Source organism: Halomonas halodenitrificans DSM 735, from assembly GCF_000620045.1.
GTDB classification, from domain to species: domain Bacteria; phylum Pseudomonadota; class Gammaproteobacteria; order Pseudomonadales; family Halomonadaceae; genus Halomonas; species Halomonas halodenitrificans.
Window position 1 is genome coordinate 1 of the sequence record NZ_JHVH01000012.1, and the last position, 111,447, is coordinate 111,447.

Annotated in this window: 95 protein-coding genes; 34 read left to right on the forward strand and 61 right to left on the reverse strand. The window is 63.8% G+C overall.

Annotated features, from left to right (window positions below):
* The 6 genes from Q358_RS0106525 to Q358_RS0106555 form a co-directional block, all read right to left on the reverse strand.
* Nucleotides 1-281: transposase (locus tag Q358_RS0106525; RefSeq protein WP_027961316.1), on the reverse strand; the 281-nt coding region annotated here is incomplete at its 3' end.
* A gap of 55 nt (nt 282-336) precedes the next feature.
* Complete coding sequence (locus tag Q358_RS16730) at nt 337-726, reverse strand: BrxA family protein (protein ID WP_043487809.1); 390 nt, start codon at nt 724-726, stop codon at nt 337-339.
* Nucleotides 727-923: 197 nt separating this feature from the next.
* Nucleotides 924-1,316, reverse strand: a complete 393-nt coding sequence (locus tag Q358_RS0106535; protein WP_027961317.1) for a hypothetical protein — start codon at nt 1,314-1,316, stop codon at nt 924-926.
* A 2-nt stretch (nt 1,317-1,318) separates the two neighbouring features.
* The gene (locus Q358_RS16735) at nt 1,319-3,523 is read right to left on the reverse strand and encodes a hypothetical protein (protein WP_043487789.1); all 2,205 of its coding nucleotides are present in this window, start codon (nt 3,521-3,523) and stop codon (nt 1,319-1,321) included.
* Nucleotides 3,501-5,108, reverse strand: coding sequence for a site-specific integrase (locus Q358_RS0106550; protein WP_027961320.1), 1,608 nt, complete (start codon nt 5,106-5,108; stop codon nt 3,501-3,503). Before Q358_RS0106550 ends, Q358_RS16735 begins: the two co-directional genes overlap by 23 nt.
* Nucleotides 5,105-6,463 (reverse strand): site-specific integrase, encoded by a 1,359-nt coding sequence (locus tag Q358_RS0106555; RefSeq protein ID WP_245598285.1) that lies wholly within the window; start codon nt 6,461-6,463, stop codon nt 5,105-5,107. Before Q358_RS0106555 ends, Q358_RS0106550 begins: the two co-directional genes overlap by 4 nt.
* Before the next feature lie 54 nt (nt 6,464-6,517).
* On the opposite strand from Q358_RS0106555, the gene ettA reads away from it, so the two are divergent.
* A complete protein-coding gene (gene ettA, locus Q358_RS0106560) occupies nt 6,518-8,206 on the forward strand; it encodes an energy-dependent translational throttle protein EttA (protein WP_051530220.1) in 1,689 nt (562 codons plus the stop codon).
* 84 nt (nt 8,207-8,290) lie between these two features.
* Here ettA and lpxL read toward each other — a convergent pair whose 3' ends face one another.
* The 20 genes from lpxL to Q358_RS0106660 form a co-directional block, all read right to left on the reverse strand.
* Nucleotides 8,291-9,208 (reverse strand): LpxL/LpxP family Kdo(2)-lipid IV(A) lauroyl/palmitoleoyl acyltransferase, encoded by a 918-nt coding sequence (lpxL, locus tag Q358_RS0106565; protein ID WP_027961323.1) that lies wholly within the window; start codon nt 9,206-9,208, stop codon nt 8,291-8,293.
* A 20-nt stretch (nt 9,209-9,228) separates the two neighbouring features.
* Nucleotides 9,229-10,332, reverse strand: coding sequence for an alanine racemase (gene alr, locus Q358_RS0106570; protein WP_027961324.1), 1,104 nt, complete (start codon nt 10,330-10,332; stop codon nt 9,229-9,231).
* 153 nt (nt 10,333-10,485) lie between these two features.
* The gene (gene rpoS / locus Q358_RS0106575) at nt 10,486-11,463 is read right to left on the reverse strand and encodes an RNA polymerase sigma factor RpoS (protein ID WP_027961325.1); all 978 of its coding nucleotides are present in this window, start codon (nt 11,461-11,463) and stop codon (nt 10,486-10,488) included.
* 120 nt (nt 11,464-11,583) lie between these two features.
* Complete coding sequence (locus Q358_RS0106580) at nt 11,584-12,753, reverse strand: peptidoglycan DD-metalloendopeptidase family protein (protein WP_027961326.1); 1,170 nt, start codon at nt 12,751-12,753, stop codon at nt 11,584-11,586.
* Nucleotides 12,746-13,762: a DUF368 domain-containing protein gene (locus Q358_RS16740; RefSeq protein WP_211248317.1), complete on the reverse strand. Its 1,017-nt coding sequence runs from the start codon at nt 13,760-13,762 to the stop codon at nt 12,746-12,748. The genes Q358_RS0106580 and Q358_RS16740 overlap by 8 nt, the downstream gene beginning before the upstream one ends.
* 52 nt (nt 13,763-13,814) lie before the next feature.
* Nucleotides 13,815-14,495, reverse strand: coding sequence for a protein-L-isoaspartate(D-aspartate) O-methyltransferase (locus Q358_RS0106590; RefSeq protein ID WP_027961327.1), 681 nt, complete (start codon nt 14,493-14,495; stop codon nt 13,815-13,817).
* Nucleotides 14,482-15,228, reverse strand: a complete 747-nt coding sequence (surE, locus tag Q358_RS0106595) for a 5'/3'-nucleotidase SurE (protein WP_027961328.1) — start codon at nt 15,226-15,228, stop codon at nt 14,482-14,484. Before surE ends, Q358_RS0106590 begins: the two co-directional genes overlap by 14 nt.
* A gap of 27 nt (nt 15,229-15,255) precedes the next feature.
* Entirely contained in the window at nt 15,256-16,332 is a 1,077-nt protein-coding gene (gene truD / locus Q358_RS0106600) for a tRNA pseudouridine(13) synthase TruD (protein WP_051530221.1), read from the reverse strand.
* On the reverse strand, nt 16,325-16,846 hold the full coding sequence (gene ispF / locus Q358_RS0106605) for a 2-C-methyl-D-erythritol 2,4-cyclodiphosphate synthase (protein WP_051530222.1): 522 nt from the start codon (nt 16,844-16,846) through the stop codon (nt 16,325-16,327). Before ispF ends, truD begins: the two co-directional genes overlap by 8 nt.
* Nucleotides 16,846-17,580: a 2-C-methyl-D-erythritol 4-phosphate cytidylyltransferase gene (ispD, locus tag Q358_RS0106610; protein ID WP_027961331.1), complete on the reverse strand. Its 735-nt coding sequence runs from the start codon at nt 17,578-17,580 to the stop codon at nt 16,846-16,848. The genes ispF and ispD overlap by 1 nt, the downstream gene beginning before the upstream one ends.
* Complete coding sequence (gene ftsB / locus Q358_RS0106615; protein WP_027961332.1) at nt 17,577-17,912, reverse strand: cell division protein FtsB; 336 nt, start codon at nt 17,910-17,912, stop codon at nt 17,577-17,579. The genes ispD and ftsB overlap by 4 nt, the downstream gene beginning before the upstream one ends.
* 138 nt (nt 17,913-18,050) lie before the next feature.
* Nucleotides 18,051-19,163, reverse strand: a complete 1,113-nt coding sequence (locus Q358_RS0106620) for a transporter (protein ID WP_211248315.1) — start codon at nt 19,161-19,163, stop codon at nt 18,051-18,053.
* Nucleotides 19,164-19,282: 119 nt separating this feature from the next.
* Complete coding sequence (locus Q358_RS0106625; RefSeq protein WP_027961334.1) at nt 19,283-20,038, reverse strand: hypothetical protein; 756 nt, start codon at nt 20,036-20,038, stop codon at nt 19,283-19,285.
* Between the two features lie 110 nt (nt 20,039-20,148).
* Nucleotides 20,149-20,772, reverse strand: a complete 624-nt coding sequence (locus tag Q358_RS0106630) for a C39 family peptidase (RefSeq protein WP_245598286.1) — start codon at nt 20,770-20,772, stop codon at nt 20,149-20,151.
* 186 nt (nt 20,773-20,958) lie between these two features.
* The gene (locus tag Q358_RS16745) at nt 20,959-22,128 is read right to left on the reverse strand and encodes a hypothetical protein (protein WP_051530223.1); all 1,170 of its coding nucleotides are present in this window, start codon (nt 22,126-22,128) and stop codon (nt 20,959-20,961) included.
* Between the two features lie 63 nt (nt 22,129-22,191).
* Nucleotides 22,192-22,842 carry a hypothetical protein gene (locus Q358_RS0106640; RefSeq protein ID WP_043487798.1) on the reverse strand — a complete coding sequence of 217 codons (651 nt, stop codon included), beginning with the start codon at nt 22,840-22,842 and terminating at the stop codon, nt 22,192-22,194.
* 2 nt (nt 22,843-22,844) lie between these two features.
* A complete protein-coding gene (locus Q358_RS0106645) occupies nt 22,845-23,402 on the reverse strand; it encodes a hypothetical protein (RefSeq protein ID WP_027961337.1) in 558 nt (185 codons plus the stop codon).
* 2 nt (nt 23,403-23,404) lie between these two features.
* Nucleotides 23,405-23,776: a hypothetical protein gene (locus Q358_RS0106650; RefSeq protein WP_027961338.1), complete on the reverse strand. Its 372-nt coding sequence runs from the start codon at nt 23,774-23,776 to the stop codon at nt 23,405-23,407.
* 415 nt (nt 23,777-24,191) lie between these two features.
* Entirely contained in the window at nt 24,192-25,499 is a 1,308-nt protein-coding gene (locus Q358_RS16750) for a sigma-54 interaction domain-containing protein (RefSeq protein WP_084286470.1), read from the reverse strand.
* 248 nt (nt 25,500-25,747) lie between these two features.
* Complete coding sequence (locus Q358_RS0106660) at nt 25,748-26,881, reverse strand: GNAT family N-acetyltransferase (protein ID WP_027961339.1); 1,134 nt, start codon at nt 26,879-26,881, stop codon at nt 25,748-25,750.
* 94 nt (nt 26,882-26,975) lie between these two features.
* Here Q358_RS0106660 and Q358_RS0106665 point away from each other — a divergent pair, with 94 nt between their 5' ends.
* The 5 genes from Q358_RS0106665 to Q358_RS0106685 all read left to right on the forward strand — a co-directional run bounded on the left by Q358_RS0106665 (nt 26,976) and on the right by Q358_RS0106685 (nt 33,748).
* Complete coding sequence (locus tag Q358_RS0106665; protein WP_027961340.1) at nt 26,976-28,373, forward strand: coniferyl aldehyde dehydrogenase; 1,398 nt, start codon at nt 26,976-26,978, stop codon at nt 28,371-28,373.
* Nucleotides 28,374-28,515: 142 nt separating this feature from the next.
* Nucleotides 28,516-30,402, forward strand: a complete 1,887-nt coding sequence (gene edd, locus Q358_RS0106670) for a phosphogluconate dehydratase (protein WP_027961341.1) — start codon at nt 28,516-28,518, stop codon at nt 30,400-30,402.
* A gap of 266 nt (nt 30,403-30,668) precedes the next feature.
* Nucleotides 30,669-31,634: a glucokinase gene (glk, locus tag Q358_RS0106675; protein ID WP_027961342.1), complete on the forward strand. Its 966-nt coding sequence runs from the start codon at nt 30,669-30,671 to the stop codon at nt 31,632-31,634.
* 21 nt (nt 31,635-31,655) lie between these two features.
* Entirely contained in the window at nt 31,656-32,762 is a 1,107-nt protein-coding gene (locus Q358_RS0106680; RefSeq protein ID WP_027961343.1) for an aldose epimerase family protein, read from the forward strand.
* 29 nt (nt 32,763-32,791) lie between these two features.
* On the forward strand, nt 32,792-33,748 hold the full coding sequence (locus Q358_RS0106685) for a carbohydrate kinase family protein (protein WP_027961344.1): 957 nt from the start codon (nt 32,792-32,794) through the stop codon (nt 33,746-33,748).
* Between the two features lie 82 nt (nt 33,749-33,830).
* Here the strand turns inward: Q358_RS0106685 and Q358_RS0106690 are convergent, their stop codons facing one another.
* From Q358_RS0106690 to Q358_RS0106710, 5 genes are all read right to left on the reverse strand, one after another.
* Entirely contained in the window at nt 33,831-35,303 is a 1,473-nt protein-coding gene (locus tag Q358_RS0106690) for a mannitol dehydrogenase family protein (RefSeq protein ID WP_027961345.1), read from the reverse strand.
* 65 nt (nt 35,304-35,368) lie between these two features.
* Entirely contained in the window at nt 35,369-36,001 is a 633-nt protein-coding gene (locus Q358_RS0106695; protein ID WP_027961346.1) for a nucleoside triphosphate hydrolase, read from the reverse strand.
* A gap of 72 nt (nt 36,002-36,073) precedes the next feature.
* Nucleotides 36,074-36,763, reverse strand: a complete 690-nt coding sequence (locus tag Q358_RS0106700) for an HAD family hydrolase (RefSeq protein ID WP_027961347.1) — start codon at nt 36,761-36,763, stop codon at nt 36,074-36,076.
* A 136-nt stretch (nt 36,764-36,899) separates the two neighbouring features.
* Nucleotides 36,900-38,654: a purine-cytosine permease family protein gene (locus tag Q358_RS0106705; protein WP_027961348.1), complete on the reverse strand. Its 1,755-nt coding sequence runs from the start codon at nt 38,652-38,654 to the stop codon at nt 36,900-36,902.
* 248 nt (nt 38,655-38,902) lie between these two features.
* Nucleotides 38,903-39,874: a sugar-binding transcriptional regulator gene (locus Q358_RS0106710; RefSeq protein WP_027961349.1), complete on the reverse strand. Its 972-nt coding sequence runs from the start codon at nt 39,872-39,874 to the stop codon at nt 38,903-38,905.
* 378 nt (nt 39,875-40,252) lie between these two features.
* Between Q358_RS0106710 and pgi the strand changes: the two genes are divergently transcribed.
* Nucleotides 40,253-41,911 carry a glucose-6-phosphate isomerase gene (pgi, locus tag Q358_RS0106715; protein ID WP_027961350.1) on the forward strand — a complete coding sequence of 553 codons (1,659 nt, stop codon included), beginning with the start codon at nt 40,253-40,255 and terminating at the stop codon, nt 41,909-41,911.
* An 18-nt stretch (nt 41,912-41,929) separates the two neighbouring features.
* On the opposite strand, the gene cra is transcribed toward pgi, so the two are convergent.
* Nucleotides 41,930-42,943: a catabolite repressor/activator gene (cra, locus tag Q358_RS0106720; protein WP_027961351.1), complete on the reverse strand. Its 1,014-nt coding sequence runs from the start codon at nt 42,941-42,943 to the stop codon at nt 41,930-41,932.
* A gap of 206 nt (nt 42,944-43,149) precedes the next feature.
* Here cra and ptsP point away from each other — a divergent pair, with 206 nt between their 5' ends.
* The 3 genes from ptsP to Q358_RS0106735 are packed head-to-tail and all read left to right on the forward strand — an operon-like array spanning nt 43,150 to nt 48,736.
* Nucleotides 43,150-46,017, forward strand: coding sequence for a phosphoenolpyruvate--protein phosphotransferase (gene ptsP / locus Q358_RS0106725; RefSeq protein ID WP_027961352.1), 2,868 nt, complete (start codon nt 43,150-43,152; stop codon nt 46,015-46,017).
* Entirely contained in the window at nt 46,017-46,991 is a 975-nt protein-coding gene (gene pfkB / locus Q358_RS0106730; protein WP_027961353.1) for a 1-phosphofructokinase, read from the forward strand. Before ptsP ends, pfkB begins: the two co-directional genes overlap by 1 nt.
* Entirely contained in the window at nt 46,988-48,736 is a 1,749-nt protein-coding gene (locus tag Q358_RS0106735; RefSeq protein ID WP_027961354.1) for a PTS fructose-like transporter subunit IIB, read from the forward strand. The genes pfkB and Q358_RS0106735 overlap by 4 nt, the downstream gene beginning before the upstream one ends.
* A 79-nt stretch (nt 48,737-48,815) precedes the next feature.
* Here the strand turns inward: Q358_RS0106735 and Q358_RS0106740 are convergent, their stop codons facing one another.
* From Q358_RS0106740 to zwf, 4 genes are all read right to left on the reverse strand, one after another.
* Nucleotides 48,816-49,478, reverse strand: coding sequence for a bifunctional 4-hydroxy-2-oxoglutarate aldolase/2-dehydro-3-deoxy-phosphogluconate aldolase (locus tag Q358_RS0106740; RefSeq protein ID WP_027961355.1), 663 nt, complete (start codon nt 49,476-49,478; stop codon nt 48,816-48,818).
* Between the two features lie 18 nt (nt 49,479-49,496).
* Nucleotides 49,497-50,165: a 6-phosphogluconolactonase gene (pgl, locus tag Q358_RS0106745; protein ID WP_027961356.1), complete on the reverse strand. Its 669-nt coding sequence runs from the start codon at nt 50,163-50,165 to the stop codon at nt 49,497-49,499.
* 84 nt (nt 50,166-50,249) lie between these two features.
* Nucleotides 50,250-50,384: a hypothetical protein gene (locus tag Q358_RS19035; RefSeq protein WP_281172971.1), complete on the reverse strand. Its 135-nt coding sequence runs from the start codon at nt 50,382-50,384 to the stop codon at nt 50,250-50,252.
* Nucleotides 50,385-50,461: 77 nt separating this feature from the next.
* Nucleotides 50,462-51,955, reverse strand: coding sequence for a glucose-6-phosphate dehydrogenase (gene zwf, locus Q358_RS0106755; RefSeq protein WP_027961357.1), 1,494 nt, complete (start codon nt 51,953-51,955; stop codon nt 50,462-50,464).
* Between the two features lie 225 nt (nt 51,956-52,180).
* Between zwf and Q358_RS0106760 the strand changes: the two genes are divergently transcribed.
* Nucleotides 52,181-53,041, forward strand: coding sequence for a MurR/RpiR family transcriptional regulator (locus Q358_RS0106760; RefSeq protein WP_027961358.1), 861 nt, complete (start codon nt 52,181-52,183; stop codon nt 53,039-53,041).
* A gap of 83 nt (nt 53,042-53,124) precedes the next feature.
* On the opposite strand, the gene Q358_RS0106765 is transcribed toward Q358_RS0106760, so the two are convergent.
* The 3 genes from Q358_RS0106765 to Q358_RS16755 form a co-directional block, all read right to left on the reverse strand.
* Nucleotides 53,125-54,723 carry a solute:sodium symporter family transporter gene (locus Q358_RS0106765; protein ID WP_027961359.1) on the reverse strand — a complete coding sequence of 533 codons (1,599 nt, stop codon included), beginning with the start codon at nt 54,721-54,723 and terminating at the stop codon, nt 53,125-53,127.
* A 157-nt stretch (nt 54,724-54,880) separates the two neighbouring features.
* Entirely contained in the window at nt 54,881-55,255 is a 375-nt protein-coding gene (locus Q358_RS0106770) for a RidA family protein (protein WP_027961360.1), read from the reverse strand.
* 226 nt (nt 55,256-55,481) lie between these two features.
* The gene (locus Q358_RS16755) at nt 55,482-56,903 is read right to left on the reverse strand and encodes a carbohydrate porin (protein ID WP_425402543.1); all 1,422 of its coding nucleotides are present in this window, start codon (nt 56,901-56,903) and stop codon (nt 55,482-55,484) included.
* A 350-nt stretch (nt 56,904-57,253) separates the two neighbouring features.
* On the opposite strand from Q358_RS16755, the gene Q358_RS0106780 reads away from it, so the two are divergent.
* From Q358_RS0106780 to ugpC, 7 genes are all read left to right on the forward strand, one after another.
* Nucleotides 57,254-58,114: an aldo/keto reductase gene (locus tag Q358_RS0106780; RefSeq protein WP_027961361.1), complete on the forward strand. Its 861-nt coding sequence runs from the start codon at nt 57,254-57,256 to the stop codon at nt 58,112-58,114.
* A gap of 157 nt (nt 58,115-58,271) precedes the next feature.
* Nucleotides 58,272-59,567, forward strand: coding sequence for an ABC transporter substrate-binding protein (locus Q358_RS0106785; RefSeq protein ID WP_027961362.1), 1,296 nt, complete (start codon nt 58,272-58,274; stop codon nt 59,565-59,567).
* 14 nt (nt 59,568-59,581) lie between these two features.
* Complete coding sequence (locus Q358_RS0106790; RefSeq protein WP_027961363.1) at nt 59,582-60,556, forward strand: carbohydrate ABC transporter permease; 975 nt, start codon at nt 59,582-59,584, stop codon at nt 60,554-60,556.
* Complete coding sequence (locus tag Q358_RS0106795) at nt 60,553-61,395, forward strand: carbohydrate ABC transporter permease (RefSeq protein ID WP_027961364.1); 843 nt, start codon at nt 60,553-60,555, stop codon at nt 61,393-61,395. The genes Q358_RS0106790 and Q358_RS0106795 overlap by 4 nt, the downstream gene beginning before the upstream one ends.
* A gap of 27 nt (nt 61,396-61,422) precedes the next feature.
* Nucleotides 61,423-63,039 carry an alpha-glucosidase gene (locus tag Q358_RS0106800; protein WP_027961365.1) on the forward strand — a complete coding sequence of 539 codons (1,617 nt, stop codon included), beginning with the start codon at nt 61,423-61,425 and terminating at the stop codon, nt 63,037-63,039.
* A gap of 54 nt (nt 63,040-63,093) precedes the next feature.
* A complete protein-coding gene (locus Q358_RS0106805) occupies nt 63,094-64,200 on the forward strand; it encodes an ABC transporter ATP-binding protein (protein ID WP_027961366.1) in 1,107 nt (368 codons plus the stop codon).
* Nucleotides 64,201-64,216: 16 nt separating this feature from the next.
* Nucleotides 64,217-65,332, forward strand: coding sequence for a sn-glycerol-3-phosphate ABC transporter ATP-binding protein UgpC (gene ugpC, locus Q358_RS0106810; RefSeq protein ID WP_027961367.1), 1,116 nt, complete (start codon nt 64,217-64,219; stop codon nt 65,330-65,332).
* A gap of 119 nt (nt 65,333-65,451) precedes the next feature.
* On the opposite strand, the gene Q358_RS0106815 is transcribed toward ugpC, so the two are convergent.
* The 6 genes from Q358_RS0106815 to malE all read right to left on the reverse strand — a co-directional run bounded on the left by Q358_RS0106815 (nt 65,452) and on the right by malE (nt 72,283).
* Complete coding sequence (locus Q358_RS0106815; RefSeq protein ID WP_043487801.1) at nt 65,452-65,976, reverse strand: DUF1993 family protein; 525 nt, start codon at nt 65,974-65,976, stop codon at nt 65,452-65,454.
* A 55-nt stretch (nt 65,977-66,031) separates the two neighbouring features.
* On the reverse strand, nt 66,032-66,955 hold the full coding sequence (locus tag Q358_RS0106820) for a MalM family protein (protein WP_027961369.1): 924 nt from the start codon (nt 66,953-66,955) through the stop codon (nt 66,032-66,034).
* A gap of 107 nt (nt 66,956-67,062) precedes the next feature.
* Complete coding sequence (locus Q358_RS0106825) at nt 67,063-68,334, reverse strand: maltoporin (RefSeq protein WP_051530231.1); 1,272 nt, start codon at nt 68,332-68,334, stop codon at nt 67,063-67,065.
* Nucleotides 68,335-68,542: 208 nt separating this feature from the next.
* Nucleotides 68,543-69,433, reverse strand: coding sequence for a maltose ABC transporter permease MalG (gene malG, locus Q358_RS0106830; protein ID WP_013333439.1), 891 nt, complete (start codon nt 69,431-69,433; stop codon nt 68,543-68,545).
* A gap of 25 nt (nt 69,434-69,458) precedes the next feature.
* Nucleotides 69,459-71,033, reverse strand: a complete 1,575-nt coding sequence (malF, locus tag Q358_RS0106835; protein WP_027961371.1) for a maltose ABC transporter permease MalF — start codon at nt 71,031-71,033, stop codon at nt 69,459-69,461.
* A gap of 62 nt (nt 71,034-71,095) precedes the next feature.
* Complete coding sequence (malE, locus tag Q358_RS0106840; RefSeq protein WP_013333441.1) at nt 71,096-72,283, reverse strand: maltose/maltodextrin ABC transporter substrate-binding protein MalE; 1,188 nt, start codon at nt 72,281-72,283, stop codon at nt 71,096-71,098.
* Between the two features lie 274 nt (nt 72,284-72,557).
* Here malE and malT point away from each other — a divergent pair, with 274 nt between their 5' ends.
* From malT to Q358_RS0106855, 3 genes are all read left to right on the forward strand, one after another.
* Nucleotides 72,558-75,320 carry an HTH-type transcriptional regulator MalT gene (malT, locus tag Q358_RS16760; RefSeq protein ID WP_043487803.1) on the forward strand — a complete coding sequence of 921 codons (2,763 nt, stop codon included), beginning with the start codon at nt 72,558-72,560 and terminating at the stop codon, nt 75,318-75,320.
* 105 nt (nt 75,321-75,425) lie between these two features.
* Nucleotides 75,426-77,081: an alpha-amylase family glycosyl hydrolase gene (locus Q358_RS0106850; RefSeq protein ID WP_027961372.1), complete on the forward strand. Its 1,656-nt coding sequence runs from the start codon at nt 75,426-75,428 to the stop codon at nt 77,079-77,081.
* 141 nt (nt 77,082-77,222) lie between these two features.
* Nucleotides 77,223-78,278 carry a LacI family DNA-binding transcriptional regulator gene (locus Q358_RS0106855; protein WP_027961373.1) on the forward strand — a complete coding sequence of 352 codons (1,056 nt, stop codon included), beginning with the start codon at nt 77,223-77,225 and terminating at the stop codon, nt 78,276-78,278.
* 79 nt (nt 78,279-78,357) lie between these two features.
* Here Q358_RS0106855 and Q358_RS0106860 read toward each other — a convergent pair whose 3' ends face one another.
* The 5 genes from Q358_RS0106860 to Q358_RS0106880 form a co-directional block, all read right to left on the reverse strand.
* Nucleotides 78,358-79,212, reverse strand: a complete 855-nt coding sequence (locus Q358_RS0106860; RefSeq protein WP_027961374.1) for a universal stress protein — start codon at nt 79,210-79,212, stop codon at nt 78,358-78,360.
* 1 nt (nt 79,213) lies between these two features.
* Nucleotides 79,214-80,701, reverse strand: coding sequence for a SulP family inorganic anion transporter (locus tag Q358_RS0106865; RefSeq protein ID WP_027961375.1), 1,488 nt, complete (start codon nt 80,699-80,701; stop codon nt 79,214-79,216).
* A gap of 178 nt (nt 80,702-80,879) precedes the next feature.
* Nucleotides 80,880-81,788, reverse strand: a complete 909-nt coding sequence (locus Q358_RS16765; protein WP_043487805.1) for a DMT family transporter — start codon at nt 81,786-81,788, stop codon at nt 80,880-80,882.
* Nucleotides 81,789-81,850: 62 nt separating this feature from the next.
* Nucleotides 81,851-82,648 carry a slipin family protein gene (locus Q358_RS0106875; RefSeq protein WP_027961376.1) on the reverse strand — a complete coding sequence of 266 codons (798 nt, stop codon included), beginning with the start codon at nt 82,646-82,648 and terminating at the stop codon, nt 81,851-81,853.
* A 66-nt stretch (nt 82,649-82,714) separates the two neighbouring features.
* On the reverse strand, nt 82,715-84,175 hold the full coding sequence (locus Q358_RS0106880) for an NfeD family protein (protein ID WP_043487806.1): 1,461 nt from the start codon (nt 84,173-84,175) through the stop codon (nt 82,715-82,717).
* A gap of 320 nt (nt 84,176-84,495) precedes the next feature.
* Here Q358_RS0106880 and Q358_RS0106885 point away from each other — a divergent pair, with 320 nt between their 5' ends.
* The 5 genes from Q358_RS0106885 (at nt 84,496) to Q358_RS0106905 (ending at nt 91,448) form a co-directional block, all read left to right on the forward strand.
* Entirely contained in the window at nt 84,496-86,397 is a 1,902-nt protein-coding gene (locus tag Q358_RS0106885) for a sensor domain-containing diguanylate cyclase (RefSeq protein ID WP_169735507.1), read from the forward strand.
* A 306-nt stretch (nt 86,398-86,703) separates the two neighbouring features.
* Nucleotides 86,704-87,807 carry a phosphotransferase gene (locus Q358_RS0106890; RefSeq protein WP_027961379.1) on the forward strand — a complete coding sequence of 368 codons (1,104 nt, stop codon included), beginning with the start codon at nt 86,704-86,706 and terminating at the stop codon, nt 87,805-87,807.
* A gap of 2 nt (nt 87,808-87,809) precedes the next feature.
* A complete protein-coding gene (locus Q358_RS0106895; protein WP_051530226.1) occupies nt 87,810-89,060 on the forward strand; it encodes an ABC transporter substrate-binding protein in 1,251 nt (416 codons plus the stop codon).
* Between the two features lie 37 nt (nt 89,061-89,097).
* Nucleotides 89,098-90,816: an ABC transporter permease gene (locus Q358_RS0106900; RefSeq protein ID WP_027961381.1), complete on the forward strand. Its 1,719-nt coding sequence runs from the start codon at nt 89,098-89,100 to the stop codon at nt 90,814-90,816.
* Nucleotides 90,813-91,448: an ATP-binding cassette domain-containing protein gene (locus tag Q358_RS0106905; protein ID WP_027961382.1), complete on the forward strand. Its 636-nt coding sequence runs from the start codon at nt 90,813-90,815 to the stop codon at nt 91,446-91,448. Before Q358_RS0106900 ends, Q358_RS0106905 begins: the two co-directional genes overlap by 4 nt.
* On the opposite strand, the gene Q358_RS16770 is transcribed toward Q358_RS0106905, so the two are convergent.
* Nucleotides 91,435-93,648: an FAD-dependent oxidoreductase gene (locus Q358_RS16770; protein WP_051530227.1), complete on the reverse strand. Its 2,214-nt coding sequence runs from the start codon at nt 93,646-93,648 to the stop codon at nt 91,435-91,437. The genes Q358_RS0106905 and Q358_RS16770 overlap by 14 nt on opposite strands.
* Nucleotides 93,649-93,753: 105 nt before the next feature.
* On the opposite strand from Q358_RS16770, the gene Q358_RS0106915 reads away from it, so the two are divergent.
* From Q358_RS0106915 to Q358_RS16775, 4 genes are all read left to right on the forward strand, one after another.
* Nucleotides 93,754-94,443, forward strand: coding sequence for a TIGR04283 family arsenosugar biosynthesis glycosyltransferase (locus Q358_RS0106915; protein ID WP_027961383.1), 690 nt, complete (start codon nt 93,754-93,756; stop codon nt 94,441-94,443).
* Nucleotides 94,433-95,074, forward strand: a complete 642-nt coding sequence (locus Q358_RS0106920; RefSeq protein ID WP_027961384.1) for a TIGR04282 family arsenosugar biosynthesis glycosyltransferase — start codon at nt 94,433-94,435, stop codon at nt 95,072-95,074. The genes Q358_RS0106915 and Q358_RS0106920 overlap by 11 nt, the downstream gene beginning before the upstream one ends.
* A 117-nt stretch (nt 95,075-95,191) precedes the next feature.
* Entirely contained in the window at nt 95,192-95,806 is a 615-nt protein-coding gene (locus Q358_RS0106925; RefSeq protein WP_051530228.1) for a sigma-70 family RNA polymerase sigma factor, read from the forward strand.
* On the forward strand, nt 95,803-96,021 hold the full coding sequence (locus Q358_RS16775; RefSeq protein WP_043487808.1) for a zf-HC2 domain-containing protein: 219 nt from the start codon (nt 95,803-95,805) through the stop codon (nt 96,019-96,021). The genes Q358_RS0106925 and Q358_RS16775 overlap by 4 nt, the downstream gene beginning before the upstream one ends.
* Before the next feature lie 55 nt (nt 96,022-96,076).
* Here Q358_RS16775 and Q358_RS0106935 read toward each other — a convergent pair whose 3' ends face one another.
* The 4 genes from Q358_RS0106935 to Q358_RS16785 form a co-directional block, all read right to left on the reverse strand.
* Nucleotides 96,077-96,535 (reverse strand): DUF302 domain-containing protein, encoded by a 459-nt coding sequence (locus Q358_RS0106935; protein ID WP_027961386.1) that lies wholly within the window; start codon nt 96,533-96,535, stop codon nt 96,077-96,079.
* Nucleotides 96,536-96,578: 43 nt separating this feature from the next.
* Nucleotides 96,579-97,226: a hypothetical protein gene (locus Q358_RS16780; RefSeq protein ID WP_051530229.1), complete on the reverse strand. Its 648-nt coding sequence runs from the start codon at nt 97,224-97,226 to the stop codon at nt 96,579-96,581.
* A gap of 74 nt (nt 97,227-97,300) precedes the next feature.
* Nucleotides 97,301-97,651 (reverse strand): hypothetical protein, encoded by a 351-nt coding sequence (locus tag Q358_RS0106945; RefSeq protein ID WP_027961387.1) that lies wholly within the window; start codon nt 97,649-97,651, stop codon nt 97,301-97,303.
* A gap of 111 nt (nt 97,652-97,762) precedes the next feature.
* Entirely contained in the window at nt 97,763-100,123 is a 2,361-nt protein-coding gene (locus Q358_RS16785; RefSeq protein WP_051530230.1) for a hypothetical protein, read from the reverse strand.
* 250 nt (nt 100,124-100,373) lie between these two features.
* Between Q358_RS16785 and Q358_RS0106955 the strand changes: the two genes are divergently transcribed.
* Entirely contained in the window at nt 100,374-101,375 is a 1,002-nt protein-coding gene (locus Q358_RS0106955) for a sulfurtransferase (protein ID WP_245598288.1), read from the forward strand.
* Nucleotides 101,376-101,451: 76 nt separating this feature from the next.
* Here the strand turns inward: Q358_RS0106955 and Q358_RS0106960 are convergent, their stop codons facing one another.
* From Q358_RS0106960 to doeA, 6 genes are all read right to left on the reverse strand, one after another.
* Nucleotides 101,452-102,135 (reverse strand): haloacid dehalogenase type II, encoded by a 684-nt coding sequence (locus Q358_RS0106960; RefSeq protein WP_027961389.1) that lies wholly within the window; start codon nt 102,133-102,135, stop codon nt 101,452-101,454.
* Between the two features lie 156 nt (nt 102,136-102,291).
* Entirely contained in the window at nt 102,292-103,719 is a 1,428-nt protein-coding gene (locus tag Q358_RS0106965) for an aspartate aminotransferase family protein (RefSeq protein WP_027961390.1), read from the reverse strand.
* 307 nt (nt 103,720-104,026) lie between these two features.
* Complete coding sequence (locus tag Q358_RS0106970) at nt 104,027-105,526, reverse strand: NAD-dependent succinate-semialdehyde dehydrogenase (protein ID WP_211248316.1); 1,500 nt, start codon at nt 105,524-105,526, stop codon at nt 104,027-104,029.
* Between the two features lie 267 nt (nt 105,527-105,793).
* Complete coding sequence (locus Q358_RS0106975; RefSeq protein WP_027961392.1) at nt 105,794-106,270, reverse strand: Lrp/AsnC family transcriptional regulator; 477 nt, start codon at nt 106,268-106,270, stop codon at nt 105,794-105,796.
* 16 nt (nt 106,271-106,286) lie between these two features.
* Entirely contained in the window at nt 106,287-107,300 is a 1,014-nt protein-coding gene (doeB, locus tag Q358_RS0106980; protein WP_027961393.1) for a N(2)-acetyl-L-2,4-diaminobutanoate deacetylase DoeB, read from the reverse strand.
* A gap of 267 nt (nt 107,301-107,567) precedes the next feature.
* A complete protein-coding gene (gene doeA, locus Q358_RS0106985; protein WP_027961394.1) occupies nt 107,568-108,767 on the reverse strand; it encodes an ectoine hydrolase DoeA in 1,200 nt (399 codons plus the stop codon).
* A 317-nt stretch (nt 108,768-109,084) separates the two neighbouring features.
* Between doeA and Q358_RS0106990 the strand changes: the two genes are divergently transcribed.
* From Q358_RS0106990 to Q358_RS0107000, 3 genes are all read left to right on the forward strand, one after another.
* Nucleotides 109,085-110,020: a 2-hydroxyacid dehydrogenase gene (locus Q358_RS0106990; protein WP_027961395.1), complete on the forward strand. Its 936-nt coding sequence runs from the start codon at nt 109,085-109,087 to the stop codon at nt 110,018-110,020.
* Nucleotides 110,021-110,129: 109 nt separating this feature from the next.
* Nucleotides 110,130-110,708 carry a nicotinamidase gene (locus tag Q358_RS0106995; RefSeq protein WP_027961396.1) on the forward strand — a complete coding sequence of 193 codons (579 nt, stop codon included), beginning with the start codon at nt 110,130-110,132 and terminating at the stop codon, nt 110,706-110,708.
* Nucleotides 110,705-111,163 (forward strand): beta/alpha barrel domain-containing protein, encoded by a 459-nt coding sequence (locus Q358_RS0107000; protein ID WP_027961397.1) that lies wholly within the window; start codon nt 110,705-110,707, stop codon nt 111,161-111,163. The genes Q358_RS0106995 and Q358_RS0107000 overlap by 4 nt, the downstream gene beginning before the upstream one ends.
* Nucleotides 111,164-111,447 lie beyond the last annotated feature (284 nt).

A 111,447-nucleotide genomic window follows, 5' to 3' on the forward strand; every position in this document is an offset into this window, starting at 1 on the left:
AAGTACACCGCGGCCTTTTTTGTTATGGCCAATTCCTCTGACATTTCAGAGAGTTGCCGCTTAAGTCGAGCGTTCTCATCGGCCAGTTTTTGCTCGCGATCGGAGGTGTTCTTCTTCTGCTGAGCTTTGGCACGCCATTGATAGAGCTGGCTTGGCTGCAGACCCAGCTCACGAGCAGCAGCGGCAGCCCCCACTCGGTCAGCGAGGGCAAGCGCCTCCTCGCGGTAGGCATCAGAGTAACGGGCACGTGTCTTCTTCATCGGAGTAGCTTGCTTTGCCATGGGTCACCTCGTTGAGTGTATACCTTAACGGGGTGTCCACTGTTGGTGGGCAAGATCAGTCATCCCACTGGTAGGGCTCAAGGCGCTCGGCCTGGGTCACAAAGGCATCAGCCACCACCGTCTCCAGGAACTCCACCAGCAGCAGGTTGCGAGCCAACGCGGCGCAGAACGCCACCTGGGTAGCCAGCTGGTCATCCCCATCGCTCAACACCTGCCAGAACGGCTCAGGAAGCCGCACAAGCCGCTTGCGGATTGCCTGGGCCATGCGCCTGGCCGTGGCCGGCCGCGCCTTCTGGAGGCGATTCTCGTCGAGGATGGCCGCCTTCCATGCCGCGTCATCGACGCCGGCCAGCAGCAACTCCGCCACGATGCGGCTCTCGCGGACCATGAGCGAGCCACCGATCAGGTCGGAATTGTAGTGGAAGTCATGGGGGTTAGTATTCACAAGGCTTTAGCTCGTAGAAAAAATGCTTGGATCTATGGAGGTTTATCTTCTCAATCCAGTGGCGGAAAACTCGTCGAGCTCATACATAGAATGTGATTATTACATGACAAGTTAGCCAACGCCAATCAAGACCCAGAAATCCTGCACCCGATACTCCTAAGCTTACAAGCAAGCAAGTCTCCAAAGCGGTTTCCAAGCTACTTCCTGAACTGAACCAGCGGCCGATCCAACTTCGCTTGAGACACGCCATACATATCCGCATTAGCCTGCCATATAATGAAGCGCTCAAGAAGCTTCTTGTTAACCATTTTGAGCTGCTGGTTCGCTTCAGTCAGCTTTTCAATACGCTCATTTGCCTGCTGAATATCCTTAACCCAGCCCGGCTTGGAAGTTGATGCTTTAAGCGCCGCCTTGCGATCCTTCATAGCCATATCTACTGCTGGAAGCTTCATCAAAGACTGGCGAGCACGACTAATGTTGAGCTTGGCTTTGCAGGCCTCGACCAGAAGAGGCCAAGTTAGCTTGGACCCAGACCACTCTTCAATCAGCTTGATGATATTGGCTTCATCTTTCTTCGTTAAATGCCCCACAGTTACACCTCAATATCGTCTAACATTGCTGACAACTCGTCCAAGGACGGCAGCTGCTCATTTGTATCTTCGATGACGTTGGCATCCGTCAGCCCGGCCATTACTGCGGCATTGTTTGTCAGTGTCCAACCATTATCGACGTTCCACACGATGTCGCCGTTTTCGAGTTCAGGATTCTCCAGGGTTCGAATCAGCGCGTCACACTTATAGAGATCCATACCCACTTTTTTGACCCACTCCGAGGCCCCAAAGATATCACGAGACTTGGCATCAAGCGCTTTTTCATAGCGGCGCTTAAGATCCGCGCGCTCTTCTTTGAGATTTTCGAGCTTCACATCATCACCCTTCACACAACCCAGCTTCCCACATGTCAAGCAGGCCCCCATTTTTGGGCAGGGTTCGGAGGCAAAGTTGTGCACACAAATCCCAACGTGTGTCTGATGGATGACTAGGTCCTGATCACCCTCATGGAGATCTGTCACATCACTGAGACTCAAAGGTTGATTTGTTTTGACCTTTTCCAGCCGCTGAGCCGCATTGCTGTGCTTGGTTTTGGGGTGATAGTGCGCAACCCTTTGGGTACGCTCCTCGACGGTCTCATGATTATAGACCGAGCCCATACTAGTACGTCCAGAAAACGCATCGATAAATAGTTGTGAAAGGCCTGCTAGGTGCATCGCAGTATTCAGCTCGTGACGGAAAGCATGCGTATTCACCTTAAGAGCTGGGTAACCATGGCGCTCGAATATGCTTCTTACGTACCTGTTTGATCCGGCTGACAATTGGCCGACCATACGTGATTGGCTAGCAGCGATCTCCACGCCAAAACCTTTTGGCATGCTCGTGTTACCATCTTCAACAGGCAGCGCCCCTGTTCGCACAGTGAACAACGCATCACGGTATTTCACACGCGCTTTGCCTTCAGTATAGGGTGTAGTGTAAGGAAAATGTTTAGGTAGGTATTTTTCGCGCACCAAAATATTTAGTTTGCGTAACGTAATCACACACCTATCGTTAAACTCAAAGCGCAGAACCCCGCTCTTACCCTTCGCAAAGATTCGCTTTCCCTGACTAGTATCCCACCCGTCGCGTATCTCGCCCAGTAACGCTCTTGCGGCTGGGCTGAGATCCTTTCGCTTCTCCAAGTGCCGCAAAAAGGCGTTGTTGAAGCTTCCTCGCGGGCCATGGTCTCCTCGGATCGAAATTTTGAGCGCTGCACACACTTCTGGATAGGTGAGCGGATCATCAAGGCCCTTTTGTGGCAGCTCTTCATGCGGTGGAAATTGATCGGGATAATCTTCCAGAAACGCAGCGTGGGCCCGACCTTCATCGGTGACCGATTTCAGCAACGCAATTGCACGCTCGACGACTGGCTCCATCTCAGGCTTAACTACTGGCTTCAGCATTGGCTTATTTAGCTTTTCAGCGTACCAGCGCAAGAACATCCGCTGATCGCCTACAGTATCCTCTTTGAACACGAGGCAGTCCTGCTCAACATCTGCCAACTCACCAATACGACTAGGCGTACTAAGCAAAAGAGCGCATGCAGATGTCACGACAATGTCTATTGGACTGGTAAAATTGTTATAAAAAATCTCCCCCAGGGCTTTTATCGCTTCAGGACTGGGAAGCTTCTGCTCACGATCCGCTTTTAACTGTTTGAGCGTGCGACGAGGCTTAAGTTTAAGCGGAGAAGTCCAGCTAAAACTTATCTTGAGCATTTTTTTGTCTCGCATCAGGGAGATTATTTTCTCAAGCACCTTACCGACGCAGTATGCGCTATTGCCTCCTTTCCAGTGTGATTTCATGTGCTCACAGGCTCTGTTGCATATCGCAGCTGAAACCAGCGTCACATCACGCGTACCGGTCAACTCGACCAGTGCGACCTCAAGGGCTCTCATAGCAGAGAGCCATTCCTTTACGCTCTTTTTTGTTTCGTAGATACGGCGGTACACCAAAACTGCCTTGGCAAAGTCTGTGAAGGGGGGCTGCATTTTTACTGGGGCACTACGGGTCGATCCCAGAACCGTGAAAGCACAGCTTACAAAGCCGTGGAGGTGCCAGCTATCATCTTCCCAAAAAATACTGGCGTGCACCCTATCAGGAATACCCTTTGGGAGGGTCTCTTTCGCCCACTCAACAAACGCATTCAACTGCGCCTCCGCAGTTAGGTGACTCTTCGCCTTAAAATCGGTGATGTTTGTCATGCGTCACCCCATATGAACAGGCTAATTGGCGCAGGGATTGACAGTCTAGAATAACCTTACGGCAGGCCAAAATGGCGCGATCCCAGAGCACTGCTGTGGTTTTATCGGTAGTGATGATTTGCGCACGCCGACGTTCCAGCCGTTCAAGAACAGACGTGTGATCCGCCTCCAAAAGTGGTTGGAATTTACCGCATCCATAGCAGGAAAAGGGTGCATCTAGATGGCAAACTGTATCGGCGCCGCATATGGCCAGATCTTCAATCTGCCGATCCACTTGATTCCCATTTTTCGCTGATGTTCGATCCGTCACGATGGTGCCCGTAAAAGCTCTTACAACGAGCGCTAGATGATCACTCATCTTCTCGTCAATCAGCTTCATCAACTCTGCCGATACTGCTCGATATTTACGAACGGTATGTGTATTAGAATGCATCAATGCGCTAGCGATTGACCACTCATCCAGCCCTACATTCGAGAGATCGGTACCGAGCGTGTGCCTGAAGCGATGGCCCTTGCTGATTTTCAGAGGCTGATGGGTGCGCGAAGAAATGGGAAAGTCAGACATGCTTTCCATTTCAAACAGCCAAGACCTTATAACAGCATCGGAAGTATGAAACTTCGCCTCAGGTTCCTGCTCCAACGAATTGTGGTCAGGTAGGTCAACTATGACGGGGATCCGCTTTCTATCACCTCCTCTACATTTCATCTTACGACGAAAGAGTGGCACATTCGCAATCGCCTTATCCCAATCGGCTCGACCAGGATATTCCTGCTCAAGTCGAGCGAGAACAATCGACCGATAGGCCTGCACGGTATTGTAAAGATCCTCATCTAAGCTGAAGGTCTCGGGCTTTGCTCTCCATCCCGCATCATCACCTTTCTGCTTCGCCCAGAAGATTCGAATCTGGTAGCCCCGCTCGGTTTTGATAAAGTCGTTAAAGACCATCATGCGCAGTTGTACACCACGCTGTCCGTAGATCATCGCCAGACGTAAATAGAGGTAGCGTTCAGGATCTAAATTGCCGTGACAGAACTGCTCATGCGCCCACTGATGTAGGGCGTCTTGCTCCGCCTGTGTGAACGGTCCCTGTTGAGGATCTAAGCGCAAAATGACATCGTTTTCGAGCCGCTTTTTCTTGGGTAGTCTGTTATAAGCATCAACCAGGACTTGCGATGGTCGCTGTTCAAGCGATTCGCACTCTTGCCAAAATTTCATGAAGCCGTTCAGCGAGGAGAATGCTTCCTTACTAAAACGCTCGCGCAAATCAACAAGATGATACTCATTGAGGGGATCTAACCCAACTTGCGCCGCGCGTGACAGAGTTGAAGTGACTCCTATAATAGTACTCTGCCCAACCTCCACCATGCGGTAGGCCAAGGCGGCGTGTAACCAGCGTTGCCAGTCAGGCGGAACACAAACGATTGCAGTTTTCCAATTGACCGAACTGCGGACTGACCTATCAGGCCACCACATCGGTTCAGAGGGAGTGAAAAACTCACCACATTTGGCGAGTCGAGGTGTGTTCAGCCACGTATCGAGAGAGTCCTGAGTCGGTGCTGAAAGTGCTGTAGGCCCTATATTCATCCTGCGTATCCCTTAAAAATTCCATCTTCAACACTCTTTCTGATTGCCTTGAATTTATCTGAGCGCTTTTTCATCGCCTTATCTGCTTCTTCTTTCCAGAATTTCGCCCCGTAGAGGCTCGGCATATTAGATTCAGGACTCCACCCAAACATCCAAGTCAAGACTTTTTGAACTTGAGTTGTGCGGTCTTCTGGCGTTAGCTTCTCAAGCTCTTCGCGCATGCTTTCAAGCATCGTGTAGACCGCGTCATGCCTCAGAATATGGGGATGAATGTGAGCCAGTTCAGGCGCTACCTTGCCAACTCGTGGGAAAACGCCATCCAGCGCTTTTATGCTCAAAGGTTTACCTTCATTTCGTCTATGAGATACGAGCAAGAACGGATGTTTTTTCGCCTCAGACGGCCCCTTCGTCATGATACGGTGAGTGTCTACATACTCCTGTAACGCCCAGATAAGGTCATCACTCATTTGCAGCATGCGTTCGTGGGTTTTAAATTGTGGTGCCAGGGTACGCGGGTCGACTTCCTCATCCTCCAGATTGACAATTGATAGTTGCCCGCTGTGCCAATGAATATCACTGAGCTTAATCAGAAGCATTTCGGAGCGGCGCATCCCCAACTCAAGACCCAGGAGAAGAATAATATAATTACGCAACCTTAGCGATTTATTTGCGAAGGGGCTCTTGGAGTTCTCAGGATGCATAACCTCTAACAAGTGATCACGCTCCTGATTACTCAACCCTTTCATCTCTTCGTTTTTTCTCTTCCTCCAAGCAGGCTTAGCGGCCTTTATTTTTCGATTAAAACGTCGCTCAACATCATTAACAGCTACATCTCGTGTCGCTTCGTCACCTATCTTGTCATACAGAAACTTGAGGTAGTCACGCACAGCTTCAAGACGTTGCTGTGCATGGGTTCTACCTACCGTTTCATAGCCCGCTGGTAGAAGACGCAAGTTAGCATACTTTTTATCCAGAGTTTTTTTATTTAATGCGGCGTCCGCAACGAATCGTGAGATTTCACTATCAGTTAAATAGAGTGACTTAGGACGATCTTCCAAGCGCTTTATCAGATCTATTGACTCATACTCCAGAAAGTCTTCAAGCAATCCGATATGCTCTAAATATTTCTGCTGCGTGTTTAATGCCCGACTCGACTGCTCAAGAGTCACATAAATATTCGGATAGTAAACGGGCATGTGCTCTTGAACCAGCACCTTTCTCCTAGTGCCGTTGCACGTTATTTCTACGACCTTGCAACCCATGCCCCCTCCCCACCCAAAAACTTGACTTTTCTCAGTATAGTAAAGAATAATAGGGCGGCCAACCAAAAAATAACTTTTTTTATTTTGTTCCACGCGCTCAAAAACCTTATAAAGTCATGAATTCACAAGCCTATAGGTGTTATTAAGATGGCAAAAGGCGACAAACACGGGCAAACAGGCTCTTACGTCTACACCATGAACCGGGTGGGCAAGATCGTGCCCCCCAAGAAGCAGATCCTCAAGGATATCTCTCTCTCCTTCTTCCCGGGCGCGAAGATCGGCGTGCTGGGCCTCAATGGCGCAGGCAAGTCGACCCTGCTGCGCATCATGGCCGGCGTCGACACCGAGTTCGAGGGCGAGGCACGCCCCATGCCCGGCATCAATGTCGGCTACTTGCCCCAGGAGCCCCAGCTCGACGACGACAAGAACGTCCGCGAGACCGTGGAAGAGGCCCTGGGCGAGATCAAGGAGGCCCAGGAGAAGCTCGACGCCGTCTACGCCGCCTATGCCGAGCCGGACGCCGACTTCGATGCCCTGGCCAGCGAGCAGGCACGCCTGGAAAACATCATCGAAGCCTCCGACGCCCACAACCTGGATCGCAAGCTGGAAGTGGCCGCCGAGGCCCTGCGCCTGCCGCCCTGGGACGCCCGTGTCGGCAACCTCTCGGGGGGCGAGCGTCGCCGCGTGGCGCTGTGCCGCCTGCTGCTTTCAAGCCCGGACATGCTGCTGCTCGATGAGCCTACCAACCACCTGGACGCCGAGTCCGTGGCCTGGCTCGAGCGCTTCCTGCACGATTACAGCGGCACCGTGGTGGCGATCACCCACGACCGCTACTTCCTCGACAACGTGGCCGGCTGGATCCTCGAGCTCGACCGCGGCCAGGGCATCCCCTTCGAAGGCAACTACTCGGGCTGGCTGGAGGCCAAGGAGAAGCGCCTCGCGCAGGAAGCCAAGCAGGAGGCCTCCAAGAACAAGGCGATCAAGCAGGAGCTCGAGTGGGTGCGCAGCAATGCCAAGGGCCGCCAGGCCAAGAGCAAGGCGCGCCTCAATCGCTTCGAGGAGATGCAGTCCGGCGACTTCCAGAAGCGCAACGAGACCAACGAGATCTATATTCCGCCCGGCCCGCGCCTGGGTGACAAGGTCATCGAGTTTCACGGCGTTTCCAAGGCCTTCGAAGACAAGCTGCTCTACGAGGACCTGAGCTTCACCGTGCCCCAGGGGGCCATCGTCGGCATCGTCGGCGGCAACGGTGCCGGCAAGTCGACGCTGTTCAAGCTGATCACCGGCAAGGAACAGCCCGATGCCGGCGAGGTGGTGATCGGCGAGACCGTCGATATCGCCTATGTCGAACAGCTGCGTGACGCCCTGGAAGACAAGCAGACGGTGTGGGAGGCGGTCTCCGACGGCCAGGACATGCTCAACATCAATGGCTACGAGGTCTCCTCGCGGGCCTACGTGGGCCGTTTCAACTTCAAGGGCAACGACCAGCAGAAGCGCCTCAACGAGCTGTCCGGCGGTGAGCGTGGTCGCCTGCAGCTGGCCCAGACCCTGAAGCAGGGTGCCAACGTGCTGCTGCTCGATGAGCCCTCCAACGACCTGGATATCGAGACCCTGCGTGCCCTGGAGGAAGCCCTGCTGGCCTTCCCCGGCTGCGCCATGGTGATCTCTCACGATCGCTGGTTCCTCGACCGGATCGCCACGCACATCCTCGCCTTCGAGGGCGATTCCCATGTGGAGTTCTTCGAGGGTAACTACACGGAATACGAGGTGGACCACAAGAAGCGTGTCGGCGATGACACCCCGCATCGCATGAAGTACAAGCGCATCGATGCCTGACCGGCCTTGCCGAAGCGATACGCTGTAGGTGAAAACCCCACTGACCTTGCGGTCGTGGGGTTTTCTTTCTACTGACGTCTGGCTTCAGTAGAGCTTGGGCTCGCCTTCCGGCCGGGTCTTGAAACGCCGATGCAGCCACAGGTACTGCTCGGGATGCCGACGAATCGCCGCCTCGATCACGGCGTTGATACGCGTGGCATCGGCCACTTCGTCATGGCTGGGAAAGTCCTCCAGCGGCGGCAGGTATTCGAGGGTGTAGGTGCGATTATCGGCGTTGCGGTGGAAGATCAGCGGTATCACCGGCGCCCCGGTCATGCGAGCGATACGCGCGGTCATCTTCACCGTGGCCGCCTGAATGCCGAAGAATGGCGCGAAGACGCTGACGTCGCGGCCGAAATCCTGATCCGGGGAGTACCAGACCGCGTGCCCCGCCTTGATGCGCCGCACCACGCCGCGCAGGTCGTGACGGTCGAGCACCGTATCGAAGTAAGGCGCCCGGGCCCGCCCCATGAAGCGGGCAAACAGCGGGTTGTCGTGGGGGCGCTGAACGGCATCGGCACGGAAGTAGAGCGAATGCAGGGCCGCGCCGAGATCCAGGGTCGAAAAATGCACTCCCAGGATCAACGCTCCCTTGCCCTCGGCCTCCAGTCGGGTGCGATGCTCCTGCCCCTTGAAGACGACGCGATGCCGGAGGTCCTCGGGGTCGCGACACCAGCCGGTAGCGGTCTCCACAAGGCCGATGCCGTTGGCGATAAAGGTCTCCCGGACCAGGCGCCGCTGCTCGTCGGCGTCAAGCGCCGGGAAGCACAGCCTGAGATTGGTCTCGGTAATATGCCGGCGCCGCCCGGCAAGGCGCCGGGCAGCCAGCCCGATCAGCTTGCCGATCCACAGCCTGAGCCGCCAGGGCAGCCAGGCCACGACATGCATGGCCCCGATGGATAACCAGACGGGCCAATAGCGAGGGTGGGCGAAGTTATGCCGGCTAGAATCGTCCCTGAACATGCTCGGTTCCTGTCGGGCTTTCAAGAGGCTCCATGATACCGCCTCGGCACCCTGGGCAGCACCCCGGTCAGCAGGGTGTAGCTGATGGTATCGCAGTGGCGGGCCACTTCGTCCACCGACAGCACCTGGCCGTTGCTCGCCCTGCCCCACAGCACGACCTCACTGCCGATGTCGGCCTCGGGAATCTCGGTGAGGTCCACGATCAGCATATCCATGGAGACTTTCCCGACGATGGCAGTGCGCCTGCCCGTCACCAGCACCGGAGTGCCGTCCACGGCATGCCGGTCGTAGCCATCGCCGTAGCCCGCCGCCACCACGCCGATGCGCGAGCGACGCGGGGTAACCCAGCGCCCGCCGTAGCCCACCGGTTCGCCGGCGGGAAGCTCACGCACGGCGATAATCTCCGAGCGCAGAGTCATCACCGGCGCCAACCGGGAGGTAACGGCATTGGGTCGTTCGAGGGGGTCGCTGCCGTAGAGCATCACGCCCGGCCGGTTCCAGGCACCATGAGCCTCGGGGTGTGCCAGGGTCGCCGGGGAGTTGGCCAGGCATAGTGGGGCATCCAGGCGCTCGGCCAGGGCCTTGAGCCGTGCCAGCTGGTCATTGAAGTAGCCGGTATCGACCAGATCGGCGGTGGCGAAGTGGCTCATCAGATGCAGGTCACAGGCCTGCTCCGGCGCCGCCGCCAGGCGCCGCCACGCCGCTTCCGCCCGCTCGGGCGAGAAGCCCAGGCGATGCATGCCGGAATCCACCTTGAGCCACACCGGCACCGGCTTCGAGGGTCGCGAGGCGAGCAGCGCATCCAGCTGCCAATCGCTGTGCACCGCCATCCATAGGCCAAGCCGATCCACCTGGGCGAGCTCGTCCGGGGTGAAGATGCCCTCGAGCAGCACGATGGGGGCGCCGATGCCGGCCTCACGCAGCGTCACCGCCTCCTCGAGGCAGGCCACCGCGAAGGCCGGGGCGATGCCCTCCAGGGCACGCGCGCAGGCAGCGGCGCCGTGTCCGTAGGCATCGGCCTTGATCACGGCAACACTGCGGCTGTGAGGCGCACACTCACAGGCGAGACGGTAATTGTGGCGCAGGGCGTCGAGGTCGATCTCGGCGATCAGCGGCCGGGCCATGGCGGACTCCTGGACTGTCTAAAATGGGCGAACCGAGAATTATCGTTGGAACCACAGCGCAAATCACGAAAAAAGCCACCATATAGACGGTGGCTTATCATGACAAAGTGCTGAATTTAGCAAGAACTCTGAAAGAACTTGCTGATCGGGCGATCAGGCGAAGATCGCGTCGAGGCTGAGCCCCTGTTTCTCGAGGACTCGGCGCAGCTTCTTCAATGCCTCGACCTGGATCTGACGCACCCGCTCCCGGGTCAGGCCGATCTCCTCGCCGACCTGCTCGAGGGTGGCGGCCTCATGCCCCCGCAGGCCGAAGCGGCGTACCACGACCTCGCGCTGCTTTTCGCTGAGCTCGGAGAGCCATTCATCCACGTGCTGCTTGACGTCGCCGTCGAGCAGGCTCGACTCGGGGCCGTCGTCGGCGTCATCGGCCAGCGTCTCGATCAGCGGCTTGTCGCTATCCCCACCGACCGGATAGTCCACCGACGAGATCCGCTCGTTGAGTCCCATCATCTTCTTGACGGCCTCGACGGGCTTGTCGAGGTACTCGGCGATCTCCTCCGCGGTGGCCTCGTGATCAAGCTTCTGGGTCAGCTCGCGAGCCGCGCGCAGATAGATATTGAGCTCCTTGACCACGTGTATGGGCAGGCGAATCGTACGGGTCTGGTTCATCAAGGCCCGCTCGATGGTCTGACGAATCCACCAGGTGGCATAGGTGGAAAACCGAAAGCCGCGCTCGGGGTCGAATTTCTCCACGGCGCGGATCAATCCCAGGTTGCCCTCCTCGATCAGATCGAGCAGCGAGAGGCCGCGGTTGAGGTAACGTCTGGCAATCTTCACCACCAGCCGCAGGTTGGACTCGATCATGCGTGAGCGACCCATGGGGTCGCCCTTCTGGGCCAGTCGGCCGTAGAAGACCTCCTCCTCGGGGGTCAACAGCGGCGAAAAGCCGATCTCGTTAAGATAGATTTGCGTGGCGTCGAGGCTCTGGTGGCTATAACGATCCTCCCGAGTCAGCGCCTTCTCGAAGGCCGCCTCGTCGTCACTTGCCGGCTCGTCAACGGCGTCGACGATATCCTGCTCCTTCTCCTCGAGTGTGCCTACATCTACATCCTGAAGGTCCCGTTCAAGCATGCTCATTGATGGCTACCCCGTGCTTGCGTCCTGTCGCCGACGCCCTGAAGCGCCGGCGAAACCGATTATTATTGTGTGTCAGTCCCGGCGGGATTTCCCCGCCGGACAGCGGCATCAACGTTAGGGCAGATAACCCAGGGGATCCTGGGGCTGGCCATCCTTGCGCACCTCGAAATGGAGCCTGGTATCTTCGGCATCGCTGTCGCCCATGGTGGCAATCACCTCGCCGGCCTCGACCACATCATTCTCGCTTACCTTCAACGTATCGTTGTGCGCGTAAGCACTGAGGAACTGGTCGTTATGCTTGAGCAAAATCAGCTTGCCATAGCCTCTGACGCCGCTGCCCGCATAGACCACGATGCCGGGCCCCGCCGCCTTGACAGGTTGCCCCTTTTGACCGGCGATATCAATGCCGGCGGTAATCGTGCCGCCATCGCCGAACTGGCCTACCACATCGCCGCTTACCGGCCACTGCCAGGGCACCTCGGCCACCGGGCTATAGGTGCGCGAACTGCGGTCCGGCGCCTGGTCACCGCCGGCGACGGCGGTGCCGGCATCGGGCTTCGCAGCCCCTTCGCTCGTCGACTCACTGGTCTTCTCGGCAGCGGGCTCCTCCCGGGTAGCAGTTTCGGCCACGTCCTGGGTATCGGGGGACTCGTCAGTGGTCTTCTGTGCCGAGCTGCGCTCATCCTGGCTGTTATCGGCATCGTCGCTATCCGATGAATAGACCGGGCCCGGCTCACTTTCTTCCTCGCCGGCCGACGCCTGTGACTGAGAAGCGCCTTCATCTGACTGAGAAGCGCCTTCATCGGCGGCCGCAGGCGCCCGGTCGTTGCGCGACACCGTCTCGGTCTCGCCATTCGGCAACAGCCACTCCATATCACCGTCGGCGGCGTCTTCCTGGGCGCCGCCGAGTGGCGTGGCGACCGCCACGGCACTGCCGTTATTGCCGCCCGTGTCATTACCCTTGTTACCACCCATGTCACTGGCCGGCGGCCGAGCCGCTGACTGCTCCCCGCTCGTCCCGCTATCCAGCACCAGGCGCTGCCCCGGCTGAATCTCGTAGGGGGGGCCGATGCGATTCAATCGGGCCAGATCGCGATAGTCCATGCTATGTCGCCAGGCGATGCCATAGAGCGTATCCCCCTGCTCCACGGTGTAGTGGCTGGGCGTGGTGTTCGCACGGCTCGCCGAAAGATCACGCACCGGCACCTGGCCAGGGGCATCCTGCTGACTGACACAGCCGGACAGGACCAGGGCCAGCCCCGAAATCATCAGTACATTACGCATCAGAGCCTTCCTCCTTGTTTGTCTCTTTAGAGCTTGTCTCTTTAGAGTTTGTCTCTCGAGAGCTTGTCCCTTGGGAGTCTGCCCGTTGAGAATTTGCCGAATAAGCGTCATTGTCACGAGTCGCAGCGGAGCGCCTCCCTGTGCGGTCGAGCAGCAACACGATAGCCGCTCCCGCCAGCATCAGCGCGACCACCGCCATAAGTTGCGGGGCATCGCCGGTCAGCTGGGCATACTCACCGGGTGTCAGATAGCGATAATCCAGCGGAACCATCTGCCCGTCCGGACCCAGCTGGTAGCGTACCAGCTCACGCCACGGCCAGAGTACCGGCAAGGATCCGATGATAAAGCCCACCAGCAGCTGCAGGGTCCCGGTATGGTAGCGATCGAGAAGCCAGGAAAGCAGGCGCGAAAAGGCAAATAGCCCCACCGCACACCCCATCCCGAAAAGACCGATCAACCCCAGGTCGAAGCCGCGAATGCCATCCATCACGGTGCCATAGAGGCCCATGGTCAGGAGCAGGAAACTGCCGGAGACCCCCGGCAGGATCATGGCGCTGATGGCGATGGCTCCCGCCACCAGCAGCATCACCTCGCGGCTGCCCAGCGCGGTCACCAACGGCATCAACGCGGGCAGTCCGTGGGCCAGCAACAGGCCGCCCATCAGCGGCAGGATATGCCACCAGCGCCAGTCGGTTGGGTGGCGACTGACCACCAGTGCCGAGGCCAGCACCAGCCCGAAGAAGAAGCCGTTGAGCAGCAGTGGGTGATCTTCCAGCAACCACACCGCCAGGTGGGCGACGCTGACCAGACTGACGGCGATGCCCAGCAGCAGCGGCAGCAGGAAGGTCAGGTTGAGGTGGGCCGCCAGGCCCGCCGCTCCTCCACGCCGCCAGGCCCCGAAGGCACCGGGGCCGAACTGTCTGATGGTGTAAATCAGCTCCTCATAGATGCCGGTGATAAAGGCGATGGTGCCGCCAGAGACGCCGGGGACCGCATCGGCGGCTCCCATGCCGGCGCCTCTGAGGATAGTGCCGAGGTATCGCTTCAACAGCGGACTCCTTTCAACGAATGACGCCTTCGAGCAGTGGCACGAAGCGCACCGGCTCCAGCCGCCGCGTCTCGAACTGGTTATCCTGGCGCTGGATACGGGTCAGCCACTGGCGCCCCCGAGCGTCGGACAGTGGGGTTAACAGCACGCCCCCCTCGGCGAGCTGGGAAAGCAGTACCGACGGCAATTCGCTGGCACAGGCGGTCAACAGGATGACATCGAAGGGCGCGGCTTCCTCCCAGCCGTGACCTCCGTCGGCCAGGCGCAGGTGAGCATTCCTGGCGCCCAGCAGGCGTAGCCGCTCGGCGGCGCGACGATGCAAGACATTGATTCGTTCGATGGAACAGAGTTCCGGCACCAGCCGCGACAATATCAACGCCTGGTAACCGGAACCGGTACCCACTTCCAGCACCCGCTGCGGCGACGCCTGCAACACCAGCTCGGTCATTCGCGCCACGATCCACGGCTGGGAGAGAGTCTGGCCATGACCGATGGGCAAGGACGTGTCCTCATAGGCACGATGGGCCAACGCCTCGTCCAGAAACAGGTGTCGCGGCTCGCTCCCCAGGGTCTCCAGCACCCGGGGATCACGAATTCCCTGGTCGGCCAGGCGTTCCAGCATGCGATCGCGGGTGCGCTGGGAGGTCATGCCGACCCCACGTACCAGCTCGGCCAGGCGGTCAGGTGAGTGCATCCAGCCAACCCTTCACATCTGCGATCGCCGCGTGCCGGGTCAGATCGGTCTGCAGCGGGGTGATGGAGACAAAGCCTGCCTCCACGGCGGCGAAGTCGGTATCGGGGCCGTCGTCGGCGTTCTTGCTCAGCGGTGCGATCCACCAGCGCACCTTGCCACGCGGGTCGCGCACCTCCTGGGGAGACCCCGCGGGACCGCGATAGCCCAGGCGAGTGACCCGGAAGCCCTGGATCTCTTCCCAGGGCAGATCGGGCACGTTGACGTTGAGCAGGCTACGCGGCGGAAGGGAGAGTTGTTCGGCGGCGCCCACCAGGCTCGCTGCCACCCGGCCGGCAGTGACAAAATGACGATGCCCCACCAGCGACATGGCGATAGCCGCCATGCCCAGGTTACGCCCCTCCATGGCGGCGGCCACGGTACCCGAGTAGAGCACGTCATCCCCCAGGTTACCGCCGTGGTTGATACCCGAGATCACCAGGTCCGGCCTCTCGTTCCAGACGCCGTTGACGCCCAGATAGACGCAGTCTGCCGGTGTTCCGTCGACGCTGTAGAAGCCGTTGTCCATCGCCGACAGCGCCAGCGGCCGGGTCAGGGTCAGCGAGTTGCTGGCCCCGCTCTTGTCGCGGTCGGGCGCCACCACGCGCAGCTTGGCATGCGGCACCAGGGCATCGTGCAGGGCGCGCAGCCCGGGGGCGTGTACACCATCATCATTGGAGAGCAGCAGTCGACGCATCTTGAATCCTCGCGCAGGGCATCCCCGTTACAGGGTCGGGTGCACCATGAGTTCTCTGAGTACCGCGGTGGCGAAGGCACCGCGGGGCAACGTAAAGGCAAGCCATAGTTCGCCGTCGCCGCGCTCCAGGCGCGCGTCGGTCAGGCGCAGGCGCAGCGAGCGACGCCCGGGGCGCACACCGGCGGCCTCGAGTCCGGCACAGAGCCCGGGGAAGCGCTCGGCCAGCCGTGCCTCACAGGCCTGGGGCTCGCCCTCTGCCGGCGCGCCGCCAACGCCCCACAGTACGCCGGTGGGATGCAGGTCGAGCCGCGCCGCCCGGGCCTCGAGCTCGGGGTCCGGCGTCTCGAGGCGGAACTGGCTGGCGCTACCATCGAGGTTGGCCACCTCCCCCGGCAACAGGCGCCCCCAACTCCCCTCGCGAATCCGCTCGGCGAGCAGCTCATTGAACAAGAAGCTGCGCGCCGCCGAGAGCAGCATGCCGTCGCGGTCATCGCGCTTGCGCCAACCGCGGGCCAGGAGCGAACGCGCCCGCTGAAGGTTGCGCCCGTCGGGGCCGAAGCGCTGGGGGCCAAAGTAGTTGGCCACTCCACGCTCGAGCAGGCGCTCCCAGCGGGCGGCGAGGCCCTCGTCGGCTGCCACCGGCCCGGTGAGGCGTAGCCTGAAGTGATTGGTCCGATGCACGCCACGCTTGAGCTTGCGCGGGTGGCGCGCCATCTCCAGCACCCTGACGCCACGCTCGGCCAGGGCCTCGTCCAGGCCCTCCGGCGCCTCGCGCCCCGGCAGCTGCACCGATAGCCACTGGCGGGTCACCGCGACGCGATCCTTCATCCCCGAGTAGCCCACTACCCGTGGCGAGGCGTCACACAGTCGGGCCAGTTCCTTCACCACCATGGCGGTGGTCAGGTCGCGCTTCTCGACATGCAGCCAGAGATGCTCGCCCTCCCCCTCGGGGACGAAGTCGAGCGCCTCCTCGACCAGGAAGTCCTCGGGGCGCGCCCGGTAATCCCCCTCGGGGGGCGGGCCAAACTCGGCATCGAGCACTCGCGGCCAGGCAGGCGGCCAGTCGATGGCATCGAGGGGGCGCGGCGTCGACCTGTCACTCACCGGCGCCCTCGCTCTTCCCGACCGCGGGGCCGCCATCCTGCATGGTCGGCACGAGAAGCGCCACCGCCTCGGCGGCAATGCCCTCGCCGCGGCCGGTAAACCCCAGGCGTTCGGTAGTGGTAGCCTTGACGTTGATGGCCCCTCGCTCGACGCCCAGGTCGGTGGCGACATTGTCCGCCATGGCCTCGACGTGGGGCGCCATCTTCGGCGCCTGAGCCATCAGGGTGGCGTCGAGATTGCCGACCCGGTAGCCGGCCTCGGCCACCAGGGCCACCACGCGCCGCAGCAAGTCGCGGCTATCGGCGCCCTTCCAGGCCGGATCGGTATCGGGGAAGTGACGGCCGATATCGCCCAGTGCACAGGCACCTAACAGGGCATCGCTGATGGCATGCAGCAGCACATCGCCGTCGGAATGAGCGACGAAACCGCGCTCGAAGGGGACGGCAACGCCGCCGATCATCAGGTGATTGCCCTCGCCGAAGCGGTGGACATCGAAACCATGGCCGATTCGCATCATCTCTCCGCAACGCCTGCCGGCGTCGTCTCGCTATGCACCGAGGCCTGGGCGGCCAGGATCATGCCGGCCAGGGCCAGGTCCTCGGGGTGAGTAATCTTGAGGTTATCGCGACGCCCGGGCACCAGCCGCGGCGCCTGGCCCAGCGCCTCCACCGCGGAGGCCTCGTCGGTGACCGCCACGCCCGCCTCGGCGGCCTCGCTCAGTGCGCGGGTCAGCAACCCGTAGCCAAACCCCTGGGGGGTCAGGGCATGCCAGAGGCCAGCACGGGGTTCGGTCAGGGCGACCCGGTCGGCACCATCGTCACGCTTCATGGTATCGGCCACCGGCGCGGCCAGCAGCCCGCCCGCCGGCTCATCGGCCAGCGCGCGCGTCAGCCGCCGCAGGTCATCGACGGCGACACAGGGGCGCGCCACGTCATGGACCAGCACCAGGTCGTCATGGCGCGCCTCGTTGGCGATGGCCGCCAGGGCATTGGCCACGGAATCCGCGCGCTCGCGGCCACCCGGCACCCGCCGCCAGTCGGCGAAGGGCACCCAGGCCGGGTCGAACCAGGCGTCATCGGGGTCCAGGCACAGGCAGAGTCGTGCCTCGGGAAACGCGGCATGCAGCCGCGCCAGGGTATGAGCCATCACCGGCAAGGCATCGAGGGTCAGGTACTGCTTGGGCCGGTCGGCACCCATGCGCTGGCCCTGCCCCGCCGCCGGCACCACCAGCCAGGACACCCCACTCATCGGCTCGCCTCCAGCTGTGTGGCGGGCGCCGGATTGACCACCGGATCTACCTCCACCGCCACATCGGGCACCCAGAAGAACTGCTCGTCGGTACGCACCATGCCGATATCGCTGCGCGCACGCTCCTCGATGGCATCGAGGCCGGTCTTGAGATCGAGCACCTCGGCGGCCAGGCGCATATTGCGGTCGCGCAGCGGCTGGTTAGCGGTCTCCAGCGATGCCACACGCTGACGAACCTCTCGCAGCTCCTCGACGCCCCCCTGGCCGAGCCACAGTCGATACTGCAGCAGTGCCAGCAGGATCGTCAGCGTCAGTGCCAGCCCCTTGAGCATGATGCCTTCCCGTCATGTCGTTACGATGGGGCGCATTATGCCATTATCGACGGCCATACGGCGAGGCACGCACACCCCGAGGCCCGCGCCGTCGCGAGTCTCGGGGTGGTGTGGGCCGGTATCGGTCAGTCAGGAGGGTTAGAGCTGGAAGGGCATGCGGAAGGTCAGGCTGACATCCGAAGCATCATCGGTCAGGCCGATACCCAGGCTGGTCACCACCGAGGTACTGTCATTCAGTGCATAGGTACCGCCGATGCTGAATACCCCCACATTGGCATCACTGCCGATCACATCGCTAGTGACGCCGTTCTGGGTCGTTTCCGACTGCATGATGTACTCATGGGAGTAGGAGAGCGAGAGACTAAGTCGTTCGTTAAGCGCGAAGGCGGTGCCGAAGCCGGCACGAATCGTGTCCCCCAGCTTGACGTCACCCGGACTCTTGCCCGACGAGGCCGAGATATCATCGAAACTCTCCTCGATATTATAGGTATAGCCCAGGTTGGCAAAGACGATGGCCGGGTCCAGGGTCTTGAGAAGCGAGGCCCCGGTGGTGACCGCCCATACGCCATTACCGGTGGGCAGCTCGGTAGGTACGGTTAAATTAGTATTCTTCACCTCACCGTTTGCATCTTCGGCTGTCCCGATAACATCGGTACGAGTCTTGATACCATAAGGGTCGGTACCAGTGGGCGCTCGCACTCCCAGGTTCAACACCACATCGGGGCGACTCGGGGTCTCCGGTAACAGTCGATAGGAAAGCGAGGCGCTGATATCCCCCAGATTCGCATCGTCGATCGAACGCTCGCTCAGCTTGGTGGCGCTGGTATCCGCCCCGGTAGAACTGTAGGTGGTGCTCCGATAGACAAAGGGAATATTCAGCCCCAGCTCCAGGCGATCCGTCAGGCCATAGCGGGTGTTGATATCAAAGGTCGTGATATGGCTCTTGACGGTATCAACGTTAATCTGGCCGAGAAAGATCGCATCCAGCGCCAGAAAGCCCCGAAGCGCCAGCTGAGAGCGATCCGAGTAGGAGTAGTTGATACCCGGTTCGATGGTCAGGCGGTCGGAAAATAACGCATGCTCTTCGCGAAAGACGTTTTCCACACTCTGGCTTGGCTTCGCCTCGCGTACCACTTCTTCGGAATCACTCGACACCTGGGCCATGGCAAGCGGGGAAAAGACACCCAGGGACGCCAGCAGGACAATGGAACGGCCTTTACCTTGACGGCAGAATGGTTGTAATTTTTCCACCCACATCTCCTTATATATTGTTACTGGCCCGCGCTGCCAGGCAGCAGCCGGAGGCCTGACTGACGTTACCCTACCCCGCAAGTCTAGGCCAGCCGACACAAGTTCCGTGGGCTCTGCCTTCAACGCCTCAATTGACGCACCGATTCGATAGCGCTGCGTGCACCCGACACCCTCCCTTTTGCGCCTTGCTGCCCCATATAAAGCTGCAGGCGAGTCAGGTTACGCACCTGCTGGTGGTTGCTGGTCAGCTGGATAGACTGACGCAGGCCGCGGCTGGGCACGATGGCCTGCTTGACGTTACCCATGCCGGGCATATCAAGCGACACCCCCATCCCGCTGGCATCATAATTCACCGATACACTAGCTCCGGAGAGGAGTCGCTGCGACCCGGAAGCCTCCGGGCTGCCTGTCGCACCGGGATACTGAGACGTATCCAGCACATCGATCTGCAGGTCGTTGGCGGCGGCGTTGAAGTCGCCCGCGGCCTGGATAGTCTGCACCACACCCCGCGCATTGCCGCGACCCATCTGCTCGCCGCCCCCTCGAACGGTGGCCCCATTGCCTGACCGAGCGACGCCGGAGATGCCGCTGGTAGATATCTGGGTCAGGTGGGGTTCGAAACTCACCCGGGGCATCCTGCCCGTCAGGTCACCATGCAGAGTACCACCGGCCTGCAGATGCTCCCCTGCCGAAGTGCGCCATTCGCTGGACATCTGCACCCCGAAGAACATGATCTGCCCCTTGTCGACGAAGCGCCCGCGCAGCTGGCCCAGCTCGGCGTCACTCAGCTGGCGACCATTGGAGAAGTCCGAAAAGCTGGACGTGGCCGATAGCGCCTCACCTGGCGCCAGAATGCCACTGGCGGCGAGGGCCATCAGGGCCGTCACACCTCCCTTTCTGCAGTGTTGCTTGAACCCATGTATAAACATGATCGTTACCCTCTGATCCGCAGACTCTCAAGCACCCGGCCATCAAGGCGGGTCATTCAGAAGAGATCCGCATGCCGAAAGCCGAAATCGAGAAGCTTCTGCCGGGGAACCGGCGAGAAGACATCCTGCAACCGGTGGGCCGTAAGCGGCTGTCGTGGGCTCAGCAGCACCGTCTGCTGATCGAACCCGTTGCCGACAATCGCAAAGATGATGCCGTTCCAGGCGTCCATGAAGGCATCACGCTCCATGACTCGATTACCCAGCGCCGGGTCTCCGACATAGATGCGATCTCCGCTGGCCTTCTTCATCACCACGAAATGCTTGAAACCATCCAGGTCCAGCAGCACTATCACCGGAATCGAAACCTCATCAAGCATATCGGCTGTTACTTCGTAACCGCGGCCACGATAGCCTAATGTTGATATGTAATTCTTGAGATCCAGCAGCGAAAACCCCCGCTCCAGTACGACCTGGGGATCGGAAACCTCGAGCATGCCGGCCAGGACCTTTTCCTCGGTCACATCGTCTTTCTGATAAGCGTACTTGAGAATCGTCGCCAACGAGGCGGCGCCACAGGAAAAATCCGTATGCTGCTCGACCAGATTCTCGTAGCGACGCTCGCGAATGGACTGCACGTCCTTCTTCACCAGGGTGCCAGGCACCAGATTGCCCAGGCGCATGGTGGCAGCCTGGGTATCGAAATGTATGGGTAACAGCCCAAGAGTCAGAGCTGCCAGTACGGCTATCCTTCCTGCCGTCATAAATCCCCCGGGCCCTATCGAAGCTTGGAAAAACCCGGCCTGCCGTGGCAGGCCGGGGTGCTTTCACTTCAGTTCATCAATGATGAAAGGGGCAGTAACTGCCTGTTACTCCGGCTGAGGAGTATTACTGCCGCCACCCATGGAAGAGGCGATGGAGAGCGAGTTACGCTGCATGTTGTTGCTTCCCGCAGCGATGTTCACCCCAACGTTACCGCTCACCCCATCCAGAGAGCCGCTACCCAGGGTGGCATTGTTCTGGTTGGCAATATAGATGGTATGGGTTGTCGCAACATCACCAGAGACCACACCACTGAGGGCAACATCCCCCGCCTCGAAGGAGACACTACCCTCTTCATCCCCTGCAAAGCGTCCGGCCTGACCGGCAGTCCCCTGGTCGTCGAAGTCGGCATGACCCCAGTAACTGCCAGACCCGTGGTTCGTACCCTCATCGTTAGTGGTCCAGATTTCCGGATAGACGTCGTTGGTCTGTGCCCAATCGCCGTCATAGCTACCCTCGATGGCGCTGTCATTGCTCATGCCGCCTGACAGGGTAACATTGGTCGTATTTGTGTAAGTCTCCGTCAGCGCGGTCCGTGTGGTGTTATTATCCGAGGCCTGCTGAACGCCACCAACGGTAGACCTGGCATGGCCACCGGCCTGGTTATCGGAGGCCGACAACGCATTATGCTGAGCGTTGCTTACACCCGCCGCGATGTTGACACCGATATTACCGCTGGCGTTAGCCAGAGAGCCACTGCCCAGTACGGCATCGTTCGGACTGCCCGTGTTGATCACACGGTTGTTCATGACATCCTGCGCCGAATAGATTTCCGCCTGGCCAAACACGTTGGCAGCGTCATTGGCAGCGAGTGACGCATCATTTGCCTGAGCGTTGTTATCACCGGCGGCCACGTTGATGCCTACGTTGCCGGTGGCATTGGCACCGGAGCCCGAGCCAACGGTGGCATTATTTTCGGAGGCTTTGTTAGTTACCCGGTTACTCTCAAGGAACTGCTTGCCATCAACCAGGGATCCCGCGTAAAAGTCTGCGTTCTCATTGACTCTTACCCTCACCTTGAACGCCTTGTCGGTGTCTGACTTATGCTTCAGATTAACGTTGATACGATTAATGAAGTTGGAATCAATCTTGCTTGATGCAGTGAATCCGCCTCCATCAGCGCTTCCATTATCACCGCTTTCTTGAGCAAGGACAGCGGGTGCTGTCAACAGCGCGGTAATTGCGAGTGCCAGCGGTGCTTTGTGGAACGTTTTCATGATCTTTCTCCCGAATGAACCGAATCGTTCTATTGTTGATGCCGTTACTTGCTTCAAAATACGCTACTGCCCCAGCGCCATGTTCATGCGAAAACTGTTGCTGGTAGCGTTTCCCGTACCGGCTGACTGGTTAACCTGGATGACGCCCCGAGCACCCTCGAAGGAGCCATTGTCTATCTCGACTACTCGATGTGTGCTTGTAGACTCGTCACCAGTACCATTCAGCCCCTGCTGATCGGCCATCACCTGCTGCAACATGGTGTCGCTCAGATTACTGGCCGATATGCCCAGAGCCACTCCCAAGGAGTTACTCTGCACATTGCCTTGGCCCGCCGCCTGGTTGATCGACAGCCAACCCTCTGACTGTTGAAAGGCGCCAGACTCGATTCCTACTGTTAGGTCTTGATTTCCGATGCGCTGCTCGATTCTGGAGCGCTGCATCAAGGTGTTGGCCGCATTGGCCGTTGTGCCGATGGCCAACACCCCGCTGTTGGCCTGCAGGTTGCCGTCACCCGCCGCCATGTTGGTAGTGCTCACTCCACCGACACGCCTCAGGGCATTGCTCTCGAGTATGGCGCTGTCGCGAAATACCGGAGCACCGGAGTCGGCCATGGCAGCCTGGCCGAGGCCGCTTATCAGCCCCGAGGCCACCAGGACGGCCGATGCCTTGACCAGATGCCCCTTCAGCGAAACCAGAAATGCGTAAGTGGCCATGATCATTTCCGCCCTGTTAAGGGTGAAAGAGCGCCCGTCACGGTGCCGGCGATACCCGATGTAGCCGACGTAACGCGGCTCGAGATACCACCAGCCTTACTACCGCCCCCCAGGCTGCTGGCCGCGCGGTTACTGTTTCCGCTGGAAACCGAACCGTTTGCCAGCCGGTTGTCGCTGACCAGGGAGCGATGCAGGCTACCCATGGAGTTCTGTACGCTGCCACGCACACCTGCCGCCTGATCATCGGAAAGTGCAACAATGCCGCCACTCGTCAGCTGGCGCTCAACCTCCATCGCTCTATCGCGAACGTTGACTCTCGACGTAATCGGGCCGCCGTGGCGCTCAACGGAGCGAATGGGTGCCGGCTCCACCTCTCTGATGAGGACAACATCGCCGGGCCTGACACCGGGGTTGAGGTTAGGGTTTGTCGAACCATCGGCGGATCCCAAGGAAGGCACCAGCATCCCCGCGACGAAGGAACCGATCAGGGCCGCCTTCAAGGGGCAGCGATGGCGCGATTGCTCACCCACCACATGCATTAATTGCCTGATTGCTGCCATGACTACTGACTCCTTTTAGCGGTGACGCGAGTAACCTGGTGATTAGCAGCCCCCTGGGCGCTGTTACCATTCTGATTCCCGCCTCCCCCTTGCCCGGTACCGGCGGGGCGCTCATCCCACAGGATCACGGCGTCCTTGAGCTCGACGCTGTGTTCCACATACTTGCCGCGAATACCGGCCAGCCTGGCGTCACCCAGCATCTCGACCGCCTGACCGCCAAACAGCGCTTGCTCCAGGGCGGCGTTCTCCGCCGCGGCATCCGCTGCAACCTGCTGGGCAGTCACCAGGCAGAGAGACCCGATGCCAGCCACCAGCAGAAACACCCGGTGCGCTGGTGCGTACTGTCTATGGTTGGCTGACTGGTTCCTGTTCATTTCAGGCTCTCCACGAGTCGCGATGCACTATCGGGACATTTACAAAAGCTTTCTTACCCTTACTTGTAGCAACCACCGTGCCAACAATTAAAAGCCTTATATTTCAGCTATTTAAATAAATACCTAATATTAAAAAGTGTCAGCTTTATGTAACAATAAATAATTACCCATGCTTAAACAGCACGACATTTTTAAAATAATCAAGCCAAAACATGGTGTTACAAGCACGCCTCGCAATGTAACAATATTGTTTCTCTCATCATCGAGCTGACACAACGAAGCACCCCACGCTGAAGAAGCGTGGGGTGAGGGAAGAGCTGCGGAGTCACTTGCCCCAGGGCTGGGGAATCAAACGGCGGGCTTTCTCAGGGCAATACCAGGCTCAGGCCAGTCGCGAGTTCATGGCAACAGCGGATCAGGACAGGTCTCGCGGGATGCCATGCTTTTCCAGCAGACGATAGATGGTAACTCGAGAGACCCCGAGCTCCTTCGAGGCGGGCTGTACCTGGTTATGGTTACGACCGAGGGCAGACAACAGGATATCGCGTTCGGCAATGTCCCGGGCCTGCTCCAGCGTCATCGAACAGCGAGGTAAATTGCGCCGCTCGATCCCCAGGTCGTCCGGCCGGATCAAGCGGTTGTCACACATGACCATGGCCCGACGCACACGATTGATCAGCTCCCTGACGTTGCCGGGCCAGCGATACAGGCGCATCACCAACAGTGCCTCGCTGGAGAACCCCTTGAGTTGGTCGGGTTTTTCATGACTGAACCGCTTGAAGAAGTAGCGCGCCAGGATCTCGATATCCTCGGGATGCTCTCGCAACGGGGGAACCTTGACCTGAAGCACGTTGAGTCGATGATACAGGTCCTCACGAAACCGCTGCTCGGCGACCGCCTTCTCGAGATCCACGTGGGTAGCGGCCAGGATTCGCACATCCACGGGAATCTCCTCGAGCCCTCCCACTCTCTGGACGCAGCGGGTCTCCAGGAAACGCAGCAGATTGACCTGCAACTCGAAGGGCAGATCACCGATCTCGTCCAGGAAAAGGGTGCCGCCATCCGCGACCTCGATCCTGCCTATCTTGCGCTGCACCGCTCCGGTAAAGGCCCCCTTCTCATGTCCGAAGAGCTCGGATTGAACCAGGTGGTCGGGCAAGGCGCCGCAGTTGATGGCATGAAAGGGTTGTGCGGCGCGCGGCGAGCGCTCATGAATCGCCTGAGCGGTAAGCTCCTTGCCGGTACCGGACTCGCCACTGATGCATACCGAGGCATCCACCGCCGCCACCTTGCGGATGGTCTTGAAGAGATTCCACATGGCCGGGGTAGACCCCACCATTTCATACTCACCGGGCGAGGCTTCCGCCACATCGACATTGCGTGGTCCAGCCGCTACCTCCTGCTGAAGCTTTCCGAGCCGGGCGGCATGGCGCAGTAGACTGTCGAGCTCCTCCAGCTCATGGGGTTCGACCAAAAAGCCACAGCAGAGGTTGGCGATGACATTACGCACCTCATCGTTATGCAGGCACTCGGGAGAAACCACGCCGACGATGGGAATGCCTGTCGCGATGATCAAGGTCTCGACGTGCCTGAGGTCTTCCTGAGAAAGGCCAGGGAAGTACACCACCCCGGCAAAGCACGCATGGGGCTTTATATCTCCCGCCGAGACGGGGGTGGCCAGGTTATCAACGTCCCACCCAAGTCGCTTCAGGTCTTGCTCCATCCGGTCTCGGACCGGCGCTGGATGAGCGACCACCCAACAGCGTTGCTGCAACAAATCCATTGTTACACACCCTTCCTGCCGGCGATGTCTGGCCCAACAGGTTTCCAGGAGAGAGGAGTCATGCAGCGCTCAAAGCCTGCCGCATGACCTTATGCGAATCGGTCGGTGACCATCGGTCAACCTGCCACAACAGTTGCTGAGTATAGCAATGCACCGCACTCGGGTCAGAAGCCCGGTTGCGTTGCCATTCAACTCTTGAACGGCAACGATGCCTCGGCGGCGCGCCGATAGGCCAGTACATGTTCACGCTCCTCGTCACAGAAGCGCGCCACGGCGGCGCGCAAGCGCGGGTGGGCAATATGATGCAGCGAGGTCAACAGACGGGGCTCGAACCCCCGGGTGAGCTTGTGCTCGCCCTGGGTGCCGGGGTCGAATGCGGTCAGGCCGCGCTCGAAGCAGTGCTCGATGCCCTGGTAATAGCAGGCCTCGAAGTGCAGGCAGTCGGCGCTCACCTCGCTACCCCAGTAGCGGCCATAGAGGGTACGCGCCCCCTGCAGGTAAAGCGCGGTGGCCACGGGCCGGTCACCGAGGCGTGCCTGCACCAGCAACAGGCTCTCGGGCATGGTGGCCAGCAGGCGCCGGAAGAAGTCGAGGCCCAGATACCCCCGGCGGCCACGCTCCAGATAGGTGATCTCATAGCAGCGATAGAAGTGCTCGAGGGCGGCAGCATCGATGGCCTCGCCCTCCAGGCGATGCAGGCTCAACCCCTGGTCGGCGACGAGCCGCCGCTCACGGCGAATCGCCTTGCGTCGCTTGGAGGTCATGGCGGCCAAGAAGCCATCGAAGTCACCATAGCCTCGGTCGCGCCACTGGAACTGCACGCCGTGCCGCGCCAGCAGCCCCGGCCGGGTCGACTGCCACTCGGCCACCTCCGCCTGCTCGGCAAACAGGAGATGCCAGCTCGAAAGCTCACCTTCCTCCCAGGCGCTGGCCAGGGCCTCGCGAGCGGTTCGCGGGTCGATCCCGGCCGCCAGGGCCAGGCGCGGGCCGGGCGCCGGCGTGTAAGGAATCGCCGTCAGTGCCTTGGGGTAGTAGCGCCCTCCCGCACGCTCCCAGGCATCGGCCCAGGCCCAGTCGAAGACGTATTCGCCGAAGGAGTGCTGCTTATGATAGAGCGGCATGACGCCGACCAGCGACTCGCCCTGCCAGAGCGTCTGGTGGTGTGGCACCCAGCCGGTCGCCGGCGAAACCGAGCCGCTGGCTTCCAGGGCGTGCAGGAACTCATGGCGCAGAAACGGATGATCATCGCCGATCAGGGCGTTCCAGTCGCCGGCGGACACCGCCTCCATGGCGGGTAGGGTATGGCGCCTCGGCACTGACATGCAGTCACTCCTTTCTCTGGCCCTGGCGGCGAGTTAGCGCCACCATTGTGCCAGACCACTCGCCACCTTCCATTACCGCGAACAGGATTCCAGCATGCGCCATGTCCATGCCTCCCAGGCCCTCCTCGACGCCCAGCGCCACGCCTTCGACGCGGCGCCCTACCCGAGCCTTGCCACCCGACGCGACCGGCTGACCCGCCTGGCCACGCTGACCCGACGCCACCGCGACGAAATCGCCGCCGCCATCAGCGCAGACGTCGGCCATCGTGCCGAAATGGAGACCCGGGTGGCCGAGGTGGCCACCGTGCTCCAGGGTGCTCGCTTCACCCGGCGAAAGCTGCGCCGCTGGATGCGCCCTCGCCGCCGGCCGGTGGGCTGGCGGCTGTTGCCGGCGCGAGCGAAGGTCCACTATCAGCCACTCGGCGTAATCGGCATTATCTCGCCGGCCAACTATCCCTGGAGCCTCGCCTGGCTGCCCGCCATCGATGCCCTGGCGGCCGGCAACCGGGTCATGATCAAACCCAGCGAAAACACCCCCGCCACCTCGGCCCTGATGGCGCGCCTGGCGGCTCGCTACTTCGCCCCGGAGGAACTCTGCGTGGTCGAGGGCGACGCCGAAGTGGCAAGGCACTTTTCCGCCCTGCCCTTCGACCATCTGCTGTTCACCGGCAGCGCCACGATCGGCCGCGAGGTCTCACGCGCCGCGGCCGCCAATCTGACGCCGGTCACCCTGGAGCTCGGCGGCAAGAGCCCGGCCCTGGTGGCCACCGACGCCGACCTGGAGAAGGCCGCCGAACGCATCGCCTTCGGGAAGTGGCTTAACGCCGGCCGTACCTGCATCGCCCCCGATTACGTGATGGTCGAGGCCTCGCGACTCGAGGCATTCCTCAAGGCAATGCAACGCCAGGTGGCACGCTTCTACCCCGAGGGTACCGCCAGCCGTGACTACAGCTCGGTGCCGGGTCCCGAGCATCGCAAGCGTCTGGAATATCAGCTCCATGAGGCACGCAATCATGGCTGCCGGATCATCGACCTGGGTGAGAGGCTCGAGCTGCCCGACGGCGGCGCCAAGCTGCCCCCCACGCTGGTCGTCGACCCCAGCGACGCCCTCGCCATCATGCGCGAGGAGATCTTCGGGCCCTGGCTACCGGTGCTCGGCGTGCGCGACATGAATGCCGCCATCGCACGCGTTCAGGCAGGGCACCGCCCGCTGGCGCTCTATGCCTTTACCGAGGATGCCGCCCTGCGCCAACGCCTGCTCGAGCAGACCCACTCGGGCGGCGTGGTGTTCAATGACACCCTGTGGCACAACGCCGTACCGGCGCTTCCCTTCGGCGGCATTGGCGAGAGCGGCAGCGGTGCCTATCACGGCGAGGCGGGCTTTCAACGCTTCAGTCATGCCCGCGCCGTCTTTATCCAATCGCGACGCAGCCCGGTAGGCTGGCTCACCCCACCCTACCGGCGCTGGCTGCTGCGTATGCTGGGGCTTTGATGTCCTACCCTGAAAGGACACCGCAACACCCAACAATTCGAAGTAACAAAACTACATTTTTTGCGAAATCTTCGCTAGAATGTCCCGGAGTACCGAATAATATTTTGGTAAACTTACCAAATAAACATGACCGAGGTGCACCATGGCCAGTTCCAACTCGACCCTCAATGCCACCGTCGCCAACGTAACCGACCGCATCCGCGAGCGCTCTGCCGAACGCCGTGCCCTCTATGAGGCGCGCATGGAGGACCAGCACCGGCGCGGCGTGCACCGCGGCGAGCTCTCCTGCGGCAACCTGGCCCATGGTTTCGCCGCCTGCGGGACCGAGGACAAGAACGCCCTTAAGTTGATGAACAGCGCCAACCTGGGAATCATCTCGGCCTATAACGACATGCTCTCGGCTCACCAGCCGCTGGAGACATTCCCCGAGACCATCAAGGCCGCGGCTCGGGCCATGGGCTCAACCGCCCAGTTCGCCGGCGGCGTGCCGGCCATGTGTGACGGCGTCACCCAAGGCCAGCCGGGCATGGAGCTGTCGCTGTTCTCCCGGGATGTGATCGCCATGGCCTCCGCCGTGGGGCTTTCCCACAACATGTTCGACGCCGCGCTCTACCTCGGCGTATGCGACAAGATCGTGCCGGGGCTGTTTATCGCGGCGGCACGCTTCGGCCATCTGCCGGCCATGTTCGTGCCGGCGGGCCCCATGCCCAGCGGCCTGCCCAACAAGGAAAAGGCACGCATTCGCCAACTGTTCGCCGAAGGCAAGGCGAGCCGCGAGGAACTGCTGGAGGCCGAATCCCAGTCCTACCATAGCCCCGGAACCTGCACCTTCTACGGCACCGCCAACTCCAATCAGTTGATGATGGAAATGATGGGGCTGCATCTGCCCGGCACCTCCTTCGTCAACCCGGGCACCGAGATGCGCGAGGCACTGACCGGCTTCGCCACCGAACAGGCGATCCGCAATACCGAACCCGGCGGCGACTACCGCCCCTTCTATCGGCAGATCGACGAACGCGCCATCGTCAACGCCATCGTTGGCCTGCTCGCCTCCGGTGGTTCCACCAACCATACCCTGCACCTGGTGGCCATGGCCGCCGCCGCCGGCCTGACCATCACCTGGGAGGACTTCACCGACCTCTCGGCGGTGACGCCGAGCCTGATGCGGATCTACCCCAATGGCCAGGCCGACATCAACCACTTCCAGGCCGCCGGTGGCATGAGCTTCCTGTTCCGGGAACTGTTTGCGGCCGGCCTGATCCATGACGATATCCCCACGGTATTCGGCACCGACCTCACCGCCTACACCCAGGAGCCCTTCCTCGAGGACGGCAAGCTGGTGTGGCGCGAAGGACCGAAGGCAAGCCTCGATAGCGACGTGCTGACCGGCGTGTCAACGCCCTTCGCCCCCACCGGCGGGCTCACCGTGCTCGACGGCAACCTGGGCCGAGGCGTGATCAAGATCTCGGCCGTCGCCGAAGAGCACCGCGTGGTGGAGGCCCCGGTGAAGATCTTCGAGGACCAGAACGACCTCAAGGGAGCCTTCGAGGCCGGCGAACTCGACCGCGACGTGATCGCCGTGGTGCGCTTCCAGGGTCCCAAGGCCAACGGCATGCCCGAGCTGCACAAGCTGACGCCCTATCTCGGCGTGCTCCAGGACCGCGGCCACAAGGTGGCGCTGGTCACCGACGGCCGCATGTCGGGCGCCTCCGGCAAGGTGCCGGCGGCCATCCACCTGAGTCCCGAGGCGCTGGACGGCGGCCCGCTGGCCAAGCTCCGCGACGGCGACATCGTGCGCCTGGACGCCAATGCCGGCACCCTCGAGACCCGGGTGGAAGCCCGCGCCTGGGCCGATCGAGAGCGCCACGTTGCCGAGCTGGACCACTACCACGTGGGGCTGGGTCGCGAACTGTTTGGCGGCTTCCGCCATCTCGCCATGCGCGGTGAAGAAGGCGCCAGCGTCTTCGGCGGCTTCGAGGCCGACGACCTGCTCCGCCAGGACGGGCAGATCCACGACGAGGATGCCTGAGCCACACCGAGGCCATCTGATCAACGACACATGACATAGTGAGAAGCGCCGGGAATAAGCCGAAGAGGGGGTCCTACGCCATGGGTGAGAAGCACTGCTTCGAACGGGCTGGCCATGGATGGCCAGCACCGGTCCTGCAAGTGGAGCAGGATGCGAGAGCGAAGCAGGGCGTCGGTAGCGCCCAGGGAGGGGTTCACAGCGCCCCCTCGCAGGCTTGTCGCCGGAAGAGCTTCGAGCAACGCAGCCCAGTTAGAGAACCATTGACGATGATACGACCGGCCCTGATCGGTGACATCGGCGGGACCAATGCGCGCTTCGCCCTGGTGACGCCGGGGGCCTTCGAGCCTCACGACATCCTGAGCCTGCCCTGCGCCGACTACCCCGGCCTGGTCGAGGCGGTGCGCGACTACCTCTCCCGGGTCGGGGCCGTGGGCGGGCACGCCCCTCGGGAAGCCTGCCTGGCCTTCGCCTGCCCGGTGCACGACGACCGCATCAAGATGACCAACAACCACTGGGTCTTCTCTCGCACGGCGGTTCAGGCCGAGCTCGGGCTCACCCTCTTCAAGACCATCAACGACTTCACCGCACAGGCCCTGGGGGTGCCCCATGTGCCCCGGGAGGCGCTCGTCGAGATCCAGCCCGGCGAGGCGACTGCCCACGCCGCGCGCCTGGTCATCGGTCCCGGCACCGGCCTCGGTGTGGCTACCCTGTTTCCCGGTCGCCATGCCTGGGTGCCACTGCCGGGTGAGGGGGGCCATATTACCTTCGCCCCCACCGACGAGCGGGAGCAGCAGCTACTCCGATACTTCCGCCATCGCTACGGCCGCGTCTCGGTGGAGCGTGTCCTGTGTGGCCAGGGACTGCTCGATCTCTACCTCGCCCACTGCACGCTGGCGAACGCCTCGCCTGTTTTCACCACTCCGGCCCAGGTCACCGCCGCCGCCGACGAAGACCCCATCGCGCGTGATACCCTGCTGCGTTTCTTGAAGATCCTCGGCGACGTCTGCGGCGATGCGGCACTCACCCTGGGCGCCCGCGGTGGTGTCACGCTTTGCGGCGGCATTGTGCCTCGGCTGCTCTCCTGGCTGCCCGAGAGCCGCTTCCGCGAGGCCTTTGCCGACAAGGGGCGCATGCATGCCTACAATGCCGCCCTCCCGATTCATGTCGTCACGGCGCCGTGGCCAGGCCTGCTGGGCGCCGCCGAGGCCCTGCACAACGAAGAAGTCGAATAGTTCGACGGAAGAGGTCCCATCATGATTCCCGCAAGTCTGCGAGCCCTGCTCGATGATACCGCCGGCCAGCGACGTGCCGAATGGCATGGCCGCGACGTATGGCTGGCCAACGAAGCCTGGGGCGAGCTCGCCGTCTCGCTCCAGGGCGCCCAGGTCCTGCACTATTCTCCTGCGCCCGAAGACGCGCAAGCCGCAGGCGCTTCTCCTGCGCCCGAAGACGCGCAAGCCGCAGGCGCTTCTCCTGCGCCCGAAGACGCGCAAGCCGCAGGCGCTTCTCCTGCGCCCGAAGACACGGCAGCCGCAGGCGCTTCTTCGTCGTCCGAAGACACGGCAGTCGCGGGCGCTTCTTCGTCGTCCGAAGACGCGGCAGTCGCGCGCTCATCGGCCCCCGAGGGCATGGTGTCCGGCGGCTGGCTGTGGGTGACGCCTACGCCCCAGGCGCTGCCCGGGGCCATCCGTGGCGGCATCCCGCTGTGCTGGCCCTGGTTCGCCGACGAGCACATCGCCGATGAGTCACCCGACCGCTCCGGCCCACTGCACGGCCCGGCGCGCAAGGCCGACTGGCGACTGGACGCCGTGGATGAGCATGAGGAGGGCGTTGAGTTGCACCTCTCCCCCGAGACCCGCCTGCACAGCCAGATCACGCCACGCGCGGTGATCCAGGCCAACGCCAACCGCCTGCATGTGGAACTTATCACCGAGCATACCGGCGAGACGCCGGTGAAGATGAGTGGTGCCTTGCACAGCTACCTGGCGGTAACCGATGCGTTTACCTGTCGCCTGGAGGGGCTCCCTGGCGCTCGCTATCTCGACAAGCTGGCCGGCTTTGCCGAGCGAGAACAGCAGGGCGAGCTCGGCGTGCGTGGCTCACTGGACCGCATCTACCACAGCAATGCCGAGCTCACCCTCGACGACGGTAACCGCCGCCTGCGCATCGCTCGTCAGGGCAGCGACTCGGCGGTGGTCTGGCATCCCGGCGATGACGCCCTGCCCGCCGACACGCCGGCCGAGGTGGGTCGCCATTTCCTGTGTGTGGAGGCCGCCAACACCCGCCTCGATCCGGTATGGCTGGTGCCTGGTGCCCAGCATCTGCTGGGTACCACCCTGTCCCGGGCACAAGACGCCTGAGCCCCGCCCAACCACAAGGATCAACGATCATGATACCCGTTATCGCCTTCGGTGAAGCTCTCGTCGATATGCTCTCCAGCCGCCTGGGAGATGCCACCGGCGAGGCCCCGGAGACCTTCACGCCCTACGCCGGCGGCGCTCCGGCCAACGTCGCCGTGGCCTGCTCACGGCTAGGCATGCCCAGCCGTTTCCTGGGCATGCTCGGTGACGACTACTTCGGCGACTTCCTGGCCGCCGAGCTCGACGCCCAGGGCGTCGAGCTCTCCGGCGTGCGCCGTACCCGCGAGGCACGCACGGCGCTGGCCTTCGTCTCCCGGGATGCGGGCGGCGAACGCACCTTCGACTTCTATCGGCCACCCGCGGCCGACCTGCTCTATCGCCTGACGGACCTGCCTGCCGGGATCTTCAGCGAACCGGCCATCCTGCACCTGTGCAGCAATAGCCTGACCGACCCGGAGATCGCCGAGACCACGCTGGCCATGGCCGAGATGGCCTCGCGGGCCGGCTGCCTGGTCAGCGTCGACGCCAACCTGCGACACAACCTCTGGCCCGACGGCCGCGCGGATACCGCCCTGGTCACTCGACTACTCGATGCCGCGGACCTGCTCAAGCTTTCCCTGGACGAAGTCGACGACCTGCGGGGTGACCATCCGAAAGACACCTGGCTGGCCGAGCGCCTGGCCGCCGGGGTCAAGCTGGTCGTGACCACCGATGGCGGCGGGAACGTGCGTGCCCTGGGCGCCGAGGTATCACTGTCGGTCGCCCCGCCCGCCGTCGTGCCGGCAGACACCACGGCGGGCGGCGACGCCTTTATCGGTGGGCTGCTGACGGCCCTCGCCGAGAACGGCTTCGAGGACGGCTGGCATCGCGACACGCAGCGCCTGGAGGCCGCACTGGCCTTCGCCTGTCGCTGTGGGGCCCATGCGGTGACCCGCCCCGGCTCCTATGTCGCCCTGCCGACACGGGCCGACCTCTCGCCGGCCTGACTGGCCACTTGCCAGTACCACGACGCCCGATGATGGTAGCCATCATCGGGCGTCGCTATATCCGCGCCGCTTGATATCGACGTTATCCGTCCAGGGCTTTCAGCGTTGCAAGCGCACCGTGCGCATGCAGGCTCTGCAGCGCCTTTATATAGGCCTCACGGAACCGGTCATTCTCGGCCAGGTCGCCGAACAGCTCGCGGTTCTCGATAAAGGCGGTGGGCTGGTCGTGGTTGCGGGCCGCGATGGCCATCAGCTCGTCCTTCAGGCGGTCGACTACCTGGATGGGCGCGCCCTTCTCGTCGACGCCTTCGGCGTAACGGGCCCAGCTGGCCACCACGGCCGCACAGCGATGTATGTCGCCACCGCTGTCGAGCTGATGGCGGATCACCGGCACCAGCCACTTGGGGATACGATCCGAGCTCTCGGCACACAGCCGAGCCAGGGTGTCTCTGACCTCGGGATTGGCGAAGCGCGTGATCAGGGTACGGCGGTAGTCGTCCAGGTCGACTCCCGGCAGTATCGCCAGGGTGGGGGTCGCCTCGTGGGTCATGTAACCCAGCAGGAAGTCCACGATCAGCGGGTCGGCACTGGCCTCGTGAGCATATTCATAGCCGGCCAGGTAGCCGAAATAGGCCAACGCCTGGTGACCGGCATTGAGCAGGCGCAGCTTCATCAGTTCATAGGGCACGACGTCTTCGACCAGCTGCACGCCGGCCTGCTCGAAGGCAGGACGCCCGGCGACGAAATGATCCTCCAGCACCCACTGGGTGAAGGGCTCGCAGACCACCGGCCAGGCATCCTCGACGGCGAAGCGATCGGCGAGCTCGTCGATATCCGCGGGCGTGGTCACCGGCGTGATGCGATCGACCATGGAGTTGGGGAACGGCACCTCGGTCTCGACCCAGGCGCCGAGCTCGGCATCGCGGGCCCGGGCGAAGGCGGTAAATATCTTGCGGGCCACCTCGCCGTTGCCCTGGATATTGTCGCAGGACATCACCGTGAAGGGCGTAATGCCCCGCGCCCGACGCCGGGCAAGCGCCTCGATGACCAGGCCGAAGGAGGTCCTGGACAGGCTCGGTTCGTCCAGATCATGCTGAACATCGGGATTATCGAGGTCGAACTCGCCGCTGACCGGATGGAAGTTGTAGCCGCCTTCGGTGACGGTCAGCGAAACGATACGGATCGCCGGGTCGGCCATCCGCTCGATCACTGCCTCCGGGTCTTCCGGAGCGAACAGATAATCCAGCATGGCGCCCACGACGCGAGCCTCCCGGCGACCATCCGGATGCTTCACCACCACGGTATAGAGATGATCCTGAGCCGCCAGGGCCTGTTGCATACGGCGATCGCCGGGCATTACGCCGACGCCAACGATACCCCAGTCCAGCGCCTCACCGCGATTCATCAGCTCATCCACGTACATCGCCTGGTGGGCGCGATGGAAGCCACCCACCCCGATATGGACGATGCCGGCACTAACGGCGCCACGGTCGTAGCGCGGCGTGGTGATCTCGGGGGCCAGACGCTCCAGATTGGCGTTGGTCAGTCGGGTCATGGGAAGCTCCTGCCGCCGGGGGCGGTGAGTTGAATTAAGGGAGAAGAAAGTCAGTTCGACGACGCTCAACTACTGGCGGCCCAGTGCAGGTCCGCGGGCACCGAGGCCGTCTTGATCAGGTGGGCATTGAGCATGTCCTTGTGGCGAGTCCGCTCGAGGGCACCCGCCGGGTCCTGCCCCATCTCCCGCCAGCGCTGGATAAGCCGCGCCTCGAGCAGTTCATCGGGCACCTCGAGGAACAGTGTCATGTCGAACAGCGGCCGCAGCGCCGGCCAGGGCCCCTCGTCGAGCAGCAGGTAGTTGCCCTCGACGATCACAAGCCGATGCTCGGGGGTAATCAAGCGACCGCCGGCTCGCGCCAGGTCCAGCGGGCGATCGAACACCGGCACGGCGACGGTGCCGTCGGCGCGGCGGATGCGTTCCAGGTCGTGCCGGAGCCCGTCACAGTCGAAGGTCTCCGGTGCGCCCTTGATGGGCACCAGGCCCTGGGGGTCAAGCACCGCATTGTCGAAGTGGTAGCCGTCCATGGGCACCACCGCGGCGCAACCCGGCCGGCGGCCGTTGAGCTCGCGGCACAACCACCCCGAGAGAAAGGACTTGCCCGCGGCGGGCGGCCCCGCCAGGGCCACAATGAAACGAGACCGCTCCCCCGCTGCCTCGAGCACCCGCGTCGTCACTGCATGGATACTTGGACTCATCACTGTTCTCACATGATCAAAACATCACGAGCTTCATACTCATGCATGTACTCCCCCGGATGCCGTGCTCGATCAACGCGAGTCGACGACTGGCTGGCGCGCGGCTTGCCACTGCCGCACCAGTGCCCCGAGCCCGTGCATGTGGGGCAGGATTTGCCAGGCGCCGGCCTCGCGTAGCCTCTCGGCCTGCCCCGCCGCCACATGGCTGGCACCGGTGAAACCGATCACCGTCATGCCGGCGCCATGGGCGGCGGTGACGCCGGAGACGCTGTCCTCCACCACCAGGCAATCGCTCGGCGCACATGAGAGCTCGGCGGCGGCCAGGCGATAGATCGCCGGATCCGGCTTGGGAGCCGCCGCCTGATCGGCGGTGAAGATCGGTATCTCGCCCAGTCGATCTGCGAGGTCGGTGGTGGCCAGCGAGTCCAGCACCCGCTGACGGCGGCTATTGGAGACCACCGCCAGCGGCAGGGTGAGCGACGCGATGGCCTCGGCGACACCCTCGATGGCACACAACTCTCGACGCAGGCGCGCCTCGATGGTGTCGTCGACGCGGGCCGCGGCTCGGGCGGGCAGGCGATGGGCGCTGCGCGCCTCCAGGTGCGTGAGGATATTCGCCGTGGTCATGCCCAGCGCCGCCTTCAGCTCCTCCTCGGCCGCCAGGTCCGGCAACCAGGCCCCCAGCAGCTCGATCAGGGTCGCTTCCGCAATGGCTTCGCTGTCCACCAGCACACCATCGCAATCGAAGATCAGGGTATTCATATATCGCTCCTCACTGGCTCGCCGTATCGCTAGGAGCACGGTTATCCTGGCGTCGCAGATTGTCATTGACTCAATAGGCCACATTGCCATCGGCCATGATGGTCATGCAGGCTGTCGCCCATCTGCACATACACGCTCAAGTTAGCGCGGTGTGCGCCTTGCGTGTCTGGTAGCTGGCCTTGGCTCGCTTCAGCCCCCAGTAGGCGAACACGAAGTAGATCAGGGTGCACCAGATGGTGATGTCGTAGAACCACTCCCGGTTCAGGTAATAGCTCGCCAGGTCAGGGCTATAAAAGAGCACCCGCCAGGCCAGCACACAGGGCACGAGCAGCCCTACGACCATCCAGATGGCCTTGATGACCTTGCTCAGCACGCTGGTGTCCTTGACCGGCTCCTGGGTTTCTTCCTCCGCCTGCTCGGCGTGGAACACCTGCACCCTCTCCTGGAACACTCGCTCGGTCTCCTCGGCCTCGGGATATCGCTCGGCGGCGCCGTAGCGCTTCGCCAGCAGCGTATAGAGGGCGATGGACAGGCACCAGGTGGGCACGAACAGGTAGTAGAACGGGATCAGGTCGAGGGCATCCAGGCTAAAGCCGAACACCAGCGAAAGCGCCCAGGTGGCGAGTGCCGGTACGTTATGCGCCAGTCCCTTGTAGCGCGCCCAGTAGCGGCTGAAGCCGAGCCGCGGGAAGAGATGGTGCTCGGCGAAGATGATCCCGCCGACCGGCACCAGCAACAGCCCGGCATAGGTCAGCAGCGGCAGCATGCTGCGATAGACGAAGGGAAAGCAGCTGATGACGGCGACACAGAGCCCCACCAGCAGCGTCGCCTTGTTGCGGGATATCCTGGGCAGCACCGCCTGGGCCGCCAGGCCAGCTCGATAGAGGTTGGAATTCGCGGTGGTCCAGCCGGCGACGACCACGATCACGAAACCGGAGGCACCCAGCGCATGCCAGGCCACTTCACCCGGCTCCAGCACCTCGATGCTGGTCTGGGTCACCGCCGCGGTGGCCGCCCCCATCAGGCCGGCCGAGATCCAGGCCACGTAGTGACCGAACATCATGCCCGTACTGGTTGTCAGGCCATACCGCTTCTTCTTTGCATAGCGCAGCAGCGCCATGTCGATCAGGCCAAAGTGCGAAAAGGTGTTGGCCGCCCAGGCAAACCCGATGACTTCCCAGATGCCGATACCCGACTCGCCCTGGGCATTGACGCCGGTAAACACGGTGCTCCCGGCGACGTCGATGAAGGTAGAGAAGTCGCCAAGGGTGGTGGCGCCGGTGACCGATTCGGCCAACTCCGGCAGCAGCACCATGCCACCGGCGGTGAACATCACCATCAGCCAGGGAGCACAGATGCTGGCGAACTCGGTCAAGGCATTGAAGCCATATACCGCGACCAGCACCACGATGCCCGCCACCGCCAGCGCCAGAACGATAAACGCCGGATCGGTCGGATAGGGCTGCGCCTGGGGCGGTATATCGAACAGGATGCGTACCGCCGTCGCCGATACCGTGATCATCGCGGCGGAAATGACGCTGAAGATGATGACATTGGCCCAGTTATAGAGGCTTGCCATCGAGTCACCGGCGATTCGGTGAAGATAGGTAAAGAGGCTCAGGCGCGTTTCGATGGCGATCGGCGTGGTAATCAACCAGAAGCTGAGCACGGCCAGGGCATTACCAATCAACAGGCCGATCAGGATATCCCAGATCCCGGCACCCAGGGCGACAAAGGTCGCCCCGATCACGAACTCGGTGGCGGCGACATGCTCCGCGGCATACAGGCCAGCGAAGTGTGGCCATTTATGCAGTTTATGACGCGGGACCGGCAACTGCTCCTTGTTCATCCCGGCAATATGCCGATCCACATCTGGCGTGCTACTGGTCATGGTGGGACCCTGTTTGTTAAGTGATCACACTGTATCGTTCCCGGGTGGCGCACAAACGCCCTGATTACCAAGCTCCAGCGCCCAGGAAAGCAGCGCCTCAAAATGATCATTTGAATCATTGATTGGGCAAATGATCTTTCAGTGAGAGCCAAAACGCAAAGCCTCGTCTCTTAGACTTTTGGGTAATTTTACGGAGATAATTTCGGGCTGGCAGTGGCAAGTCACTGCAAAACAGTCGGTTATCCGACTCAAGCGCTTTCGCGGCTAGACGTGTCGGCATCGACGATAAGGCGGGCCGCGTGCTCATCGGTGACCAGGCCCTTGAGCCAACCACCACGCAACGCCGCGAGAATAGCGGGCCCCTTGTCCCGCCCGCCGGCGAGCGCCACCAGGGTCTGCTCGTGGAACATCTCCAGCGGCAGACTGGTGATGCGCTGACTCGTCGAACAGTCGACCCGCTCACCCCGGGCGTTCATTGGCCAGCCGAGCAGCTCCCCCACGGCACCACCGGCGATCAGCTCGTCGAGTTCGGCCTCGCTGATAAAGTGATCCTGGAAGAGTGTCGCCTGACGATCGATACGCCCCACTCCCACGAAGGCCACCTCGGCCTGCCTGGCCACGTCAACGACGGCTTGAAACAGGCGTTGATCACACAGCGCCGCCTTCTCCCCCACCGAGTCGGCAACGACCGGTGCCGGCAGCAGGAAGCGCTCGCCGCCGGTCTTGTCGGCGAGGACCATCACGCCATCATAACGGTTGGCGGAACCGTCACGGGCCACGTTACCCACCAGGGAAACGAATCGATGCTGCGGGCGGTCGATTCGACCCAGCGCCTCGACCATGGCCCGCACCGACCGCCCCGTGCCCAGCGACAGGGTCAGCGGGTCGGTCCGGTCGAGGTAGCGGGAAAGACGCTCGGCGGCGGCCACCGCCAGGTAGCGGGCGCTGCTGGCGGTGTCACCGGCATCGGCGGGAGCAACATCGCAGAATGCCAGGCCGAAACGGTCGCGGATGGCCTCTGCCAGGGCCGTGCAGCTGGCAATCGGATGATCGATACTCACCTTCACGAGGCTTTCCTGGCGCGCCAAAGCAAGCAGGCGCTGAACGCCCGGCCGAGACACCCCAAGCTGGGTGGCGATCTCGTCCTGAGTGCGCCCTCCTATATACGATAGCCAGGCGGCCCGTGCCGCCTGGTCCAGTTTCACCTCAAATTTATCCACGGTTCGATGCTTCCTGAATGGCAATAAGATAAAAAAATCATCGCAAGCCTGCGATGCCGGCACAATGCACCTCTGCGCCCTGCCCAAAAACGCAATGTACTATCGGCCATCCGGGAAGGCAGGCATTCAGTAATATTCCAACAACTCATTCCATTATGATGCCTCCGCCACCCTCCCGTGTCGCCATCGACAAGGCCTGTTTCTCAGGGCCTCGCATCGCCGCATCACCATGCCCCTAGACCTTTGTATAAACAGCAACCCAGTAGTAAATTTACTACATTTTCGATATCTTCCTCGATATCTGCGCCGTCGACGGCGCTAGCCTACGGCCAGCCCTGCTGTTGCTCCAACCTCCAACAACCACCGATGAGGCCCACGATGTATCAGCTTACCCGCAGTGTTACCTGGCAAGCCCTCAACCAGCTGCATGACCAGACTCGACACGACCGCATCAGCGACTACTTCGCTGCAGACCCCCAGCGCTTCGAGAAGATGAGCCTGCGCGTCGGCGGGCTGTTCCTCGACTATTCCAAGCATCATATCTCCCCGAACGTGCTGGATACCCTGCTTGAGCTCATCGATCACTCGGCGCTGGTCCAGCGCCGCGCCCAGATGTTCTCCGGCGACATCATCAACGTCACCGAGAACCGCCCGGTGCTGCATACCGCCCTGCGCAACCTCGGCGAGGGCCCGTTGATGGTCGACGGCAAGGACGTGAAGCCCGAGATCCAGCGCACCCGCGAACAGATCCAGCGCTTCTCCGACGCGGTACGCAACGGCGAGTGGAAAGGCTACGACGGCCAGCGCATCAAGGACGTGGTCAACATCGGCATCGGCGGTTCGGACCTGGGCCCCAACATGGCCTGCCGCGCGCTGCTCAAGTATCGTCAGACCGATCTCAACTTCCACTTCGTCTCCAACGTCGATGGCACGCATATCCAGAAGGTGCTGCGTCGCCTCGACCCGGCCACCACCCTGTTTATCGTCTCCACCAAGACCTTCTCCACCCAGGAGACGCTACTCAACGCCAAGACTGCCCGGCGCTGGTTTGTCGATAACGCCGGCGAAGGCGCCGATGTCGGCGCCCACTTCGTGGCCGCCTCGACCAACCAGGCGGCGGCAATGGAGTTCGGCATCCGCGAGGAGAACATCTTCGAGTTCTGGGCCTGGGTCGGAGGACGCTACTCCATGTGGTCATCCATCGGCCTGCCGATCGCCCTGGCCGTGGGCTTCGAAGGCTTCATGGAGATGCTCGAGGGTGCCTACGAGATGGACCAGCACTTCCTCACCGCGCCCAACGCCAGCAACATGCCGGTGCTGATGGCGCTGATCGGCATCTGGTACATCAACTTCCATGGCGCCGAGACCCAGGCCATCGTGCCCTACGACCAGGCCCTGCATCAGCTGCCCGCCTTTCTCCAGCAGCTCGACATGGAATCCAACGGCAAGTCGGTGGACATCTTCGGCCAGCCGGTGGATTACAAGACCGGCCCGATCGTCTGGGGCCAGACCGGCTCCAATGGCCAGCATGCCTTCTTCCAGCTGCTTCACCAGGGCACCCGCTACGTGCCCATCGATTTCATCGCCACCCTGAAGCCGGAACCGGGCGTGGAAGACCACCACTTCGCCTTGCTGACCAACATGCTGGCCCAGGCCAACGCCTTCATGGAAGGCAGCCAAAGCGGCAGCGACCTCGACCCCTACAGCTGCCCGGGCAACCGCCCCTCCAGCACCCTGCTGCTCGATGAGCTAACCCCCAGGAACCTCGGCGCCCTGATCGCCCTCTACGAGCACAAGGTGTTCGTTCAGGGCGTCATCTGGAACATCAACTCCTTCGACCAGTGGGGCGTGCAGCTCGGGAAGCGCATCGCCGGCGAGATCAGCAGCCGACTCGACGCCCACAGCCAGGACTTCGACGCCTCCACCCAGGGACTGCTCACGCTGGTACGGGAGCACTTCACGCCGCCAGCCCCCAAGCAAGAAGACGGCAAGAAGGAAGACAAGCACAAAGACAAGAAGCGTAGCCGCAAGGAGTGAGCTCGGCGCCACCATGGGTCAGGCCGTAGTGGCGGCGCCCTTGCCCTTGGGCAAGCGCCACCGGTGCTGGCGCGATACCACCTGCAGCCCCGGCCGATAGTCGCCACGCGAGGCGGCCAGGGCGCATGCCAGGGTCAGCTCGGCCATCCGGTGATGATCCTGGACCGCAGAATTGACGGGCAGGGGCAAGAAGTCGAGCAGGCGGCTATCACCGAAGGTGGCCAGGCGCAACGCGGGTGGCAGCCCTCCTTCCTCCAGCAGCACGTCGAAGACGCCGTCGACCAGGGTATAGGAGGCGGTGACCAGGGCATCGGGCAGGCCATGCTGATCGAGGAGCTCACGCATCAGGCGGGCGCCCTCGGCACGACCGTAGCGTTCAGCCCCGAAGGTCATCACCGCCACCGCATGATGACCTTCCAGTGCCTGCAGGAAGCCGGCGCGACGTTCCTGGCTGATCGACAAGGCCGGCACCGCATCCAACCAGGCGATGCTCCTCACCGATTTATCCAACAATGACCGGGTCAGTCGCTCGGCGGCCATCCGGTCGTTGCTGACAACACTGGCGAAGCGTCGTGGATCGAGTCCTCGGTCCATGGCGACCACCGGCAGGCCGGCCGCCATCATGTCGGCATAGAAGGGATCTTCCATCGGTAGACTACTGGCGGTGATCAGCACCTCGCAGCGCTGGGCACGCAGCGCCAGGGCGAGCTCGCGCTCACTCTCCGGGCAGTCGTCGGAGCCGACGATCAGCAGCTGGTAGCCCGCCTCCCGGGCACCGCGCTCGAGTCGCTTGGCCAGGCGGGCATAGCTGACGTTTTCCAGGTCGGGGATGATCAGCCCCAATATGCGGCTCGCTCCCCGGCGCAGGGCCGCGGCCTGGGCGTCGACCCGGTAGTCGTGCTGGTGCACCACCGCCATTACTCGGTCAACAGTGTCCTGACTGATGCGTCGTTCCCGGGCCTTGCCGTTGATGACATAGCTGGCCGTGGTGCGGGAAACACCGGCCAGATGGGCAATTTCGGCGAGTGTCATGGAATTCCTCGATAGCTGGTAGGGAGTCGACCGCAACGGCCATGCCCTGCCAAAGTCGTAGATCATCGAACTTGCCAACCAGTATGAATCGATCCAGCATGAATAACATCATGGTGACACGATTCAGCTTATGACCAATAGCCAAGTCCCGGTCAGGCTGAGCGCGAGGCGAATCCGCCCGTCATCCGAGCAAACAGGAGAGCCCCATGTTGACCCTATGCCAGGACGATATCCTGCTCGATTGCCGGGCCGACGATTGGCGCATGGCGCTGAATCATGCCGCCGACGCCCTGCACGAGGCGGGCATGGTCGAGTATCGTTACCGCGACGGCCTGCTTGATCGAGAGGCTCAGTCCTCAACCTTCCTGGGCAATGCCATCGCCATTCCCCATGGCACCCCCGAAAGCCGCCACCATGTGCGCCGCACCGGCGTTCGCGTGCTGCAGTTTCCGGACGGCGTCGAGTGGCACGACGGCAACCGCATACACGTTCTGGTAACCATCGCCGCCCAAAGTGACGAGCACCTGGACATCCTGCGCCAGTTGACCCATGTGCTGGATCGCGAAGGCGTCGCGGAGCAACTGGCCGCGGCCGACTCCCCCGACGAAATCGCTGGGCTGCTGTCGAAGGCGGTGGTCAAAGCGCGCCTGGATGCCGACACCCTCTGCCTGGGCTTCCCCGCCCGGGATTGTCGAGAGCTGGCGCTGGCCAGCGCCGCCCGGCTGCGCCAGGCCGGCTGCGTGGACAGCGAGTTCGTCGCCAGTGTCGCCGGGCGCACCCCGGTCAGGATCGGCCAGGGGCTGTGGCTGGTGAGCAGCGATCGTGGCGTCGCGGTGCCGGCGCTGTCGCTGGCGACCGCCGACTCGGTGCTAAAGGAAGAGGGAGAAAGAGTCTCGGGCGTCTTCTGTCTGGCCACCCAGAGGGATGCCCATCGTGGCCTGCTGGAGCGTATCCTCGCCCTACTGGACACCGACCTCCCCGGCGAACTGCAGGACCTCGATGCCAAGACGCTGCTTTCGCGACTCGCCGGCGAGTCGGCCACGGCCAGTACACGCCATGCTCGAGTGCTCAATGCTCATGGCCTGCATGCCCGACCGGCCAAGCAGCTGGTACAGACAGCCCGGGCCCAGGACCTGGCGATCCGCGTGCGCCTGGCCGATGGCGGCTTCGATGCGGTCTCGGCCAGCAGCCTGACCAAGGTGATCAACCTGGGGGCCCGTCGCGGCCAGCAACTTATCTTCTCCGCGGAGGGGGACGGTGCCGAAGCGGCCCTGGACGCGGTCTGCCAGGCCGTGAAAGACGGCCTCGGCGAGCACGTCGAGCCCTTCGACGCCTACCGCGAGCCGGTGACAACGAAGCCCGAAGACGCCCCGGCCCTGGAACCACTGGCCGGCGACGTCGCCCATCTCGCGGTGGCCGCTTCACCGGGGCTCGCCATCGCCCCGGCCTTCGTGCTGACCACGCCGCACTTCGACTACCCGGCCCGCGCCGCCGACCCGGCCACCGAGCGTCGGCGCCTGGATGACGCCATCCGCGAGGGTGGCGAGCAACTCGAGGCACTGATCGGCCACGCCCGCGGCGGCGAGGTCTCGCAGATCCTGTCGATGCACGAAGAGATACTCGGCGACCCTGAGCTCCGTCAGGCTGCCCGCGAAGGCATCGACGAGGGGGCCTCCGCCGAAGCCGCCTGGTGGGAGGCCATCGATACCGCCGCCCAGGCCCAGGAGCGCCTCGCCGACAAGCTGCTCGCCGAGCGTGCCGCCGACCTGCGCGACGTGGGCCGCCGGGTGCTGGGCGCCCTGTGTCAAGTCGAGCTGCCCGAGCCGCCGGATTATCCCTATATCCTGGTCACCGACGACATCGGCCCCTCCGATGTGGCACGCCTCGACACCAGCCGCGTGCGTGGCCTGCTGACCGCCCGCGGCGGCGCCACCGCCCATAGCGCTATCCTGGCCCGAGCGCTCGGCATTCCCGCCGTGGTCGGCGCCAGCGAACGCATCCTGCTGCTCACCGGCGGGACCGAACTGATCCTCGACGGTGAGCGCGGCCGGGTGACTCCGGCTCCCGCCGCCGAGCGCCGCCGGGCCGCCGAGCAGCGACTGGCCGAGCACCACCGCCGCGAGGCCGAGGCCTGGGGGGCACGCTTCAAGCCGGCTCGAACCCGCGACGGCCATCGCGTCGAGGTGGCCTCGAACTTGGGTAACACCGCCCATGCCGCCGATGCCGTGGAACGTGGCGCCGAGGGCGTCGGGCTGCTACGCACCGAATTCGTGTTCATGGCCCACGCCGAGTTGCCCGACCTGGAGACCCAGATTGGCGAGTATCGCCAGGCCCTGGACGCCCTCGACGGCCGCCCGCTGGTGGCCCGTACCCTGGATGTCGGCGGTGACAAGCCCCTGCCCTACTGGCCGGTCCCCCAAGAGAGCAACCCCTTCCTCGGCCTGCGCGGCATCCGCCTGGCGTTGACCAGACCCGAGGTGCTCGAGACTCAGCTCAGGGCGCTGTTGATCGCGGCCGCCGGCTGTCCGCTACGCATCATGCTGCCGATGATCAAGGACGTGGCCGAATTACGCGCCGCCCGCATCATTCTCGACCGGCTGCTCGAGGAACTGCCCGCCGGCCAGCGCAGCGACGACGTCCAGCTCGGGGTGATGATCGAGGTACCCTCCAGCGCCCTGCTGGCGCCGACCCTGGCCGCCGAGGCCGACTTCTTCTCGGTGGGCACCAACGACCTGACCCAGTACACCCTGGCCATCGACCGCGACCACCCCGAGCTCTCCGCCCAGGCCGATGGCCTGCACCCATCGGTGCTCAAGCTGATCGAGATGACCGTGGCCGCGGCCCACGACCAGGGCAAGTGGGTCGGGGTATGCGGTGAGCTGGCCAGTGACGCCACTGCCGTGCCGGTGCTGGTGGGTCTCGGCGTCGACGAGCTCTCGGTCAGCGCCCGTCAGATACCTCTGGTCAAGGCCCGTCTGCGCGAGTTCGACCTCGAGGAAGCCCGTGCCCAGGCCGCACTGGCGCTTTCCCAGGCCACCGGCGAGGCGGTCCGTGACGCCCTGGAGGCGCGCTGATGGCCCGCATCCTCACCCTGACACTCAACCCCGCCCTGGACCTTTCGATAAGCCTCGACGGCCTGAGGCTCGGCGAGGTCAATCGCACCCGCGAGACGCACCTCGTCGCTGCCGGCAAGGGCGTCAACGTGGCCCGGGTACTGGTCGCTCTCGGCCACGAGGTCAGCGTCTCGGGCTTCCTCGGTGCCGACAACGACGGCTCCTTCCTGCGGGCCTTCGAAGCCCTGGCGGTGGAGGATGCCTTCATTCGGGTACCCGGCGAGACCCGCACCAATGCGAAGATCGCCGAGGCCAATGGCCGCGTTACCGACATCAATGGCCCCGGCGTGGCTATCGATGCACAGGCCTGGTCACGCTTGCTTGACTGGCTCGATCATCACACCGCCGACCCCATTCGGCGGCCCGAGGCCGTGGTGATCGCCGGCAGCCTGCCCCGAGGGGTATCCCCGGAGGACCTCGCCGACCTGATCGTCCGTCTACGCAACACCGGCTTGCCGGTATGGGTCGACACCAGCGGCGAGGCCCTCACGGCGGCGATCGCCGCCGGCCCCTCCGCGGTCAAGCCCAACGAACAAGAGCTCGCCGCCTGGGCCGGCATGGCGCTGTCGACGCCCCAGGCCAGGCTCCAGGCGGCGCTCAGGCTCCACGCCCAGGGTGTCGAGGAGGCGCTGATCTCCGCTGGCCCCGAGGGCGTCCTCTGGATCAGTCGCCGCGGCGCCTGGCAGGCACTGCCGCCACGCCTCGACGTCGCCAGTACTGTGGGGGCCGGTGACACCCTGGTCGCCGCCATGCTGCACGGCGTGCTCTCCGGACATTCTCCCGAGCGGATACTGCGCCTGGCCACGGCCCTCTCCGCCGAAGCCGTCCGTCATGTGGGCGTGGGTGACCCCCACGCCCCGGATTTCCCGCAACTCCAACAACAGACCCGCGTTCGCCGCCTCAACGACGTCGATGCAGGGGGAGCTACCCTATGAACGCCATCATCATCACCGCCTGCCCCAGCGGTATGGCCACCACCTTCCTCGCCGCCCGCCGCCTGGAGCAGGCCGCCGAGCGCCTCGGCTGGCAACCCCATGTCGAGATGCACGGTGCATTCCAGCCTCTCGAGCCGATCAGCGCCGAGGCCATCGCCGCCGCCGACCTGGTGGTGATCGCTGCCGACCAGGTACCCTCGCCCGAACGCTTCGCCGGCAAGCGGCTGTACCATGCCGCCATCGGCCAGGCCCTGCCCGACCCACGAGCCTTCCTCGAGCGAGCCAGCCGCGAGGCCACGGAGTACACCCCGCCAACGGCGCCTGCAACGAGTGCCGTCGAGTCGGCAGCAGGCGGCAAGACGATCGTCGCCGTCACCGCCTGCCCCACCGGCGTGGCGCACACCTTCATGGCCGCCGAGGCCCTCGCCGAGGCAGGCAGGGCGCTGGGCCATACCATCCGCGTAGAGACCCAGGGCTCGGTGGGGGCCCAGGACCAGCTCACCGAGGAGGAGATCGCCACCGCCGATGTGGTGGTCCTGGCTTGCGACATCGAGGTGGACCCTACCCGCTTCGCCGGCAAGCGCATCTATCGGACCTCCACCGGCAACGCCCTGAAGAAGGCCCGCCCGACCCTCGAGTCGGCACTGGACGAAGCCATCCAGGAAGACGGCAACGCGGCGGCCCCGGGTGCCGGCGAGTCCAGGAAGAGTCTCAAGGAGAAGGGCGTCTACAAGCACCTGCTGACCGGGGTGTCCTTCATGCTGCCCATGGTGGTGGCCGGGGGCCTGCTGATCGCGCTCTCCTTCGTGTTCGGCATCGAGGCCTTCCAGAAGGAAGGCACCCTACCCGCCGCCCTGATGCAGATCGGTGGCGACACGGCCTTCGCGCTGATGGTCCCGGTGCTGGCCGGCTATATCGCCTACTCCATCGCCGACCGCCCCGGCATCGCCCCAGGAATGATCGGCGGCATGCTGGCCTCGAGCATCGGCGCCGGCTTTATCGGCGGCATCCTGGCGGGCTTCCTCGCCGGCTATGTGGCCCTGGCCGTGACCCGTCACGTCAAGCTGCCGTCGAGCGTCGAGTCGCTCAAGCCCATCCTCATCATCCCCCTGGTCGCCAGCCTGGTGACGGGCCTCACCATGATCTATATCGTCGGCGAGCCGGTAGCGGCCCTCCTCACAGGCCTGACTCGCTTCCTCGAGAGCATGGGCTCCACCAACGCCCTGCTACTGGGCGGGCTGCTGGGCGCCATGATGTGCTTCGACATGGGAGGGCCGGTCAACAAGGCCGCCTATACCTTCGGCGTCGGCCTGCTGGCCTCCGAGACCTACGCGCCGATGGCGGCGATCATGGCCGGCGGCATGGTGCCGGCAATCGGCATGGGCATCGCCAGCTTCGTCGCCCGCTCGAAGTTCTCCGAGCCGGAGCGCGAAGCGGGCAAGGCATCCTTCGTGCTGGGCCTGTGCTTCATCAGCGAGGGCGCCATTCCCTTCGCCGCCAAGGACCCGCTGCGGGTGATTCCGGCATGCATGGTGGGCGGAGCAATCACCGGCGCCCTCTCGATGCTCGTCGGCGCCAAGCTGATGGCTCCCCACGGCGGCATTTTCGTGCTGCTGATCCCCAATGCCATCAATCCGGTGCTACTGTATCTCGCCGCCATCATCACCGGGTCCCTGGTGACCGGCCTGGGGTATGCGGCGATCAAGCGTAGCGGTCAGGCCATGGCCGTCCAGGCCACGAGCTGACGTAAAAAACCCGGCCATGGAAGGCCGGGTGAAAGGCGACAGCGACTGGCTGTCGAGAGAGCACAGGGACATGAAGTCTTTAGTGGTGGTAGCGCTCCGCCACTTCCCGCGCCAGCTGGCGGATGCCGCTCCAGTCTTCCGCCTCGACCAGCGACTTGGGTGTCAACCAGGAGCCCCCCACACACATCACGTTCTTGAGCGCCAGGTAGTCCTCGGCGTTCTCCAGGCTGATGCCGCCGGTGGGGCAGAAACGCGCCTCGGGCAAGGGCCCCGCGAAGGCCTTGAGGGCCTTGGTGCCACCCACGGCCTCGGCGGGGAAGAACTTGAAGCGCCGGTAGCCGTACTGCCAACCGGTCATCAGCTCCGACACGCTTGCCACACCGGGCAGCATCGGCACCGAGCTGGATACGCCATGGCGATAGAGCGCCTCGGTGGTACCCGGGGTGACGACAAAGTCGGCCCCCACCTCTTCGGCCTGACGATACTGGGCCGGCGTCAGCACCGTACCCACGCCGATGCTGGCTTGGGGCAGCGCTTCCTTGATGCGACGAATCGCCTCCAGGGCACAGTCGGTGCGCAGGGTCACCTCCAGGACGGAGAGGCCCCCTTCGAGGAGCGCACGCGCCAGGGGCACGGCATCCTCGAGGCGCTGGATGGCCAGTACCGGAATCACCTCGGCCTTGAGGCAGATGCTGTCCAGCTCGGTAGTGCGGGTAGAGGGAAGCTGCTTATCGGGGGTCATGATGGTGTCTCCAGAAACTCAAGGGGCCCAATAGGTCGCCAGGGGGCAGGCGAGGAAGGCACGAATCGGTAGCTCGCGGACGTCATCGCCGGCCAACGCCCGGGCCAGCACGGCACGCTTGTCGCCACCGGTAATATGCAGGACATGGCGGCGTGCCCGGTGCAGATACCCGGCACTCAGGGTAATGCGCGGCTGGGGCTGACTCGGGGTGCGCACCGCGACAGCGGCGGCCTCGGTGGTCAAGGCCAGGTCGAGTTCGCGGCTATCGGGGAAGAACGAAGCGGTATGGCCGTCGCCGCCCATCCCGAGGATCACCACGCTGGCCGGCCAGGCCAGGGCCTCGACTCGCTCGGCCACGACGTCGCACCCCTCTTCGGGCGTGGCATGGTCGCTGGTCAGCGGCACGAAGGTGGCCGCCGCCGCCGGGCCGCGCAACAGGTGCTCACGCACCAGGCGGGCATTGCTGTCGTCGGCCGTCTCTGCCACCCAGCGTTCGTCGGCCAGGGTGACCTGAACGCGCTCCCAGGGTAGCCGGCAGGCGGCCAGGGCCGTGAAGAACGGCACCGGGGTCGAACCACCGGAGACCACCAACAGGGCCTGGTCGTGGTGCTCCAGGTCGGCGCGCAGCGCCTCGGCCACCGCCTCGGCGAGCTGCCGGGCAAGCTGTTCGCGGGGACAACCACTCATTTCGTCTCCTCCGAGTAGGCCCGATAAGCCGAAGGCGCATCGGGCGTCTTGTGCCCGGTGCGCTGACGCTTACCGGGCCTACGCTCAAGATTCATGCTCAAGCAGCAGTAAATTCCAATAGTCTTCATACCAGCTGCGGCCGCCCTGGGTGATCATGGCGGTCTCGAGAGAGTCGACGCGGGCTCCCGGGTCCGGCCGGCTGGCCTTAGTAGTCTTCATACCAGCTGCGGCCGTCCTGGGTGATCATGGCGGTCTCGAGAGAGTCGACGCGGGCTCCCGGGTCCGGCCGGCTGGCCTTAGTAGTCTTCATACCAGCTGCGGCCATCCTGGGTGATCATGGCAATGGAGGCCACGGGCCCCCAGGAACCGGCCGGATAACGGCGAGGCGGCTCGTCACGATCCTCCCAGGCGGCAATCAGGTTGTCACACCACTGCCAGGCGTGTTCCACCTCATCGCGACGCACGAAGAGGTATTGTTGCCCCTTCATCACCTCGAGCAGCAGCCGCTCGTAGGCATCGGGAATCCGCGTCTTGGGGAAGGCGCTGTGGAAATCCAGGTGCAGAGGGCCACGACGCAGGCGCATGCCCTTGTCCAGGCCGCTGTCCTTGGTCAGCACCTCCAGGGCAATGCCCTCCTCGGGCTGCAGGCGTATCACCAGCTTGTTGGCGGCCAGATCACGCTGATCCGGATCGAAGATATAATGGGCCTGCTGGCGGAAGTGGATAACGATCTGCGAGACCTTCTCCGGCATGCGCTTGCCGGTGCGCAGATAGAAGGGCACCCCCGCCCAGCGCCAGTTATCCACGCCGGTCTTCATGGCCACGAAGGACTCCGTGTGACTATCGGTGTTGGCGCCCTCTTCCTCCAGATAGCCCGGCACGCCCTGGCCATCGATCGTGCCGGCGGTGTACTGGCCGCGCACCACATCACGCCCCAGCATGTCGTCGGTAAAGGGCTTGAGTGCCTTGAGCACCTTGACCTTTTCATCGCGGATAGCATCGGCATCGAGGTTGGCCGGTGGATCCATGGCCACCAGGCAGAGCAACTGCAGCAGATGGTTCTGCACCATGTCACGCAGCTGCCCGGCATCATCGAAGTAGCCCCAGCGTCCCTCGATACCGACCTTCTCGGCCACGGTAATCTCCACGTGCGAGATATGGTTCTGGTTCCACTGGGTCCCGAACAACGGGTTGGCGAAACGCATCGCGATCAGGTTCTGCACCGTCTCCTTGCCCAGATAGTGATCGATACGATAGACGCGAGACTCGGGGAAAACGGTTCCGATCGCGTCGTTGATCTCGGCCGAAGAGGCCAGGTCGTAGCCGATCGGCTTCTCGACAACGACGCGAGACTCATCATCGAGGCAGCCAGCAGACTGGAGGTTTCGGCAGATATCGCCGTAGATCCTGGCCGCCACCGAGAGATAGACCACCATCGGCCGCCCGGCCTCCTGACGCCATTCCTGGACGGCGGCATAGCCCTCGGGACGAGTGAAGTCGAGCTGCATGAAGTCGATACGCGCCAGAAAGCGCTCCAACGCCTCGCGATCAAGCTCTTCGGGCTTGACGCGCAGCTTCAGCGTCTTCTCGACCAGAGCTCGAAAGCTGTCATTGTCATGCTCCTGGCGGGCCAGCCCCAGCAGGCGAGTGGCAGGATCCAGCAGGCCCTCGCGCTCCAGGTGAAACAGCGACGGAAACAGCTTGCGTTGGGCCAGGTCGCCGAGCGCGCCGAACAGCGCCAGATCAATCTCGGCACCACTCGCTCGCCCGGATCGGTTAGGTTGACTCATTTCCGCCCCCTTTCGTTAACTTACAAAAAAAATACGTGCAGGGCGCCGACATTGCAAGATTATATTTGTAATTTTACCAAAAAACCTTTCAGCGAAGCGCCCCCGGTGGCCTGACCCCAGGGTCTCAGGCTAGGATAGCCGACCATCATGTAGTTAAATCACCACATTGCAGACTAACGCGCCACTCGCGGTCATGCGCCGCCCCAGCACGGAGAGCTCTCCCATATGGCCCGTCACGACCTGATCGATCGCATCCGTCAGCGCCTCGAGGAACTCAACCGATCCGAACGCAAGGTCGCCGACGTGATCCTCGCCGACCCGACCGCCGCGACCAGCATGAGCATCGCCACCCTGGCCCAGGCGGCCTCCGTCAGCGAACCCACCGTCAATCGCTTCTGCCGCAGCTTCGACGCCAAGGGCTACCCGGACTTCAAGATCAAGCTCGCCCAGAGCCTCGCCAGGGGAACCCCCTACGTGAGCCAGGCGGTGGAGCCCGAAGACAGTGCTACCGATTATACCCAGAAGATTTTCGGAGCCACCATCGCCGCCCTGGACGCCGCTCGCCGCCAGACCGATGCCGCACGGATCGAGCGCGTGGTGGATTATCTGATCCAGGCCAAGCAGGTTCATTTCTTCGGCCTGGGCGCGTCGGGTGCCGTGGCGCAGGATGCCCAGCACAAGTTCTTCCGCTTCAACATGCCGGTGACCGCCTACATCGACGTGCTGATGCAGCGCATGGTGGCCGCCACCTGCCATACCGGCGACGTGGTGGTGATCATTTCCTGGACCGGTCGCACCCGCGAACTGGTCGATATCGCCAGACTGGCCCGGGAGAGCGGCGCCGTGGTGCTGGGCATTACCGCACCGGACTCGCCGCTGGCCCGGGAATGCACCGAGACCCTCGAGGTCGCGACCCCCGAGGATACCGACTACTACATGCCCATGACCTCACGGATGATCCAGCTGGCCCTGATCGATGTGCTGGCCACCGGGGTGACGCTGCGCCGCGGAGAAGACTTCCTGGGCCATCTCAAGAAGATCAAGGATAGCCTCCGGGATACCCGCTACCCCGATGCCGACGACTGACACCCCCTCGACACGGTAACGCCCCGCCAAACATTGACGGGGCGGCAATGCGTCATGATCAGCCACGAAGCCGTTGCTTATCCCTAGACGCCGGCGAAGGCTGCATAGATGGCAATCACCAGCACCACCAACACGATTCCCACGGGCACGGCTGCCTTCCAGGGCGTCAGGTCAACCGCCTGCACGTCTTCATGTACCCAGGCGGTATCACGTGGGCGCCACTTGCCGATCAACAGCATCATCGCCACCAGCAGCGCAAACACCAGGGTCACGAAGTGGAACTCATGCATGATCATGGGCAGCTTGTTGAAGGGCGGCACGAAATAGCCGGCGGCGATCAACAGGCAGCCCCCGATCAGCGCGATCTTGGCGGCCATGGGAGGAACATGGCGGGAGAGTAGCCCCACCACCACTACCGCCAGGATGGGGATAAAGTAGATGGCATTCATCTTTTGCAGGTAGCCGAACAGGCTATCCTGCCCCGCCAGCAGGGGCGCGATGATCATGGTTACCACCGCCATGATCCAGCCGAATACCTTACCCGACTTGACCACCTGCTCCTCGCTAGCCTCCTTGTTGAGCACTCCCTTGTAGATCCCCAGGCTGAAGATCGTGGTGGTACTGTTGAGCGCCGAGTTGAACGACGAGAGGATGGCCCCCACCATCACGGCGGCGAAGAAACCCGTCAGGTATGGCGGAAGCACATTGAATACCAGCTGGCCATAAGCCTCGTCGGCGCGCACCCCCTGGTCGGCATAGAGGTGATAGGCAATGATACCCGGCAGCACCAGATAGAGCGGTCCCAGCAGCTTGAAGAAGCCGGTCAGCAACACGCCTTTCTGCCCTTCCGCGAGGTTCTTGGCCGCAAAGGTCCGCTGAATGATCTGCTGGTTGGTGGTCCAGTAGAAGACGTTGATCAAGAAGACCCCGGTGAACAGGGTGAAGAAAGGCACCTGCTGCTCGCTGCCACCGATGGAATTGAGCTTCTCCGGATCGCTCGCCTTGAGGACATTCCAGCCTTCCATCACGCCGTTGCCGCCGCTCACCGCCTGCAGCCCGAAGTAGACGATCACGAAGCCGCCGATCAGCAGTCCCACGCCGTTCAGGGTGTCGGAAACGGCCACCGTACGCAGGCCGCCGAACAGCGCATAGACGGCACCGATGATGCCCACGATCCAGACGGTTAGCCACAGCAGCACGGTCGGCGACTGAATACCGGTGAGCCCCTGCAGGTCGAGCATGCCCTGCAACCCCATGGCGCCGGAGTAGAGGATGATCGGCAGCAGGATCACGGCATAGGCGATCAGGAAGATGACGTTGGTGATCAGCTGTGTGCCACGGTCGAAGCGGATCTCCAGCAGCTGCGGCAGGGTGGCAATGCCGCTTTTCAGGAAACGGGGCAGGAAAAACAACGCCAACGCCACCAGGGCAATGACGGCGACCACTTCCCAGGCCATCACACTAAGGCCGTCGGTAAAGGCAGCGCCATTGAGTCCCACCATCTGTTCGGTGGAAAGATTGGTCATCAGCAGCGACCCCGCAATCAGCGGAAAGGTCAGGGTGCGGCCGGCCAGAAAGTAACCACTCGTGCTGGAGTGGTCGTCGCGACGCGTGATGCGCCAGGTGATGAAGGCGACCAGTCCCGTGAAGAACAGGAAGGACGCCAGGGTGAGGGCATGCATGAATGAGCCTCTCTTATTGTTGGTGTCGGGGCCCGACCACACCGGCCGGAATGTCTGACATTAAGAACTACCATGCCATTCTAGCCGGATCCCCGCCCGTCAATATTCGACATTGGTCAAAAGCCCCACCCTGGAGCGACTCTCGGCGCCAGGACCGCTAGTAGCTATAATCGATTGCCGCCACGGCGGCGGTAACGGTGATCTCCACCCTGAGCTCATCGGCCGGCAGCGGCGCACAAACACAGGTGCGTGCCGGGGCGTGACCGGTAGGCACCCAGGCATCCCAGACCGCATTCATGGCGGCAACGTCCTGGCCATCCTTGAGGTAGATGGTGGCGGTAAGCAGGTTCTCGCGATCGCTGCCAACCTCCTGGAGCAAGGCGTCCACGCGCGCCAGCATGCTCTCGGTCTGGGCGGTGATGTCGCCGTGGCGCGCCTCGGGGCCGGCCACCTGACCACAGAGATACGCGATGCCGTTGTGGATAACGGCACGGCTCATGCGCGCCTTGGTGTCGTAGCGATTGATGGTCATGGTCTCTTCTCGTCGTTGCATGAAAGGAAGCAACGATTATCGCCGCTGCGTCGGGCAGCGTCGATGGCTGTGCTCGCCTTCGCTTCAGCCGAATCTCCCGCCCATATCTCGGTCACGGCGAAGCCGGGTGCCCAATGCAAAAAGCCTGCGGCGAGGGCCGCAGGCAAGCATCGAAACAGCTACATATCAACAAGGCGAGAACCGGGCAATGCTGGGCCCTGCCAACTCAGAACCAGACCTCGCTCTGCAGGCCGAAGGCCCACTCGCCGCCGGTGAAGCCATCACTGCCCAGGGCGTCTTCATCGCTGTAACCGTCGAGCGCCTCATCCCAGTCGCTCCAGGAGGCAAACAGGCGGATTTCCGGGCGCTGCCAGAAGCCCCCTATCTGGGGCTTGAACGTCGGGGCCACGGTAAGCTTGGTGTAATCACCGTCGACGGCATTCAGCCCTTTAAAGCCTTGGGGATCGAGATCCATCCACTGGTAACTGGCCTCGTATTGCATTTCGAAATTATCGGTCAACTCGTTGGCCAGGCGCACGTTGAGGGTCGCCCAGTCATACTGATCGCCCTGGACATAGCGATCTTCGCTGGTCTCGGCGAGGAGTGCCGGGGCGATACGCCACCGTGGTGCCAGATAGGTGGTGCCATACAGGCCGATGCGGGTAGATGCGGCATCCTCGGTCAGATTTCCGTCGGAGCCGATGGCCTTGACCTCTCCCCCCAGGCCCTGACCATGCAGCACGGCGGCCTTGAAGCTACCCTCACCCAGGCCGAAGAAGCTGTCGCCATGATAGGCCACCATGGTATTGACGCCAGACTCGGCGGCCTCCTGATGTTCGCCGATATCGCGATCATCGTTGTCGGCGGCGGACATGGCGTTGATCATCCACTGCCAGTTTCCGAAGTAGTTATTGGAGGTCAGGATCAAGTTATCGGTGTCACCCGAGAGGCCCGGGTTCTCGCGATCGACGGAATAATCGGCAAAGCTGCGGCCGTAGAACGACAAGTTGGACTTCCAGTTATCGGCCAGCTGCATATCATAGATACCCCCGCCGGTCCCCGCCAGGAAGACGATGTCACTATCGAGCCAGTGAATATCGAAGTTATCGCGATCGAAGCGCTTACCGGCCCAGATGGAGGCGTTTTCGAAGGCGCCGGTAAAGCTCGGCAAGTCGCTGAACTCGGCGTAGACCTGGCGCACATTGAGGTCGGACTCGTCGGCGGTCCAGTCGTTGCTGGTACTCACCCCATCGGCCAGCATGGTGGTGTACTTGGCCTTGGCGCCATTATCGAAGCGCATCCGGTAGTTGAAGATAGCCTCGGCGTAAGTATCCGGCTCGTTGCCCAGGCGCCCCACGGCCCCGCCCCGTGAGCCGGCCGGGGTCAGATAGGGACCACCCTCGGCACTCTTGCCATCGTCACCGATCAACAAGCCCGAACGGGCGTAGACGTTGAAGGAAAAACCCTCTTCGCCACTGGCCTGGCGCTCGACCTTGGCCAGGCGCTCTTCGACCTCCTCGCCGGAGAGGTAGCCCTCAGCCTGGGCCTCGGCCCGCTCGGCACGCTGCTCGGCGACATCCGCGCGTTGCTCGGCGGCGACAATGCGTGCTTCCAGCTCGGCCAGGCGCTCCTCAAAGGCGCTCCTCAAGGGAGAGGGTATCCGCACCGGCTATTCCAGCAATCCCCAGACTGGCGGAGGCAATGGCGATGGCGAGGGGCTTCTTGAGCGTGACATTGTGCATGGTCATTCTCGTCCTTTGTTATTGTCGCGACGGGTGATCATCAAGAGAGGCATCTCCCGGGGCCAAAGCGCCACCCCGGTGCGAAACACCATCCGAAACTTAATCGATACAGGGCTTGGCTTCAAAACATATTTTGTAATATCACTACCAATGTCTAAGATTTAGCGAAAAAAAGGCTCAATAACGGTAATAAAACAACAAACCGCTCTCGCCATGACATACCCTGGCCCATCGACATCACCACTGAGGACAGACGATGCCCCCCGAACCCCCTTCTCTCTCCCTGATGCTGGGTATGATGCGCCTGCATGAGCGCCCTGAACTACAGGCACCTGAGCGGCTGGCCGACTGGATCGAGGCTCGCCTCGACCAGGGCCTCGAGTGGTTTGATCACGCCGACATCTATGGCGGCGAGGGACTCAACGAACACCTGTTCGGCAAGGCACTGCATCGTCGCCCCAGCCTGGCACGACGGGTCCGGGTGGTCACCAAGGCGGGCATCAGGATGAACCGGGGGGATATCAAGCACTACGACAGCTCACCGGACTGGCTGACCGGTGCCATCGATCGAGCCCTATCGCGACTGGGCACCGAGCGTCTTGACGTTTTCCTGATCCACCGTCCCGACCCGCTGATGGAGGCCGAGACCACTGCCCGGGTGCTGGACGATGCCGTGCGCGACGGCAAGATAGCGGCCCTGGGGGTATCCAACTTCCTTCCCGACCAGTGGCGTCGCCTTCAGTCGGCACTCTCATCGCCGCTGAGGCACCACCAACTGCAACTCTCCCTGAACCACTCCAGCCCACTGTTCGATGGCCACTTCGATGCGTTGCGCCAGGACGGCCTATCGCCCATGGCTTGGTCGCCGTTGGGAGGTGGCGCATTGTTCGAGGGGCAGGCCGGAAGGCTCCTGGAAAACATCGCCGCTCACCATGGCGTCAGCCCGGCCGGGGTGGCCCTGGCCTGGCTACGCCGCCTGCCGGGTTCACCGATGCCGGTGATTGGCACCCTCGACCCGACGCGGATCACGACCCTGCACGACGAGGCCTGGCTCTCCCTGTCACGGCAGGAGTGGTACGCCCTGCTGGAGGCGGCTCGCGGTCACGAGATGGCCTGATACCCAGCTAGAATGCGACTAAAGTTGCGGTTGAACTTCGTCGCGAACGAAAGCTAACTTTGCTGGACAAGATCTTAATCGTTTAAGTTAAACAGAGACTTTCGGTAGATCGACCCGCTCTGAAACCATGACAACAACAAGCAACAAGGAAACCAGCATGTTCAAGAAAAGCTTGATCTCTGCCATGGTCCTGGCCGGTGCCGCCGGCAGCAGCCAGGCCCAATCAGCAGACCTGACCATTTCCTGTGGCGCCGTCGGCGCCGAGCTCACACTGTGCCAACAGGGTGTCGCCCTGTGGGAGGAAGAAACCGGTCACGAGGTCGACATCGTCTCCACCCCCAACTCTTCAACCGAGCGACTGTCGCTCTACCAGCAGATCCTCTCTGCCCAGTCCAACGACATCGACGTAATGCAGGTCGACGTGGTGTGGCCCGGTCTGCTGGCGAACCATCTGCTAGACCTCAGCGACATTCTCGGCAAGGACGCCGCCGAGGGTCACTTCGAGACCATTGTCGCCAACAACACCATCGACGACCGACTGGTGGCCATGCCCTGGTTCACCGACGCTGGGGTACTCTACTATCGCAAGGACCTGCTTGAGGCGCATGGCGTCGAACCCCCTGAAACCTGGGAGGAACTGACCGAGATCGCCGCTCAGATTCAGGCGGCCGAACGCCAGGCCGGCAATGACAAGATGTGGGGCTACGTCTTCCAGGGCCGCGCCTACGAGGGGCTAACCTGCAACGCCCTGGAATGGATCGCCAGCTATGGCGGCGGCACCATCGTCGACGCCGAGGGCGAGATCACCATCGACAACGCGCAGGCCGCCGAGGCGCTGGATCTCGCCGCCAGCTGGATCGGCAACATCTCCCCGAAAGGTGCCCTCAACTACACCGAAGAAGAGGCCCGCGGCATCTTCCAGAGCGGCAATGCGATATTCATGCGCAACTGGCCCTATGCCTGGTCACTGGCACAGAGTGAAGAAAGCGACGTCCGCGGCAAGGTCGGCGTGGTCAAGCTGCCCCATGGCGGCGAAAACCACGGCGCCGCAGCTTCGGGCGGCGAAAACCACAGCGCCGCGACTCTGGGTGGCTGGAACCTCGCCGTATCCCGCTACACCGAGAATCCCGAACTCGCTGCCGACCTGGTGGCCTTCCTGACTGGCGAGGCCGAGCAGAAGCGCCGCGCCATCGAGGGTGCCTACAACCCTACCCTGGCTTCACTCTACGAGGACGAAGAGGTACTCGCGGCAGCCCCCTTCTTCGGCACCCTCTATGAGACCTTCACCAACGCCGTGGCACGCCCCTCCGCCCCCACCGGCGACAACTACGGCCGCGTCAGCAACGGCTTCTTCAATGCCGTGCATCAGGTGCTTTCCGGTGACCAGAGCGGCGCCGAGGCCGTCTCCCGGATGGACAGCGAACTCTCCCGCATCAAGCGTCGCCGCTGGTAACCCAGGAGACTCTCATGTCGACTCCCCTAACCCAACGCGCCCCTCAAGTGGGGCGTTCCTCACCGGCAGGTTACCGCGGCACCAAGGTGCGCCGTCAGCGGGTCCGCGCCGCCTGGCTGTTTCTCGCGCCGATGCTAGTGGCCCTGGCTCTGGTGGCGGGCTGGCCGCTGCTGCGCACCTTCTACTTCAGCTTCACCGATGCCTCACTGTCGGATACCACCGGTGCCGCCTTTATCGGCTTCGAAAACTATCTAGTCTACGATGACGGAGCCTGGTACGGCCTGCTCACCGACCCGGCATGGTGGACCTCGGTGTGGAACACCATCTACTTCAGTATCGTCTCGGTGTCACTGGAGGTAGTGTTCGGCATCATCGTGGCGCTGTTGCTCAACGTAGAGTTCAAGGGCCGCATGCTGGTGCGTGCAGCGGTGCTTATCCCCTGGGCCATCCCCACCATCGTCTCGGCCAAGATGTGGGCCTGGATGCTCAATGACCAGTTCGGGATCATTAACCACTTGCTGATGGCGCTGGGTATCATCGACTCGCCCATCGCCTGGACCGCCAGTGCCAGCTACTCCATGTGGGCCGTGATCATGGTCGATGTCTGGAAGACCATCCCCTTCGTCGCGCTGCTGGTGTTGGCTGCCCTGCAGATGCTGCCCAAGGACTGCTTTGAAGCTGCCGAGGTCGACGGCATACACCCGATCAAGGTGTTCTTCCGCGTCACCCTGCCACTGATCACCCCAGCCCTGCTGGTCGCCGTGATCTTTCGCCTTCTGGACGCCCTGCGCGTCTTCGATGTCATCTACGTACTGACCTCCAACTCCACCGACACCATGACGATGTCGATTTACGCCCGTCAGCAGCTGGTCGAATTTCAGGACGTCGGCTACGGCAGCGCCGCCTCGACGATGCTGTTTTTGATCATCGCCCTGGCCGTGGTGATCTACCTCTACCTGGGCCGCCGCCAACTGGGAGTCGATCAATGAACCCGTATCAGCTGATCAAGCTCGCCAAGCGAATAGGATTCTATGCCCTGATCGCCTTGGTGATGGTCTATGCAGTCTTCCCCTTCTATTACGCCGTGATCACCTCGCTGAAACCCTCCAGCGAACTCTTTGAGGTGGACTACTGGCTTTCCTCGGTGGACGTCGGCAACTACGTGCAAATCTTCACCCAGAAGAGCTTCGTGCGCGCCATTTTCAACTCCATCATCGTCTCTCTCTCCGTGGTCTTCATCGCCCTGCTGCTCGGTATCACCGCCTCCTATGCGCTGGGGCGGGTACGTTTCCGCGGCCGAACTACGGTGATGCTGGTGATCCTCGGGGTTTCGATGTTTCCCCAGGTCGCGGTGCTCTCCGGACTGTTCGAGGTCATTCGAAGCCTGAATCTCTATAACAATCCCGGCGGGCTAATCCTGAGCTATACCATCTTTACCCTGCCCTTCACCGTCTGGGTACTGACTACCTTCATGCGTCAGCTGCCCATGGAGCTCGAGGAGGCTGCCATCATGGATGGCGCCACTCCCTGGGTGACTATCACTAGAGTATTCCTGCCGCTGATGTGGCCGGCCATGGCAACCACCGGCTTATTGGCGTTTATCGCCGCCTGGAACGAATTCCTGTTCGCCTTGACCTTCACCCTCACCGACAGCCAGCGAACCGTGCCAGTGGCTATTGCCCTGATCTCCGGCGGCAGTCAACACGAGCTCCCCTGGGGGCCGATCATGGCCGCCTCGGTCACCGTCACCGTACCACTGGTGATTCTGGTGATGATCTTCCAACGTCGCATCGTCTCCGGCCTGACCGCCGGCGCCGTAAAAGGATAAACACTCATGTCATTGACGGACTCCAAGATGCAAGAATCAATCTCCTGGTGGCGCGGAGGCGTCATCTACCAGATCTATCCACGTAGCTTCCTGGACAGCAACGGCGACGGCATTGGCGATCTGCCGGGCATTACCGAGAAGCTCGACTACGTGGCCTCACTAGGCGTCGACGGCATCTGGCTGTCGCCCTTCTTCACTTCGCCGATGCTCGACTTCGGCTACGACATCAGCGACTACCGTGACGTCGACCCGATGTTCGGCACCCTCGGTGACTTCAAGGCGCTGCTGAAGCGTGCCCATGCCCTGGGCCTGAAAGTGATGATCGACCAGGTCATCAGCCATACCTCGGATCAGCACCCCTGGTTCCAGGAGAGCCGCCAAGACCGTACAAACGACAAGGCCGACTGGTTCGTGTGGGCAGACCCCAAGCCCGACGGCACGCCACCCAATAACTGGCTGTCGATCTTCGGAGGGGCAGCCTGGACCTTCGACTCCCGTCGCCGGCAGTACTATCTGCATAACTTCCTGAAAAGTCAGCCGGATGTGAACTTCCACCATCCGGAGGCGCGCCAAGCTCAGCTCGACAACATGCGCTTCTGGCTCGAGCTCGGCGTCGATGGTTTTCGTCTCGATACCGTCAACTTTTATTTCCACGACACAGCGCTGCGCGACAACCCGCCGGTGCCCGAGGGCGAGGCCAAGACCCTGGGGGCACCGGACAGCAACCCCTACACCTGGCAACGTCACGTCTATGACCTGAGCCGCCCGGAGAATCTCGATTTCCTCAAGGAGCTACGCGCCTTGATGAACGAATTTCCCGGCACCACCACAGTAGGCGAGATCGGCGACGACAACCCTCTCGAGCGCATGGCCGAGTACACCGCCGGCGGCGACAAGCTGCACATGGCCTATACTTTCGACCTGCTCAACGCTCCCCACTCGCCGGCCTACATTCGCGAGGTAGTCGACCGCTTCCAACGGCTCGCCGGCGACGCCTGGCCCTGCTGGGCATTATCCAACCACGATGTGGTACGCAGCGCGACCCGCTGGGGAGCCGACGAAGACCCCGTTGCCTACCCCAAGGTAGCCCTGGCCATGGCCCTGTCGCTGCGCGGCAGTATCTGCCTCTACCAAGGCGAAGAGCTAGGCCTTCCCGAGGCCGATGTGCCCTTCGAGCGTATTCAGGATCCTTACGGCAAGGTGTTGTGGCCAGAGTTCAAGGGCCGCGACGGCTGCCGCACACCGATGCCCTGGACCCACAGCGAACAGGGCGGATTCTCGCAGGTGGAGCCGTGGTTACCGGTAGAGGAGCGCCACCTTCCCCTGGCCGTCGCCAATCAGCAAGGCGATGCCAATTCGGTGCTCAATGCCACTCGCACCCTGCTGGCCTTCCGTCGTCAGCACGCCGCCCTGATCGAGGGGGATATCCACCTCGTGGAGGTTGGCGAAGAATTGCTCGGCTTCGTGCGCGAAGGGAGCCAGGAGCGCCTTCTATGTGTCTTCAACCTCAGCGACAAGACCCTGAGCACGACGCTGCCTCAGTCCGGCACTCCGCTCCGGGGGCACGGCTTTATCTCGACACTCGATGGCAACACCCTGACCCTGCCGCCTTACCAGGCAGCCTTCCTGTCCCTCGACCACTAACGCCATACAACATAAAACAAGAGCCGGCCTTCGCGGCCGGCTAGGAGTCGCAAGATGGCAAGCGTGACCCTGGAAAAGCTCAACAAGACCTTTGGTAGCACCCATATCATCAAGGACGTCGATCTGCGGGTCGGCAACGGAGAATTCGTGGTCTTCGTCGGTCCTTCAGGCTGCGGCAAATCGACCCTGCTACGCCTGATTGCCGGACTGGAGTCGATCAGCGACGGCGAGCTCAAGATTTCCGATGACGTGGTCAATGACCTACCGCCTCGCGAGCGTGGGGTGGGCATGGTATTCCAGTCCTATGCGCTCTATCCGCACATGACGGTGTACGAGAACATGGCCTTCGGACTCAAGCTGGCCAAGACCGACAAGCAGGGCATCGAGCAGCGAGTGATGAATACCGCCCGTATCCTGCAGCTCGAGGAACTGCTGCATCGTAAACCCAAGGAGCTCTCCGGCGGCCAACGCCAACGGGTTGCCATGGGCCGAGCCATGGCCCGCGAGCCACGCATACTGCTGTTCGATGAACCCCTCTCCAACCTGGATGCCTCGCTGCGAGTGCAGATGCGCAACGAGATCGCCCGTCTGCACCACCGCCTGGGCTCCACCATGATCTACGTCACCCACGACCAGGTGGAGGCAATGACCCTGGCCGACAAGATCGTGGTGCTGCGCGACGGCCGCATCGAGCAGGTGGGCAGCCCACAGACGCTCTACCAGCAGCCGGCGACGAAGTTCGTGGCAGGCTTCATCGGCTCGCCAACCATGAACTTCATGCCGGCCGAACTAGTCGGCGGCGCCGAGGCGGGCTGCCGGGTCAGGGCTCCCGGACTCGGCGAGTTGCCCCTGCTCCAGGATGCCAGTGGCCAGAACGCCGGTGCCGAGCTGTCGCTGGGGGTGCGCCCCGAGCATCTGCGCCTTGCCGAGGCCGACGGCGAGAACGCCTTCGAGATCGTTAACGTCGAGTACCTGGGCAACGAGGTCTACGTCTACCTCGAGCCCAGGGTCGGCGATACCCTGCTGATCCACCGTAGCGAAGCGCCCAGCGACTGGCAGGTCGGCCAGGACGTCGCCCTGCGCGTCGACGTCGAGCATGCTCACCTGTTCGACGCCTCCGACCGGGCACTGGCCATCGCCACGCAGCGCCACGCTGCCTGACCAGGAGACATCACCAATGGGACACCTGACACTCACCGGCATCGGCAAGGACTACGACGGCGTCGAAGTCTCGCGAGACATCGACCTGAGCATCGAGGATGGCGAATTCGTGGTCTTCGTCGGCCCCTCCGGCTGCGGCAAGTCGACGCTGCTGCGCATGATCGCCGGCCTGGAAGAGATCAGCCGGGGCGAGATGTGCCTGGACGGCGAGCGTCTCAACGAGACGCCGCCCCAGGAGCGCGATATCGGCATGGTCTTCCAGTCCTACGCGCTCTATCCCCACATGACGGTGGCGGAAAACATGGCCTTCGGACTGAAGCTCGCCCACGCCGACAAGTCCGAGATCAAGCAACGGGTCGAGGCCGCCGCCCACACCCTGCAGCTATCGCCACTGCTGGATCGCCGCCCCAAGGCACTGTCCGGCGGCCAGCGCCAGCGGGTGGCCATCGGTCGCACCCTGGTCAAGCAGCCCCGGGTATTCCTGTTCGACGAGCCGCTGTCCAACCTCGACGCCTCGCTGCGCGTCGAGATGCGCGTACAGCTCGCCGAACTGCATCGCCGACTCGGCGCCACCATGGTCTACGTCACCCACGACCAGGTCGAGGCCATGACCCTGGCGGACCGGATCGTCCTGCTCAGCAGCGGTCGCATCGCCCAGGTCGGCGCACCGCTGACGCTCTATCACTTCCCCGAGAGCCTGGAAGTCGCCGCCTTCATCGGCTCGCCTCGCATCAACACCCTGCCGGTCACGGTCATCGATCCCGGCAAGCGGCGCACCGGCGTGCGACTGCCCAACGGCGAGACACTGCCCGTGGCGGTGGATGGTTCGCGCCTGACGGCGGGCGACACGGCCACCCTGGGCATTCGTGCCGAGGATTTCGTCACGCCGGATACGGCCGATGCCCTGCTGCAAGGTCGCCTGGGCGTCGCCGAACGGCTCGGCTACGAGACCCTCGCCCACATCGACGTGGACGGCGTCGAAGGCACCGTGACCCAACGTCTCGACCGCCTGGCGTGCCTCGAGCCCCGACAAGCCCTGACGCTGGGCCTGTCCGGCGAGCAGTGCCATCTGTTCGATACCGAGGGGCAAGCCTGTCCCCGCCAGGTGGAGATCCCCGGCATCGCCCGATGACGCGGGCGGCTCGCGTCCGCCCCGGTGCGCCGCACCGGGGTCTCCCGGGTGCCTGGCGGGCCTGACACCGAGCGACTGCTAATCCCGGCTTCTCGTCACGATCGGCCAGGCCCGTCAGGCTACTGGAGAAAGGAAAAGCCGGGCGGATACCGGTGATAGCCATCGAAATCCTCCTTGCCCAGCGGAACGCCCTCCGCCCTGGCGATGGCATAGACCATCGACAGGTGGAAGAAGAAGTTCGGCAGGGCGAAGGCCTGGACGTATTCGTCCATGGGCAGGGAGATGACCGCGTGTCCCGCCGTGTCCTCGCCCGGCGGCGAGTCCCCGGGATCCCGGGGAATGGAAAGCGCCAGGATGAACTCACGGCTGCGATCGAGCTGCTCCCGAACGCTGGCGTAGCGATTGACCTCGCCATCGTCTCGGTCGTCGCCGGCGTCGAAACAGACCTCCGGGACCCTGGCCAGCCGGCAGCAGGCGCGGAGCGCGAAGTTTGCCGCGATCCTGGCCTGGGTGTGCAAGGGGAACATATCCGGCGCCAGGCTGGCCTGCAGAATGCCGTGTCCCGCCGTATCGTGTCGTTCGATCTTCTCCATGAGCGCTGTCAGGCGCTCCAGGTAGTGAACCAGTGTGTCCTGCACCGTCACGGTTATCCCTCCTCTCCCTCGTCGCGTCTCTTCCCGCCAGCGCCGGCGATGGCCGTCAGCGCCGCTCCAGGCGTTCCGCCAGCCAACGCCGGGTGCCCGATTCCCCTTCACGTTCGGCATGCTCGGCCAGTGTCATCGCCAGCTCCAGGTCACCGCTATCCAGGGCGGCCCGGATCATGCGTCGCCAGTCGAGGGGTGCCGAATCGACCGGCTCGTGCTCAGGAGGTGGCTCGGCCTGTGCCGGGTTCGTCGGCACCGTTTCGGCGCCACCGCTGCCCAGCAGCGGCGCCAGCAGACCATCGCTCTCGCCCAGAGGTCTCACCCGCAGCGATACCTCACCACTGGCCAGGTGCGGCGCCACCGGATCGACCACCGCCGGCTCGGCGAGATGACGCGCCCGTGCCTGGGCTCGCGCCGGGTGCAGCAGTTCGCTTTCCGCGGCCCGAGCGGCAGCGGACGTCAGGACCACCAGCCGGTCGGCCCTGGCCGAGGGCGTGATACCGAAGCTCAGGTAGAGGCGGTCGTCATTCAGGCCCCGTGTCGGCTGGTAGGTGAACTCCCGCCAGTCGAAGCGGCGCTGTATCGCGCCCGTCTCGTCGAGGATCAACACCAGGGGCGCGAACAGCGACAGATGCCCCTGGTCGTCGCGCCGCACACGGCTGATCAGCTCCAGGCGCAGCGGCCCCATGCCGCGCGGCAGCTCCATGGCGTGAAAGGGGCTGGGACCAGTATCGAAGCGGTGAATCGGCGTCTCGGGGCCGAAGCGCAAGGTCCGCTCGTCATGGCTGGCCAGCGGCGATAACGGCAGGGAATCGAGCCCTCGACAGCAATCGCTGGCACTCTCGAGCCAGGCCTCGTCGGGCCGGTGCTCGGTGGCCGAAGGCGTCGTCGTGGCGCAGCCGCCGAGCAGCAGCACTCCCAGGGCGCCTGCCAGGGCGAGACGGCGCTTGGCCGCTCTGTGGGAAACTTCGATGGACATGTCATGACCTCTTGGGGTGGCAGGAAAGCGGTGACAAGGAAAAATGCCGGTGCCCCAGGGCACCGGCCAACGATCAGCAAGCTGTCATCTCACGCCATGCGTGAGGCTTACCACCAGGCCTCGGCCTGCAGCCCCACGGTCACGCCGTCGTCCTCGCCCATGTCGATGGACTCGCTGGCAGCGTTGTAGACATCGCCATCCCAGTTGGCATAAGTCACGAAAGCACGCAGTACCGGACGCGCGAAGGCACCGCGTCCCGCCGACCACTGCTGGGCCAGGGTCAGTTTGGTCAGGTCGGCGGTTTCCATGCCGTCATCCTGAGGGTCGACACGGTCATAGCCGAGTTCCAGCGCCGTGCTCTGGGTGTCGGTCCAGTAATAGGTCGGTCGAATGCCGGCCGACAGCCAGGTCTGCCCCTGGCCGTTGTCCAGGTCACGGTCCTCGTAGATGGCGGCGTAGAGCATGTCGATATCCGGTGTCAGGTTGACCTGACCGTGATCGAGCACGCGAATCATGTCGCCCTCTGGCGTGGTCGACGCCGTGTTGGTACGACCGGAACCGCCGATGATGCCGTCGGTGGCGTACTGCACCGCGAACTTGTTGTAACCACCGAACCAATCGCCCTGGGTGTGCTGCAGGGTCACCATGTGCCCCTTCTCGGGATCGATGCCGGCGCGGTCCTGGGCATCGGTGAGCGTTGCCGCGCCATAGTCGTAGCCGATCTCGAGGCTACCGCCTGGATTGGTCGCGATGTCCGCCAGGCGAATGTCGAGGGTGTTGTTGGCGAGGTTCTGGCGCCCATCGGGGAACTCGGTGTCCTCGCTGGTGTTGCGCAACCAGGCCAGGCTCAACTTGCCGAAGCCCAGGTCGATGTTCTCGATACCGCCACCGGGCCCCGAGAGGTCCCAGTAGTAGTAGTCGTTCATGTGGATGTCGTGACGCTGGTAGAAGCGCTTGCCGGCCCAGAGGGTCGCGTTGGGCAGCGCCTCGATCACCCCGGTCGCCTGGACGTTGAGCTGGCGCAGCGCAATGGTGTTGCCATCGTCGCTTTCGCTGTCCAGGCCCTCGAAGTCGTTGCCCTGCTCGTTGACGTAGGCCACCAGGCTGTCGAAATAGAAGGTCTTGCCGTCCTTCTCGTAGAGCGTCGAGCCCAGGCCCAGCTCAGCGTAGGTCTCGCACTCGTTGCCGAGGCGGTACTTGGCCGGCGCGCCGGCTGCCTTGAAGCACGCCTGATCGCCACCGCCGGTGGTCGAGCCGATTCCCGAGCGGCCATAGCCGTGGAAGTCGACGTCGGCGGCCTGTGCAGCCCCGGTCGCTCCCAAGGCGATGGCGGCGGTCAGGGTGGAGAGCGTAAAGCGTCGTGTCCTGAGTGAGGTCATGATGATCCCTTTATTGTTGTGCATGGCAAAGCCGGGCTTGAAACCCATGCGCTCTTGAAGCCCGGTCGGGCGTTAGCGGCGACGGCTCCCTGACGGGATGCCGCCGTGATGTCACTGTGTCGGAAAGGAGGCGCCCTGTTGTCCTCCCCGCCCCATGGATGAGGGGCGGGGGAACGGGGCGTAGGCGATAGTAAGCGGAGGAGGAGTGTCAGCCCTTCACGCCGCCGGCGGTCAGGCCGCCGACGATCCAGCGCTGACAGAGCAGGAACACCAGGGTGATGGGCAGGCCGGAGAGCACCGCCGCCGCCGCAAAGTCACCCCAGCGCTGGTTATGCTCGGCGAGATACTGCTGGGCGCCCACCGCCAGCGTCAGCTTGTCCTCGTCGAGCAGCAGCACCGAGGCCATGGGATACTCCATGATCGACATGATGAAGGCGAGGATGAACACCACCATCAAAATCGGCACCGACAGCGGCAGCAGGATGTGCCGGAACGCCTGCCAGGTGCTCGCTCCATCGATCATGGCGGCCTCCTCCAGGGAGCCGTCGATGGATTCGAAGTAGCCCTTGATGGTCCAGATATGCAGGGCCACAGCGCCGAGCGAAGCGAGAATCAGCGAGCCATGGGAGTTGATGCCGAGCCAGGGCACCAGTTGGCCGAGCCGGTCGAACAGCGCATAAAGCGCCACCAGCGACAGCACCGGCGGGAACATCTGGAAAATCAGCATCCCCTTGAGCAGCCCCGCCTTGCCGCGAAAGCGCATACGGGCGAAGGCATAGGCACTGGTAGTGGCGAGCAACAGGATCAGCACCGAGGACACCGCCGCCACCTTGACCGAATTCCAGAGCCACAAGAGCACCGGAAACGGTGGCTGTACGACGCTGCCATCGGCGCGTTCCCAGGGAATCCCCAGCGCCAGCGACCAGTGCTCCAGGGAAAAGCGTTCGGGAATCAGGTTGCCGGTGGCGAAATTGCCCTCGCGAAAGGAGATCGAGATCACCAGCAGCAAGGGAAATGCCACCAGGGCGACGACGCCCAGCAGGGCGAGATGCGCGGCCAGCTTGCGCGCACGGATGGAACGCGGTTGAACCATGGCCATGGAAGAATCCTCCTGAAATCCGGACCTACACCTCGACCCGGGAAAGCCGCAGGTTGAGCAACGACAATCCCATCACCAGCAGGAAGATCAGGGTGGCGATGGCCGCTGCCAGCCCGAAGTCCTGCCCGGCATCCTGGAAGGCGATGCGATAGGTGTAGCTGACCAGCAGATCGGTGGTGCCTGCCGGCGTACTCGCCCCGAGAATGTCCGGGCTGCCGCCGGTGAGCAGGGTGATCAGCACGAAATTGTTGAAGTTGAAGGCGAAGGCAGCGATCAGCAGCGGTGTCAGCGGCTTGATGATCAACGGCAGGGTGATCCGGAACATGTTGGTCAGGGGGCCGCCGCCATCCACCGCCGAGGCCTCGTACAGATCACGCGGCACCGACTGCAAGAGCCCCATGCACAACAGCAGCATGTAGGGATACCCCAGCCAGGTATTGACGATCAGCAGCATGGTCCTGGCCATGGCCGGATCGGTGAACCAGTTAGGACGGATGCCGAACAACCCTTCGAGGATCAGGTTTATCTCGCCGTAGGACTGGTTGAACATGCCCTTGAAGATCAGGATCGAGATGAAGGCCGGCACGGCATAGGGCAGGATCAGCAGCGTGCGATACACGGCCTTGCCCCGCAGTTGCTCCCACTGCAGCAACGAGGCCAGCACGAAGCCCACCGCCAGGGTGAAGAGCACCGTGAGACCGGCGAAGACGAAGGTCCAGACGAAGATGGCCAGGAAGGGGCCCCGCACGTCGGGATCCAGCAGCACGCGTGCGTAATTGTCCAGCCCCACCGCCACCGGCCAGCCCGGTGTCAGGCGTTCGCCCTCGCCGTCGACGAAGAAACCATGCTCGCGATCCGGCGTCAGTCGAGTCCCGTCACGTAGATCGGTGAGGCTGCCATCGGGGTTTTCCGTGTAGCGCGGCAGAATCGGCGCGAAGTGCCGCAAACCGGCCATGCGCAGCTCGACGCCCTCGGGAGTGGTCAGTACCAGTCGCTGGAGGCGCTCGCGCTCGGCGATCACCTCGCGCATGCCCAGGACCTCTCCAGCCGGTGGCGACTGGGCGGGATGCACCGCCAGGGAGCCTCCCGACTCGCTGTCGACCAGGGGCTCGGATATCAGGCGCGCCGCCCAGATACTCGTCTCTTCCCCCTGGGCCTCGAGATAGAGCCGGACACGCTCGCCTTCGCGATAAAGCCGGAAATCGAAGGCGCTGCCCTCGGCCTGATAGGTACGCTCGAGAAACTGGGCACGCACCCGCTCCTCACTGAGCAGGTTGCTCGAACTGTAGTTGCTGAAGCTGATGCCGACGGTATACAGCAGTGGAAAGATCACGAAGACGCCCATGCCGGCCAGTGCCGGGAAGACGTAGCGATGACTCATCAGCTCGCGCTTGCCGAACACTACCGCCAGGGAAGCCCCCAGCACCAGGAACAGCAACGCGAACATCCACTGCCCCCGCAGGTGGAACGCCACCACCAGCCACAGCAAGGACACCACCAGCGCCGCCACCAGGGCGCGGGAAATCCAACGGCGATAGCGCTCGGCAAGGGAGCGGGAACGATGGCGCGGCAGGCCGCGTGAAGCATTGGTCGTGAACATGGCCGGTCACCTGCCGCCCGCGACCGGACCGGAGCCAGGACGCGGACGAATGTTGGGAAGGATCACTGAATCGAGGTACGCATGCGCTCGGCGGCAGCATCGAGTGCGGCCTGTGGCGCCTGGCGGCCACTGCCGATGTTCTGCAGCGCCGGCTCCATGGCCGACCAGAAGGCCCCCATCTCGGGAATGTTGGGCATGGGGTCACCGATCTCGGCGTTGGCCAGGGTGGCCGCGATATTGGGGTTCTCGCCCAGTTCCGCCTGATAGGCCCGATGCGCCACCGCGCCCAGCGAACCGTCACTGTTGAAGGTCCGCAGCCCTTCTTCATCGAGCAGGTAGCCCTCGAGGAATTCGGTGGCCAGGAAATCGTTGGGCGAAGCGGCATTGATCATGGCCGCGGTCACCCCGAACAGCGGCTTCGCCCTTTTCTCCCCCACCTTGGGCAGCGGCGCCACGCCGAAGTCGATGCCGCTCTTTTCCAGGTTGCTCCAGGCCCAGGGGCCGCTGATCATGGTCGCCACCTCGCCACGATTGAAGCGCGAGGCCATGACGTTGTAGTCGGTTCCCTCGGGCAGCACGCCGGAGTCGATCAGCTCGCGCAGGCGTTGCGCGCCCTCCACGGCCCCGGCATTGTTGACGCCGATGTCGCCGACGTCATATCCCTCGGCGGTCCGCTTGTAGGGATAACCACCATTGGCGGCCAGCAGGGGCCAGCCGTAATAGGGTTCGCCGTAGTCGAACAGGATCGCCTTCTTGCCCTCCTCGCTCAGTTCGGCGTCGAGCTCGGCCAGGGCCTCGAAACTTTCCGGCGGTGTCTGGACGATATCCTTGTTGTAGATCAGGCCCAGCGACTCCACCGAAATGGGATAACCGTAGGTTTCGCCATTCCAGACCATCGCGTCCCAGGTGAAATCGAAATAGCGCTCGCGATACTCCGTCGACGGCGACATCGTCTTGATCAACCCGCTCTGGGCCCATTCGCCCATGCGATCATGAGCCCAGATGACGATATCCGGCCCCTTGCCGCTGCCGGCGGCCTGCTGGAAGCGATCGGTGAGGTTGTCGGGATTAACGATCTCGACGTCGATGCCCGTCTCCTGCGTGAAGCGCTCGGCCACCTCGCGGATGCCTTCCGGCCCCTTGTTGTCCCCCATCCAGATCGTCAGGGAGTCGTCCTCGAAGGCCAGTGCCGGCGATCCCCCCAGGGCGATCGCCGCCAGGCAGGCCGGCAGTGCGTAGCGTCGTGTCATGGCATGGATCCTCTTGTTATGGTCTCGCAGGTACCGCTCGCGCCATGGACCGGTACCGCGTCGCCCCAAGACTCCACCATCCTCGCCACGACGTGCTCATCCCGCAGGCCCGCGAGGGTGGCGTAGCCCAGGGGCGTAGAAGGACCATGTCGGGCGGCTCGCCATGACAGTGCCCGGGCCAGGCGTCTACCACCTTGGTCGCAAATCGCCCCACGAACCGATAATTCGCGCCATACTGGAAGCATCTGTAACGATTAAGATACCCAGGTGCCGCATGCCGTTGATCCATGACAAGCTGATGACTCCCGCTCTGCCCCCGACCACTGTGGCCCGCGAGCGGCTCAACGACCATTTCGCGCTCAGCGAGCATACGCGCTTGATGGTGGTCCAGGCCCCCTCCGGCTACGGCAAGAGCACCCTGATGGCCGAACGGCTGCCGGCCCTGGAGCAACCCGCCGCCTGGCTGCGCCTGGAGGCCCAGGACGACGATCCGCTGCGCTTCGCGCGTTACTTCGCTGCCGCGCTGGGGACGCTCTGTCGCCAGCATCTCGGCCTTTCCCTGCTCGAGGACGACGAGACTCAGCCGCTGGCCTCACGCATCGACGGCTGGCTGACGGTACTGCCCGACCGGGCGCCCCCCTGTCGCCTGGTCATCGACGAGTTCGAGCACCTGCGATCGCCGGAGTTGCTGGAGGACCTGCGCTACTGGCTGCGCCATCAGCCGCGCTGGTTGACCCTGACCGTGATCTCCCGCTCACGCCCGGATCTCGGGCTCGCCGCCCTGCGCCTGCGCGGCGAACTCGAGGAAGTCGGCCCGACGCAACTGGCCTTCACCCTCGATGACAGTCGCACGCTGAGCGATCAGCAACTGAGCTTTCCGCCCACCCGGGTCAGCCTGGAGCGTGCCCTGCGGCTCACCGGCGGCTGGGCCATGGCCATCAACTGGTTGTTCGAACGCACCACCACCACCGCCAGTTTCGATGCCCTGCTGGAACGCCTGGACGGTGCTCATCCCGATTTCGTGGCCTGGTTCGACGACCTGATGCACGAGGCCCTGGAGGAATCGGACCGCCTGCTGGTGCACCAGCTCGGCGTGCTCGAGCGCTTCTCCCCTCACCTGGTCGCCCGGCTGCTCGAAGGCAAGCAGGCCGGACGCCGTCTCGAGGCGCTGGAGCAGGCCGGAATCTTCATCGAACGCGACGATCCCCATTCGACCTGGTGCCGCTTCCATCCCTTGTTCGCCCGGTACCTGCGCTACTGTCGCGGCGAGCTCAGCCTGGAAGACCAACGCGACCTGCACCGCCGCGCCAGCCATGCCTGGCTGGCCATGGGCGATCCGGCCCTGGCGGTGACGCAGATGACCGCGGCGCATGACCCCGAGACACTGGCCGCCCTGGTCGAAGCCGAGGGGCCGGGACTGCTCGATCGCGGACAGTGCGCTCCTCTGGCACGCGCCCTGGACGCCCTGGGCGACGCTCGCCTGTCGGCGTCTCCCCGCCTGACGTTGTTGTGGGGCTGGGTCACCCACGCCCAGTACCAGTTCTCTCACACCGAGCGCGTCATCGGCTGGATCGAGGCGCGACACGACCAGGACGAATGGCAGGAACTGACCGCCGAGTTCGCCACCCTGCGCGCCCAGCTCGCCATCAACCGTGGCGAGGCCCAGCATGCCGCACCGCTGGCCGAACGCGCCCTGAACCTCCCCGCCACCTACCTGCCCGGCACCCCCTTGGCCGCCGCCGCCATTCTCTGCGAATCGCGTTTCGTGCAGGGATACCTGGAGGAGTCGCTGCGTCGCGTTCGCGATGTCGCGGCCGAGGCTCGACGACGCGGCGACGATCAGCGCCTGCTCTGGGCCCACTGCCATGAATCGGAAACCCTGGTCGCCATGGGCCGGCTGCAGGCCGCTCACGACATCCAGCAGCGTGCCGTGGCGCATATCGAGCACCATCGGCTGCAGCACCTGCCCATCGTCGAATTCGTGCATCGCATCCGCAGCCAGCTGCTGTGGGAGTGGCACCGGCTCGACGAGGCCGAACAGGCCGCGCTCGACGGTATCGCCGTACTCGACAGCCAGGGCGAACACTGGACCCTGCAGTGCCATGTCAGCCTGGCCAAGACAGCCCTGGCGAAAGGCGACCATACCCAGTGCGGCGACCATATCCGCCGTATCCGCAAGGTCCTGGCCGAAGGCGACTACCATATCGACTGGCGGGCCAATGCCCACGCCACCCTGCTCGCCTGGTGGGCGGGCCAGCGCGACCTGGAGGCCATCGAACGCTGGCGTCAGGAAGCCCCGGCGGCGAATCCGGCCGGCGCCACCAACCACTTCACCCAGTGCAATGCGCGCAATCACGCACGAGCCCTCATGCATCTGGGACGCTTCGAGCCGGCGCGCGAGCTGCTCGAGGCCCTGGAAACGCAGACGCAACGCCTGGGGCTGGTGACCGACGCCAATCGCAATCGGCTTTGCCTGGCCCGGCTCGAGTGGCTGGCCAGCAATCGACAGGCCGCCCTTTCGCACCTCGCTCAGGCACTCGAGCTGGCCTCGCGCACCGCCCTGGTCGGCAGCTTCCTGCGCCTTGAGGATGATCTGTCGCCCATGCTCGATCTCCTGCTGGAAAATGACGCCCTGAACGACCTGACGCGCCAGCGTGCCGAACGCCTGCTCGACCTGATTCGGCGGCGTCACGACTACGGACGCGCGGTCCGTCTGATGTTCGACGATGACGTGATCGATGGTCTGGTCGCGCGCCCCGATGTGCCCGAGTTGATCCGCACATCGCCGCTGACGCGTCGCGAGTGGCAGATTCTCGGCCTCATCCACGCCGGACTCTCCAACGAGCGGATCGCCGAACGCCTGAGCGTGGCCCCCACGACCATCAAGACCCACATTCGCAGCCTGTATCAGAAGCAGAACATTCGTCACCGCGACGAAGCCATCGCCCTGGCGGGCCAGTTGCTCGAACGCATCCAGGGCGAGGCACCGGCTCCCGCCATCGCCTCCACCCCGCCTCCTCCCCCGAGCTACGCCTGACGGGGAGGAGGTCGAGCGCGTCCCTGACCGTCACCATGCTTCTTGTCAGGCGGAGCCCGTCGTACCCGATCCGGGCTTCGCGTCATCGAACAGGAGGACTCAGGCATGACCCGGACGACGCGAATCGACAAGCATGGACCGGAGTGGTGGCGTGGCGCGGTGATCTACCAGGTCTACCCACGCAGCTTTCAGGACACCGGCGACAATGGCGTGGGAGACCTGCGCGGCGTGACCGAGCGGATGGACTACATCGCCTCGCTGCACGTCGACGCCATCTGGCTATCGCCCTTCTTCACCTCGCCGATGAAGGACTTCGGCTACGACATCAGCGACTATCGGGACGTCGACCCGCTGTTCGGCACTCTCGAGGACTTCGACCGCCTGGTAGAGGCCGCCCATGCCAGGGGGCTCAAGGTCATCATCGACCAGGTGCTGTCGCACACTTCCGACCAGCATCCCTGGTTCGTCGAGAGCCGTCAGGATCACGACAATCCACGCGCCGACTGGTATGTCTGGGCCGACCCGCGCCCCGATGGCACGCCGCCCACCAACTGGCAATCGATCTTCGGCGGTGCGGCCTGGCAATGGGATACCCGGCGCCGCCAGTACTACCTGCACAATTTCCTGGCCGAGCAGCCCGATCTCAACTTCCGCCATCCCGAGGTCGTCGAGGCCGTCCTCGGCGAAGTGCGTTTCTGGCTGGATCGAGGCGTGGACGGCTTCCGTCTCGACGCCATCAATTTCTGCACCCACGGGGAGCTGCGCGACAACCCGCCACGGGAGGCGCTCGAGGAAGGCTTCATGGGCGTCCGCCCGGACAATCCCTATGCCTCCCAGCACCACCTGCACGACAAGACCCAGCCCGAGAACCTGGCCTTTCTCGAGCGCCTGCGCGCCCTGCTGGACGAATACCCCGGCACCACTTCGGTGGGCGAGGTCGGCGACGACGATTCGCTGACGGTGATGGCCGACTACACCCGGGGCGGCAAGCGGCTGCACATGTGCTATTCCTTCGACCTGCTGGGCGAACGGCACGACCCCGACTACCTGCATCACACCCTGGCCACCATGGAAGCCCGTCTCGACGACGGCTGGCCCTGCTGGGCACTCGGCAACCATGACGTGACACGGCTGGCCACGCGCTGGAATGCCGAGCAAGACGCGGCGGCCCTGCGCCTCTACATGGCCTTCCTGCTCACCCAGCGCGGCAGTATCTGCCTGTATCAGGGCGAGGAGTTGGGATTGGGCGACGTGACGCTGGACTTCGACTCCCTGGTCGACCCCGCCGGCATCGCCTTCTGGCCCGCCTACAAGGGACGCGACGGCTGCCGCACCCCGCATCCCTGGCGACACGACGCCGCTCATGGCGGCTTCTCGACGACCGCCCCCTGGCTGCCGGTCGCCACCGAGCACCTGGCTCTGGCCGTGGACCGCCAGGAAGACGATCCGGCTTCACTGCTCAACGCCTATCGCGCCTTCCTCGCCTTCCGCCGTCACCATCCCGCTCTGGTCGAGGGCGAGGTCGTTCATCACCCGGTACGCGACGGCGTCATGCGCCTGGAGCGTCGGCACGACGACGAACGCCTCCTGGTGGCCCTCAACTTCACCGACGAGCCCCGCACCCTGCCCGCCCCGACGACCATCACGCCGCTGGACGACGCGCCGTCATGCGTCAACGGCCGATGGGAAGCGGGCAGCGTGACGCTGCCGGCACGAGGCATCGCCATCACTTCGACCACCGATGGCTGGCCGGATCGCTGACATCGCTCGACCCGGGCGCTCGGTACCGAATATGGCCGAGCTCCGAAGGGCGGGTCGGAGGATCCGGCACGGCCGGGACTGGGCCAGTCCCGGCCGTGCCGGTATGCTGGGCACCCAACGCATTCGGCATGGAACTCCGCTGTGACACCTCCCTCTCGGCATATCACACTCAAGGACTTGGCCCGCGAACTCGGCGTCTCGACCGCCAGCGTTTCCAACGCCTTCAACCGACCGGACCAGCTCTCGCCGCGCCTGCGCGAGCGTATCCTCAGCGAGGCCCAGCGCCTGGGCTATCAAGGACCGGATGCCCGCGCCCGCACCCTGCGCACCGGCCGCTCGCGGATCATCGCGGTAGTCCTCGCCGAGACCCTGACCTACAGCCTGAACGACGCGGTATCCAGCGAGCTGCTGACCGGGATCGCCGAAGTGCTCGACGATCATGGCCATACCCTGCTGTTGCTATCGGGTCGGCAACCCGGTTCGCGGCAGACCTCCGGCACGGCCAGCATGGCCGACGGCTTCATCGTTTATGGCCTGATGCCGAGCGCGATGCTGCTCAACGAACTGCCCGCCCAGCGCCCCCTGGTCGCCGTGGATTTCAACATCGACGGCCAGCCGATGGTGCACATCGACAATGAGCCCGCCAGTCATGCTATCGCCTGCTATGCCCTGGCGACACCGCCACGGCGCATCGGCGTGCTCACCCTGCGACTCACCGAGACGCCCTGCAACGGGCGGGTGACCGAGGAACAACCCTGGTTGACCGCCGAACGCACCATTACCCGCGCCCGTCTCGATGGCTTCCATCGCGCCTTCGAGGAACACGGCATCGACCCGGCGTCGGTGCCAGTGTGGAATATCGAGGAGAATACCCATGACATCTGCGCTCCGGTGATCGCCTCCATTCTCGACCTGCCCGACGACGAACGGCCGGATCTGCTGCTGTGCATGTCCGACCGCATTGCCCTCACCGCCCTGACCCTGGCCGAGCAGCGTGGCCTGCGCGTGCCCGAAGATCTGCGCCTGACCGGTTTCGACGGCATCGCCGAAGGGCAGTATCGCTCGCCGCGCCTGACCACGGTGCGCCAGGACAGCACCGAGAAGGGGCGCATCGCCGCACGCATGATCCTCGGCCTCGTCCCCGCCGAGCCCAGCCTGCTGGCCACCGAGCTGATCGTCGGCGAGAGCTGCCCCTAGGCCGCAAGGCACGACGCCCCGGGCCATGCGGCTCCGGGGCGTCGTTGTCGCGCCGGAAAGGCGGATCGGTTCGGCAACCTCAGCGCAGCAGCAGCACCGGCCCCCTGGCCTTGCGCAGCATGGCGGTGGTGGTGCTGCCCACCAGCAGGTGACGAATACGCGAGTGACCGTAAGCCCCCATCACCAGCAGGTCGATCCCCTGCTCTTCCTGATAGGCACGCAGCGTCGCCTCCACCTCACCGGCGAGAATGGCGCCTTCGGCCGCATGACCGGCATCCGTCAGCGTCTTGAGCGCCCAGTCGAGCTGGGAGCGATTGTCGCCGGTCTCGGCGCCGACAATCACCACATGCACCGGCACGCCCTCGAACAGCGGGCTCTTGGCCAGGACCTCCACTCCCTTGCGGGTGGTCTTGCTGCCATCGAAGGCGATCAGCGCCTTCTCGGGCCGGCTGAAGACATGGGGCACCATCAGGATCGGTCGGTGAAAACCGCGCACCACCCGCTCCAGGTTGGAGCCCAGGTGGCCGCTGTCCTGGTGCGCGGTCTCGCCACGCTTCCCCACCACCAGCAGGCGGATTTCGTCCTGCAGCTCCTCCAGGGTCTCGACCAGAGTGCCGTTGCGATGACGGCCGGCGGGCTCGTCAACACCGCCTTCGACGGCTCGCTCCCGGGCCGCCTTGAGCATCAGCCGGCCCCGCTCCTGGGTCACCTTGGCACGCTTTTCCTCCAGCTGGGCCAGCTCCTCCAACAGGTGTTCGCGGGAGCCCAGGCCAATGTTGCCGGAGAGGTCGGTCTCGGCGACCTGGGGATGGTTGTCGTTGACATGCAGGAAGGTCAGCGGCGCTCCCAGCGCCAGGCTTGCCCAGGCGGCATAGTCACACACTCCTTCCGAGAACTTCGAGCCGTCGATGGCGGCCATTACCTGTTCGGTCATATCAGTGTCCTCCCATTAATTTCTCGACGGCCTCGGGGTCATCATGCATCGCATAGCGGTCGACAATGGTGGCGCTCGCCTCGTTGAGGCCGAGCAATTCCACCTCGGAGCCCTCGCGGCGGAACTTGATCACAATGCGGTCCAGGGCCTGTACGGCGGTGATGTCCCAGAAGTGGGCGCGAGACAGGTCGATGGTGACTCGCTCCACGGCTTCCTTGAAGTCGAAGGCCTTGGCGAAGCGTTCGGAGGAGGCGAAGAACACCTGACCGACGACCCGATAGGTCCGCTGGCCCTCCTGCGGCGTCTCGACGCCGACGTAGAGGATATTGCCCACCTTGTTGGCGAAGTTCATGGCGGCAAGCAAGACGCCGACGAAGACGCCGATCGCCAGGTTGTGGGTCCCGACAGTCACCGCCACGGTCGCCAGCATGACCATATTGGTACTCATGGGGTGCTTCTTGAGGTCCTTGATGGAGCTCCAGCTGAAGGTACCGATGGATACCATTATCATGACCGCCACCAGGGCCGCCATGGGAATCTGCGATACCCAGTCGGCCAGAAACACCACCATCAGCAGCAGCACCACGCCGGCGATCAGGGTGGAGAGGCGCGTCCGCCCTCCCGACTTGATATTGATCACCGACTGGCCAATCATCGCGCACCCCGCCATGCCGCCGAGCAGGCCGGTGCCGATATTGGCCAGGCCCTGGCCCTTGCATTCGCGGTTCTTGTCGCTGGGGGTATCGGTCAGGTCATCGACGATGGTGGCGGTCATCATCGACTCGAGCAGGCCCACCACGGTGAGCATGATCGAGTACGGCAGGATGATCATCAGCGTCTCGAGGGTGAGCGGCACCTGGGGCCACAGGAAGACCGGCAGGGTATCGGGCAGCTCGCCCATGTCACCCACGGTGCGGATCTCCATGCCAGTGAGCAGATAGACCGCGGTGAGGACCAGAATGCACACCAGCGGAGACGGAATCGACTTGCCGATTTTCGGCAGATAGGGGAATCCATAGATGATCGCCAGCCCCGCGGCCGTCATGGCATACACATGCCAGGTGACGCCGGTGAGTTCGGGCAGCTGGGCCATGAAGATCAGGATCGCCAGGGCGTTGACGAAGCCGGTGACCACCGAACGCGAGACGAAACGCATCAGATCGGCCAGGCGCAGATAACCGGCGAGGACCTGCAAGACACCGGTCAGCAGGGTGGCGGCCAGCAGGTATTGCAGGCCATGTTCCTTGACCAGGGTCACCATCAACAGCGCCATGGCCCCGGTGGCCGCCGAGATCATGCCCGGCCGGCCGCCGGCGAAGGCAATGATCACCGCCATGGAGAAAGACGCATAGAGCCCAATCTTGGGGTCGACCCCGGCGATGATCGAGAAGGCAATCGCCTCGGGAATCAGCGCCAGGGCGACGACGATACCCGCCAGGGTGTCGCCCTTGAGATTGGAGAACCAGCTCTGTTTCATCGTTGCGTACATGCTGCGGTCCAGTCAGGGAGGAGTGAATAGGGGCTGTCGTCGACGGATGACTGCAGAGAGGACAACAATCACGAGCAGGAAGATACGTCGACATCGAGCGATGTCGCCGCGAAGACGACGACATCGACGAAGAACATGAGGAGACAGGTGCTTTGTGAGCGCGGGATTCTAGCAGAGCCTATGCTGCACTGCACCCCGGACGCCGGGCCCGTTCGACCCGGCGGTCAACCAGCCCCTTGAGCAGCAGGCTACCCAACACCAGGGCGCCACCGGCAAAGGCCGCCGGCGACGGGCGCTCGCCGAGCAACCACCAGATCCAGAGCGTGCCCACCACGACTTCCAGCAGCATCAGCAGCCCCACCTCGGCGGCGGGCAGATAGAGCGGCCCACGCTGCAGCAGCGTGAACCCCAGCGGCAGCAGCCCCAGGCAGAGCACCAACAGCCACATAAGGGTGTGGCCGGATGGTAGCGTCATGCCGGGGCCCGCCAGGCCGTAGAGCGCCGCCGCGGCCGCCACGATGACCCCCGCCAGGGTGAGCATGGGGCTCATGTCGACACCCTGGCGCGTCCGGCAGAGGGTAAAGTTGGCCGCCATCGCCGTGGCGGCCAGCAGGGCAAAGGCGTTACCCCGCCAGGAACCGACTCCCACGTCATCCAGGGCAATCAGCACAATCCCCACCAGACAGGCCAGAATGGCCAGCCAGGTGCGCCGAGGCAAGCGCTCCTGGAGGAAAACCCGTGACAGCAGCGCGGCGATCAACGGCGCCCCGGCCAGGATCATCAACACATTCCCCCCCCGGGTGTACTGGTTGCCGAGCACGAAACCGAGGGTCGAGAAGCTGAACAGCAATGCCACCCCTATGCCGGTCCAGCCGCAGCGGCGATAGGCTGTTGCCGCACCGCGGCCATGGCGGGCGACGACAATCGCGAGGAAGCCCAGGGCGGTAAGCAACCCACGCCACACCAGAATTTCGGCGTCGGGAAGGCCGATCACCTTGATCAGCAGCGCATCGGGAGAAATCAGCAGCACACCGGTGCCGGTCAGCAACAGCCCCTGCTGGCGACGAGTCAGATGAGAAAGTGCCAAGGCAACCTCATGATCAACCTGGGCACCCCAGAGTGCCACGGCTCGCCGGCCGTGGCACGCAGTCAGACCGCATCATCGCTGCCGCCGGATGCCTGATGGTCACGGGCCGACATTGACTGCTGCATATGCTTGAAGGCCTCCATGATATCCATGGGCAGCGGGAAGACGATGGTGGAGGCATTCTTGTTGCTCATGTCGCTCATGGTCTGCAGATAGCGCAGCTGCAACGAGGCAGAGTTCTCGGCCATGACGTTGGCGGCCTCTACCAGCTTGCGCGAGGCCTGCAGCTCGCCCTCGGCGTGGATCACCTTGGCGCGACGTTCGCGTTCGGCTTCGGCCTGGCGGGCGATGGCGCGGATCATGCTCTCGTCGAGGTCGACATGCTTGATTTCCACGTTGGCCACCTTGATGCCCCAGCCCTCGGCGGAGCTGTCGATGATCTCCTGGATATCGTCGTTGAGCTTGTCACGCTCGGAGAGCATTTCATCGAGATCGTGCTTGCCGAGCACCGAGCGCAGGGTGGTCTGGGCCAGCTGGCTGGTGGCCATGGTGAAGTTCTCCACCTGGATGATCGCCTTTTCGGGGTCCACCACGCGGAAATAGAGCACGGCGTTGACCTTCACGGTGACGTTGTCCTGGGAGATAACGTCCTGTTCGGGCACATCCATGGTGACCACCCGCAGATCCACCACCTGCATCTTCTGAATCGCCGGGATGATGATGATCAACCCCGGCCCCTTGACCGACTGGAAGCGTCCCAGAAAGAACACCACGCCACGCTTGTACTCCGGCAGGATCCGGATCGAGGCGGCGAGCAGTATCACCACCAGCACGACGGGCACGAGATAGGAAATCAGCATGGTTGCCACTCCTTGAACGATTGGGCGACGGCGGATTACCGCCTCCCGGCTTGCCTTGGTCTTGCCTTATGCGGATGACGCCAGCGGCACGACCTCCAGGGTCAGGCCATCCAGTGCGGTAACCCGCACCGCCTGGCCCCGGACCAACGGCTCGACGCTGTGGGCACTCCAACGCTCGCCCATCAGGCGCACGTGGCCAGGCCCGGTAAAATCCTCCAGCGCGACGGCCTCGCTGCCCACGAGCCCCTCCTGGCCGGTGCGGACACGCCGTCGGCGCAGGCCGGCGAAGCGCAGCAGCACCCATAGCATCAGCGCCGAGGCGATCAGTGCCACGCCACCGATCAGCGGCAGCGAGAGCCTCAGATTTTCCGCGTCCATGAGAATCACCGAACCGATCACGAAGGCGGCGATGCCGCCGAATCCGAGGATGCCGAAGCTGGGCATCAGCGCCTCGCCCACGATCAATGCCAGCCCCACCAGAATCAACGCCAGGCCGGCGTAGTTCACCGACAACACCTGAAAGGCGTAAAGTGCAAGCAGCAGGCAGATGATGCCAATGGTGCCCGGCACCAGGCTGCCCGGGTTAGCGAGCTCGAAGATCAGGCCGTAGAAGCCGATGATCATCAGGAAGTAGGCGACGTTGGGGTCGGTGATCACGGACAGCAGCCGGGTGCGCCAGTCGGGGTCGAAGCGCTGAATGGCAAGGCTTGCCGTGGCCAGGGAACGCTCACCATCTTCCATCACCACGGTGAGGCCGTCGAGCCGTGCCAGCAGGTCGTCGATGTCGCGGGCCACCACATCGATGACATTCTTCTCGAGTGCCGCCTCGGCGGTAAGATTGACCGCCTCGCGCACCGCGGCCTCGGCCCAGTCGGCATTGCGCCCATGTCGCTCGGCCAGGCTACGAATATAGGCCACGGCATCCTCGAGCACCTTGCGCTCCATGGCGGTCTCGCCACGCCGCGGGGCCTTTTCGTCATCCTCCTCGGCGGCACCCGCCTCATCCGGGGCGCCCTGCGTCTCGGAGGATTCGCCCTTGCCATTTTCCTCCTGTTGCGACCCGTCGTCACCCAGGCCCGGCAGCCCTCCCCCGCCCAGCTGCACCGGCGTTGCCGAACCGAGATGGGTCGACGGCGCCATGGCAGCCACGTGGCTGGCATAGAGCAGATACGTACCCGCGCTGGCCGCTCGGGCCCCCGCCGGGGTCACGAAGAAGGCTACCGGCACCTCCGAGGCAAGCATGGCCTGGATCATGTCACGCATGGCGGCATCGAGCCCCCCGGGTGTATTCATCTCCACCACCACCAGCTCGACATCCGCCTCGGCGGCACGCTCCAGGCCACGCTGAAAGTAGTCGCTGGTGGCCGGGCCGATCGCGCCCTGCACGCTCATCACCTGCACACTGCGATCATCATCCCGGGGCTGACCCTGAGCCTGGAGCACCAGCAGAAACGCTCCCAGCATCAGGCAGACCAGGCTAATCAGCATCCCCATGCGCCGTGAGCACGGAGTACGCAACGGCTTCATACCTGCCTCCTGAACGTTGCACAGATCCGGAAGCGTGCACCACGTCGGAATAATTCAGTCTGCATAGTAGTCAGGGTAGCAGGCCGCCTCACTGCCCACGACACACCCCGACATAACGCGCCACCCAGGATTCGGCAAGCCTTATCACAATGGCGACTGGTGCTCGGTGCCGCTCGCTGGCAGCATATTCGCCCATGACAGAACGCCCAGGACAAGGCGGCCCAGGAGTCAGGACGCGGCTCCAGGGTTGGCTGCACCCACTGACACTCCCGTTGCTGACCCTGCGCAGCCGCTTGCTGGCTGGCGCGGGATTATTGTGGGTGGTGCTTTGCATAACACTGCTGGCATTCGGCTGGCAGGCTGGTTCTCAGTTGGTCAGCGACACCAACCGTCAGCATCTGCGCTATGAAGCCGATCTGATCCGCAACTCCATCACGCATCAGGTCAACGAGCACCTGCAGGAACTGGAGCGTCTCGCACAGGACATTCCCGAGCCGGTTGCTGGCGCCCTCGATCCCGGGCAGTCACACACCTTGACGTCGTTTTTCGAAGGCCTGGTGCTGTTCGACACCGAAAGCCGAATCATGGATGCGTGGCCCACCCGCAACGACCGAGTAGGCGCCAGGTTCCCCGACCGAAACTATGCGCGTTTCATGCATGCCTTCCAGCATCCCCACGTAAGCGACCCTTTCCTGGGCCGATTCAGCGGTGAGCCCCTGGTGGTAATGCTGGTGCCGCTGCATGACGCGGAGGGGCACTACACCGGCTTCCTGGGCGGGCTGGTCAATATCAACCAAAGCCAGCTTTTCAAGGGTTTCAAGCGCCTGGGCGAAGGCGGCCATGTCACCATTACTACCGCGGCGGGTCAGCGCCTTTACCAACCCGGTCAGCGTCAGGCAATCGCCGAGCTGCCCGAGACCCCTCCCCCGGCATTGGAGCGGGCACTCTACGGCTGGCAAGGCGAGGCCGAGGAAACCACTATCAGCGGACAGCCTGCGCTGGTGGCTTACCGTCAGGTCTGGCCGGCCGACTGGATCGTCGGCGTGCACCTGCCCAAGGATCAGGCCGAAGCACCATTGATCGCCGGCATGCAGCGAATAACGCGTCCTGCCTTGTGGGTTCTGGGTGTGGTGCTGCCGATAGTCGGTTTTCTGATCTGGCTGGCACTGCGTCCGCTGACCAGGCTGGCCAGGCAGGTCATGGAGCTTCGAGATGAACAGCGCCACACCCTCGAGATCCCCACTCGGATGCCGGAGTTGCGTCGGGTCATCGACATTATCAACGAAACCGAAGAGGCTCGCATGATCAGCCGGCATGACCTCTCGCGCCGCAAGGCCTTGCTTAATGCGACACTGGCGGCTTCTCCCCAGGGCATGTTCGTTGCCGACACCCAGGGTCGGCTCACCTTTCTCAATGAAGCATTACACGAGATCCTCGGCTCATCCGTCAATCAAACGCTTGCTGGCTGGGCCAATAGAGTTCATCCCGACGAGCGCGAACCAGTCAGGGAGGTCTGGCGTCAGAGCCTTGCTCAACAACATGATTTCATGCGCCAGTTCCGCTTCATGGATTCAGATGGCGGTCAGCGCTGGCTGGATGTTCATACCCGTGCGATACACCTGGAAGGTGAGTTCATCGGCGTGGTCGGAACAGTGCGCGACATTACCCAGCACCGTCACGACGACGCGCTCCGCCGCTGGGAAGCGGAACACGACCCCCTGACGGGACTGCTCAACCGGCGTGGCCTGACACGCCGGTTGGAAGAGGCACTGGTGGAGTGGCAGAAAACCGGCGTGCAGACGGCGATACTGTTTCTCGACCTGGACCATTTCAAACCGATCAACGACCGGGGCGGTCATGCCCTGGGCGACAAAATGCTGCAGCGGGTCGCCGAAGCGATGCGATGCGTGATACGCAGCAATGATCATGCGGCACGCCAGGGTGGCGATGAGTTCGCCGTCCTGCTGACCGGCTGCAGCGTCGATCAGGCGCTGACCCTCGCCGAGGTGCTGCGTAAGCGTATCGCTACCCACTCGCTGGAATACCAGGGACAACACTGGCATGTCACCGCCAGTATCGGCGTCGACCACTTTCAACCGGGTGACAAGGGCATTGACGGCGTCCTGGCCCGCGCCGATGCCGCCAGCTATCGCGCCAAGCAGGGCGGACGCAATCGAGTCATTACCGACGAGGACGAGCCCCACCAGTCCGGCACCGGCTAGCCGGTGCCGGGTCTCGGGCATGTCGAACTGGTTAGCAGTCATGGCCACCCGCCGACTCAACCGAACCAACAGCCGACGTCTCTTGTCGTTATCATGTGACACGGTGCTTCTCCTCGATGATTGCCCACAGGGCCAAGGGATATTGCTATTCTCCCGACGACATTCTACGCCATCGTGACCGCTAACCTTCGCCGATATGTCTTGGCAGGAGCCGCGACCGGGCGAAACTCTCGGCCGGAGGCTGTAAGGATCCCTGCTTCGCCACGACACTTCTTGCAAATTGATGTCATTCCATCGAGGAGGCCCATGACAGGCACCACGAGCGAAGCGAGCCCCTCCGAGACATGGGGCTCACAGAGAGAGCGCCTGGCCGAGACGCTGACCCGGCAGGGCTACCGGAAAGCGATACGTGAGCTGCGACCGATGGCCGACACCGGGCTGGCCCATCATCATGTCTGGCTCGTCCGTGACGGCGATGACTGGGTGGCACGACTCCCCAAGCAGAGCCAGCTGGGCCTGGAGGCAGGCGCCAATCTGGACTACCAGGCCACCTGCTTCGAACGCGCCGGCCCCTCCGGACACACCCCATCCCTGCAGGGCGTGCTTCCCCCATCGACAACGCTGCCTCGAGGCGGCCTGCTGGTGGATGCCGTAAAAGGGCGACCGGCCCGGCTGCCCGACGACCTGCCAGCGATCGCCGAGGCACTCGCCGCCCTGCATGGGCTGGCGCTGCCTCCCGCCGAAGCACGCGCCCCGCTGCTGGCACCAGCCGACCCCTGGGCCGCCATGCGCGCAGAGGTGACAACCCAGGCCGAGTTTCTCGACCAGGCCGGACTGTCCGCCGAGGTGGTGACGACGGTTAGAGAGGAGCTGGCATCCCTGCCGAACCAGCTTGATCACGGCGAGGCGGCGAGGCCACGGCTGATCAGCTTCGACGCGCACCCGGGGAACTTCCTGATCGATGCCGAGGGTCGTGCCATGCTGGTCGATCTGGAGAAGTGCCGCTACGGATTGCCGGGCTTCGATCTGGCCCACGCCAGCCTCTACACCTCCACCACCTGGGACCCGAGCAGTCATGCCGTGCTCGGCATCAGCGAACTGGCCGATTTCCACCACCGCTGGATGACCCGCACCGGCATCGGCGAGCTCGACACCCTGATCGCCTGCCGCCGCGCCATGTGGCTGTGGTCACTGACCTGGTGCGCCAAATGGCGTGCCAGCCATGATCGCACCCGGGACACCCGAGCACGCGGTGAAGACTGGTCTGCCGAGCTCAGCGATGACGCACTGATCGCTCATGTGCGCGACAGGGTCGACCACTACCTCTCCCCCGCCGCCATCGACCATGTCCGACGCGAGTTCGACGCGCTGGCCATTACCCTATCGAACGCCCTGGAACAGGATGCCTGACAATGTCTCGATACCGCCCTGCCCACCTGGCCACCGCGCTGGTCTGTGTCTTTCTCGGCCTGGCGTCGGCCACGTCGCTGGCGGCCGGCCCCGTCCCCGATGACTGGCAGGCCGTACGCGAGCAGGCTCGTGGCCAGACGGTCTACTGGAACGCCTGGGCCGGTGATACACGCACCAATGGCTACATCGCCTGGGTGGCCGAGCAGATGGCCGAGACCCACGGTGTCGAGGTCGTGCACGTCAAATTGGATGACACCAGCACCGCGGTCTCACGGGTCATCGCGGAGAAGGCGGCGGACAACCTGGATGATGGCAGCATCGACCTGATCTGGCTCAACGGCGAGAACTTCGCCGCCATGCGTGAGCATGACCTGCTCTATGGTCCTTTCGCCGAGACGCTGCCCAACTTCGCCCTGACGCGCCCCGCGAACAACCCCGAGATGGTCACCGACTTCACCCTGCCCACCGAAGGCTTCGAGTCGCCCTGGGGCAAGGCGCAGATCACCTTTTACTATGATAGCGACGAGCTCCGCGGGGACAGTCAGGAGGTGAAGAGTCCTCCCGACAGCATCGAGGCACTGCTCGACTGGAGCCGCGCCAACCCCGGGCGCTTCAGCTATCCGCGTATTCCCGACTTCACCGGCAGCACCTTTCTCAAACAGGCACTGATCGCCCTGGTCGACGATCGCCAGCCCCTCTATGCACCAGTGGAAGAGAGCGATTTTGCCAAGGTTACCGCCCCGCTGTGGGACTACCTGGATGCCCTGCACCCGCACCTGTGGCGTGGCGGGCGGCAGTTCCCGGACTCGGGGCCGGCGCTGCGCAGCCTGATGGGGGCCGGCGAACTCTCCCTGGCCTTTACCTTCTACCCCTCCGAGCCGGCTGCGGCGGTAGCCGACTTCGAGCTGCCCGCCAGCACCCGCAGCTATGTGCTTGACGATGGCACCCTGGGGAACGTCCACTTCGTGGCGATTCCCTTCAACTCGCCGCACAAGGCAGGTGCCCTGGTGTTAGCCGACTTCCTGCTCTCTCCCGTGGCCCAGGCCCACAAACAGGATCTCGCCGTCTGGGGCGACCGCACGGTACTCGACGTGGCGCACCTGGACGACGCCACCCGCCGACTGTTCACCGTCGATGCGAATAATGCCGCCATGCTTGCCCCCGAGGCCTTGTCGAGGACCCTGCCTGAACCTCACCCCAGCTGGATGACGGCCCTGCAGGAAGCGTGGCAATCACGTTACGTCGCCCGGTGAGGCAAGCAGTGCAGGAACACAGGAGGCACCGGACGCCATGTGGCTGCGCCTGACGCCGTTCGTGATTGTCGCTGTACTGGTCGGGCCCATCCTGGCCGGCGTGGCGATGGTGCTGCTACCGGCCTTCGGTTATCTACCCACACTGGGCGGCGAGACATTCAGCCTGGCCCCATGGCGCGAGTTACTGGCCCAGCCGGGGCTGGCACGCTCGGTGGGTATCAGCCTGGCCAGTGGACTGCTTACCACCGCCGTGTCACTGGTCGTGGTGCTGCTGTTCCTGGCCGCGGCCGCCGACACCCGACTCGACCACTGGCTGCGCCGGGCGGTGTCGCCGTTGCTGGCGCTGCCTCACGCCGCGGCAGCCTTCGGTCTGGCCTTTCTGATCGCCCCTTCGGGGTTGCTGGCACGGCTGTTCTCGCCGTGGATGACCGGCTGGGAAAGACCGCCGGATCTGCTGATCGTCCAGGATTCCTGGGGTCTCAGCCTGATGGCCGGCCTGATCATCAAGGAGCTCCCCTTCCTGCTGCTGATGAGCCTGGCGGCCCTCCCCCAGCTTGATGCCCCAAGACGCGTGGCCCTGGCCCGCTCGCTGGGCTATCGACCCACCATCGCCTGGCTCAAGGGAGTGGCTCCGGCACTCTATCCGTTGATTCGCCTGCCGATCTACGCGGTGATCGCCTTCGCCACTTCGGTGGTGGATGTCGCGATGATCCTGGGGCCGACACTGCCACCGACACTGGCCGTCTCGATTCTTGAATGGTTCCATGACCCCGATCTTGGAAAACGCTTTCTGGCCTCGGCCGGTGCCGTGCTGCAACTGGGCGTCACCCTCGCGGCCCTGCTCATTTGGTGGTGGCTGGAATGCCTGGCAAGACGACTGGGCCGACGCTGGGTAGTGAACGGCCAGCGACGCGGCGGCGAGCGCTGGCTGCGCCTCACCGGCCGCAGTTTTCTGATCACCACCACGCTCACCGCCGGGCTGGGGCTCGGTGGCCTGGCCCTCTACTCCGTCGCCGGCTTCTGGCGTTTTCCCGAGGCGCTGCCGACCACTCTGACCCTGGGGCACTGGCAGTCGGCGCTCCCTGCCCTGAGCAGCCCCGTGACCACCTCCCTGATCATCGCGGCAAGCGCCACCCTGCTCGCCATGCTGCTGACCCTGGCGGCACTGGAGAATGAGCAGCGTCACGGCCGGCGCGCTGGCAAGAACGGAGCGGCCACTGCACCCAACCGGCGTGTCACCGCCATGACACTACTCTACCTGCCGCTGATCGTGCCCCAGATCGCCTTCCTGTTTGGCCTGGTGGTGCTGCTGGAGAGCCTGGAAATCCGTGCCCGGCTGGCCCTGGTAATCTTTGCGCACCTGCTGTTCGTGCTGCCCTATGTCTTCCTGTCGATGGCCGAAAGCTACCGACGCTTCGACCCACGCTGGACGCGGCTCGCCCTGACCCTGGGTCACTCCCCCAACGGCGCCTTCTGGCGGGTACGCCTGCCCATGCTGCTGGCACCGCTGCTGACCGCCGCCGCCGTAGGCATGGCGGTCAGTATCGGGCAGTATCTGCCCACCCAGCTGCTGGGCGCCGGGCGCATTTCCACCGTCACCACCGAGGCGGTATCCCTGGCCAGCGGCGGCAATCGTCGCGTGACCGGCGTCTGGGCGCTGGTTCAGGCCACCCTGCCGCTGCTGGGGTTTATCATCGCCATGGGCCTACCCCGGCTGCTGTGGTCAAACCGTCGCGGCATGCAAGGAGCGCAATGACGACAACATCACATACCCTGGCTCTTGAAGAGGTCCGGCTCGCCCTGGGAGGGCGAACGCTGGTGGAGATCGATACCCTCATCGGCCCCGGCGAAGTACTGACCGTGATGGGCCCTTCGGGCGCCGGCAAGTCGACCCTGCTGGCCATGATAGCCGGCTTCCTCGACCCCGCCTTCGAGGCTCGGGGGCAGGTGTGGCTGCGGGGGCGCGATATCACCGCCCTGCCCGCCGAGGCGCGAGGCGTCGGCCTGCTGTTTCAGGATCCCCTGCTGTTCCCTCACCTCTCGGTGGCCGGCAACCTGCGCTTCGGCATGTCCCGACACATGAAGGACAAGAACGCCCGCATCGAACAGGCGCTTCATGACGTGGGCCTCGCCGGCTTCGGCCCCCGCGACCCGACCACCCTCTCCGGCGGCCAACAGGCGCGCGTCGCGCTGATACGCCTGCTGCTGTCCGAGCCTGCCGCCGTACTGCTCGACGAGCCCTTCTCGAGGCTCGACCGTCAGCTGCGCCACGAGATGCGCCAGCTGGTCTTCGATCGGCTGCGTCACGCCGGCCTGCCCAGCCTGCTGGTGACCCACGACCATGAAGATGCCGAGGACGCTGGCGGGCCGCTGGTCACCCTCGCTTGAACGATTCGGCCTGGTGATCCCTCTCTCCGATACTCTCGGGGGCCCTCCCCTCGCCGCGCCGCCAGGCAAAGTAGCGCGCCAGCCATCCGAGCAGCCGCTCGGGCTTGTGCGCATTCTTCCACACACCGGCGGTAGCCTTTACCGCCTCGCTGCGAGTGGGGTAAGGATGAATGGTGGAGAGCAGGCGGTTGAGGCCGATCCCGCGTGTCATCGCCAGGGTAAAGGTCGCCAGCATTTCCCCCGCCTCGGCGCCAACGATGACGGCCCCCAGGATACGATCGCCCCCCGGGCGAGTGAGCACCTTGACGAAGCCCCGTGACTCGTCCTCGGCCAGGGCACGATCCAGCTCACCCAGCGAATAGCGGGTTACCTCGACATCGATACCCTTCTCTCGAGCCTCACGCTCATTGAGGCCGACCCGCGCGATTTCCGGCGTGGTAAAGGTCACCGCCGGCAGCGCCCGATAACTGACCGGGAAGCGCTTGACCTCACCGAACAGGGCATTGACCGTGGCGTGCCAGGCCTGATGGGCGGCGGCATGGGTCAGCTGGTAGGGCCCGGCTACATCGCCGCAGGCCCAGACGTTAGGCAGCACGCTACGCAGCGTCTCATCCACCTCCAGGGTGCCGTTCTGCCGGGTGTCGCCCCCCAGTGCCTCGAGACCCATGCCGGCCACGTTGGCTTCTCGTCCCACGGCCACGAGCAGGTGCGTGAAGGGTTGGCGCGAGGTATTGCCATCCGCATCGGCCACCTCCAGGGCATGGCCCTCGCCGTCGGCGACGACCCCCAGCGCGCGGTGGCCCAGCAGCAGCTGCACCCCCTCTTCCTGCATGGCGACCTCGAGCTCCCTGGCCACCTCGGCATCCTCGCGTGGCACCAGCTGGGCGGCGGATTCCACCAGCGTCACCCGGCTGCCCAGCATGGCAAGGCTCTGCCCCAGCTCACAGCCAATCGGGCCACCGCCAAGCACCATCAAACGCTCGGGCAGGCTGTCGAGCTGCCAGAGGTTATCGGAAGTGAGCACCGTCACCGCCTCGATGCCGGGCAGCTCGGGCACCCGAGGCCGCGCGCCACTGGCGATGATGACATGTCGCGTGGTCAGGGTACGCTCCCCCTCCGGCGTCGCTACCTTGACCTCCCAGGGGGTCGTCAACTGCGCCTCCCCTTCGAGGACATCCACGCCCAGGCCTCGATAACGCTCGGGGCTGTCGTGGGGCTCGATACTCTGGATGGCACCCTGCACATGGGCCATCACCGCCGCAAAGTCCACTTCGGGCTCCGCCACCTGGACCCCATAGCGCGATGCCTGCCTGATTTCCCTGACCGAGCGCGCCGCACGAATCAGTGCCTTGGAGGGCACGCAGCCGGTATTGAGACAGTCTCCCCCCAGGCGTTCTCGCTCTACCAGGGTGACCCGGGAGCGTACGGCGGCGCCGATATAGCTGGCCACCAGCCCCGCCGATCCCGCGCCGATCACCACGATGTCACGGTCGAACTGCGTCGGACGCCCATACTGGCGAGCCAGGGAGCGGCGACGAACCAGCGCGACCACCCCCTTGGCCAGCCAGGGAAAGAGGCCGATCAACGCGAAGGAGAGCAGCAACGAGGGCGACAGGATATCGCCCAGCGACTCCAGCGCGGCCAGCTCGCTACCGGCATTCACGAACACGACGGTACCCGGCAGCATGCCCAGCTGACTGACCCAGTAGAAGGTGGTCAGCCGCATGCGCGTCAGCCCCACCACCAGATTGATCACGAAGAAGGGGAACAGCGGGATCAGGCGCAGGGTAAAGAGGTACAGGGCCCCCTCGCGAAGAATACCGGCGTTGATGCGCTCCAGCTGGCGGGCATAGCGCCGCTCCAGCGGCGTACGCAGCAGGGTACGCGCGATCAGGGCCGCCAGGGTTGCTCCCAGGGTGCTGGCGAAGGAAACCAGTAGAAGTCCCCAGCCAAGACCGAACAGGGCGCCACTGAGCAGGGTCATCAGGGTCGCCCCCGGCAGGGACAGTGCCGCCATCGCGACATAGATCAAAAAGAAGCCCCCGACGACCGTCACCGGCTCGCGCATCATCCAGGCATGAAAGCGCGCCTGCTCGGCCTGCAGGACCTCAAGGGTCAGGTAATCATTGGCACCGGATAGAAAGAACGCCACCACCAGGGTGACAACCAGCACCAGCAATATCAATCGACGTGAACGCATTGGGCCTCCTCGGGCCTGAAAAGGAAAGAGCAGCAAACATAGTGGGTCTGAGTCGTCGTTCGTGCGGTATCCTTACGCTTCCATATCATGATGGCCATGGCGACGATGCCTACTCCCCCCCTCAGCTTGATCATTCCCGTGTTGAATGAAGCGGCAACGATCACGACCACCCTGAACAGGCTTGAACCACTGCGCCAACGTGGCACGGAGGTGATCGTGATCGATGGCGGCAGCCGGGATGGTACCCCTGAACTGGCCCGGCCTCACTGCCAAAAGGTGATTGACGCACCCAGCGGGCGGGCGCGACAGATGAACCGCGGGGCAGAGATGGCCAGTGGTCGGGTGCTGCTCTTTCTACATGCGGACACACACCTGCCCGACAATGCCGACAACCATATCGGCAAGGCACTCTCGCGGGAGCGCTGCTGGGGAAGGTTCGACATCCACCTCGAGGGCGATAGCCGACTGCTGCCGGTGGTAGCCCGATCCATGAACCTGCGCTCACGACTGACCGGCATCGCTACCGGCGATCAGGCCCTGTTCATGACGCGCGCCGCCTTCGATGCCGCAGGGGGCTTCCCCGACCAGCCATTGATGGAGGATATCGCCATCAGTCGTCGCCTCCGGCGACTCTCTCCACCGGCCTGTCTGTGCTCAAGGGTGACCAGCTCCGGGCGCCGCTGGGACAGTCAGGGCGCCTGGCGTACCATCTGGCTGATGTGGCAACTGCGCTGGCGATACTGGCGGGGAGTGTCACCCGAGACATTGGCCAGGGAGTATCGACATGTGCGCTGAACGTATCGCCGGCGGGGTCAGGCTCGCCATCCTGGCCAAGGCCCCGGTGCCCGGAAGCGTCAAGACGCGCCTGATTCCAGGCTGCGGTGCCGAAGAGGCCGCTCGCGTTCATGCGGACCTGCTACGCCATACCCTGGCCGTGGCCTGCATGGCGCTGCCGACGAAGCAGATCGCGCTATGGACGGCCCTCGAGCATGAACACCCGCTGTTTCGCGAGCTGGCGACGCAATACGGCATCGCCCGGCATGCACAGACCGAGGGCGACCTGGGAGAGCGCATGCGATTCGCGCTGACGCCGGGGCCGGCGATGGTCATCGGCAGTGACTGCCCGGTACTGACTCCCGAGTTGCTGAACACCTGTGCCGAGGCACTGAACCATCACGACGCCGTCTGTCTGCCGGCAGAAGATGGTGGCTATGCGCTGCTCGGCCTCAACGAGACCCACTCCAGCCTTTTCACCGGTATCGACTGGGGCAGCGAACGCGTCATGGCCCAGACACGTCAACGCCTGGATGCCCTGGACTGGCGCCTGGCCTGCCCGGCCACGGTATGGGACGTCGATCGCCCAGAGGATCTGAGGCGCTGGCGGCACGCCTCCCGCAGCCACTCCTCGAAGGGGAGAATGGGATAGTTGAAGCAAAGTCCAGTGCCGCCGATGACAGTGTAATGATACCCACGGCACGGCGACGAAAGGCGGGCACTGGAAATTCCAGCGCCTGCCACACCCGAGATATTGGAGACAATTCTTATGGAAGGCCCGGCCCCAAGCACGGGTGACAGGTTTGCCAATCATCGATCGACACGCCTGGAGCGCCTTTCAGCGATCAGGCCAAGACTGGTCTCTTTCGCCAGGATGCATCTGCGAAACAATACGATGGCAGAAGATGCCGTTCAGGAGGCGCTGATGGCGGCGATCGAGAAGGATGCTACCTTCGCGGGGCGTTCCGGTTACGACACCTGGGTGTTTGGAATACTGAAGTACAAGATTCTCGATATCATGCGTTATCAGAAACGCCAGGGACACCTCCAGCCTCTCGACGAAGAGGGGGATGATGAGGTCATCGATCGACAGTTTCGGAAAAACGGACGCTGGGAAGCCCATTCACGCCCGGCAAACTGGGGAGACCCAGACGCCGTCGTCGAAAGCCAGCACTTCTGGAGGGTGTTCGACGCCTGCATGATCGCCCTGCCGGAGAACGCCGCCCGGGTCTTCTCGCTGCGAGAGTTGATGGGGCTCTCTACCGAGGAGATCTGCCGGCTGCTCGAGATTCGGGAAAACAACTGCTGGGTAATCCTGCACCGTGCGCGTCTTCGTCTACGCCAATGCATCGAGAAGGGCTGGTTGGAAGGAGAAACCTCATGATGATGTGCAAAGAAGCCACACGGTTGATGTCACTCAAACACGAACGCGAACTCACCCTTCAGGAAAGGGTTTCGCTACGGTTTCACCTGTCGATGTGCGGTGCCTGCCGGCAGTGTGACAGGCAGTTTTCGCTGCTTGGCGAGGCCGCCAGACAATACGGCCCCGACCACGAGGCCGATCAACACGAGTCCGGTCAAGAAGACGACGGGCGCTGAAGGCCCGTCGGTACTGCCTTTGATATCGACTTTCCTGATATCAACTGCCCTGATATCACTCGCCGGCGGCAGCGCTCGCCACGCTTTCCAGCACGCCCGCGACCTTGTCCAGCGGCAGGTCGCACTCCTCCAGGGAATGACGCTCGGCCAGGTAATGGGGCGAGTTCCATTCCAGCCTGACACCCTCGTCGATCTCGCGGATTACCATCTTCTGGGGCAGATCCAGCGCCATGCTTCCCTGACACTGCATCATCGGCGTTCCCACCTTCGGATTACCGAAGATGAAGGTCCGGGTCGCCGGCAGTGTCAGCTCGGCCCCTTCGGCATTGGCGGCGTGGTCGACCACCGTCATCAGCGTCAGCCCCTTCTCCTCGAGGGCGCCGCGTAGCCGCTGGTCGACACGTTCAATATCATCGCTCGACTGCAGGTGCATGACTCCATGCTCTTCCGCCTGCGCCATCAGGGGCATGGCCACCAGCATGGTCATCGCCGCCCCGATCAGTAACTTCCTCATGATATGTCTCACTCCGCGAATGCTGTTTCAGGTTGATCAAATTTCACAAATATGGAAAAGGCCCATGACTCGATTCCAGTATATTACCGTGCCCCCCACCATCATCAACACGGCATGAAAGCTGGTGACCGACAAGACAGCCAGCGTCTTCCATCTCCCTGGCCTGACGCCGCCAGTGGCGCAGCGTGGAGGGGTGCACACCGAAATCGGCGGGCAGCTTCACCCCGAGCGGCCGCGCCAGCACCTGAAGCAACGCCATATGGTGCACGGTATGGCTGGTCAAGAAGGCCAGTTCACGGGCCAGGCTGGTGGTCAACGAGAGACTGTCTCCCGCTTCATCGACCGGGTATCTCACTTGAAGTGACGCGGTGGCGTACTCGCCCAGCCGGGTCAGCCCCTCACGGATCTGGCCCAGCCGCTCTCGGGCCACGGCCGGATCCTGCTCCAGATCAGGCTCCCGGACACGCGCCTCGTAGTCGATGCAGGCGACACCGACGCCATTCAGCAGCGCCTGATAGTGATCCAGGATATGGCGCACATGACGCCCCAGGGTCTGGCGAGCCTCGGCATCGAAGCCGTGGCGATACGCTGTCGGGGAGACCGCCACCAGCAGCGACTCCAGCTGATACAGGCTACAGCGATTCTCCTCGACCAGGGTGTCGACACACGCTGGCAGGTCGGTCTCTTCCATGTGTCCTCCTCATGGCTGCCCGGAGATATCGATACCACGCCGGCCAGGAAGGCCGGCGTGGCGATTGCTCGACATCAATAGGCGCCTTCCCCCTCGGCTTCTGCCTCTCCTTCCGCTTCTGCCTTTCCCTCTGCTTCTGCTTCGGCCTCTCCTTCCCCTTCGGCTTCGGCCTGCGCCTTGTCCATCTCTTGTGTGCCGGCCTCGGCAGCATCTTCCGCCCCGCCTTCTGCACCGCCTTCTGCACCGCCTTCGGCGAGCATCAACGGTGCCTCCTGGCCACTGGTATAGACGCCTTCGTCGGGCTCGGCGGCGACCGCCTGCATGGCGGCACCACTGGCCACCAGCGCCAGGGCGGGTGCCGCATGGCCCAAGCGACGGCCAAGCCGTGCGATCAGGGTCCGGCGTTGCTCTTCTATCTCAGTCATGACATGACCTCCATCGTGATGACAGCAGCAGGCCAGCATCGTGCCTGCCACCGGGTGACGAAGCGTCCTGGTGGCGCCTCGTCATGCATGGCCGCCAGGCGATCCAGCGGCTCATACCTCGGCCGCCACCTCGCCGGCCGGGGTGGCATTCAACCGAGCAAGCTCGGCGAAGAGACCAGGATCATCTGCGGCAAGGTGCAGGGTATGGCGCGGTATTCCCTCCAGCCACGCATCGAGGCGCGTCATCAGGTCGGCCGAGGGCACGCCGCCTTCGCCGGTGTGACAACGCGGCAGCAACGCCGCCAGGGCATCGAGCCGAGTCTGCGGTGAGAGACCCACGGATACGGCATCCTGGCGTGCCTCCAGCGTCACCAGGCGAAACGACGTCGCGCCGCGTTCCGTGCTGCCGCCATCCGCCATATGGCCGTGCCCGGTGAAAGGCAGCCCCAGGGGCTCGACATGCATGATGCCATCCTGCAACGCCAGCCTGGCACCACGGCTCAGCCCTTCGCCGAGCGAAGACGCCAGGGTCTCGCGACAGGCCTGATCATCGACGGCCAGCAACATCATGTCCCCGGGCCCTGGCTGCCAACAGACCACGTCCAGCACCGGCTCACCGGAACGCGCCGCCAGTCGCAACAGCAGGGTGGAAAGCGCCGGCACCACCTCCGCCAGCGTCAGGCGGCTTGCCACCACACGGCGGCCCTCGGCCAGCGTGTAACCGGCGGGGGCCGCAAGCAGCGATAGTGGAGGTAGCTGCCCCGCCTCCTCCGGCAGCAAGGGCTCCAGCCCGCTGTCGAACGCCTCGACCAGGCGCTTCTCGGCCGCGGCATCGGCGACTCGCAGTGCCCAGGCTCGGCCAGCATGGCGAAGCTTCCATGTGGCCGGCTCGGCATCGGCGATCACGTCTGCCCGTACCGGCTCGCCCCGATCAGAGGCGTCCTGCACAGCCGCTTCTGTCTGGCAGAGCAGTCCATCACGACACCACTCCCCCAGGGTTTCCCACACCTGGCGGCGCAGCACCCCGGGCGCGAGCGGCTCGGTACTGGCCGCCCACAAGGCCTCGGCGATGGCATCGGGGTCGAGCCCTTCGGTCGCCAGCAGCCAGATCAACGCCGCGGCATCATTGGGACGATAGAGCCTTCCGGTGTCGGCGGCATAAAGTGCCAGGCTATCGGCCTCATGCAGTTCGGTGACCCGGCGTCGCGCCAGGCGCGGGCGAGGTAGAGCGTACCCGGCCAGCGCCTCGGCCAGCGTCATGTCCGCCAGCGAAGGCAGCGAAAAGAAGGGCAAATAACGTTCGGGGCTCACCGAGGGCAGCAGGCGCTTGAAACCACCGGCCCGTGATTCTTCGGCACGGGCCTCGGCAAGCAGCGCCGTTGGCGAGTCGTCTCCCGGCTCCGGCGCAGACTCACCGGTAATATCCACCAACCGCAACATGTCGCGCACCAGTTCCCCCTTGATACGCTCCTCGACGATGCCGCCATCCTCCGGCGCCGCGCAGGTGTCCAGCGACGGGCTGAGATTGCACTCCAGTATCCACGGCTTGAGGTCGTCATCGATCATGCAGTCGATACCCAGCAGCTCGTAGCCGCCGCGCGGATCGGCACCCACCTCGGCGGTGCGAGCGCGCAGGGCATCCACGCCGGAGATCACCGTCAGCGCCACCAGGTCCTCGATCCTCGCGAAGAGGGCATCGTCGTCGTGGCCCTGGTCACGCAACCAGGCGCGATAACGCTCGAGATCGATAAACTCCACCGGCACCTCGACACGAGTGTTCAGGGCGTTGATATCGGGGTTGGTGAGCTGGCTGTAGGGGTTATCGGCGTCATCGGGATCCCATGGCTCGGAGGCCAGCTTGGTAAAGCCCTGGTGGTAGAGATAGAGCCTCAGTGGGGTCAGCGAGCTGATCAACACATAGAGCCGCAGCACATACTTGTGGCCACGAAGGGTATGAGGGCGATCCAGATACGCCTGGACCAACCAGTTCGGGCTGACGGGTGCCTCGGCGGCGTCACGCAGCACCCTTATCCCCTTGCCCTTGGAGGCGTTGGTGGGCTTGAGAATCCAGCGCCTTTCCGGCGCCGCCAGGGCCGCCCGCTGCAGGGCATGGTAGTCATGGGGCATCACCCAGGCAGGAGGGAAGAAGGTCAGGCGTGACAGCAGAGGATGCCCCTCGCCCTCCTCGCCCACGCCCTCACCGACTCTCGCCTTCATGCGGGAAAGGCTCTCATGCAGACGACTCTTGATCGTCAGCGCGGCATTGCCGGGAAAGTGATTGAGCTTGCGGCGCGGCGATACGCGGCGAAACTGACCCGGCGCCGGCATGCCGGTAACCCAGGCGGCATCCCAGTGGGCCTCGTCTCCCTCCACCCATCCCTGGGCCTCCAGGGCTTCGCGAAAGAAGCGGTCTTGCGCGGCGGCCCGCTGGCCACTCAGCCAGAAGTACCGAGTCGTGGAATCCTGGGGCATGCTCGAATCTCCTCTGCACCAGTCGGGAATCCTGGATAGCTGGTGACTGGGTCGTGGCGAATGGCGACTCCTTACAGGAATAGCAACTCATTCGTCGCCTGTCGCATTCATCAGTGGTGCGTTGGTGAAGGCTTGAGGCGCTCCATGCTCGGGTCAGCGACATGCGTAAAACGAGGACGATAGCCCGGCTGATATTCCTTTTTCGAATAAAAGTGTCGACAAGCATTCTTGGCGAGAGGGTGACAGATCGTTGCAGCATGAAGGCATCTTCCTTCCCGACGACGAGGTACTCGCCATGCGGACTCGATTCCTGATCGCTGCCGGCGCGCTGGTCCTGGCCGGGCACGCCCATGCCCAGCCCCCCTCCCCTCTGGTCGATGCCGAGTGGCTGAGCGACCAGCTGGGTCACGATGACCTGGTGGTACTGGACGTTCGCTCCAGCATCGACAACGGCGGCGACCGTGCCTCCTTCGAGAAGGCCCGCATTCCGGGCAGCCGCTACTCCAGCTATACCGACGCCGGCTGGCGCGAGAATCGCGACGGCGTCGCCGGCCTGATGCCCGACATCGAGGCGCTCGAGACCCTGATCGGTGAGCTGGGTATCGACAATGACGACACCGTGGTGGTGGTGTCGGCCGGCACCGGCGCCACCGATTTCGGCAGTGCCGCACGTATCTACTGGACCTTCAAGGCTCTGGGCCATGACGAGGTAGCGGTACTCAACGGCGGCTTCGCCGGCTGGCAGGCCCAGGACTTCGAGGTCGCCAGCGGCGCCTATGACGCCCCCGAGGCAGCTACCTTCGAGGCCAACCGTGAGGAAGAGCTACTGGCGACCACCGAGGAGGTGGAAGCGGCCATCGAAACCGGCGAGACGCTGGTGGATGCCCGCCCGGTGGACTTCTACACCGGCAAGACCCAATCGTCGGCGGCGCGTGCCCCCGGCACGATTCCCGGGGCCGTCAACCTGCCCCATCACGACGCCCTGGTCGAGCGCGACGGCGCCTACTACCTCGAACCCGAGCGGCTCAAGGCCAATATCGAGGCACTCGACCTGGACCCCGAGGCCCCCACCGTGGCCTTCTGCAATACCGGCCACTGGGCCGCCAGCGGCTGGTTCCAGCTCAGCGAGATTGGCGGCTTCGACAACGCCGCCATGTACGACGGTTCCATGGCCGAGTGGACACAGGACGACGCCCGTCCGCTGCAGCTGGCCGAACGCGGCATTGTCACCGTTGGCGAAGCGGTCGAGTGACACCCCCGGAGGTCCCTCCTCCGAGGCCCTGAGGCCCCGAGGCGTGTACCGGCCACGGGGCCTCGGCGCCCGCCGCTTAGCCGAGGCGTTCGGCCAGGGTCGCAAGGTCGCCGACGGTGAGGTCGGGGTCGATGCCCCAGGGATCGAACGGGGCCTCGGCGCTACGCCGCACCCAGGCCGCATGCAGGCCGGCATGACGAGCGCCGATCACGTCGAAGGGATTGCTGGAGACCAGCCAGGTGTCACCCGGCTCACTCTCGAGCCGATAGCGGAGATGGGCGTAGACGGCAGGGTCCGGCTTGAAGCGTTTGACCTCATCGGCGCTGATCACCGTCTCGAAATGGTCGCGAATACCGGCCTGCTCCAGCAGCCCCTCCACCGCCTGCCCGGTACCATTGGAGAAGGCCACACAGGTGACGCCGGCCTCGCTGAGTCGGCGCAGGGCTCCGGCGACATCGGCAAAGGCCGGGAGCCTGGCGTAGGCCTGCATCAGGTGGGCACGGTCCGTCTCGGATAACCCGACCTGCAGGGCTCGGTCGGTAAATACCAGGGCCTCTTCGGTACACTGACTGAAGGGGACATAGCCTCCCATCAGCCCTCGCCGGAAGCTGTACTCCAGCTGCTTGTCACGCCAGCGACGTGAAAATTCCGGCGCCAGCGCCATCTTGCCCAGGGCATCGAGACGCTGCTCCAGCTCGGTGAGCACTCCCAGGGTGTCAATCAGGGTGCCGTAGACGTCGAAGGCCAGGACCTGTGTCATAAGAAGCATTCCTTCACTGCGGGACGATGCCCCGAGGGTGTGCCTGCTCGGCCCACAAGGCAAGCCCCGGCTTCGGCCATGCCATCAACGACATCGCCGCGGGACAGGCCCGCGGCGATGAGATGGCTCTAGTGAGCTCAGATATCAAAGGTGGCGTCAGGCAACCGGTGCCGCCACTGTCTTGAGCGCCCCCTCGCGCACCAGCTCATCGGTGACCCGGTCCACCGCACGACGCGCGCGGGCAACGATCTCGTCGACCTGCTCACGATTGACGATCAGCGGCGGTGCAAAGCCCAGGATATCGCCCTGGGGCATGGCGCGGGCGATCAGGTTTTCGTCGAGCGCCGCCGCGGAAATGCGTGGGCCCACCTTGAGCGCCGGGTCGAAGTGCTGGCGCGTCTCCGGGTCGGCAGAGAACTCCAGTGCCGCCAGCATGCCCACGCCACGCACATCGCCCACGATGGGGTGGTCGGCGAAGGCATCCGCCATGGCCTGCTGCAGATAGGCGCCGGTCTCGGCGGCATTCTCGGCCAGCTTCTCGCGGGCAATGATCTCGAGGTTGGCCAGCGCCGCGGCACAGCCCAGGGCATGACCGGAGTAGGTCCAGCCGTGACCGATGGGGCCGTATTCACCGGTGCCCTGCTCGAGCACCCGCCACACGCGATCCCCGACGATCACCCCGGAGAGCGGCTGGTAGGCGCTGGTCAGGCCCTTGGCCACGGTCATCAGATCGGGCTTGATCCCGTAGTGATGGCTGCCGAAGTCGGCGCCGATGCGCCCGAAGCCACACACGACCTCGTCGGCGATCAGCAGCACATCGTAGCGGGTCAGCACCGCCTGGATCGCCTCCCAGTAGCCCGCCGGCGGCGGCACGATGCCACCGGTACCGAGCACCGGCTCGCCGATAAAGGCCGCCACGGTATCGGGGCCCTCGGCCAGGATCATCGCCTCGAGCTTCTCCGCGCAGTGGGCCGAAAATTCCCGCTCGCTCATGCCCTGCTGCTCGGCGCCGCGATGATAGTAGTAAGGCGCCTCGGTATGCAGGATACCCTCGAGCGGCAGGTCGAACTGGTCGTGGAACGCCTTGAGGCCGGTCAGCGACCCGGTGGCCAGGCCCGAACCGTGATAGCCACGCTGGCGCGAGATCACCTTCTTCTTGTGGGGGCGCCCCAGCACGTTGTTGTAGTAACGCACGATCTTGAGCTGGGTCTCGTTGGCATCACTGCCGCCCAGGCCATAATAGACCTTGGACATGCCGGGTCCGGCGAGCTCGATGATCTTCTCGGAGAGGGCGATCTGCGGCTCGTTGGAGTGCCCCACATAGGTGTGGTAGTAGGAGAGCTCCAGGGCCTGCTGGTAGATCGCCTCGGCCACCTCGGTGCGTCCATAGCCGATATTGACGCAGTAGAGCCCGGCGAAGCCATCGATAAACTCGCGCCCGTCCTTGTCCCGGATGGTGATGCCCTGCCCGCCGGTGATCACCCGGCCCGGGGCATCGCCATTGGCGAAGTCGCGCAGGTGGGAAGAGGCGTGGAAGGTCACCTTGCGGTCGCGGTCGATCAGGTCCTGGTGCTGCTGGTTCATCATGTTCTCTCTTGTATCAGGCTCCCCGGCGTCCCGCCGGGGAGGATGTTTATCGGTCTCAAATACAGGGGGAATCACCCCGTCATGCACCATCTCGCGATGCCCGAGGACGAAACCCTGAGGCTTCGCTTGCGGCCAGCGCGTCGGGTCGGATCAAGGTCCCTCTTGCCGACCCTCGATCGACATCCCTGTCGATCGCCGCGCGCCGCGGCGCTTGCCTCAGCGCCCTCGGGTAGATATCGCTCGCTGGTGCATCCCGGCGCTATCCCAATGCTATCCCGGTGCTATCCCGGCGCCACCTCGGAAGCTAGCTGCCGGACACGGAGCCCAGGGCGCCGAGGCAGTAATACTTGGTATCGAGATATTCATCGATGCCGGTTACGCCACCCTCGCGGCCCAGCCCCGATTGCTTGACGCCACCGAAGGGCACCGGCGGGCCGGTCATCTTCACCGAGTTCACCGACACCATGCCGTACTCCAGGGCACGCATCAGCTTCCAGATGCGGCGAATATCGTGGGTATAGATATAGGCCGCCAGGCCGTACTCGGTGTCGTTGGCCATCCCGATCACCTGATCGTCATCGGCATAGGCCGTTATCCCGGCCACCGGCGCGAAGGTCTCTTCGTTCCAGACCTTCATGTCACGGGTCACCCCGGTGAGCAGTACCGGCATGAAGAAGTTTTCGCCCGGCGCCTCGCGCTGGTCACCGGCCACCAGGGTGGCGCCCTTGGCCACGGCGTCGTCGACGATGACGGCGGCCTTCTCGACGGCCTGACGATGGATCAGCGGCCCCAGGTCCACCTCGCTCTCCAGGCCGTTGCCCACGGTCAATGCCGCCATGCGCTCGGCGAAGTGCTCGACGAATTCATCATGAATCGACTCGTGTACCAGGATGCGGTCGGCGGCAAGGCAGTCCTGGCCGGCGGTCTGGAACTTGGCCGCCACCGCGGCGAGCGCCGCCTCACGCGGGTCCATATCGGGGCCGACGATAAAGGGCGCATTGCCCCCCAGCTCCAGCGACACTCGCTTGACGGTATTGGCGCTCTGCTCCAGGAGCAGGCGACCGACCCGGGTGGAGCCGGTAAAGGAGACCGCCTTGACCCGCTCCTCGGCGCACAGGACCTTCGAGACCTCGGCGGGCTCGCCCAGCACCACGTTGAACACACCGGCCGGGATACCCGCGCGCTCGGCGAGTTCCGCCAGCGCCAGCGCCGAGAACGGCGTCTCGCCGGCGGGTTTGACGATCACCGTGCAGCCGGCGGCCATGGCGGCAGCGGCCTTGCGGGTGATCATCGCCAGTGGAAAGTTCCAGGGCGTGATCAGAGCGGCAATCCCCACCGGCTCCTTGAGGGTCCCCAGGGTCGCATTGGGAATGGGGCTTGGAATGGTATCGCCGAAGGTGCGCTTGCCCTCCTCTGCGAACCAGCGCACGAAGCTGGCCCCGTATTCCACCTCGCCGCGGGCGTCGGGCAAGGGCTTGCCCTGCTCCAGGGTCATGAGGATCGCCAGATCTTCGCGATTGGCCTGCAGCAGGTCATACCAGGCCAGCAGGCGCTCGCAGCGCTCGTCGGCGCGCAGCGCACGCCAGTGCACAAAGGCGGCTTCCGCGGCGTCCACGGTCGCGCTGACCTGCTCGGCCTCGAGCCAGGGAATATGACCGATCACCTCGCCGGTGGCGGGGTCCTGAACGGCCTCTTCACGACCGCCATCGCCGTGGGTCCACTTGCCATCGACATAGGCGTACTGCCGGAACAGACGCGGATCATCGAGCATGGTGGACAGTGTCCTGGACAGCTTCATATTCATGCGGCACCTCCCCTGATGCCCCGGTGTATGTCGGCGCCGGCGATAGCTAACTCAAATGCCGGCGTGATTCCGGGCGCCTGAGTGAAAACAGGCGCGGCTTCGGGCGCCGAGAAAGCATCGAAACGGCCGAGCCGCCCGTTGATGTCCGGTGCGGCTCGATAGGCTTATGGTAGGGGAGAAGCCCGGTCGAGAGTTTTTGTTAGCCGCCGGGGAAGGTGCGGCTTTTTTTGTCTCGAGCGGGAAAAGTGCGGTTTTTTCTGCCTGCCCTCAGTCGACGAAATCGTCGCGTGAGAAGCCGCCCTTCGGATGCTTGACCGTCTTGGTGACGATGTAGGTGAAGTAGCGTTCGATGCCGACATCCGAGGTCAGCCAGGCATCGATCAGGCGCTGATAGGCATCGATGGAGTCGGCCTCGACCTTGATCAGGTAGTCGACGCCTCCCCCCACCGCCACGCACTCGGTCACCTCCGGCGTGGCATGCACCAGGGCCTCGAAGCGGGCGAAGCTCTCGGCGTTGTGGGCCTTTAGCTCGATCTGCACCCACACCGGGGTGCGCTTCACCAGCACAGAGGGGGACAGGCGGGCGCCATAGCCCGTGATGATACCGGCCTTCTCCAGGCGCCGGACGCGCTCCCAGCAGGGGCTGACCGAGAGATTGATCGCCTCGGCCAGCCGGGACTTGGTGATGCGCCCATCCTGGGAAAGGATCTCGAGAATCTTCAGGTCGTAGCGGTCGAGTCTCATCGCGATGTCCGCCGCCTCACTTCAAGGAGTCGACGATATCGGCGATGACCGCAATGGTGTCGCCCATGTTGACCAGTGCCGGGTGGCGCCGCGCCGCCAGCACCCCGCTACGCTCGGCACGATATGCCACCGGCGCGGCGCCTGTGCGCGTCATATCGTAGACCCGGGCCACCACGTCACCCTCCTCGACCTCCTCGCCCAGGGCGAAACACAGCTCCAGCACCCCGCTGTGCTCGCTCTGCACATAGCAGCTGGCATCGGGCATATCGAGATAGACCTGGGGCTCGGCGGGCATTTCCACCTCTCCCTCCATCAGGCCATAGTGGATCAGGAAGTTGCGCACGCCACGCTCGGTGATCGCCATGCTCTCGGGAGTGGAGGTGCCACCACCGCCCAGCTCGGTGGCCACGAAGATCTTGCCCTGACTCTCCACCGCGGTATCGAACAATGCGGCGGCATCGAGCTCGAACATGATCATGGCATACGGCGCACCGAAGGCCTTGGCACCCTCCAGCGCCTGGCGCTGCTGCTCGGGGTCATCGAGCACGTGGGAGGCACCGAAGGGAATGATGTCCAGGGTCCGCCCGCCGGAGTGCAGGTCCAGCACCACATCACACATCGGCACCATCACCCGGGTGAAGTAGTCGGCAATCTTTTCGGTCACGCTGCCGTCGGGGTCGCCGGGGAAGCTGCGGTTGAGGTTGCCGCCGTCGAGGCCGGAGGTACGCTTGCCGGCCATCACCGCCGGCTGATTCATGCACGGCACGATGATCACGCGACCGCGGACGTCCTCGGCCTTGAGCTCACTCGACAGCTTGAGCAGCGAGGTGATGCCCTCGTATTCATCGCCGTGGTTGCCGCCGGTAATCAGCGCCGTGGGGCCCTCGCCATTGCTGACCACGGTAATCGGGATCATCACCGCCCCCCAGGCGGAGTCATCCACCGAGATGGGCAGCTTGAGGAAGCCGTGCTGGACGCCGTCGGCATCGAAGTCGACGGTGGCGCTGATGGGGCTGGGACGCTTGGTCATTATCTGAGACTCCTTGCTTTCTCACGGCAGGCGACACCACTGCCGCTGCGCCGCTCGGGGCTGATCCGGCAGCAAGCCTACGAGGAGGCGCCGTAAACCCATACCTGGGCGCTGCTCCCGCATCCTGCGCCGCTTACAGGGCCGGTGCTGGCCATCCTTGGCCAGCCCGTTCGGAGCAGTGCTCCTCACCCCTGGCGCAGGACCTCCTCTACGGCTTGCTCCCGGCGCCCCTCGCTAATCGTTAGGGGTTGCTCGGCTCGTACTCACTCAGCGTACAAATAATTGGCGCGGGAAATTGGCCAGGGGCTCGCAGCCGGTCTCGGTGATCAGGATACTCTCGGTGATCTCCAGGCCCCAGTCGTCCTCCCAGAGACCGGGCATGAAGTGGAAGGTCATGCCCGGTTGCAGGATGGTCTCGTCGGAGGGGCGCAGACTCATGGTACGCTCGCCCCAGTCCGGCGGGTAGCTGATGCCGATGGGATAGCCGCACCGCGCCCCGCCACGGTCGAAACCATACTTGTCCATGGCCGCGCCCAATGCCATGGCGATATCCGCGGTACGATTACCGGGCCTGGCCACCTCGAGGCCGCCCTCGATGCCTTCCAGCAGCGCCGACTCGGCGCGCACGAACTCCCGAGGCGGCGTGCCGAGGAAGACGGTACGCGACATCGGGGCATGGTAGCGCTTGTAGACACCCGCGATCTCGAAGAAGGTGCCCTCGCCCTTGCGAAACGGCGTATCGTCCCAGGTCAGATGAGGCGCGGCGGCATCCTGACCGGTCGGCAGCATCGGCACGATGGCGGGGTAATCGCCGCCGAACACCCGGCCCTTCTCGTCGCTCCAGCCCTCGATGGCGACGCGATAGATCTCCGAGACCAGCTTGCTCTTGGGCAATCCGGGCTCGATCACCTCGAGGATACGCGAATGCATGCCCTCGACGATCTTCGCCGCCACCCGCATGTATTCGATCTCCTGATGCGACTTGATGGCACGGCACCAGTTGACCAGGCCGTTGGCGTCCATGAAGCGGGCGTGGGGCAGCTCGCGGAGCAGGCTCTGGTAGGCCTTGGCGGAGAAGTAGTAGTTATCCATCTCCATGCCCACCACCCCCTGGTGCCAGCCGCGGTCGGGCATGATCGACTGGGCCAGGTATTCCATGGGATGCATGTCGGGGTTCTGGACATAGTAGTCCGGGTAGTAGGTAATGTTATCCGGATCGATCCAGCAGGTGCGCAATGCACCATTGGCATCCATGCGGCGGCCATACCACACCGGCTCGCCCTCCAGGCCGACCAGCACGCACTGATGCACATAGAACGACCAACCGTCATAGCCGGTCAGCCAGGCCATGTTGGAAGGGTCACTGACGATCACCACGTCGATGCCCCGACTGGCCATCTCGGCGCGCACCTTCCACAGCCGGGTGGCATATTCCTCACGAGTGAAGGGGAGGTTTACCTGGGTCATTGGGCCACTCGCCAAAGCAACATCAAGAAAATCGGCCCACTCGACGCGAGAAGGCCGGGCCAGGGTCACGATCACTGACCATATGCCTGAACGGAACCAAGGCCGCTCAGCTGCACCAGGCAGTGGAGGAGCCCCCCATAACATGGAGGTTACTTCCTACCCACGGTAGCTGGTCAAGCATTTCATGATGGAAATAACTCTCCCACTCACGAGCTTGCCCATGGACTTGTCCAAAAGTCCCTGGGGCGGGATGATGAAACCACCATGACGTTCCAATCACGACGCCCCTGTCACGACGCCCGGGAGCCAAGATCAAGATGAAGGTACTGGTCCATCACGACGATGCCGAACGCTGGCAGAAAGCCCTCGCCTCGCGCCTCCCCGAGGCCGAGATCCTTACCAGCGCGGCGCCGACAGACAAGCGTCGCCAGGCCGACTATCTGGCCGTGTGGAAACCCCCGGAGTCACTGCTGAGAGAGCCCGAGGCACTCAAGGGCATCATCAACCTGGGCGCCGGCGTCGATGCCCTGTTGAACAACCCCGGGCTGCCTGCAGACGTGCCCATCGTCAAGCTGCGCGACGCCGGCATGGCCGAGCCAATCGGCGACTACGTGCGCTATGGGCTGCTGCACTTCCAGCGAGACTTCGACCGCTATCGGCGTCAGCAGCGTAGGCGAGAGTGGCGTGAACACGCCATGACAGACAAGGATGACTGGCCGGTGGGCGTGCTGGGCCTGGGCGCCATCGGGGCAAGGGTGGCGACGATGATCGCCGCCGACGGCTTCCCGACACACGGCTGGAGCCGATCTCCCAAGCACATCGACGGCGTTACCTGCCACCACGGCGATAACGGCCTGGCCACCCTGCTGGGCCGGGTGAAGAGCCTGGTACTCCTGTTACCCGATACTCCGGCCACCCGACACATCATCAACGACGAGACCCTCTCACGGCTGCCCGAGGGCGCCAGCCTCATCAATCCGGGGCGCGGCAGCCTGATCAACGAGGCGGCCCTGCTCGATGCCCTGGGCGACGGTGAGACCGAAGGCCGACTGCGTGGTGCCATCCTCGATGCCTTTCCCGAGGAACCCCTGCCCGAGGCGAGCCCGCTATGGAGCCATCCGCGAATCCGGGTGACGCCCCATATGGCCGGGCCGACACCGCTGGGGGAGGCGCTGGATCAGGTGGCCTCGGCGCTGCGGACCCTCGAAGCCGGCGAGTCACTGGATACGGTGGACCCCACGGCCGGTTATTGAGGTACCCACCAGGCCGCTCTCCCCTGTTGGGGTTGTGCTTTGGTTACACGAGCCCCAGTTCAGTGAGTACGCTGCAAGAAAGCCCACACCGGCTGTCCGGAGGAACACCATGACAAGGCCCCTCGACTACGCCCCCAGTGACGCCCTGCTGGTCGTCGACATGCAGAACGACTTCTGCGAGGGTGGCGCCCTGGCCGTCACCGGAGGCAGTGCCCTGGTCCCGGCCATCAATACCGAGATTGCGGCGGCCCGCGCGGCGGGTGCCCTGGTCGTCGCCTCGCGGGACTGGCACCCGGTGGACCATGCAAGCTTCCAGCATCGCGGTGGCCCCTGGCCGGAGCACTGCGTACAGGACACCTGGGGCGCGGCCTTCCACCCCGAGCTTGAGCTTTCCGGTGACGCCATCCGCATCAGCAAGGCCTGTGCCTTCGATGCCGACGCCTACTCGGCCTTCGAGGGTACGGGGCTCGGCGACTATCTTCGTGAGCGCGGCATCAAGCGGGTAATCGTCTGTGGCCTGGCGCTGGACGTCTGTGTTCGGGCCACTGCCCTGGAAGCTGTCCGCCAGGGCTTCACCACCCTGCTGCTCGAGCATCTGAGCGCCGCGGTGGCTCCCGATTCGGTAACCGGGATGCGAGGTGAGTTACGAGACGCCGGCGTCCAGGTACAGGGCGTGGAGTCCGCATGACGCAGCCCCCCTACGCCGTCGCCGAAACCGACCTGTCGCTGCTTACCGATCTCTATCAGCTCACCATGCTCCAGGCATACTGGGCCGAGGGCATGCAGGAGCGCGCCACGTTCAGCCTATACTATCGCCGCCTACCCGCCACGCGCCGCTTCATGCTCGCCTGTGGCCAACAGCACGCCGCCGAACTGTTCACACGACTGGGCTTCAATGATGCCCAGCTCGCCAGCCTCGCCGATACCGGACAGTTCCGTGATGACTTCCTGGCCTGGCTCGGGCAGTGGCGCTTTACGGGGGATATCTGGACGTTGCCGGAGGGAACGCCGGTATTCGAAAACGAACCCTTCATGGAAGTGGACGCCCCCCTCGCCGAGGCGCAACTGCTCGAGAGCCTGATACCTGAATCCGTGAAGCCGGCGCCGACACTCCCCCTATCACCGCCAGCGAGCATTTTTTGACCATTCGCCCCGTGCAAGTTGGCTTTCGCAAGCCCATTATTGCCAAAACCCACCGTGCTGATCGGTGCTGACGGCCCGTTTTGTCATGCCTTTCCACCCGCCAGGCACGACATATCTGGCGATCGCGTGTCGCTTGGAACTGCTTGTGGATAGAGTGTCGCCGATTGACGGTCAGCATGGCGTTCCTCGTGGATAACGCAGTCGGCTCCGCAGCGTCTTGAGCACCGTCATGCGCCCGATATCCTGCCCGAAGTCGAGGATGATCTGCCGTGCCTTGTGAATCA

Coding starts and splice junctions, on each gene's coding strand:
- Q358_RS16740 (WP_211248317.1), bottom strand. CDS start 13,762: ATGGGAGCCGCCGATGCGGTCCCCGGCGTCTCTGGCGGCACCATCGCC.
- Q358_RS0106935 (WP_027961386.1), bottom strand. CDS start 96,535: ATGAGGAAGTTACTGATCGGGGCGGCGATGACCATGCTGGTGGCCATG.
- Q358_RS0106965 (WP_027961390.1), bottom strand. CDS start 103,719: ATGAACCAGCAGCACCAGGACCTGATCGACCGCGACCGCAAGGTGACC.
- Q358_RS0106665 (WP_027961340.1), top strand. CDS start 26,976: ATGCGCCATGTCCATGCCTCCCAGGCCCTCCTCGACGCCCAGCGCCAC.
- Q358_RS0106685 (WP_027961344.1), top strand. CDS start 32,792: ATGATACCCGTTATCGCCTTCGGTGAAGCTCTCGTCGATATGCTCTCC.
- Q358_RS0106850 (WP_027961372.1), top strand. CDS start 75,426: ATGACCCGGACGACGCGAATCGACAAGCATGGACCGGAGTGGTGGCGT.
- ptsP (WP_027961352.1), top strand. CDS start 43,150: ATGTTGACCCTATGCCAGGACGATATCCTGCTCGATTGCCGGGCCGAC.
- Q358_RS0106975 (WP_027961392.1), bottom strand. CDS start 106,270: ATGAGACTCGACCGCTACGACCTGAAGATTCTCGAGATCCTTTCCCAG.
- ettA (WP_051530220.1), top strand. CDS start 6,518: ATGGCAAAAGGCGACAAACACGGGCAAACAGGCTCTTACGTCTACACC.
- zwf (WP_027961357.1), bottom strand. CDS start 51,955: ATGAGTCAACCTAACCGATCCGGGCGAGCGAGTGGTGCCGAGATTGAT.
- pgl (WP_027961356.1), bottom strand. CDS start 50,165: ATGAGTGGTTGTCCCCGCGAACAGCTTGCCCGGCAGCTCGCCGAGGCG.
- Q358_RS0106905 (WP_027961382.1), top strand. CDS start 90,813: ATGACGACAACATCACATACCCTGGCTCTTGAAGAGGTCCGGCTCGCC.
- ugpC (WP_027961367.1), top strand. CDS start 64,217: ATGGGACACCTGACACTCACCGGCATCGGCAAGGACTACGACGGCGTC.
- pgi (WP_027961350.1), top strand. CDS start 40,253: ATGTATCAGCTTACCCGCAGTGTTACCTGGCAAGCCCTCAACCAGCTG.
- Q358_RS0106645 (WP_027961337.1), bottom strand. CDS start 23,402: ATGGCAGCAATCAGGCAATTAATGCATGTGGTGGGTGAGCAATCGCGC.
- Q358_RS0106880 (WP_043487806.1), bottom strand. CDS start 84,175: ATGAAGCCGTTGCGTACTCCGTGCTCACGGCGCATGGGGATGCTGATT.
- lpxL (WP_027961323.1), bottom strand. CDS start 9,208: ATGTTCAGGGACGATTCTAGCCGGCATAACTTCGCCCACCCTCGCTAT.
- Q358_RS0106700 (WP_027961347.1), bottom strand. CDS start 36,763: ATGAATACCCTGATCTTCGATTGCGATGGTGTGCTGGTGGACAGCGAA.
- malF (WP_027961371.1), bottom strand. CDS start 71,033: ATGTTCACGACCAATGCTTCACGCGGCCTGCCGCGCCATCGTTCCCGC.
- cra (WP_027961351.1), bottom strand. CDS start 42,943: ATGACACTCGCCGAAATTGCCCATCTGGCCGGTGTTTCCCGCACCACG.
- Q358_RS0107000 (WP_027961397.1), top strand. CDS start 110,705: ATGACGCAGCCCCCCTACGCCGTCGCCGAAACCGACCTGTCGCTGCTT.
- ftsB (WP_027961332.1), bottom strand. CDS start 17,912: ATGCTCAAGGGGCTGGCACTGACGCTGACGATCCTGCTGGCACTGCTG.
- Q358_RS0106805 (WP_027961366.1), top strand. CDS start 63,094: ATGGCAAGCGTGACCCTGGAAAAGCTCAACAAGACCTTTGGTAGCACC.
- Q358_RS16735 (WP_043487789.1), bottom strand. CDS start 3,523: ATGACAAACATCACCGATTTTAAGGCGAAGAGTCACCTAACTGCGGAG.
- Q358_RS16785 (WP_051530230.1), bottom strand. CDS start 100,123: ATGCCCCAGGATTCCACGACTCGGTACTTCTGGCTGAGTGGCCAGCGG.
- Q358_RS0106765 (WP_027961359.1), bottom strand. CDS start 54,723: ATGCATGCCCTCACCCTGGCGTCCTTCCTGTTCTTCACGGGACTGGTC.
- Q358_RS0106820 (WP_027961369.1), bottom strand. CDS start 66,955: ATGTCCATCGAAGTTTCCCACAGAGCGGCCAAGCGCCGTCTCGCCCTG.
- Q358_RS0106920 (WP_027961384.1), top strand. CDS start 94,433: ATGTGCGCTGAACGTATCGCCGGCGGGGTCAGGCTCGCCATCCTGGCC.
- Q358_RS0106895 (WP_051530226.1), top strand. CDS start 87,810: ATGTCTCGATACCGCCCTGCCCACCTGGCCACCGCGCTGGTCTGTGTC.
- Q358_RS0106640 (WP_043487798.1), bottom strand. CDS start 22,842: ATGGCCACTTACGCATTTCTGGTTTCGCTGAAGGGGCATCTGGTCAAG.
- edd (WP_027961341.1), top strand. CDS start 28,516: ATGGCCAGTTCCAACTCGACCCTCAATGCCACCGTCGCCAACGTAACC.
- Q358_RS0106915 (WP_027961383.1), top strand. CDS start 93,754: ATGCCTACTCCCCCCCTCAGCTTGATCATTCCCGTGTTGAATGAAGCG.
- Q358_RS0106925 (WP_051530228.1), top strand. CDS start 95,192: ATGGAAGGCCCGGCCCCAAGCACGGGTGACAGGTTTGCCAATCATCGA.
- Q358_RS0106580 (WP_027961326.1), bottom strand. CDS start 12,753: ATGCGTAATGTACTGATGATTTCGGGGCTGGCCCTGGTCCTGTCCGGC.
- Q358_RS0106770 (WP_027961360.1), bottom strand. CDS start 55,255: ATGACCATCAATCGCTACGACACCAAGGCGCGCATGAGCCGTGCCGTT.
- Q358_RS16750 (WP_084286470.1), bottom strand. CDS start 25,499: ATGGAGCAAGACCTGAAGCGACTTGGGTGGGACGTTGATAACCTGGCC.
- Q358_RS0106995 (WP_027961396.1), top strand. CDS start 110,130: ATGACAAGGCCCCTCGACTACGCCCCCAGTGACGCCCTGCTGGTCGTC.
- Q358_RS0106860 (WP_027961374.1), bottom strand. CDS start 79,212: ATGACCGAACAGGTAATGGCCGCCATCGACGGCTCGAAGTTCTCGGAA.
- Q358_RS16775 (WP_043487808.1), top strand. CDS start 95,803: ATGATGATGTGCAAAGAAGCCACACGGTTGATGTCACTCAAACACGAA.
- Q358_RS0106630 (WP_245598286.1), bottom strand. CDS start 20,772: ATGCGCCTGGGCAATCTGGTGCCTGGCACCCTGGTGAAGAAGGACGTG.
- Q358_RS0106790 (WP_027961363.1), top strand. CDS start 59,582: ATGTCGACTCCCCTAACCCAACGCGCCCCTCAAGTGGGGCGTTCCTCA.
- Q358_RS0106760 (WP_027961358.1), top strand. CDS start 52,181: ATGGCCCGTCACGACCTGATCGATCGCATCCGTCAGCGCCTCGAGGAA.
- Q358_RS0106825 (WP_051530231.1), bottom strand. CDS start 68,334: ATGACCTCACTCAGGACACGACGCTTTACGCTCTCCACCCTGACCGCC.
- Q358_RS0106780 (WP_027961361.1), top strand. CDS start 57,254: ATGCCCCCCGAACCCCCTTCTCTCTCCCTGATGCTGGGTATGATGCGC.
- Q358_RS0106550 (WP_027961320.1), bottom strand. CDS start 5,108: ATGAATATAGGGCCTACAGCACTTTCAGCACCGACTCAGGACTCTCTC.
- malE (WP_013333441.1), bottom strand. CDS start 72,283: ATGACACGACGCTACGCACTGCCGGCCTGCCTGGCGGCGATCGCCCTG.
- ispD (WP_027961331.1), bottom strand. CDS start 17,580: ATGAGTGGGGTGTCCTGGCTGGTGGTGCCGGCGGCGGGGCAGGGCCAG.
- Q358_RS0106970 (WP_211248316.1), bottom strand. CDS start 105,526: ATGAATATGAAGCTGTCCAGGACACTGTCCACCATGCTCGATGATCCG.
- malT (WP_043487803.1), top strand. CDS start 72,558: ATGCCGTTGATCCATGACAAGCTGATGACTCCCGCTCTGCCCCCGACC.
- pfkB (WP_027961353.1), top strand. CDS start 46,017: ATGGCCCGCATCCTCACCCTGACACTCAACCCCGCCCTGGACCTTTCG.
- alr (WP_027961324.1), bottom strand. CDS start 10,332: ATGGCCCGGCCGCTGATCGCCGAGATCGACCTCGACGCCCTGCGCCAC.
- Q358_RS0106890 (WP_027961379.1), top strand. CDS start 86,704: ATGACAGGCACCACGAGCGAAGCGAGCCCCTCCGAGACATGGGGCTCA.
- Q358_RS0106680 (WP_027961343.1), top strand. CDS start 31,656: ATGATTCCCGCAAGTCTGCGAGCCCTGCTCGATGATACCGCCGGCCAG.
- ispF (WP_051530222.1), bottom strand. CDS start 16,846: ATGCGAATCGGCCATGGTTTCGATGTCCACCGCTTCGGCGAGGGCAAT.
- glk (WP_027961342.1), top strand. CDS start 30,669: ATGATACGACCGGCCCTGATCGGTGACATCGGCGGGACCAATGCGCGC.
- doeB (WP_027961393.1), bottom strand. CDS start 107,300: ATGACCAAGCGTCCCAGCCCCATCAGCGCCACCGTCGACTTCGATGCC.
- Q358_RS0106690 (WP_027961345.1), bottom strand. CDS start 35,303: ATGACCCGACTGACCAACGCCAATCTGGAGCGTCTGGCCCCCGAGATC.
- Q358_RS0106960 (WP_027961389.1), bottom strand. CDS start 102,135: ATGACACAGGTCCTGGCCTTCGACGTCTACGGCACCCTGATTGACACC.
- surE (WP_027961328.1), bottom strand. CDS start 15,228: ATGCGTCGACTGCTGCTCTCCAATGATGATGGTGTACACGCCCCCGGG.
- Q358_RS0106795 (WP_027961364.1), top strand. CDS start 60,553: ATGAACCCGTATCAGCTGATCAAGCTCGCCAAGCGAATAGGATTCTAT.
- rpoS (WP_027961325.1), bottom strand. CDS start 11,463: ATGCTTGAACGGGACCTTCAGGATGTAGATGTAGGCACACTCGAGGAG.
- Q358_RS0106740 (WP_027961355.1), bottom strand. CDS start 49,478: ATGACCCCCGATAAGCAGCTTCCCTCTACCCGCACTACCGAGCTGGAC.
- Q358_RS0106735 (WP_027961354.1), top strand. CDS start 46,988: ATGAACGCCATCATCATCACCGCCTGCCCCAGCGGTATGGCCACCACC.
- Q358_RS16745 (WP_051530223.1), bottom strand. CDS start 22,128: ATGAAAACGTTCCACAAAGCACCGCTGGCACTCGCAATTACCGCGCTG.
- Q358_RS0106945 (WP_027961387.1), bottom strand. CDS start 97,651: ATGACTGAGATAGAAGAGCAACGCCGGACCCTGATCGCACGGCTTGGC.
- Q358_RS0106695 (WP_027961346.1), bottom strand. CDS start 36,001: ATGAGTCCAAGTATCCATGCAGTGACGACGCGGGTGCTCGAGGCAGCG.
- Q358_RS0106990 (WP_027961395.1), top strand. CDS start 109,085: ATGAAGGTACTGGTCCATCACGACGATGCCGAACGCTGGCAGAAAGCC.
- Q358_RS0106625 (WP_027961334.1), bottom strand. CDS start 20,038: ATGGCCCTCGCCGCCAGTGGCATTCTGGCGCCAGGTGAGGCGCTATCG.
- malG (WP_013333439.1), bottom strand. CDS start 69,433: ATGGCCATGGTTCAACCGCGTTCCATCCGTGCGCGCAAGCTGGCCGCG.
- Q358_RS0106865 (WP_027961375.1), bottom strand. CDS start 80,701: ATGTACGCAACGATGAAACAGAGCTGGTTCTCCAATCTCAAGGGCGAC.
- Q358_RS0106875 (WP_027961376.1), bottom strand. CDS start 82,648: ATGCTGATTTCCTATCTCGTGCCCGTCGTGCTGGTGGTGATACTGCTC.
- Q358_RS0106650 (WP_027961338.1), bottom strand. CDS start 23,776: ATGAACAGGAACCAGTCAGCCAACCATAGACAGTACGCACCAGCGCAC.
- Q358_RS0106785 (WP_027961362.1), top strand. CDS start 58,272: ATGTTCAAGAAAAGCTTGATCTCTGCCATGGTCCTGGCCGGTGCCGCC.
- Q358_RS0106660 (WP_027961339.1), bottom strand. CDS start 26,881: ATGTCAGTGCCGAGGCGCCATACCCTACCCGCCATGGAGGCGGTGTCC.
- Q358_RS0106705 (WP_027961348.1), bottom strand. CDS start 38,654: ATGACCAGTAGCACGCCAGATGTGGATCGGCATATTGCCGGGATGAAC.
- Q358_RS0106900 (WP_027961381.1), top strand. CDS start 89,098: ATGTGGCTGCGCCTGACGCCGTTCGTGATTGTCGCTGTACTGGTCGGG.
- Q358_RS16780 (WP_051530229.1), bottom strand. CDS start 97,226: ATGGAAGAGACCGACCTGCCAGCGTGTGTCGACACCCTGGTCGAGGAG.
- doeA (WP_027961394.1), bottom strand. CDS start 108,767: ATGACCCAGGTAAACCTCCCCTTCACTCGTGAGGAATATGCCACCCGG.
- Q358_RS0106590 (WP_027961327.1), bottom strand. CDS start 14,495: ATGCACTCACCTGACCGCCTGGCCGAGCTGGTACGTGGGGTCGGCATG.
- Q358_RS0106800 (WP_027961365.1), top strand. CDS start 61,423: ATGCAAGAATCAATCTCCTGGTGGCGCGGAGGCGTCATCTACCAGATC.
- Q358_RS16770 (WP_051530227.1), bottom strand. CDS start 93,648: ATGCGTTCACGTCGATTGATATTGCTGGTGCTGGTTGTCACCCTGGTG.
- Q358_RS19035 (WP_281172971.1), bottom strand. CDS start 50,384: ATGAAGACTACTAAGGCCAGCCGGCCGGACCCGGGAGCCCGCGTCGAC.